The following is a 115,343-nucleotide window of genomic DNA, read 5'->3' on the forward strand; positions in this document are numbered from 1 at the left end:
GGATGGCGATGAGTTTGCCAGTAATATCTCAAGGCTAATAAGGTGCGTTGTGGTAGAGGGATTAACCTGTCCTTACCGCCTTTAGCATTACGAATATGTACCTGCATCATCCGCGAGTCTATATCACCGACTTGCAATGAAATGGCCTCACCGAGGCGCAAACCCATACTGTATATGGTCAGAAAACAGACCTGATATCGCAACTTATGTGTGAGACTTATAACGATGGCAACTTCAGTTGGGGTTAGGATATCGGGCAGTCGGTTGACCTGTGGAGGCTTAACAATGCTGAGCCACTCCCAGTTTTGGTTAAGCACATATCGATAGAAAAACTGCAAACCGTTACGGTCGAGCTTAACGGTGCTCCATGAGTGTGATGCTATCAGCTGGGCGAAGTAGCCCTTCAAATCATCGGTAGTGAGGTTGTCAGGACAGCGGTCAAAGAAGGCGGCAATACGCCGCAGCGCACGGCTGTATGCATCGATGGTTGCAGGTCGCTTGCCTTGTAGTGTTAAGTTGGTAAGATGTTGTTCATAAAGAGAATCAAAGCGGTGTTGTTCGAATGTGTCCATGATAATACTCCTAGTAATAAAGACCTAACTGGGTCGGTACTAGTAAGTATTTAGGATGGGAGATAGAGATGGCTTTTATCTTTTCTGCCGCAGAGCGGCTTCGTTCAACAAGCCAATCAAAGTGGACAAATAACAGCTTGGCTTTTGTTCACTTCGTTCACTTATTTTAGCCAACAATTTTTTGCCTCTTAACGAGGCGTTACCGCATATACGTTTGCCATATTTCCCTTAATGAAATTCATCACTCCAAGAGCTTTAGCTCTAAATCGTTTATGTCCAGAAATGAGCTAGACGCTACTCTGAACTCGCTGGCAGATCATCTGCTGTGGAACGTGCAAGCTTCTGAAAAAGGGATTTTTCAGCAGAGCCTACATGGAGGTATTCACGGCGGCTTGCAAAGGAACATAGTGGATGAGCTGCTTTCCATCATACAGTAGATGTTTTAGGTAATGGCACTAGATCCCGGCCCAGAAGCCTTGCCGGGATGACTCCCAATTATTCCCAAGTTGTTCTGCTAAGCTAGCTTGTTTTATCCACAAATGAGTTAGCGGCTCCTTCGGTCATCTGTGATCACCAAACGATTATGTCGTACCTTAACTACCAAGCGACGGCCCTGCTGCTTGATTTAAGCTATTTCTTTTAGCGCCGCAAACGACTGACATTGCCTTTATTTGAAAGCATTCGCCAAAACTTTAAATAAGAAGACCGCGTTAATCTCCCTTTCCCCTTATCCTTAGCTTGTTGTTGCTGGCTAAAACGCTGCTGCCAGCGAGAAAACAGCAGTGCTTCTGTTAAATCACTTCTTACTGAGTCTTTGACCTTACTCGTTGCTGAGTTGATTTTTGAGTTAACGTCAAGACTTTGCTCTGATTGGCACAATAGGCTCACTTCAGCGTTGAATGTCGGCCTGTGGTTTTTGTTAGTGTTGTGCCAATACAGGTATTGCTCAACTCGGCGGCAGCGTTTTTGCAAAAGCGAAAACATAAAGAGTACGATAACCGGCAGTTGCTGCCTGTTAAAACGCTGTTTGACCCATCTCAATGAATAAACCAACACAGCCAGCAGAGTGAACAGTAGTAAGCCAGCTGCCCAATAAGCTTTGATGAAGCTCAATGGTGTATGGGATATGCTCCACGACTGCCCTTCTGCCTTAAGTTCAACCAGCTTTTGAGCGTCAGTATTCCACCAGTAAAATGACAGCTCGGGTAAACTCACCTCACCACTTTGCTGCACTATATAAGTTTGTTGATAGATTTTACTAGCACTAAAATCACCGCGATACTGTCTATCCTCACTATTGACTGGACCTAAATAGCCTTGAAGCATCTCAGTTTGATATAACGGAAAATCAGGAAACAGCATTGCACTGCTTTCAGTGGCTTTTATTGTCAATGTACGCGTAATAGCGTCACCTATTTTTAGCTGTGTTCCTAACTTAGGGGTTAGTTTTTGCTCAAAAGTCACTTTAGGCGCCGCGATCCAGTTTGCCGTCGTCGATAGCCTTTCGTCCGGCAAAGCCACCTTAAACGTCTGCGCCTCGGTATATAGCGTTCCTTTTATTGTCGAACTCGGTGTATCGGCAATATTCACCGCAACGGCAATCACGGGGACGGTGAATAAGCCAGTGGACTGTGGATATAATGTTAGCTGCCACTCCTGCACCGACCATGTTGTACCATTGATGCGCTCGGTGGAATTATTAGCCAGCTTTTTGCGTCTAAGGACGATGGTATCTTTGACGTCAAAAGTCGCTATTTGCGCCCCACCACCAAACCAGGTATCGGTCCATATTTGTATATAGAGATCGACTTGCTGTTGTGGCGATACCACTGTGGTGGGTGACAGTCGTGTTTTTACCTTTAGCTTTCCAGCCTGTTGCAGTTCATTCACCGTGCTTGGAGCAACAACCAGCTGAACATTCTGACTTTCATCCATAGCGCTACTTGCCCAGCTAAAATTAAACACACTGCTGGAAACAAACATCGCAGCGATAAGTAACAACCACGCGCTGGCAATAGCCACTATTTTAACTAACGATCTCAGTGAAGCTGTAATTGGAAATAAGCTATCCAATGGCTCATTCGACAGAAATTGGACATGTTTATTGGCTAACATGGAAAATAACCTCCTATTCATTTGAAGTCGACTGCTTAGAAATGGCGTGTTTACGTTGATTGAGTTGTAAGCTGAACTTGGTGGCAAGAAAACGCCTCGGATCGCCCTCTACCCGTTTCATCCAAGCTTGGGTTAACGCATCATCCCCAAGGAGTTGCTCAGCAGTGTATGTTTGTTGTACTAACATTTCAGCAGATACTTTCTCTTCAGCCCCGTCACTCGTTTGCGGCTCGTCACCAAGCTCTTTTGAAGCTTCATTCTCGGTATTGGCTTGGCTTTCACTTTGACGGTTTATATCGTCAATAAGCTTTTGTAGTTTCTGTAGATTGGATTGTGCGGGCACAAACGATGGATATTGCTGCACCACTTGTCGGTAGAGCTGCCGAGCAGCAATATACTCCCGTTGATGCGCAAGCGCGTTGGCTGCGCCAAATAGCGATTCTGCGTTATCAGAGCGCATAAAGTAGATCTGCGCCTTCTTAAAGTCTTCTGCCATATAAAAAGCCGTTGCTTTCCATAACGGATCGGTAAACTTTGCCGCTGCTTTTACATACTGCCCTTTGGCAAAGTACATTTGACCTTGTTGTTCTGGGGTAAGCCACGCGTTGTACCAGGCATTGACGAGTCGCTGCTGGATCTTTTCCACACCTTTAAGCTCAGTTTCAGCGGCTACAACGGCCACAGCGTTGCTGGAAAATACAGCCTGTACCGCGAGGCCACTAGCAAGACTTGGCTGTGGCGTGGACAACATCAATAGACCGACAAAACACCACTGCACGGTCCAACCTTTACGAAACCACAGCAAAAAGATGGCTGCCAGCACAAACACCAGTGGGTAGCTCATCTCTTTCCATGGCTCTGCACTGTCACTGTTAATGATGAGGTTACGCGCTATTTCACGATTGATACTGCTCACATCACTTTTGTCGACACTAATTTGTTGGTAGTGACCACCAGCTGCAATCGCTAATGCTTTGAGCTCATCGTATTGAAATGCGATGTCTGCCGCTCCCTCTTCATCACCGCTACCAAGAATGATCAGCTGCAATGGCGGCCGGAGACGTTGACTCTCAGCTCCCAAGTTGTCCGATCCCAGATTATCTGGGACCATTTTTCTAGGCTGCTTGAAGTAGTCAATGATCGCTTGTGCGCTGTCGCTACCAAGACCATCGGTTATCCAAAGCACACTAGCCGCAGCTAAGGGCTGATCGTCGTTAAGTAGTTTGTCGATCTCCACTAAAGCATATTCAGCAAACTTACCTTTACGTGGCATCACTTTTGGCGAGATGGCGTCTAATAGCGGTAGGAATACCGCCTCATCTTTTGTCAGTGGCATGGCAATATGGGCACTGCCGGAATAGACAATGAGCGCTGTGGTGCCGCCTTCTCGCAGTGCTAACAGATCCGCTATTTTTTGTTTTGCACGTTGCAGTCTTGATGGCTGTAGATCGGTTTGCAGCATAGACTCTGACACATCAAGCAATATGATGAGTGGCGCATTGTCTTCACCGAAAGGTGATGCTTGCCGCTGCCAAGTGGGCCCGGCTGCGATAATCATTGCTAAGCTAAAACCAAGCGCCCAAAAAGTAACAGGCAGGCGTGTGCGCCAACTGGCATCGCCAATTTTAAGGGCTTTTTCAAGATGGGCTGGCAGCGCAGACTGCTGTGTTTTTAAACTGGGTTTGCGGCGAACATATAGCAGCAGAAATATCGCAAAAGGTAATAGCAGCAGTAACCAGTAGGGCCTGAGAAAATGGAACTGTGAGGCTAAGCTATAAAAGTCCATTACAGATCCTCCTGGTTATCACTCTTGAGTCTCGACACTTTTAATGTTCGGAACAAACGAAGTGAGAAAACGGCTAAGTAGGCAATTAGATAAATAATGATGGCAGCAGCAATGGGCAAATAATGCACACTCTGTTTGGGCTGATAAGTGAAACTGGCGAAATTGGCAGGCTCTAATTCACTGATCTGTTGATAGACATCGGCAAGCTCAGTGGTCGATATTGCTTGAAATGCACGACCTCCAGTAAGACCTGCAACGCCCTCGATAGTGGCCATGTCCATCGCTTGTTCACCTAAGGTTAATGGATCGCCTATGGCGATAACATGTACTCTTATCCCCTTCTTCGCCGCAATCTTGGCCGCTTCAATCGGCGGCACTGAGCTGTCAGTATCATTACCGTCAGTCAGTAAAATAACCACTTTGTCTTTTTGCCTTGAATTAATATCATCACCAAGCCCCGGTTGCATCAGCTTAATAGCTAACCCAAGCGCGTCACCAATATGGGTACTTTGGCCCGCCATACCAACCTGGCTCTCATTGAGCAACTCCAGCCATGACTCATGATCTGCGGTAAATGGGGCCTGAAGATAAGCTGCATCGCCAAACAGAATAAGACCAAGACGATCGCCCTTTCGCTGCTCGGCAAAGTCATTCAGCACGCGTTTTACCGCAACAAGCCTTGAAATAATTTCAACACTGCTTTGAGTGCTGCTCCTATGACTATTGCTGTCAGAACTGTTTTCAGTATCGCTTCGAATTGAGAAGTCTGCTGTTTCCATAGAACCAGATAGATCAACCAAGACCATCAAATCGCGGCCCACCTGTTGCCGAGTTTGCGGCTCTCCCAACATAACCGGTTTGGTCATAGCAATAACCAACAAAATCCAAACACAGATTAGCGCGCATTGTTGCCATCGAGTCGGCTTTAAATATTGCAACGCCGAGTTCGGACTCGCTTTAAGCAGCGCTGCTATAAGATTAAAAAACGGCACTCTTATGGCAGCTTGTTTAACTTTAAAGGCCGGTACAAAATAGCTTATTAACCAAGGTAGCGGCAGCAGTAGCGCCAATAAAGGATAACTAAATTCAAGCATCCGCACGCTCCGTTATAGCTATCTGCAAAGCGATAGGCAAATCAGCCATATGAACCAATAAGGGATAACTAAATTCAAGCATCTGTGCGCTCCGTTATAGCTATCTGCAAAGCGATAGGTAAAGTCGCCATATGAACCAATAAAGGATAACTAAATTCAAGCATCTGTGCGCTCCGTTATAGCTATCTGCAAAGCGATAGGTAAAGTCGCCATATGAACCATTAAGGGATAACTAAATTCAAGCATCTGTGCGCTCCGTTATAGCTGTTTGCAAGGCAATAGGAAAGGCAGCAGTATGATGTATTAGCCAAATACAGCTCTGTTCGATAAGCTTGTTCTGCATTGCTAAAACAGCTTGTTCATCGTCAATCTTCGAAAGCAAACTTTGCTGCCATGCATCGCCTAAGGACGTGTTAAATGCGCACTGATGTTCTGCAGTCAAATCAAGCAATAGCAACAAAGCCAGCCCCTCAATTGCAGCGAGGGTAACGATGACACTTTTATTGGCGTTACAACCATTAGGTGAGTAAATAGAAGCTGTAGCGTTAACGCTTCGCTTTGATAGCCCTGGATTTAATAATGCCTGTTTTGAAAGCGTAAGCTTTGCCAAGTCAATTTCTGTGTCGCTACCGTAAGCCGTAGCGAGCGCTTGTTTGATCTCTTGTAGCAGCAGTAATGAGAAACGCTCTACTGGCTGGTTTTTATAGGATAGAATCCGTTTGACGGCCTGCTTGCGATATCGATTGCTATACCAATAGCGAATACGTTGATAAGAGAAGCGACTGACAAAGAGAGTGACGAATAGCAACAACAGCCACCATCCCCATGTTTGTGGGAAAAATGCCGTCATTGTAGGCTGGCTTATTCCTATAAACTCATTGAGCTGCAGGACTGGATTACCGAAGGTAAAATCATGCTGTTCTATAACGCGATTAAGTTCATTAGCCGTGATCATAAAGAACTCCCCCAACTAAGTGCCACGCTAAATTGACTTAGCTCATCCCCATTCGTGTCAATGTCAATGACTGGCAGTATTTGGCTACGGCTGACTTGATTTAGTTCGGCAAGCTTTTGTTTGAATTCATTTTGATAATGGTGATAAAACGAAGGCGCGCGATCATTGATCTGTTGTGGATCCATTGCCAATTGCGATTGACCGTCGCTAGCCACCAGGTGCTTTATACTGTGTAGCTCACGCTCTAGCTTGTCATGCACATACACCAGAACAACATCGTTAGCCCGTTGTAATTGCTTGAGTAATATCAGCGATGCTGCATTGAATCCTTGCCAATCACTAATGATAATGATGCTTGAGTCGCGCTGTGCCAATTTATTGAGACGTAGTAAGGTTTTATTGAGTGTGGTTTCGCTATCTGTAGCGATGGTTGCGGCTGATAGTTTTTGATTAGCATCGACTATCGTTTGACAGAAAACCAGTGCATTCCCAGCGCTGCGCTGTGGCTTGATATATTGACAATCATGGTCATTAAATACCATGCCGCCAACGCGATCACCACTTTGTAAAATATTCCAAATGGATAACGCCGACAGTTGAGCTGCAACAACGGATTTCAGCGCGTGTTGCGAGCCAAAGAACATCGAGCTGCGCTGATCAACCACTATGAGTGTTTGCCGCTCTTTCTCTTCGCTGTAGGCTCGAACATGGGGTTTCCCGGTGCGTAGCGTGGTACGCCAGTCCATGTTTTTAACATCGTCACCGTCTTGATAATGTCTAAGCTCTTCAAAATTGAGCCCGCGGCCCCGTACCTTTGAGTTATGACGGCCCGCTTGATTGCTGGTGCGAAAACGGCCTTTGAGAAACGATAACTTAGCAGCCGCAGGTTTGAGTGCCACAAGTGATTTAAGCTCACAGTAGAGTCGAGGATCTAACTGGCGAGCCTTTGTTGCACGCTTACTATTAGACTGAGTACTAGAAGCCTGTTGGTTACTCACTGTTCACTTTCCATTATTGAGCCCACTAATTACAATCCAAAGGCGACATGTTGAAGCAAGTCGTCAACAACCTGTTCAGCTTTTATTCCATGTGCTGCAGCGTCATAACTTAGGCTCAGACGGTGACCCAAAACACTATGTAACACTGCACGCACATCATCAGGGCTGACAAAGTCGCGTCCATCTAACCAGGCATTAGCTCTGGCGCAGCGATCGAGTGCAATACTGGCTCTTGGACTAGCGCCGACCTCTATCCAGTCTGGGAATGATGCGTTGCTGTATTGAGCGCCGCTACGAGTCGCCATAATCAAATCAACAATGTAGCTTTCCATCACTGGCGAAATATAGATATCGGCCAGTTCTCGCTGCCCGGCAATAATGTCTGCCGGTGTCACTGCGCTAATTTCTGCAGCGTGCGCTTCTGAGCGTTCCTCAGCCGTTGGCTGAAGTTCATTTTCCTCTTGCCTAACCAGCTTAATGATCGCCAGTTCTGCTTCTCTATCGGGATAAGCCACATTCACTTTTAGGGTAAAACGATCCATTTGTGCTTCAGGCAGAGGATAGGTGCCCTCTTGGTCAACCGGGTTTTGTGTTGCTAACACTAAGAAAAGCTCAGGCAACTTGCGGGTTTTTCCAGCAGAGGTTACCGTTCCCTCTGCCATTGCTTCAAGTAATGCGGCTTGAACCTTAGCTGGAGCACGGTTAATTTCGTCTGCCAGTACAAGATTGTTAAAGATAGGACCAGGTTGAAAATCTAACTGTGGTTTACCGGCAACCTCACGATAGACTTCAGATCCGGTCACATCTGATGGTAATAAATCAGGGGTAAATTGTACCCGGCCAAAACTGGCTTGCATCGAATCTGCCAGTGATTTAATTGAACGGGTTTTAGCGGTGCCAGGTAAGCCTTCTAACAGGACATGTCCACGGGTCAATAGCGCGATAATGAGTGATTTGACCACATGCTCCTGACCAACGACGCTTTTGCAAACCGATGTGTATAGATGACTGACGGCTTTTTGAGATAAATTCACAGTGATGCTCATATCTATTTTCAATTTAGAGCAACATCTTATGCCGCTTACAAAGTGGGCTAAACTCGCAAAAATACTTGAAACTGCAGTTATTTGAGGTCTATCACCAATGCTGTATCGGAGGCAATATAGAAGCGTTAATAACACGCTTAACGGTGGTCTTTGCAACTACATGCTATTGAGTTTGATTAAGCGCAATCTAAGCCGAAATAGATGACATGGGCGACTAAACTCTTATGGCAAATTCAATCTGCTCATGTACACTCATAACATACTGACTTAGCGGATAAGTTCATGAGCCAACGTACCCTTCATAATCTTTTCAAACCAAAATCAGTCGCGATTATCGGCGCTTCCAATGACCCTAAACGAGCAGGTAATGTCTTGATGAAGAACCTACTTGCTGGTGGCTTTTCTGGGCCAATTATGCCGGTAACGCCAAAATATGAAGCGGTAATGGGGGTGTTGGCTTATCCAAATATCCACGCTTTACCGCTTAAGCCCGATTTAGCCATCATCTGTACCGCTGCCAGTCGAGTACCTGCCATTATTGAAACGTTGGCGCTGTTTGGCTGTAAAGTCGCCATTGTGATGGCCTCGGGTATGGGCGATGAATTAACCGAAGATGGCATTAGCCTGACCACCCAAATGCAGCAAAATGCCAACCGTTATGGCATGCGGATTTTAGGCCCCAACAGTCTGGGGATGATCATGCCTAACTTAGGGCTTAACGCCAGTTTAGCCCACACGAGTGCACTGCCAGGAAAAATCGCCTTTGTGTCTCAATCTGCGGCTATCTGTACCACGGTTTTAGATTGGGCTAATAATAAGGGCATTGGCTTTTCATCGTTTATCTCTTTGGGTGATGCCAACGATATCGATTTTGATGAGCTGCTGGACTATTTAGGCCGTGACTCGAAAACCAACGCCATCATGCTGTATATCGATTCGGTTAATGAAAAACGTCTTTTCTTGTCTGCGGCTAGAGCTGCATCTAGAAACAAGCCCATTTTAGTGATTAAATCCGGTCGCAGCGCTGAAGGGGCCAATGCCGCAAAACTGCATACTGGTGGCGTACCCGGAAATGATGCGGTATACGAGGCGGCCTTTAGGCGTGCTGGGATGCTGCGAGTCAATGACTTAATCGAACTCTTTGCAGCGGTAGAGACGTTAGCTCACTCTGCACCTTTACAAGGAGAGCGCCTTGGGATCATCAGCAATGGTGGCGGCCCCGCGGTGCTCGCCCTTGATGAGTTAATTCTAGGTGGCGGTAAACTACCGCTGTTATCTACCGGTATTTATCAAAGATTAAATACGCTATTACCCACAAGTTGGTCAGGACAAAATCCTGTCGATATTGGCGGCGATTCCGACGCGCAAAGATATGCCCAATCGCTTGAGATAATGATGGATAGCGATAACTTGGACGCCATACTGATCTTGCACTCTCCTTCAGCTTTAGGTGACAGTATACAAATCGCCGAAGCGATAGCCGCTACCATCGCCAAACACCCCAATAAACATAGAGTCAATATTTTAACCAACTGGAGTGGTGAAGATTCAGCTTACCCTGCACGTAGATACTTCTCCCAATCTGGGATCCCAACCTACCGTACTCCAGAGGGCGCCGTCGGTGCATTTATGCATATGGTTGAATACCGTCGTAACCAAAAATTACTGCAGGAAGTACCGCTATCTATTCCTGACAATATTCCGGCTAACACCGCATTGGCACGTGAAAGGCTGCAACGTGCTTTAAGCCAAGGTAAAACAATTTTAGAAACCCATGAATCCCGCAGTATTCTCAGTGCCTATGGCCTTAAAACAATTGATACCTGGTTTGCAAGTAGCCCACAACAAGCCGTTGCCTTGGCTAAACAAGCTGGCTATCCCGTGGCGTTAAAAGTGCAATCGCCCGATATCCACCATAAGTCTGACGTACATGGAGTCATGCTCAATCTTACGTCCGATCAAGAAGTTGAACATGCAGCACAAGCCATGATTGACCGAGTCATATCGCTTAATCCTGACGCCAGAATTGAAGGGCTAATAGTCCAAAGAATGGCGCTGACAGCCGGAGCACAAGAGATTAGAGTCGCCGTGGCGAATGATCCCGTTTTTGGCCCTGCCATATTGCTGGGTGAAGGAGGTTCAGAGTGGGAGCCCACTAAAGATGCCGCGGTAGCGTTGCCCCCACTAAACATGACCTTGGCTCGCTATATGGTGATCCAAGCACTTAAAACCAAAAAGCTTAAAGATAGGCATCTACCACTTGGGCTAGACATGAACGCCCTTTGTGTATTGCTTACGCAAATATCGCATTTAATTATCGACTGCCCGGAAATCGCCTCATTAGATCTTAACCCAGTTTTATGTGCAGGAGCATCGATCACGCTTTTGGATGTGAATATCCAGCTGCATAAAGAGCCAGTAGATAACGCTAACCGTTTAGCAATATCTCCGTATCCTAAAGAGCTTGAGCAATTCGCCACACTCAAAAATGGTTTACAAGTGATGTTGAGACCCATTTTGCCAGAGGATGAACCTAAACATTTGGCGTTTGATAACTCACTGTCTGATGAAGATAGATACAAGCGCTATTTTGGTGTTCGTTCAAAAATGACCCATGAAGAGATGGCGGTACTCACCCAGATTGATTACGCCCGAGAGATGGCCTTTATTGCAACTAGCAAAGGTGATGATGGTGAGGACATTACTTTAGGTGCGATTAGGGCTTCTATCGATCCTGATAACACTGAAGCTGAATTTGCGATGGCTGTTAGAAGCAATCATCAGGGACAAGGGCTGGGTAAATTGCTGCTTGAAAAACTGATCCGCTATTACAGGAATAACGGTACTGAGGTGTTGACTGGCTTTACCCTGTTTGAAAATCGCAATATGGCAAGTCTAGCCAAACATTTAGGCTTTACAGTCACCTTTGATATGGAGGAGCGTCTCATTAAAATGCACATGAATTTAAAGACGAAACCTTAGATTGGATCTAAATGTTCCTCACTATCTTATTCATTGAGCAGCCATAAAGCTGCTCACATCAAGGGCGATACGTCAGTACAACTAATCTCTATTTAAAGTTAATTAAACTTCAGACTCTGTTATGACACGGTTACGACCCGCTGATTTTGCGCGATACAAGGCTTCATCGGCGCGAATGAAATAACTGTCTTTACTGTCCTCTAATTTCAGTGATGCACAGCCTACTGAAACGGTAATATTCCCTAATGGCATTTTCTTCTCTTTACCAATGGTGAGATTTCGTTGAGCTATTTTTTTACGCACATTTTCAGCAACTATTTTAGCTTCGGCAATACCAGTATTAGACAATAAAATGACAAACTCTTCACCACCATAGCGCGCGACAAAATCATCGCCTTTAACACTCTGTTTTAGTGCCTGAGCCACATAAGTTAGCACCTTGTCACCGATTAGATGACCATGTACATCGTTGAATCTTTTGAAATGGTCGATATCAACAACTAACAAGCTACTTTTAATCTCTTGTTGGTTAAAAGTCTCTATATGACTAATCACCTCTTCATCAAAAGCACGGCGGTTCTTGAGCGAGGTCAGCTGATCAGTCATAACGACAGAGCGGAGATCTAGCATCTCTTTCTTAAGTGCGCCGACCTCCTGATTGATACTCGTTAGACTCTGATCCATCGCTATATTGTCATTAATAATACCATCAAGCTCAGTAGCAATATCATCAACAATACTTTGTAATACCTCTGGACTTGGATTATTTTTCAGCGTTTTATCAAACTTTTGTAGAGAGGTTGAAAACTTTATATTACCCTGACTCATGCCTGCGATTTTAGACAACAGACTATTGATTAGCATCTGCGTTTCTATTTGCACATGCTCCATCAATTCTGGCGAACTCTGTTGAATATAAGTGGTAAATAAGCCATCGCAAACATCGGTAGTAAAGCGCACTTCATTCGCCAGCAGGCCGTCGATAGCCCGCTTCAAATCCAAATTAATACCTAAGTAATATTCATACCATACAGAATAGTTGTTGGGTGTGACCGGGATGTTCAATTCTGACATCTTAGGAACCGCATGCCGTAAAATTCGCGCAGAAATCTCTGTCTCTGACAAGTGTTGAGCAATATCCATAAAATCCCCATCCCTCTGTGTAAATCTCCAACTTATCAATACAATAAACAAAAAAGAGGTTGTTGCCATCCTCTTTTATCATTTATTTAACACTTTTGGCTGATTAATTCTGACGGCACTGTGAAAATATATCTTTATCTTGTTGATAAACTTCGGAACTAACGTTCATCAAACCTAATAAACTATCAAAGAGGTTGTCATGGGAATAGCCACCCCGTGCTGCTTCTTTCGCTAAACAAGTCAGGTTTAAGCTATTTTGCTTAGCGAAACTTTCAGAAAACCAACCAAGAAATGGAACTTTGGTTTGTTCCTTAGGCGCAAAGGCGTAAGGCGCGCCATGCAGGTACATGCCACTTTCACCTAACGACTCTCCATGATCGCTAATATAAAGCATCGCGGTATCAAACTTATCACTCTGTTGTTGCAGTTTTTTAACCACTTCTGACACAATATAATCAGTGTAGAGAATGGTATTATCATAGGTGTTCATCAGCTCTTCATCACTGCAATTCTGGATATCACTGCGCTGACAATCTGGCGTAAAAAAACGATGAGCTTGTGGATAACGCAAATAGTACGTTGGACCATGAGATCCGATCACGTGCAATACTAATAGGCTATCTTTAGCCTCGATATTGTTAAGACGGTTATCGAGCGTATCGAGTAAAATCTGGTCATAACAGTACTGTCCATTACAAAGTTCTGAGTCACTACTGCGATCGATAACAACACTGTCGATATTGTCACAAACACCTTTACAGCCGCTATCGTTATCCAGCCAATCTAACGCTATTCCCCCATGATGAAGAACATCAATGGCACTATCTTGCGCCTTGGCTTGTCTTGATTCGTAATTTTCTCTATCCATCCGCGAGAACATACAAGGCAGTGACACTGCTGTCGCCGTGCCGCATGAATCCGTGTCTTTAAAGGCTAACAAACCTTGGTTTTCGGTGTGTGCATTGGTCGGTTTATCATAGCCGTAGTACTCGTAGTTCATCTCGCGAGCCGTTTCACCCACGACTAAGACCACTAAATTAGGTTTCCCGTTTGCTTTATCTGTGGTGTTTTTAGCATCGAGCCCTAGCTGCTTATACTCAATCGGCTCTTGTAGGAAGTTGATATTGATATATTTTGCCGTAGAACCAACAAAATATGTTGGGATGATATGACGCTTGATAATGTCGTTGTTTCGCCCAAAAGAGACATAGTTCTGATAGAAAAAGACGGCGATAACACCAATGCCAATGAGCATTGCGGCCATAAACATCAGTTTATGGAACAGCTCTTTAGCAAGTGGCTTAAATTGGATGTTCGCTTTGTAGATCAGCAAAGCGGGTATCACGCCCGTAGCAACAAAATTAACTGCTGAAGCCCAATTCAGATAGGTTACCGCTTCGGCAGAGTTAGTTTGAACAGTGTTCTCGATCATGCCGTAATCAAACACGACTCCATATTGTAACGCGCCAAAAAAAACACTCGACGACACCAGTGTTAACAGGATGAAAAAGGGTTTAGCTAAATACTTAATCGAAAAAATACTGAATAAAAAGCTAAGTGCAAAGATCAGAAACAACGGGATAGTCGCGATAAAAACTAGGTTCACATCAGCTTGCTTATCTACGCCCTGTTTAACTATTTGGAAGAAGGGAATATTTAACACACAAACATAATACAGTGCCAGTATGATAGTGAACTGCATACTACTAAGGATTTTTAAACGCGATAACACTATGAGGCACTCTCTTATTATTTTATATTGATAAACTCAACCTGCTGAGCCAAATTCGACTTAGTCGACGAGGTTATTATTAACACTCAAGCCCACACTCTACCGTAACTGAGTTTGCAAAAACGTTATCACTTTAACATATATTAACATTTGTTCTTTGCAGGATGAATACTTCAGCCATTTGTTTCAGGAAAAAACATCAACTTTGTATTATCAAATGCCAAAAAAACAACAATATTTAACCTGAAAAATGCGTACGGAGGTATAGGCAACGAATTAGCCCATAAGTTCATCGGGTTTTACTGGGAGGCAACAATAGCGGGTAAATACTTAGATGGAGTGGTTGTGACCCTAAAAGGCTGATTAAGCCTCGGTTAGATGCGCTAAATTGGAGACATAACCTGAGCCGGAAATCGAGTTTGAATATTCGTTTTGGGGGAGTTTGTTCCTATTAGAACTCTTTATTGATCCGTTTAAAAAAGTCTAACATCTGCGCGCGTTCCGCTTCAGTAAACTGTATCGTCAGATCTGCGGTTAGTTGCATGTGTAGTTTGTCGTGTTCTTCAAACATCACTTGTCCTGATTCGGTTAATTCTACCAATATTGAACGTCGATCGGTTTCGTGTGCACGACGCTGCACGAGTTCTGCTTTGACCATTTTGTCGATTTGTACAGTTAACGTACCGGTAGTGACCCCAATTTTCTCTGCTAGTTCTTTCATTCGCATAGGACCATTTAGCCCCAGTATTTCAACAGTGTGAACTTGGGGTAAGCTAAAGCCATTATCTTTGACTACAGCCATTTCCCAAGACGATAATTTCTCATAAAATTCGATAATGGCATGATTTAAATGATCGTCTTGGTTCTTCATAAATTAGTATTCCTTAGCGGTTTCAGCCTTATTGTGCCTGACTGGCCATGTGCACTTCAACGGTTACATGACTTAATGTCTTAATTTGTGCCAATTTACCTTTGAAATGGTCACTGTTTGCGCCACTTTCGCTAACAACAATCAAACTTGCAGCATAATGGTCTGCACTGACTTTCCATACATGCAGGTCAACCAAACAATCGCCCTCTTGTTCGATAAGCTGTTTTATTTCAGCTAATTGTTTCTGTTTCATGCTGGCATCGAGCAAAATAGGTGCTGTTTGCTTCATTAAGCCCCACGCCCAACGTGAGATGATCACCGCGCCAACGATGCCCATTAAAGGGTCAAGCCAGTTCAGGCCAAAATACTTACCCATTAATAACGCGCCAATGGCCAATAATGAAGTTAGAGCATCAGCCAGTACATGGAAGTATGCTGCTTTAAGGTTATGATCTTCATGACCGTGGGAATGACCATGGTTATGTGAGTGTCCATGACTATTTTCATGAGCGTGGCTATGTCCGTGATCATGTCCGTGACTGTGATGATCTTTGAGTAAGAAGACACTGACGACGTTAACGATGAGGCCAATAACCGCAACCATTATCGCTTGGTCGAAATGAATGTCTTGTGGATTAAAAATCCGAACCCCAGATTCCACCAACATCACCAGTGCGACGAGACCTAGCGCGACGGCACTGGTAAAACCGCCCAGAACACTGACTTTACCCGTCCCATATGAATAGGTTGGAGAGTTTGCATGCTTACGGGCATAACGGTATGCAAACAGCGTAATTAAAAAAGCCGCGGCATGTGTTCCCATGTGCCAACCATCTGCGAGTAACGCCATTGAACCATAAATGGTGCCGGCTATAATTTCGGCGAACATTGTCACTACGGTCAACAACAGCACAATCGCCGTATTACGTTCACCGCTATTATTATGACCCGCGAAGTTATGCTGATGCGCCCATTGTTGGCGTAATTTTTCTACGTTCTCCATCGTTCCTATACCTTTTATGCAACGTTCGTTGTCTTCTAATGAGTTATTTTTAGTCAATAATTTTACGCGTTGCATACCAAGCACATTCGTATACACCGATCTTGTTAAAACGTTATGACTCTGTTTAATCTCTTTAGGCTTATTATGTTTGATATACGACTATTTTGAATTGCATGTTACTTGAAATGCATATAGTTCGCCATTCAAACTAATAATCCTTGATTTGCTTTAAGCAAACAACAATAGAACAATAATCATGTGAGCTAGATCCAAAATACCTAGTATGGCAATAACAGAAAAGTATGATCGCAGTGACGAATTTGAGTGAATTTTGCCATTTATTAGGCTGTTATCCTAACCATGGGAGACAACATCAGCGATAGCTGTTTTTTCATATATTCCATTGTTTTTATGATGATATTTTATGGTTGAAAAATATTTTGAGATTAATTAAGCAACGTTTAACCCTTTTGGGTTTTAATAACGTTTATAGAGGCATATCACACAGGTACCCCTTACATTTATTTTCGGAGATATTATGATTTTCAACTCATTTTCATACAAACAAGCACGTTCTTTTACGCTGGCATCAGGTCTTCTATTTACTATTTGTGCTTTTTCAGCCAATGCGACCTCACCTCAGCACCCAAGCGGCACCAATCAACAGAGGGTAAACGCGCAACATTTCTCAGCCACAGATTACCTGCCGCAAGAAAGCTCGAAAATGTTTCCTGCGCCTAAAGAGGGTCAGGTCCAGCATATACTGACACTGGATAAGCTAGAAAACGAAAGTGATTACATGCTTGAGATCCAAATAGGCCAAACCAAAATGGTCGATTGCAATAAGCATGGTCTTTCTGGAAGGGTTATTCAAAAACCGCTACAGGGCTGGGGTTATCGCTATTATGAAGTTGAGAGCATATCTGCAGGCCCGAGCACTATGATGGCTTGTTTTGATCAAGCATTAACAGAAAAGTTCCTGCCTATTACAACGGATTTGAAGTTGCGCTATGACAGCCGATTGCCGAAAGTGATATACCTGCCAGAAAATAGCCAAGTACGGTATAGGATCTGGAAAGTTGAATCTCCTTTTTCTTATTCAGGTGATAAAGCGAAATAGTGGTAAAGCAGATAAACAAAAAGCTACCCTAAGGTAGCTTTTTCGCTTTATGTGAATAGTTTAAGTGACTCGCCTAGAGCAAGTTAACACTAATACAGATTAAAGTGCACCAATGGCTTCTTTACATAAAGCAGTGATTCTGTCCCAATCGCCTTGCTCCATCGCATCAATCGGTGCGATCCAGCTACCACCAATACAATCAACATTTTTAAGCGCCAAGTAATCTTTGTAGCTACTTGGGGTGATACCACCGGTTGGGCAAAAACGAATATCCGCTAATGGGCCAGAAAATGCTTTAAGCGCATTTACACCACCAGACGCTTCAGCTGGGAAAAACTTAAAGTTTCTATATCCAAGCTCCATGCCTTTCATCACTTCGGAGATACTTGCCACACCCGGTATAAGCGGTGTAGTCCCTGCCATTGCAGCTTTTAGCAGATCCGTTGTCGCTCCGGGCGTAATCACAAATTGAGCGCCAGCATTAACCGCTTGAGCTAACTGCTCTTCATTTAGAATGGTACCCGCTCCAACAAGTGCTTCTGGCACTTCTTTCGCTATTTTACTTATGGCTTCTAGTGCGCAATCAGTGCGTAAGGTCACTTCTAAAACACTAATACCACCAGCAACAAGTGCTTTCGCTAATGGCACTGCATGTTCAATCTTATTGATCACCATGACAGGAACAATAGGGCTGCGGGCAAAAATATCTTGTGGTTGAATTAACCAGTTATTCTCGGGCATTGCGTTACTCTTCCTTAGTCTTTAATAATTTTCATCTATGGCGCTAGTACTGCGAGCACCGGTTTCAGGACTACTTAGGCTAGCTCTCAGTGCTCCGAAGAGCTCACGTCCCATGCCATAGCTTGTTTTATGTAGATCAACTTTTTCAGCGGTTCTAGCAAGGAGCTCAGCTTCATCGACTAAAAGACTTAGTTCACCTGTCATCGCATTTACACGCACTAAATCACCATTATGGATTTTGGCAATTAAGCCTCCGTCGAGTGCTTCTGGCGTTAAGTGAATCGCAGCTGGCACCTTACCGGATGCACCGGACATGCGGCCATCGGTGAGTAAAGCAACCTTATAGCCGCGGTCTTGGAGCGTGCCTAATATGGGCGTCAACTTGTGTAACTCTGGCATACCAATGGCTTTAGGACCCTGTCCCTTGACTACAACAACACAATCTTTGTCTAAGCCACCCGCTTTAAAAATGGCTTCGAGCTTGTTCTGATCATCAATAACAACCGCAGGAGCTTCAACAATACGATGCTGCTCTTGAACTGCTGATACCTTAATAACTGCTCGGCCTAGATTACCTTTCAGTAACTTTAAGCCACCGTTGGCTTGGAAAGGCGTATCTAAACTTGTTAGCACTTCAGAGTCTAAACTCCTGCGCTGCCCATCAACCCAAGTCAGTTGGCCGTCGCGGATCTGAGGTTCTTGGGTATAACGCTTAAGCCCATGTCCTACAACCGTGTCTACATCTTCATGTAATAAGCCGCCGTCGAGCAATTCCTTTATCAGGAATGCCATGCCGCCTGCTGCGTGGAAATGGTTAATATCGGCATGGCCGTTTGGATACACTCGAGCCAATAATGGCACTGCGTCAGATAGCTCTGAGAAATCATCCCAGTTGACGATAACGCCGGCTGCTCGTGCTGCTGCAACAATGTGTATCGTCAAGTTAGTTGAACCACCTGTGGCGAGCAGTGCAACAATACCGTTAACGACAGATTTCTCTGACACTATCTGTCCAATAGGTGTGTACTGAGTACCCATTTCGGTAAGGCGACAAACTTGCTTAGCCGCCGTTTTGCTCAATACTTCACGTAGAGGGTCATCAGGATTAACGAAAGAGGAGCCAGGTAGCTGTAGACCCATCACTTCGAGCATCAGCTGATTACTGTTAGCTGTACCATAAAAGGTACAAGTACCTGCGCTATGGTAAGACTTTGACTCAGCATCAAGCAATGCTTCTCTATCGACTTCACCTTGAGCATACTTTTGTCGAATACGGGCTTTCTCTTTATTAGGGATCCCCGACTTCATTGGGCCGGCAGGCACAAACAACATTGGCAGGTGGCCAAAGCTTAATGCACCAATAAGCAGCCCCGGTACGATTTTATCGCAAATACCCAACAGCAATGCACCGTCGAACATGTTATGTGACAGACCAACAGCCGTGGCCATTGCAATGACTTCGCGGCTTAATAAGCTCAGCTCCATTCCAGGTTGGCCTTGCGTTACGCCATCACACATAGCGGGTACACCACCGGCGACTTGCGCTACACTGCCGATTTCGCTACAAGCCTGCTTCAATAGATCTGGGTACTCACCATAAGGCTGGTGCGCAGATAACATGTCGTTAAATGAGGTCACAATACCGATATTAGCTTTCGTGAGCTGCTTAATAGCAGATTTATCAGCGGGATTACACGCTGCAAAACCATGGGCTAAATTGCCGCAACTCAACGCGCTACGATGAACGCCTCTATTTTTTGCATCTTCTAAAGCCGCAAGGTACTTAGCGCGGGAATCTTTGCTTCGTGCAATAATTCTGTCTGTAACAGACTGTACAACAGTGTGCATAATTACTCCTTAGGCGCTCCAGTAAACATCAACAGGCGTTTTGTGCTGATCGAGTACAGCTCGGATCGGCATTTCACTGCTGTCATTGTCTGCTAGTGCTTGTCGATAAACATCAATTTTCTGTTCACCAACGATATGTAAATAGATTTGACGGCTAGCGAGAATGCCAGCCTTTGACAGCGATATACGTGCATGTGGAGCATTACCTGGGGTCACTGCGACACATAAATCTTTTGTTGTCAGTGCATTTTCAAGCTCTTGCGGTTCAGCGCAAGGAAACCAAGAACAGGTATGTCCGTCATTCCCCATACCGAGTACCACGACATCAAAGGGTTTCGGAAAATGCGCTAGCTGCTCCATGGTCATGACTCGCCCCTCTTCCGGAGTAGAGTACATATTCTTCAGACCACAAAATTTGGCATTGGCGGCACGATTTTTAAGCAAGTTGTTTCTAACCAGTCTTTCATTAGAGTCGCCATGATCGTTGTCGACCCAACGTTCGTCAGCCAATGTAATGTAGACGTCGTTCCAATCGATAGATTTTTTACTTAATAACTCAAAAAGCTTTAAAGGTGTCGAGCCACCAGAAACGACTAAACTCGCCTTTCCTTTAGCATCAACAGCTTCTTGTAATTGGTTGGCGATTCGATCAGCAAGTTGCGCTTCTAGTGCATCTTTACTATCGAATGATTTGAAAACCGTTTCTTTAATCATCTTTATCCCCTATTCGTCCCAAGAACGACCGTCTTTAGTAATCAAGGCGATTGACGCTACAGGTCCCCATGTTCCAGCTGGATATGGTTTAGGCTTTTCGTCAGTTTCTTCCCAAGCTTGGATAATGCCATCAACCCAATTCCATGCTTGCTCTACTTCATCACGGCGAACAAACAATGCCTGATTTCCCAACATGGCTTCTAATAACAAACGCTCGTATGCATCGGCAATACGATCATTTTTAAAGGTGTCTGAAAAACTTAAATCAAGCTTAGTCGTCTGGAGACGTTGCTTTTCACCAAGACCAGGGACTTTATTTAGCATTTGGATCTCAACCCCTTCATGAGGTTGCAAACGAATAGTCAGCTTGTTTGGCGGTAAATTACGGTAATTTGAGCTGTATAAATTATGTGGCGGATTCTTGAAATAAACCACAATTTCTGAGCTCTTAAATGGCATGCGTTTGCCGCTTCTCAAATAGAACGGAACGCCGGCCCAACGCCAATTATCAATATCGACTCGAAGTGCAACGAAGGTTTCTGCATTGGAATGGACATTCGCACCTTCTTCTTCTAGGTAGCCGGGTACTGGTGCCCCTTTTAGGAAACCGCTCGAGTACTGGCCGCGTACGGTATTTTCGTAGATATTATCGGAATTTATTGGACGTAGTGACTTAAGTACTTTTACTTTCTCGTCTCGAATATTATCAGCATCTAAGTTGACAGGCGGGTCCATCGCAACCAGCGTCAGTACCTGCAATAGATGATTCTGGATCATATCGCGCATCTGGCCAGCTTTATCAAAGTAGCCCCAACGCCCTTCAATACCCACCTCTTCTGCAACGGTGAGTTGCACATGGTCAATGGTACGATTATCCCACTTAGAAGCGAACAGCGAATTGGCAAAACGCAGCGCAAGCAGGTTTTGTACGGTTTCTTTACCTAAGTAATGGTCAATTCGATAAACTTGGTTTTCGTTGAAGAAGGCAGAAACTTGGTCATTAATAATTTTAGAGCTAGCGAGATCAGAACCTATAGGTTTTTCTAATACAACGCGAGAATCAGGGAAGATAAGATTTTGTTCGTTTAAGCAGCGGCATATATCACCGAAAATAGAAGGAGGTGTAGCAAAATAACTCACCATCACTCTTTTTTCAGGCTCTAAAACATCATGGAATGCCTTATACCCCTCAGAAACCGTAAAATTTGTTCCTATATAATGACAGCGATCTAAAAAACGGTTTACGGTTTCTTCACATAATTCGTCTTTTACAAAGGTCTTCAATGCCGTTGTAACGAGTTCACGATACTCTGCTTGAGTATAGTCATCTTTTGCAACGCCTAGTACTTTGGTCTCTACATTCAATAAGTTTGCTTTATCTAACTGATATAGAGATGGCAGCAACTTGCGCTTAGCAAGGTCGCCCTTGGTACCAAATAGAACAAAATCACAAGCTTTGGCTTCTGGTGTTGTTATGCCCATAGCTTCAAAATCTCCTTTTGATCCTGTGTCTCACCATTTTTGATGAGGATTCACATATTTGTTGTAATATAACAACAGAAAACAGTAATTGCATCTAAATTCTATAATAAACTTCAACTCAGCCTATTAGGCATGTTGACGCAATTTCTGATATGATTTCGTGATAAAATTACTGAATTTTATCATCTTTGTACCTGTTATCTTTATAATTTTATTTCAGCTCGGGTGCTTTACCAGTCTTATACATGGTTTGCCACCTACAGCACTATAACAACTTAATAAAACTACATTACTATTGAATGGACATACGTATATGAATACCTTAGAAAAGGTCCAAAAAAGCCTTACCCATTTTAGTAAATCTGAACGTAAAGTAGCTGAAGTTATCCTTTCTTCACCGCAAACGGCAATTCACTCTAGTATAGCTACGCTGGCCAAAATGGCAGATGTCAGTGAACCAACGGTAAACCGTTTCTGCCGCCGTCTTGATACTAAGGGATTCCCAGACTTTAAGTTGCACCTAGCCCAAAGCCTTGCTAATGGTACACCCTATGTAAGTCGCCACGTTGAAGAGGACGATACTCCGGAGTCATATACTACAAAAATATTTGAGTCATCGATGGCATCGCTCGATACCGCGAGACAAAGCATAGATACCTCAGCAATTAACAAGGCCGTTGATGTTCTTACTCAAGCAAAGAAAATCTCTTTCTTTGGTCTTGGTGCATCAGCATCCGTCGCTCATGACGCCCAAAATAAATTTTTTCGCTTTAATGTTCCTGTCATCTGCTTTGACGATGTTCTTATGCAACGCATGAGTTGTATTAACAGCAACGAAGGTGATGTTGTGGTACTTATTTCACATACAGGCCGAACTAAGTCACTAATTGATATAGCAAAACTGGCTAGGGAGAATGGTGCCGCTGTCATTGGTATCACCGCCCGCGATTCGCCTCTTTCTACCGTTTGTACACTGCCTATAATGATGGAAGTTCCAGAAGACACCGATATGTACCTCCCTATGGCTTCACGTTTGGCACAGTTGGTTATAATTGATGTGCTAGCAACAGGATTCACATTGCGACGAGGTCCTCGTTTCCGTGAAAACTTGAGGCGAGTTAAAGAAGTATTGAAAGAATCTAGAATAGACAAAGATCCCATTCTGTAAGTGGCTTTCGACATGACTTAGGACAGTTTAGCCATCGCGATACTGTCCTTTAGTCTAATAATGTTGCAATGGCTCACAAAATTAAAAACTTGAGATAGATCATTTTGTTCGTAATTTTACTACATTTAAGGGTGTTGTCTGTTAATATAGTGTCAGAATTTTTTAAAACTTAACGGAGTATGTCATGTTCCGCAGAACCAAGATTGTAACAACTTTGGGCCCAGCCACTGACCGTGATGATAACCTACGCCGCATTATTGCTGCCGGCGCTAACGTTGTTCGCTTAAACTTCTCTCACGGTATACCAGAAGATCACAAAAAACGCGCAGCCGATACACGAGCTATTGCAAAAGAGCTTGGCGTACACGTTGCCATACTTGGTGATCTACAAGGTCCTAAAATTCGCATTTCAACTTTTAAAGACAACAAAAAGGTACAGCTAACCTTAGGGCAAGCTTATACCTTAGATGGTGATCTTGGAAAAGGCGAAGGCGATGAGAATCAAGTGGGTATCGATTATAAAGAGCTACCAAATGATGTCAGCCTAGGCGACATTCTGATGCTTGACGATGGTCGTGTTCAGTTGCGAGTTGAAAAAGTAGACGGTAATAAAGTTCACACTATTGTTACTGTTGCTGGTCCTTTATCTAATAATAAAGGTATCAACAAGCAAGGCGGTGGTTTATCTGCTGCGGCGTTAACTGAAAAAGATAAACGCGATATCATCACAGCTGCTGAGATTAAAGTTGATTTTCTAGCAGTGTCTTTTCCACGCTGTGGCGCTGACCTCGATTATGCTCGTGCTTTAGCACAAGAAGCCGGTAGTAACGCGCTGATAGTGTCTAAAGTTGAGCGTGCTGAAGCCGTTGTTTCTGATGCTGCTATGGATGACGTTATCATGGCATCAGATGTCGTTATGGTTGCACGTGGTGATTTGGGTGTTGAGATTGGTGATCCAGCACTTGTTGCGGTTCAAAAGAAACTGATTAGCCGCTCTCGCCAACTGAATAAGCCTGTTATTACTGCGACTCAAATGATGGAGTCAATGATAACAAGCCCAATGCCGACTCGTGCAGAAGTCATGGACGTTGCAAACGCAGTACTTGATGGTACTGACGCTGTGATGCTTTCAGCTGAAACCGCTGCTGGTGACTTCCCTGAAGAAACCGTAAAGGCCATGGCTGAAGTTTGTTTAGGTGCTGAGTTACACCCAAGTGTACAAGTATCGAAGCATAGACTTGATCAACAGTTCACCACGATTGAAGAGACTATTGCACTTTCAACAATGTATGCTGCCAACCATTTAGATGGTATTAAAGCAATTGTTGCATTGACAGAGTCTGGTGCTACACCGCAAATGATGTCTCGTATCAGTTCAGCGCTACCGATTTTTGCGTTGTCACGTCACGAAGTCACTCTGGCAAAAATGGCACTTTACCGTGGAGTTCAACCTGTCTATTTTGATTCGACAGCTTATGCTCCAGAAATTATTGCTCAAAAAGCCTTAGAAACCTTGTCTGCCGCTGGTTACCTACAAAGTGGTGATATGGCGATGATGACTAAAGGTGATGCAATGGAAACTGTTGGTGGTACTAACACCAGCAAGGTAGTTATTGTAGCCTAGTTTTGTTTGAGTTTGGTTTGCTACTCGTTTGAGTAACAACAAAGCCGATTAAAAAATGCATGTCAGTTAATTACTGCCATGCATTTTTTGTATCTTAGGTATGCAATTCAAACGTATCATTCGAAGAGGAATGACCAAAGAGCTAATGTAATGCGCTAGGCCTTTATGCATCGGCATAAAAAAATCCGCTGAATTAAATTCAACGGATTTTATGTTAAAGCGTATGCATCAATAATCTGCACTAGCTGATAAAGGTATTTTACAGCCTCATAGTGCCTTTACAGTATTTCGAAGTCATCCACATTTATCGCAGCCAATCGTAATCGTTCTGCATCACTTAACTGTTGATGCTCTTCTTTATTGACTAAATCAAGCTCAAGAGCTGAATCAAACAATGCTTGCGGCTCAAGTTTCCGCGGTAAGCTACCCTCTCTTTGAGCCTGCTTTATTCGGCTAAAGAGCATTTTGCACTCATGTTTGGCAATAAAGGCATTTTCAACCTCTGCTATACCGCTTTTATCCTCTTTGATGTTAGGACACAAGAACGTCAATCTATCGCGAGCAGGACCTGGTATGCTCATCGATTTGCACACCTCAATTGATAATTTATCATCAGGTTGATTAAAGTGATTTCCCAGAGGGAAAATCATCAGGCGTAGCAAGGCTGCCACTGCGCGGTTGGGGAAGTTACGGATAGCTTCATCGAGTGCCTTAGCCGCTAAATGTAATCGAGTAGCCATCACATGTTTAACTGTAGGCAAGTCATCAAACTGGCGACCATTATCTTCAAACTGCTTTAATGTTGCAGATGCTAAATACAACTGACTGAGTACGTCACCCATTCTAGCACTCAACATCTCTTTACGTTTGAGTTCGCCGCCAAGCATCAACATCGACATATCTGTCATTATTGCTAATGCAGAAGATATACGCGTCATGCTTTGATAGTACTGCTTCGTTTCGCCACTGACTGGAGACGCGGCAAATACACTGCCGGTCAATGCGTGACTCAAAGCACTAAAGGCATTACGAGCTGCGTAACCAATATGACCCGTTAATAGCGCATCAAATCGTTCAAGGCCCGCTACCTTATCTTCCATCCCCGCGGCTTCCATTTCCGCCAGCACATAGGGGTGACAGCGTGTCGCTCCCTGCCCAAAAATCATTAAACTGCGGGTCAGAATATTAGCGCCCTCGACTGTAATAGCGATGGGTTGCGCTATATAAGCATTTCCTAGATAATTTTTCGGTCCTAATTGGATACCTTTACCCGATTGAATATCCATCGCATCGTCCATGACCTGACGACCCAACTCTGTCATATGATATTTGGCAATTGCGGTAACAATAGAGGGCTTAACGTTAAGATCGATACCCGTCGTCGTTAACCGCCTTGCCGCTTCCAACTGGTAAGTATTACTAATGATCCGTGCTAGCGCTTCTTGTACACCTTCAAACTGGCCGATTGGCATACCAAATTGTTGTCTTACGGCGCTGTAAGCCGTTGTGGTTTTAGTCGCCATGTGCCCCAAAGCCGTTGACAATGCAGGTAATGAAATTCCCCGTCCAGCTGATAAACACTCTACCAGCATTCGCCAACCACGACCCGCGTATTGCGGCCCACCGATGATCCAATCAAGCGGAATAAAGACATCCTTCCCATGAGTGGTACCATTCATAAAGGCTAAGTGTAATGGGTTATGACGACGGCCAATTTCTACACCTGGGTGATCAGTTGGGATCAGCGCACAAGTAATGCCGATATGCTTTTGCTCTCCAAGCAGTCCATCTGGATCATGCATCTGAAAAGCGAGTCCCAATACATCAGCCACTGGGGCAAGTGTTATATAGCGTTTATTCCAATTGAGCTTTAAACCTAAGGTCTCTTCGCCATTAAACTCTTGGCGACAGACAACCCCACTATCTGGAATTGCACCGGCATCACTGCCGGCTTCTGGCCCTGTTAGGGCAAAACAAGGGATAGCTTGTCCGCCGGCAAGTTTCGGTAACCAATAATCCTTTTGCTCAGTGGTGCCGTAATGCGTTAGCAACTCCCCAGGGCCTAAAGAGTTCGGCACCATGACGGTAACAGCAGCACTGACACTTCTGCTAGCAATTTTACTGACAATAGTTGAGCTAGCATAAGCAGAAAAAGCGCGACCACCGTATTTTTTGGGAATAATCAGCGCAAAGAAGCCCTCTTTCTTAAAGTATTGCCAAAGCTCCGGAGGCAGATCCTTTCGATTGGTCACGATGTCGTAATCGTCAATCATAGCTAACGCCGTTTCGACTTGATTACCGATAAAATCTTGTTCTTCAGAAGTTAATGTCGGTTTACCGTAACTGTGTAAAGTTTGCCAGTTAGGTTTACCCTTAAAAAGCTCTCCCTCCCACCAGACATCGCCCGCTTCCATTGCTTCTTTTTCGGTGTCCGACAAAGGAGGCAGTACTTTCTTAAAAAAACGAAAAACAGGCCGCGTCACCAGCTGCATTCTAATGCTCTTTACAGCAAAAGTGACCACTACAGCGACCATCAAGAGTACTAATAACGTAATAAACATAATTTCTACATTGCATCCTTGTTAACAGGAACCGATACCCCCGCCGATAGATAAGGGATAACTTTTCGAATAACCGCTTCTATATCATTGTGTTCGCCAAAATCTGCTGCAGCAATTTCAGTTAATGCGTCTGCTGAAGCCATAGTGAAAACAACCGTACCTAAGGTAAAGTGTAAACGCCAAAACATCTCTGCGGGCGGAATATGTGGGGCACTCTCTCCAACGGCTTTAACAAATAAGCTTAGATACTTGCCGTAATGGGTAGTAATAAACCAGCGCAGATGTCCTTGGCTTTCAATATAACCTCGTCCTAAAAGTTGCAAGAAGGTCGTAGTGCCATCCGCTCTAACTTGGTTAAGATCGAGTAATGGATTAACCAAGGTTGAAAATATATCATTTAGCGATGCGTTCGCATCAGCATTGCGAACCGCTACAATAGCGTCAGCAGCTGTTGGCATAAAGACATCTAGATAACGTGCTAAAACCGCTCTTATCAACTCCTTTTTTGAGCCAAAATGGTAATTAACAGATGCTAGGTTTACTTCAGCCTTACTTGTGATTAATCTAAGAGATGTTTCTGAAAAACCTCGCTCTGCAAATAGCTTTTCTGCTGCATCCAGTATTCTTGTTTTTGTATCGGAGCGATTTGCCATTCCGTTGCCTTTATTAATTCAATTTAAAACACTCGTTTAAATTAAACACTCGCTTGCTTTTTGTCAAACAAAAACCCTGTTTACCTTACATATGTATGCGATTTCATCCATCTCAGCTTCCTCTCTATCAATCAGCAACAAAATAAGTAGAATAAGCAACACAAAAATAACAAGGGATTTTGACAGATGAACATGACCTTTACCAAGGTTTCTAAGTTATCCGCTTTAATTGCAATTTCACTCGGCGCGACAGCATGTACTAAAACAGAAACTGTAAGTACACCTGCTGTTGATAAAACGCTTGAAGCGCAACAATTTATTGCTGATGCCGAAGCACAAATGGCCGACTTATCAATAGAGAGCAATCGTTCAGAGTGGATTTATAGTAACTTTATCACCGAAGATACCGCGGCACTATCTGCCAGTGTTTCAGAGAAGTACACAGGTACATCTGTAAAGCTCGCGACACAATCAGCTCAGTACGCTGACTTACCGTTAAACGACGCCGATAAAAGAAAGCTAAACATTCTACGCAGTTCTATTGTACTTCCGGCACCTTTGGATCCAGCAAAAAATGCCGAATTAGCCAACATCAGTTCAAAATTGAATGGCCTATACGGCAAAGGTAAGTATTGCTTCGCAGATGGACGTTGTTTAACCCAGCCAGAGCTATCGGCGATTATGGGCGAATCAAACAACCCGGAGGAGTTGCTTGAAGTGTGGCAAGGGTGGCGTGAAATAGCAAAACCTATGCGACCTCTATTTGAAAGAGAAGTAGAACTCGCAAACGAAGGCGCTCAAGATCTTGGTTATGCCAATCTATCTGAATTATGGCGTAGCCAATATGATATGAAACCTGACGCGTTCTCAAATGAGTTAGATCGCCTTTGGGGACAAGTTAAACCACTTTATGACTCGCTACATTGCTATGTTCGCGGCGAACTTAACCAGCAATATGGCGAATCTGTTGCGCCAGCATCAGGGCCTATCCCTGCTCATCTTTTAGGTAACATGTGGGCACAAAGTTGGGGCAATGTTTATGATCAAGTTGCACCCGAAGACGCAGATCCTGGCTACGATGTCACAGAGTTACTCGCAAAACATAATTTTGATGAAGTTAAGATGGTTAAACAAGCCGAAGGCTTTTTTACCTCGTTAGGCTTTGATGAATTACCTGATACCTTTTGGGAACGTTCTCTTTTCGTTCAACCAGAGGATCGTGATGTAGTTTGTCACGCTTCAGCGTGGGATCTCGATAACCTCGACGATATACGCATAAAGATGTGTATCCAAAAGACAGCTGAAGACTTTACTGTTATTCATCATGAACTCGGACACAATTTCTATCAACGTGCCTATAAAGAACAACCCTTTATCTTTAAAAACAGTGCAAATGATGGCTTCCATGAAGCCATCGGTGACACTGTTGCACTATCGATCACGCCAAATTACTTAAAACAGATTGGTCTACTTGACGAAGTACCTGATGCCTCGAAAGATATAGGCTTACTTTTAAAGCAAGCGTTGGATAAAGTCGCGTTCTTACCCTTCGGATTAATGATCGATCAATGGCGTTGGAAGGTCTTTAGTGGCGAGATCACGCCCCAGCAATATAACCAAGCATGGTGGGATTTACGCGAAAAGTATCAAGGTGTAAAAGCCCCTATCGCCCGTAGTGAAAGTGACTTTGATCCAGGTGCAAAATATCATGTACCAGGGAACGTGCCTTATACACGCTATTTCTTAGCCCATATACTGCAGTTCCAGTTCCATAAAGCACTCTGTGAAGTTGCTGGAGATACTGGACCCATCCACCGCTGCAGTATATACGGCAATAAAGAAGCCGGTGCGAAGCTTAATACCATGTTAGAGATGGGACAAAGCAAACCTTGGCCAGAAGCGCTAGCCGCGGTGACAGGCACTAAAGAGATGGATGCCAAAGCCGTACTTGATTACTTTGCTCCACTGCAAACCTGGTTGGATCAACAAAATACCACCGCTAACCGTCAATGCGGATGGTAAACGTTATCTAGCACTGCTTATATTCGTTTTAGCCGAGTAGATAGAAGCCACTTTTCTCAAAGGGAAAGTGGCTTTTCTATTTTTTATACCGCTTTATCAGCCTAAAGAGTTAAGGTTGCACTCGTTAACAACATACAGTGTTTAATGCCTCTTCTCGCAAGGAATTGTTCCAAAAACCGCACTTAACATGAAAATTTGTGAAGCTATCAGTGGTTTTTACACATTTTGTAAAGATCTAATTCTTTAGTTCAATAAGGCTCTCTATTATAGTAATAGTAATAATTATTTTTTTGAAGTCATACATGTTTAAAAAAGCAACTCATCGGTTAGCACTAGCAGTTTGTCTGTACTTGGCAGCGATGCATTTAGCCTTCGCCAATGATAACGAAGCGTTAAACGAACTTTATACTCATTTTAACGAAGCGTTTAACGAATTAGATGTCAGTCGAATCCATGCTATTTATTCGGAAGATGCCTGCTATATCCCTGAAAGCCAAGGCGAAGAGATCACGGTTGGACGAGACAATATTGTTGCGCTTTATAAAACCTTTTTTGGGAAAATACAACATAAAAAAGCCAAAATAGAAGTCGACTTTAGAGTTATTGAAAGAAATATTGACGGCACAAGTGCAACGGATATCGGCTACTACCTTATTCGTTTTCACCCATCGATTGATGCTGGTGAGCCAGTTAGTGAATTTGCAGGGAAATTTGTCACAGTGTCTAAAAAGAAAGCAGACGGTAAATGGTACTTAACGGTAGATACTAATAATCGTGCTGAAGCGGCATTTTATTTTAATGCTAAACCCTCTTCAAACCTTTATTATGGTCGTCAATTTTCAACGCTAAATAGCTATGTAAAACCCAAAATTCATGATGAACCCTAATATTGATCCCACGAGTAGCTGCCCTTGTAGCTCAAATAACACCTATAGCCACTGTTGCCAACCACTACACCTAGGTGTCAAAGAAGCACGGAGTCCTGAACAATTAATGCGTTCGCGTTTCTGTGCATTCTACTTGGGGTTATTTGCGTATCTAATCGACACCCATCATAAAAGTTACCTGTTTGACTTAACACTGCAAAGTCTAACCGCTGGCCCGCATCCACATTGGTTAACGTTAGAGGTTATTTCATTTTATGAAATGGGTAATCAAGGTAAGGTCACATTCCAAGCATGGTTTAGAGATAACGACACGCTAAATGCAATACATGAATGCTCAAATTTTATAAAGGAAAATGGTCGCTGGTATTACACTGAGGGAGTTCAGAAAGATCCAGTGTATCCCAGGAGAAATGCATTATGTGTTTGCGGTAGCAGCAGGAAGTTTAAGCAGTGTTGCTTGTAACCTTGTCAAAGTAAATTCTTTTACCCTAATGTGCATTCACAATGACTACATTTAAAAGAGTACGCCCTAGAACACGTTTATAGTGAATTGGACCTAATGTACTAAGGCCGACTTTTCTAAAAACTCGCCGAACTCAGCGACTCGTAATGCAGGACTGTATAAAAAACCTTGAGCTTGGTGGCAAAGATGATCGGCTAAGAACAGTTCCTGCTCTTTTGTTTCCACACCTTCTGCAGTAAGTGAAATATTCAGTGCCGAGGCCATTGCAATAATCGCACTCACAATTTCTCGGCTTTCGTGGCTAACAGTTAGGTCTGAAATGAATGAACGATCAATTTTGAGTTTAGTGATGGGGAATTGTTTTAAATAGCGCATTGAGCTGTAACCTGTACCGAAATCGTCAATCGCTAAACCGACACCCAACTCAGCTAATTCATTACATAAATTGGTTGCTGAACGAATATCTGCCATCAATTCGGTCTCGGTAATTTCCAGAATTAAACTGTGTGGTTTCAGTCGGTAACGGCCTATCAACTCCCAAACTTGCTCAAACAGCGAACCACCAAAAAACTGCCTTGCTGATACATTAACGTGCATAGAAATATCTATTTGACGATGCTGCCATAAGTTAAGCTGTTTACAAGCCGCTTCTAATACCCATGAGCCAATATCCGTTATAAGACCGGTTTGTTCTGCTATATCGATAAAAGCACCAGGATACAACACGCCCTTCTTAGGATGATGCCATCGAATAAGTGCTTCTGCGCCGATATAAGCTTGTTTCTTCAAATCTTTTAATGGTTGATAATAAAGTTCGAACTGACGGCCTTTTATCGCCACTGCCAAATCTCGCTCTATCTGTGCATCATCCTTAAACGCATTAAGTAATGCGGAGTTAAAAATTTGAATTGCATTACCTTGTTTATTTTTTGCATACTGCAAAGCGATATCAGCGCAAGTGAGTGCAGGGAAAAGCTGCTCAATAGAGGCAATATCGACGCAAGCTAAAGCGGGTTTGGGTTCTACTTGCTCAATTCCGATGCTGACAGGAAGCTCAACTTGACTGTATAGCCGTTCAATCAACGCATTAGTGACATTAACGTCCTGTGACGCTGAAATTAATAACGCAAATTCATCACTGCCAATGCGAGCGATCTCAGTAATCTGATTGATCTCTGCGAAATGCCGGATCCGTCTTGCCACTTCAATTAACATTAGATCGCCATTAGCATGACCATAGGTATCATTAAAGCGTTTAAAACCGCGCAGATCGACCAGGACAAGGTGTCCCGCTTTGGCTTTTTCAAGCACTCTACCAAAGTGAATTCGATTATATAAGCCGGTTAAACTACAACGCCAAGCCAACCTTTCTAATTCGCTCTGATGCAGATGCTGTTCGGTGCAGTTATCGGCGTTAATTAACGCAAAATGGTTACCCCTTTCTGAGATAAACCGCTTTACGCTGAGCCGAATCCAATAATCAGTTCCATCACGACGAACAAGTTTAATCTCCTCTTCGACGCTGTCGCCAGCTGTTACTTTTACAAGCACACTTTCGGCTTTTTCTGGGAACTGTTTAAAGAATTCTAAAGCCTGAACGGGACGCCCAATAATTTGTTCTTTGGGAATATGGGTCAACTCAAAGTGAGCCTGATTGACATATTCGATACAAGCTGACGCAAGATTCACTACCATCATGATCTGATCAGACTGCTCGGTTGCAGATAAAAAGAGTTTTAAGCGTTCATCTTTATCATAAGAGTATTTGGTGGCTAATGTCAGCGCTAATTGGTCTGCGACTTGAGAGGCTAATTGGATTTCCGAATCTTGCCAGGCAGAAATCTCTGCATTACGCTCTAAACTCAATACACCTTCTAGATGACCATTAATCCTTATCGCCACTTCTAAAGCGGCTTTGACATCATGATGCTGATAATAGTCAACGAGTTCAATGAGGCGGCTATCTTCAATACAATCATCGGAAGCTACCAGTCGATTAACTCTAAGTTCTTCAACAAAGATTGGACTCGCTGATGGTTGAGGACGGGATTTGAGATCGACGTTTAGCGCGATGACAACTTCATTACAGACGAGCTCTAATATATTGCTTTCTTCACTTAAACCAGAAATAACAACTCGAGATACATCGAGCTGTTCAAAAAGCAATTCAGCAGACATTTTGGCAGTAGCGTGAAAGTCACCCTCTTGCTTTGCCTCTGAGTTAACAATTTGTTCTAAAAGTTTCTGGTATCTATGTTTCTTCACTCAATATCCTAAAGAACGGTAAACAAAAATGGCTTACCAAATGGCCCGTGTATTCAGCTCAAAACTAACTATGATTCTTATCGCCAAGAAGTTACCGAAAAACAGCAATTCCAGCAAGACATACTGTGTTTTCCTACAAACTATTCTCTAACTGGAAAATCATCTTTTCTGCGCTAAATGAGAAGGTTATTACTAACTTGACATCATCACCAGCGGTTGTAATTTCACTAGCAACGTCAGCAAAGCGAGAGCTTGCTTTTGCGGCGACTTCGTTTGCTAATTTAGCGGCATCTTCGCCTGATAACATGAGCTCTAAAACAGTGTCATGTTCATCAATTACAGCGCCAACATCGACAAAGCTACCACAATCATTACACGTATCATTAACTAAATCAGATTGTGCCGTTTGAATATTTTTCATGTTAAGACTCTTTGCTACATAAGGTATATGTACACATTATATATCAGCTTAACAAGCAACAAAGGGATCATTCTCAAGCTTGAGCAATTAATTCACTCATTTGACGTTGCATAACCAGTTGGTCAACAAAATGGTGCAGTTTTACAGGCTGTTCAGTGGTAACGTTCTGATGACGAAGACGTGTGTTGATCTCGCAGTTTGCCAGGACATCTTCCATCTCTAATGCTTCTTGACGTCGGATAACGAGCGCTTCTTTATGAATTGCATTGGCTAACCTGAAGCAAGTATTGCCGCCGTTTTGGAATGAAGAACTGTTATTGGTCACAGGAGAATCGCTGTCGAGTTGCTTTAAAAGTGGTTGACTGTCACCTAAGTTGAATTTAGCGCGTAGATCCACATGTTTAAACTCGGGAGTTTGGAACTGAGCCATATCACGCGCATCGGCAGATAGCATAGATAGCAATAATGCAAACTCACCACGGCGATTCGTCTCAACAGCACTGTTGAGACGTGAGCCTAACTGTAATTCGTTAACCAATGGGCTAATTGCTTGCATAACGCTCTATTTGCATAAAAAAAAACCTATAAAACAACCTGTTGATATGTAATCGACCCCTTAAGCAAATACTTTAGACATTATTTCAAATTTAAGCTTTACACAGGAAAAAAATCTGACTACTATTGCCGCCGCAATTGAGGAGGGGTTCCCGAGTGGCCAAAGGGATCAGACTGTAAATCTGACGGCTCAGCCTTCGAAGGTTCGAATCCTTCTCCCTCCACCATTTGCGCACAATTTGATAGAAAGATATTCGTGGAGGGGTTCCCGAGTGGCCAAAGGGATCAGACTGTAAATCTGACGGCTCAGCCTTCGAAGGTTCGAATCCTTCTCCCTCCACCACTTCTATCTAAAATTGGTGTTTAAGTGTAAACCGCAGTAGGCCAATATTGTGGGCAAGATTAAAGTAAAATGTGGAGGGGTTCCCGAGTGGCCAAAGGGATCAGACTGTAAATCTGACGGCTCAGCCTTCGAAGGTTCGAATCCTTCTCCCTCCACCACTTTACTTTGAAAATTAAGTGTTAAGTGTTAAGTGTTAAGTGTTAAGTGTTAAGTGTTAACCACAGTAGGCCAATACTGTGGGCAAGATGAAATAAGAAAAATGTGGAGGGGTTCCCGAGTGGCCAAAGGGATCAGACTGTAAATCTGACGGCTCAGCCTTCGAAGGTTCGAATCCTTCTCCCTCCACCACTTCTTATTGTTCGACTTCAAACTAGATACCTGATATTTCTACAGTCCTCCTTTCCAGTAAAATCTCCTTCGTCAAAGTGTAAATTCAACGTTAATCAAATTAATTCAGAATGTTACTCAGATCTATTTCTAAATAATTGCTGTGCTTTCTGCTACCAATCCGCCATTAATTTCACTATGATTTAACTTTATTATTATCTGCTAAGGCCTTAACGTGACCAACTCTTGGGTAAATCAAGCCATCGAAAAAATTGATGCTGACTTTCAACGAAGTGCTGACACTCATCTTATAAAGCTAGAAACCCCGAGTTTGAACGGGGTAGATATTTACCTTAAAGATGAAAGTACTCACCCAACGGGTAGTTTAAAGCACCGTCTAGCCCGCTCCCTTTTTCTTTACGCTCTGTGTAATGGTTGGATTAAAGAGAACACCACGGTGATAGAATCATCTTCGGGCAGTACCGCAGTATCTGAAGCCTATTTTGCACGTTTACTTGGATTGCCATTTATTGCAGTGATGCCAAGCAGTACCGCTAAGAAAAAAATTCAACAAATAGAATTTTACGGTGGCCAATGCCACTTTGTCGATCACTCCTGTAAAATCTATGCTGAATCAGAACGATTAGCACACGAGCTCAATGGCCATTATATGGACCAGTTTACTTATGCTGAACGTGCCACTGATTGGCGCGGCAATAATAATATTGCCAACTCTATTTTTAACCAGATGGAAAAAGAACAACACGCTATTCCTGCATGGATAGTCATGAGCCCTGGCACGGGCGGCACCTCTGCCACTATTGGCCGCTATATTCGCTACCAACGATTAGCCACTAAACTCTGTGTGGTAGATCCTGAGAACTCAGTATTTTTTGACTATTTTAAAACAGGTGATAGCAAAATCACTTGTGTTAACGGCAGTAAAATTGAAGGTATTGGCCGTCCAAGGGTAGAACCGTCATTCATTCCAGGAGTGGTGGATGAGATGCGCAAAATTCCTGATGCTGCCTCTATCGCAACCATTAATTGGTTAGAAAACATCATTGGCCGCAAGACGGGCCCATCAACTGGCACCAACTTGTATGGTGCACTACAGCTGGCCTCTGAAATGGCAGCAAAGGGCCAAACGGGGTCTATCGTCACGCTTATCTGCGACTCCGGTGAGCGCTACCTAGATACTTATTACAATACAGAGTGGATACAAGCTAATATTGGTGACTTAACGCCTTATAACGCTGCTCTGAAGCAATTTAGTGAGACTAGCGTGCTAGTTTGCCCCGCTAAAGTCTAATGTCTTAGACGTTCAAAAAAGCCCTTGTGGGATCACTCTCACAAGGGCTTTTTCGTGTAAATTGATTGTGCGGAACAATACCTAATCAATATTTAGGTATTTATGGGTCTGTATCGATAGACGCCAATTACGTTCAATACATGTTTTCATCGCCAGTTCTGTTGCTCTTGGCTTTTGGCTAATCGGTTGCAGGCATATGGTTTTGCCCGTTAAGTCGATATCAGTCAACAGTTGGTCAAGTTCATCAATGTGGTTGTTGGTCGCAACGGGATGCTTTATCTCATTAGCCCGCTTGAGTGCTTGCGCTAAGACTTTATAGCCACCTTTCATATTAATTTTAGGTGAGACTGTCACCCAAGTATCCTTATCACACACAACAGCAAATGTGCCACTGGTTTCAATCTGTGTTTGGTAACCATTATCATGTAAATATGTCGTTAAATTAGACAAGTCATATAGACACGGCTCACCGCCCGTTATCACAATGTGTTTTGCGGTAAAGCCTTTTTGTTTAAAAGCGTTTACCAGCTGTTCACTTGAAAGCTCAGACCAGCGACCTATGGTGCCGTCTACTTGGATCACCAACTCAGGTTTAACCCGATGACTCGCCACTAACTCCCAGGTATGTTTGGTATCGCACCATGCACAGCCAACAGGACAACCTTGAAGCCTTACAAAGATAGCAGGCACACCGGTAAAATAGCCTTCACCTTGTATTGTTTCAAACACTTCATTGACTGGATAGTTCATCTAACTTACCTCGTGATTAGCAGGGCGGCATTTATAGAGGATTTTTAACCGAGTCGCAAGTAGTTTAAAAGCAATCCATGCTGCGTTAAACTGTCACTTCTCATTTTAAATTTAAATTGAAGTCCTATTATGTCTAAAGCTGTTGTCGTTTTTAGTGGTGGTCAAGATTCTACTACCTGTCTTATTCAAGCTCTCACCCAGTATGATGAGGTTCACACTGTCACCTTTGACTATGGGCAACGACACAGCCAAGAGATAGAGATCGCAGCGGGATTGTCAAAGCAGCTTGGCGCCGCCAGCCATAAAATTCTAGACGTTGGGATCCTAAACGAGTTAACCGTTAGCGCCCTAACGCGTGACATTCCTATCGAAGAAAATAAAGAGGGTAATTCGATACCCAACACTTTTGTACCTGGGCGCAATATTTTATTTCTAACCCTTGCGGGGATCTACGCCTACCAGCTTGGTGCTGAGGTGATTATTACCGGCGTATGTGAGACTGACTTCTCTGGTTACCCTGATTGTAGAAATGAATTTATCAAATCAATGCAAACCGCATTAATGCAGGGAATGGATAAACAGTTAGCGATCAGCACGCCGTTGATGTGGCTTGATAAAGCCGAAACTTGGGCCTTAGCGGATAAATACGATAGTTTAGCGCTTATTCGCCACCAAACCCTAACCTGCTATAACGGCTTGAAAGGCGATGGTTGTGGTACTTGCCCGGCATGCTTATTACGTCAACGCGGCTTAGATGAATATTTAGCGAACCCAAAAGATATCCAAACACAATTAGCGGCTAAATGCCGCAAATAACCTCCAGGGCAAAAAGCCCCTATGTTGTTGCAGCTATCATTAGCATCATTTGTATTGTCCTTTTTTATTTAGGCGTAGATGATCTGTTAGCCTATCGGCGTGATTTGATTTTTGATAGTCAGTGGTGGCGCTTATTCAGCGGTAATTTCCTGCACACAAATGCATGGCATTTGGTTATGAATTTGGCCGGGCTGTGGGTCATATTGTTATTGCATGAACAACATTACAACGCCAAATCACTGCTGGTTGTAGTAATAGCGTTAAGCCTGACGCAGGGTATGGGACTGCTAATGTTTTTTCCTGAAACTAAGGGATACGTTGGTCTCAGTGGCATGTTGCACGGGTTATTTGTTTATGGCGCTGTGCTTGATATCACTAAAGGATTGAAAACCGGTTACCTGTTAACGCTCGGCGTAATGTTAAAAGTACTCTATGAGCAGACGTTTGGTGCGAGTAGCGAAGTCACTGCGCTCATCGGCGCTAGAGTAGCAACAGAAGCACATCTTGTAGGGCTTGTTAGCGGTTTCATCTGTTTAGCCGCTGTTTATGCTGTGAAAAAGTTTAAAAGTTGACCGTAAAAAAATAGGAGACCATGGTCTCCTATTTTTCACTCTGAACATGTTGATTTCAACTATCGCTAAGCTTTTATAAACTGCTCTCGCAAGCGGCCTACTCTATCTCTCACGGCCGCCGCTTCTTCAAATTCAAGATTCTTAGCATGTTCATGCATCTGTTTTTCAAGCCTATCAATTTCATGGCTAATATCGGCGGGTTTGACAAGGTAGTCAGCGCCCTGCTCTGCCACTCTCCGCGACTTATCAGACTTGCTATCACCGACATCCATAACATCGGTAATACTCTTAATAATACCTTTAGGGGTAATGCCGTTATCAAGGTTATATTGATGTTGCTTTGCTCTGCGACGATTGGTTTCCGTTATCGCTTTATCCATAGACTTAGTAATGCGGTCACCGTAGAGAATGACTTTACCGTTCACATTACGGGCAGCTCGACCAATCGTTTGAATTAGAGAGCGCTCTGAACGCAAAAAGCCCTCTTTATCGGCATCAAGAATACAAACCAATGACACTTCAGGCATATCTAAGCCTTCACGAAGTAAGTTAATACCGATAAGCACATCAAATACACCCAGTCTTAGATCTCTAATGATCTCAACTCGCTCGACGGTATCGATGTCTGAGTGCAGATATCTGACTTTGACGCCATGTTCGTCTAAATATTCAGATAGATCTTCAGACATTCTTTTGGTTAATGTCGTTACCAGTACTCGCTCGTTAACAGCCACTCGCTTAGCGATCTCAGAGAGTAGATCATCAACTTGGGTGCCTACAGGCCTAACTTCAATTTCAGGATCCAACAACCCTGTCGGCCTGACAACTTGTTGAGCAATTTCATCTCCTGATTTATTAATCTCATAATCACTTGGTGTGGCTGACACAAAAATGCTCTGTGGCATGAGTGCTTCAAACTCTTCAAATTTTAAAGGACGATTATCCAATGCCGATGGTAAGCGAAAACCATATTCCACAAGATTCATCTTTCGAGAACGATCGCCTTTGTACATCGCCCCGATTTGCGGAACAGTGACGTGAGACTCATCGATAATCAATAAACCATCATCAGGCAAGTAATCTAGCAAGGTTGGTGGCCCGTCGCCCGAAGCTCGCCCTGATAAATAACGGGAGTAGTTCTCGATCCCCGAGCAATATCCGAGTTCGGTCATCATCTCAATATCATATTGCACCCGTTCAGTAATACGCTGCTCTTCGATCAGCTTATTAAGATCGAGTAGCTGTTTCTTACGATCTCTCAACTCCTCTTTGATATGTTCTGTCGCGGCTAATATCGATTCACGTGGCGTAACATAATGACTTTTAGGGTATACCGTAATACGGGCAACTCGCTTGTTGATATGACCCGTTAAAGGATCAAATAGGCTCAGTCGCTCTATTTCGTCGTCAAAAAGCTCCACTCTAACGGCATATTTATCAGAGTCAGCCGGAAAAACATCGATCACCTCGCCGCGAACACGGTAGGTACCACGCTGTAACTCAATATCATTACGTTTATATTGCAGCTCGCTGAGTTTTTTAAGCATATCGCGCTGATCCATTATCGCCCCCTCTCGAAGGTGCAATAACATTTTCATATAGGCCTTTGGATCTCCCAGACCATAAATGGCAGAGACCGAGGCTATAAGCACAACATCTTTACGTTCAAGCAGTGCTTTAGTTGCTGACAAACGCATCTGCTCAATATGGGCGTTTACCGAAGCATCCTTTTCAATAAAGGTACCACTCGCGGGAACATAGGCTTCTGGCTGATAATAGTCATAGTAGGAGACAAAATACTCCACGGCATTATGGGGAAAGAACTCTTTCATCTCGCCATAAAGTTGCGCTGCCAGTGTCTTGTTAGGTGCCATGATAATAGTGGGTCGAGACATTTGCTCTATCACGTTAGCGATAGTAAAGGTTTTTCCTGAGCCAGTAACACCTAATAGGGTTTGACTCGCAACCCCAGACTCCAAGCCATCGACAAGCTGTTTAATGGCCGTCGGTTGATCGCCCGCAGGTTGGTATTGAGATTCCAATTGAAATACAGATTCAGACACTAGGTTATGCTTCCTCAATTTGCTTGGGCGCATTTTACCCTATTTATACCCATCTTACCTGAAGATGCAGAATTCAGTGGGAATTTAATGGGCTTTAATCAAGGCATTGATTGCCACTAATGGTCGCTCCCTTGGTAAAATCAATAACACGGAGTAAAGCCCACTAAAACCCATCGCAGAAGGCGTTATGCAAGCCCACTTCGTTGTTGCACTAACTTAAAAGGGAATAACCATTTCTACATTAACGCGCCTAGAATTGAACTGGCACAACGCCTCTGAAACGAGCATCTTCAAGTAGGATGGGTATATATCCAATATGGGATGAACCTGACTTATCAAATAGTATAACCATTTCTGTTTACTCAGATGAAAGTTTACGACATTAGTGACAATCAATGGCTTAGCAAAGTCCATTGCGCCACAGCAGCCTAGAACAGGCACTTTAATTCACAATGACACCACAATAAACAGTTACAATTCAGCAACAACTTTAAAAGGGTAAAAAATTAACTGTTGATTTTTGCATCAATCTGTTTTTAAACGATAAAAAAAAAACTCAACAAAATTGCTCATTTTAACCTCAAGCCCCTATTCATCGGCCTTTGCAACAGTTTTTTTCACTTAACCCACAGGCTTATCCACAGATTTAGTGGATAACTCACGCAAACCTTGTTATAGCGGGACTTTTAACCAGTACTGCAACTTAAGCATGATGAATGTTTTTTTTGTAATTTTATTACATATGAAATGCTCATACCGTCTCTTTAAGCAATTAGTTTTATAAATACCCATTAAGGTAATCGAAAACTACGATTAACTCATAGGCTTGCGTTCTAGCTGTTCAGTTATTGATAAATATGGTGCATTCATCACCATGATGCACATTTGATGAACACTTAACCGCATAAATGCACTTTTTTTCCCTTGTCGAGTTGACTCAGTAGTAAGAGCCATTTAATATGCGCTCCGTCTTCAACGAGACGTAACTTAAACGATTCCCCTGTAGTTCAGCTGGTAGAACGGCGGACTGTTAATCCGTATGTCACTGGTTCGAGTCCAGTCTGGGGAGCCAAAGTTTAAGTTAATCAGATATTTATCTGGTAATATAAAAAAGCAATTCCCCTGTAGTTCAGTTGGTAGAACGGCGGACTGTTAATCCGTATGTCACTGGTTCGAGTCCAGTCTGGGGAGCCATTTTTATATAACCGTTAAATATTGATAAAAAATGTAATTCCCCTGTAGTTCAGTTGGTAGAACGGCGGACTGTTAATCCGTATGTCACTGGTTCGAATCCAGTCTGGGGAGCCAATTTTTTATCAGTAACAATAAGTAAAATGCGTTTCCCCTGTAGTTCAGTTGGTAGAACGGCGGACTGTTAATCCGTATGTCACTGGTTCGAATCCAGTCTGGGGAGCCAACTTTTATTTATGATTTAGATTTATAGCGTTTCCCCTGTAGTTCAGTTGGTAGAACGGCGGACTGTTAATCCGTATGTCACTGGTTCGAATCCAGTCTGGGGAGCCAATCTAAAGATAAATCAAATATAGGTAATATTGCGATTCCCCTGTAGTTCAGTTGGTAGAACGGCGGACTGTTAATCCGTATGTCACTGGTTCGAATCCAGTCTGGGGAGCCAACCTAATATAATAAAAACGATGTTATTCAACATTACTGTCTGCAAATCAAGCATAAATCATATTCAAACTAAACATTCCTCATACAAAGCAACTGATATTAAATCTAAAATCAGTTTATAATGCCCATAGAGATACACCTTTTTAGAACAATTTTGTCTTCTATGATTGTGAATGGACTCATTATGACTAGTTTCCGATATTACCTACTCTTTTTAGTCTTCGTTTTCTGCGGACTCACTTTGGTTACCTTTTCCAACAATCAAACTAATTTAGCCCATCGTAGCGCTCAAGAATTGGCAACATACACTGCGAGTATTGCCGCTGAAAGCCATGGGCTAGGTGATGGCAAAGCGTTATACCAACATTTAGATAAAAGTTTTAATTTCCAGTTTTTCCAATACATTGACAGTGACGACAATGATAATAGTTTCACCAAGGGCAAGTTACTGTCTGAGGGTGGAAGTTTTATCAATGGACTCTATCAGATTGAGATCCCAGTCACCCAAGCACTGACTAATGGTCGATTACAGGTAAAACTGTCCATAGCAAAAGAGATCACTACCGTATCCGATAGGTTTGCAGATCAGTTGATGCTTATTTGGGGCTCTTTCTTACTGATTAGTGTTTTTAATTTATTACTGGCGCTGCGCCAAGCTAAAAAAATACAGTACAGTTCAAAGATAATTGACGAGCTACCTAACTTTACTTTTCACGCAATACAAAAGTCCAAATTAAAGGGTGAGTTTACCCCACTCGTTAGGGCACTAGAGTCATGCCAAAGTAAGTTGAAAGCCAAAATCGATGAACTCAATGAAACCCACGAAACACTGGCTAAAGCCGCTTTTCAAGATCCTATTAGCGGATTTGGCACCCGCTCTAAATTCACCGAGAAGTTAAATGAGATATGTTTGCCTAACAGCCAACAATTGGGTGTACTGGCTATGGTTAGGGCCTCTGAACTTACTGCAATAAACCAATTACATGGACGTGAAGCAGGCGATAGTTACTTAGCGCGAATAGCTAACCAGATCAGAAAGTCATTGGTTAAATTGCCGAATGCCGATTGTTATCGCATTTCTACTGCGGATTTCGCATTGATTTTGCCTGATGTTTCTTTAAAAGATGGCATGACTATCATCGAGCAACTAAAAATATCCTTTGATGAGTACCAACAAAATTTGGGCACCGATACCGTTGCCTACATAGGCTTATGTCCCTATTTACAAAATAACGATCCAGTGACATTAATGACATTAGCCGATACTGCCGTCAGTATTGCGCAAACAATGGGGCCAAATAGTATTCACGTACAACAAAAACTTACCGGTGATGAACTGTTTGGGGATAGCCGTTGGAAAGTTGCCATCGACGAGATCCTAAAACGTAAAGCGATAAAGTTATACGCCCAACCCATACGCCCATGCCGAACCGATATTGAATCATACCGCGAGCTCCTGTCCCGCTTTTACAACGACCAAGGTAAGTTCCTCCCTACAACGACAGTCATTGCCATGGCTGAACGTCATGGAATGAGCCAAGAGTTGGATAAGTTAGTGATCTTAAAAACACTGAGTTTGCTGCTAGGTACGCCGTCGCTAACGGGCTTATTTGGTATTAATATCAGCACGTCATCGGCCAATAATAAAAGCTTTGTCGCTTGGTTGAAAAATGTATTGCTCCGCCAACGAAATTTAGCTGGCAGGCTGGTATTTGAGGTCAGTGAATCAGGTATGCAAACTAACCTGTCCGCGACATATCATTTTATTAATGAAGTACACAGTGTAGGCGCTCGAGTAGCAATAGAAAGATTCGGTCTCGGCTTTACATCGTTTAAGTTCTTTAAAGAGGTGCGTCCAGACTTTATCAAATTGGATGGCAGTTACACTCAAGGTATTACCTCTGACACTCATAATCGCTTCTTTGTTAAAATGATCATTGATATTGCAAGAAAACTGACCATTAGAGTGATTGCGACAAGTGTAGAGAATCAAGAACAAAAATTGGCCATGGAGCAGCTGTTACTCGACGGCCTTCAAGGTTACTATATTGCCAAGCCAACGCCTTTAGTGACAGTGAGTCATACCAAGGCAACTGAAATAGTGCGTTAAATTTACTCATAAGAAAGCTAATTTATTTGTCCCTGCTTTCTTTGTGTTGTTTATGGCGGTGGAAAAGCCGATAATGGCGTTAAGATTGTCTAAATAATGAATTGAGATGAGTGAATATCTCCTGTTATTGGTCAGCACTGTGTTGGTCAATAACTTTGTGTTAGTAAAATTCCTAGGTTTATGCCCATTTATGGGGGTGTCCAGCAAACTTGAGTCTGCAATTGGTATGTCTATGGCTACCACATTTGTGCTGACGCTTGCGTCTATTCTCAGTTATTTGGTCAACCAATACCTGCTTTTACCGTTCGATCTCGGTTACTTAAGAACGATGGGCTTCATCTTAGTTATCGCCGTGGTGGTGCAATTCACCGAAATGCTAGTACAAAAAACCAGTGCTTCATTACATCGCGCGTTAGGTATTTATTTACCCTTGATCACTACAAACTGTGCAGTACTCGGTGTAGCCCTGCTCAATATTAATGAAGACCATAATTTTTTGGAATCTGCCATATTCGGCTTCGGTGCCGCGGTCGGGTTTTCGTTAGTGTTAATCCTATTTTCAGCGATGCGTGAACGGCTCGCCGCAGCAGATGTACCCGCCCCATTTAGAGGTGGTGCTATTGCTATGGTTACCGCAGGGCTTATGTCCCTTGCATTTATGGGCTTTACAGGGTTGGTTAAATAAACATGTCAGGTATTGTCATCGCTGTTGTTGTTCTTACAATACTCGCGCTTATCTTTGGTATTTTACTGGGATTTGCCGCAGAAAAATTTAAAGTTGAAGGTGATCCGCTTGCTGAACAAGTAGAAGCACTACTCCCGCAAACACAATGTGGTCAGTGTGGATACCCTGGCTGCAAACCTTACGCCGAAGCTATCGCTAATGGCGATAAGATCAATAAATGCCCGCCAGGTGGCACTGCCACAATGGAAAAGATTGCCGATCTCGTCGGCGTAGATCCAGAGCCACTCAACGCCACTGAAGAAATCCAAGAGAAAAAAGTCGCGTATATACGCGAAGATGAATGCATAGGGTGTACTAAGTGTATTCAAGCATGCCCAGTCGATGCCATTTTGGGTTCAGGTAAGCTGATGCATACCGTCATCACCGATTACTGCACAGGATGCGATTTGTGCGTTGCTCCCTGCCCTGTAGATTGTATTGATATGCTACCAATCGAACAAACAACTAAGACGTGGAATTGGCAGTTAAATGCGATTCCGGTAAAACAAGTGCAAGAGGATCCGCAGTGCTAACTTTATTAGAACAAGTTGATAAAGGAACGCTTTGGCGCTCGCATGGTGGTATCCACCCCCCTGAGTTAAAAACGCTATCAAGTAAGACGACTATTGCTAACTTCCCCTTAGCAAGCCACTTTATTATCCCTATTCCACAAGTTGGCGATAGCGCGTTACTGAGGATCAAAAAAGGTGAGCGAGTCGTAAAAGGCCAAGCACTCACTGCTGGTACCAGCTTTGCTCATTGTGCAGTACATGCACCGACCTCAGGCACCATCACAGCGATAGAACAGCTGCCGAGTAACCACGCATCAGGTTTACCCGTTTTAAGCTGTGTGCTCACTGCAGACGGACAAGATGAATCTATCGAAACCATTACATCTGACCTATCGACTTTGGACAACCAACAGATCTTAAAGTTGATCCAAAATGCGGGTATTGCAGGGCTCGGTGGCGCCGCTTTTCCGACTCACATAAAACTGAGTCCAGTGAGTGATATTGAACTGGTGATCATCAACGGCATAGAGTGTGAACCCTACATCACATCCGACGACCGATTAATGCAAGAGTATAGCGATGAAATCATCTCAGGCATCGCGATTATTGAACGTTTATTGACGCCTAAACGGATTATTATCGCCATTGAAGACAACAAGCCTGAAGCCATTGAAGCGATGCAGCATTCACTCAATCGAAGTGAACTTTCAAGTGATAACGTTAGAATCACAAAAGTGCCGACTAAATATCCATCTGGTGGCGAAAAACAGTTAATCCAAATTTTAACCGGTCAGGAAGTGCCCTCTGGCGCGATCCCCGCCCAGCTTGGCATGCTGGTACAAAATGTCGCTACCGCCTACGCCATACAAGATGCCGTTATTAACGGACAACCACTGATATCACGAGTGGTTACAGTCACGGGATTGAATTGCGAGACCCCGGGTAACTACTGGCTACCGATTGGTACACAAGTGCAACATATTCTTCAAACTAGTGGTTTTAAAGGTGACCTCAGCCAAGATAAAATCATTATCGGTGGTCCAATGATGGGCCACTCATTGCCAGATGTGACAGCGCCAGTGCTAAAAGGCACCAACTGTATCTTACTGCCAAGCACTGAAGAGATCGCTCCTGATCAACAAGAGATGCCTTGTATCCGCTGTGGCGAATGCGCGGTTGTATGCCCTGCACTGTTGTTACCACAGCAGCTCTTTTGGCATGCCCAAGCAGAAGAATACGATAAAGCGGCGAGCTTTAACCTTCACGATTGTATTGAATGCGGTTGCTGCAGTTACGTTTGTCCAAGTGACATTCCGTTAGTTGAATATTATCGGGTGGCTAAATCGGCTCTGCGTACACAGTCCGAAGAGAAAAAACAGGCAGATTTAGCTAAACAGCGTTTTGATGCAAGACAGCAACGCCTAGAAGATGAAAAACTCGCTCGAGAAACCAAAGCAAGAGAAGCGGCCGCACGACGTAAAAACAGTATGGCTAGCGCCGACAAAAATGTGGTTGCAGAAGCGATGGCAAGAATGAAGGCTAAGAAAGCTGCACAGTCAAATACAGCAGACTCTGTAGCGCCAGCGCCTGTTCAAGATAAGAAAGCGCAAATAGCCGCAGCTATCGCTCGTGCAAAAGCAAAGAAAGCCTCTGCTACAACAGCGACTGACCATCCAGTTGGATCTGATGATGTTGAAGTCGACCCAATCGATGATAAAAAGGCTAAAATCAACGCAGCAATTGCCAGAGCTAAAGCCAAGAAGGCACAACAAAATAATCCATCAGCTAAAACTTCAGCCCCTGATGTACAGGTTAATGCTGTAGATGAGAAGAAAGCGAAAGTAGCTGCAGCCATTGCACGTGCTAAAGCAAAAAAACAATTACAAGCTGATGGCGATAAAACCCAAGAGAAAGTGCTCGTTGATAATGATACTGCGTTAGCAACTAACACAGTGCCAAATACCAATAAAGAGAGTACTGAAACTACTTTGGCAGCTGACACTAAAAAAGCGCGGATAGCCGCTGCGGTTGCCAAGGCGAAAGCAAAAAAACAATCACTAACTAGTGATGACACAGAAGCTACAAATCCCAACGCCGTAGCGAATGATTCAAGTACTGATCCCGCTGCAGAATCGGCACTATCTCCCGCAGAGATTAAAAAAGCACGTATTGCCGCAGCAGTTGCCAAGGCGAAAGCAAAAAAAGCGCAAGCAAAATTGGAAGAGAAGGAATAATTCATGGCATTTAAGTTAGCGTCATCGCCACACTTAAAAGTGCAGCTGCAAACCCAAAGTGTCATGCGCAGAGTCATATTGTGCGCTTTACCTGGTATAGCAGCCCAGTATTATTTTTTTGGTTGGGGTGTTTTGATTCAGGTTCTACTGGCAATTGCTGTTGCCTTGCTAAGTGAATCTATTGTACTCAAGCTAAGAAAACGCCCTATAAAACCGACCATAAGTGATAATAGCGCTGTCCTCACGGCTTTATTGATTGGTGTTTCACTGCCCTCAATAGCACCTTGGTGGATAGTGGTTATCGGGACGCTCTTTGCCATTGTCATCGTTAAACACCTTTATGGCGGCTTAGGACAAAACATATTTAATCCTGCTATGGCAGCCTATGTCATGTTGCTGATCTCTTTCCCAGTACAGATGACCAGTTGGTCAGTGCCGTTATCATTAGCCCAAACGCCAATGGATCTAGGGCTAACACTCCAAGCGATATTTGGTGCTATGACGCCAGAGCAACTCAATATTTATAAACTCGGCTTTGACGGTATTGCAATGGCGACGCCTCTTGATACCGTAAAGACAGACTTATCACTTGGACTAACCATTACAGAGAGCCTATCAAAAAGCATCTTCTCTGATGGCTACGGTGTCGGTTGGTTTTGGGTCAATGTTGCCTACTTGCTAGGTGGCATCGCCATGCTTAAATTGAAAGTGATCCGTTGGCAGATCAGCGTGGGCGTGATTGCCGCTATTTTTGTCTGCAGTAGCTTTGATTATCTATTAAGCCCAGACACGCATATTGGACCATTGTTGCAGCTGTTTTCAGGCGCAACTATGCTGGCTGCATTTTTTATCGCTACCGACCCGGTCACCGCAGCCACTAGCGTACGAGGCAGGTTGATATTTGGCGCCTTAATCGGCGTTTTAGTTTATGTTATCCGTACTTATGGTGGCTATCCTGATGCATTTGCATTCGCGGTATTACTGGCTAACCTATGTGCACCTTTTATAGATTATTACGTAAAACCACGTAGTTACGGACATCGTTCTGGAAACTAATAGTGAGTTTATTACGAATAAGCCAGCAAATAATGGGTAAAAAGATGTCATCGATGATTAAGTTAGAGACAATATTTTGAAAAGATCAATGCTAAAAAATGGCTTAACACTGGGACTGTTTGCCCTGCTTTGCACCGGATTTGTCGCGGTGGTCAACCAGCTTACATTTGCTAAAATAAAGCAACAAGAACAGATTGAGCTGGCAAGAGTGTTACATCAAATAATTCCTGATGAACTGCACGATAATGAGCTCACAGGTCATTGCATCACTATTACAGCGGCTGATTATCTAGGAACTGACGCCGCACTTCCAGCCTATATAGCGACAAAAAATGGTGTTGGTGTAGCCATTGCAATTGAAACGGTAGCCCCCGATGGCTATAACGGAGATATCCGGATTATCATAGGTTTTGATAGGCAAGGAGATGTGCTTGGAGTACGCACTCTCGCCCATCAGGAGACCCCAGGACTCGGCGATAAAATCGAGCTAAGAAAATCCGACTGGGTTGTTTCGTTTAACGGCTTATCGGTATTATCAGACAAGGATAGACGCTGGCATGTAAAAAAAGATGGCGGTGATATTGATCAATTTACAGGTGCTACCATAACGCCTCGTGCTTTTGTAAAGGCGGTAAAAAAAGCGACTCTCTATTTTAATGCCCATAAAGATGAGTTATTAGATGCACCCGCTAGTTGTGAGGTTGGCAATGAGTGAATATAAAGAATTAGCTTGGCAAGGGCTGTGGAAGAATAACCCCGGACTCGTTCAATTGCTGGGCTTATGCCCCTTACTTGCCGTTACAGCGACATTAACCAATGCCTTAGGGCTTGGCTTAGCCACAATGCTAGTATTGATTGGTTCAAACATATTGGTCTCTTTGGTCAAAGATTACGTCCCGAAAGAGATCCGTATTCCGGTGTTTGTGATGATCATCGCCGCACTGGTCACCAGCGTTCAGCTTTTCATTAATGCCTACGCTTATGGCCTTTACCTTTCGCTAGGGATATTTTTACCACTGATTGTGACTAACTGTGTCATCATCGGCCGAGCAGAAGCATTCGCCTCGCGAAACAGTGTCGCAAAATCGACCTTTGATGGCTTGATGATGGGTTTAGGTTTTACCCTGGTACTGTGCGTACTGGGAGCTAGTCGTGAAATATTGGGACAAGGTACACTCTTTTACGGTGCGGATCTGTTACTAGGTGAGTGGGCAAAAGGGTTAACCATCCAGCTTTGGCAAGTAGACACAACCTTTTTATTAGCCATGCTGCCACCGGGTGCCTTTATCGGAATGGGACTGTTGATTGCACTTAAAAATGTTATTGATAACTACATAGAGGCTAAACAGCCTAAGGCTGAGCAAGCAGCGCCAGCGCGAGTTAGGATCACAAAAGTTAATTGATAGCGCTGAATTAGAACCGGTTAATTGATATCGGTTCATTTGAGCTAGCAATTGCACCGTCTAAGAATAATAACAACATCTGATGGATATTGGCATATGAACACAGAAAAACGCCGCCTTATTTTAGAGCGACTTAGAGACAACAACCCTCACCCTGAAACTGAACTCAATTTCGCCAGTCCATTTGAATTGTTAGTTGCAGTAACGCTTTCAGCTCAAGCTACAGACGTTAGCGTTAATAAGGCGACTGATAAACTCTTTCCTGTGGCAAATACCGCCCATAGTATTGCAGCACTTGGGGTCGATGGATTAAAGCAATACATTAAGACCATCGGCTTGTACAACAACAAAGCTGTCAATGTGGTCCGAGCTTGTGAGATCTTAGTCGAGCTATATGATGGTGTAGTGCCAGAAAATAGAGAGGCATTAGAAGCGCTACCAGGCGTTGGTCGAAAAACAGCTAACGTGGTACTCAATACTGCATTCGGCTGGCCTACCATTGCTGTAGACACTCATATTGATAGAGTGTCAAATCGCACTAAGTTTGCGATGGGTAAGAATGTGGTTGAAGTCGAGAAGAAGCTGCTAAAAGTGGTTCCTGCCGAGTTTAAAGTGGATGTCCATCACTGGCTAATATTACACGGACGCTATACCTGTATCGCCCGAAAGCCTCGTTGCGGCAGCTGTATGATTGAAGACCTCTGTGAGTTTGAAGGCAAGGTTTACCCCGAAGAATAAACGCCGACCTGAAGGCTCACATTGCCAATAAAAAAGCCGCTAATGCGGCTTTTTTTAGAACATACAGATAAAGAAAATTGACAGAACAGCTGCGATAATAGCGCTAAGTCCTAGCGACATTTTAAGTTCAGTTTGCATCGATAACTCCTTAAATAAGTTAATTTATATTATAAGAAAAATGAGACTTTCTCAGGCTAATTTGGGCGTTTTGTGATCTAGATACAGGCAAAATAAGTTGATCTCACTCAATTTTTACAAAAAGTATTTAATCACCTTCTTAGATCTCAATAATAAGCGATATAATGGCTACATAAAGAACCTTAACCCTAGGATATACAATGGCACAACTACTTCACACAATGCTTCGCGTAGGAAACTTGGATCGCAGCATTGAATTTTATACTCAGGTTATGGGCATGAAATTATTACGTAAAAGCGAAAATAGTGAGTATAAATATACCCTAGCATTTGTGGGCTATGCTGAAGAGTCTACTGGCAGTGCAGTGATTGAACTCACCTATAATTGGGGCACTGAGACCTACGATATAGGGGACGCATTTGGCCATATCGCCATTGGCGAAGAGGACATCTATGCCCGTTGTAATGCAATAGCAAACGCTGGCGGCAAAGTGATACGTCCAGCTGGACCCGTCGCTGGCGGTAGCACCGTAATTGCTTTTGTTGAAGATCCTGACGGCTACAAAATTGAATTAATACAGATGAGTTCATCGCAGAAAGGGCTTGGTTAACGCTCTTCGCTTCAATTTATCCTTTTCCAAAGATCAAAAAAAGCGCCTTGCGGCGCTTTTTTTAGCTTTTAGAACAAGCTATAAACATTAGTTTTTAGCTTAGAACTTAACCGTTACACCGGCATAGTATTGACGACCAACAGTGTCGTAAACTTCTGGTACTGTGCCACCATCACTGCCGTTAGAAACGGTTGAAGGTAACTCGTCAGTTAAGTTTTTAACGCCACCAGTCACCATCCAAGTATCATTGATGAAGTAGCTTGCCGAAATATTGTGATAAAGAACAGAGTCAACCTTAGTACCTGCGCCTAAGTCATCCATCTCACCAATATAACGGTTAAAGTACATTACACTCCAATCATCTTGACCGGCTTTAATGCTGAAGTTGTTACGCATTTCAGCATATGCACCGAAGTTACCATCGATGGTGTTAGTGTAATCAACACCATCTTGCTCAAAGTTCAGCAAATAGGTGGTGTCATTAGCAATGGTCCAGTCTAGGTTTAATGCTTCAAAACTATAGGCTAGGTTAAAATCGATACCGCTTGTGTCTTGGTAACCGACGTTAGTCAATGTGCTCGTTAGGTTTGTTAAATCACCGTTTGGACCGATGTTAAACGCTTCACACGCTGCTTGGTCGCCGTCATAACAGTTCTGTAAACCATTTTGCGTATCCATACGGGCAATTGCGTTTTTAACTTTAAAACGCCAGTAGTCAACCGTTAGTGACATGCCAGCTAGGTAGCTTGGTGAATACACTAAGCCGGCAGTATAAGACTCTGACTCTTCAGGCTGAAGGTTTTCGTCCGAGGTACGGTTGACTAGGATTTGAGCATCTTGCTCATTACCCCATGGATCTTCAAGGTAATCGTATGAACCTGAGTTACCAGCATATAACTCGCTGATACTAGGGGCACGGAAGCCTGTCGCGGCAACAGTACGGATCATAAGATCATCAGTTGCTTCATAGGTTAGACCAATCTTCCACGTTGATGCGTTACCAAATGTAGAGTAATCATCAAAACGCAGTGCAAACTCACCGGTTAACTTATCGGTAAACGGTACGCTGACTTCCTGGAATACAGAGATTACGCTGTAATTACCATCGGTTGGATCTTGTTGTGCGGAAGTACTTTCCCCTGCAACCACAACTGGATCTGGATTGTAGTAACCACTTTCGTAGCGGTACTCAGCCCCCATCGCAAATGCGACGGCTCCAGCATCAAGGTCAAATAGTTCACCTGTTAAGCCCGCTGAGAATACATGTTGTTCATTACCACCGTCTGCATCCTCGGTGTACGCAACGCTATTAAGCACATCTTGGTCAGTTATTGGTTGGCCTGTTAACCAAGGATCTTGGTCTGCATAAATCGCATTAGCCAAAGAAGTACCATTGATTGAGTTCTCAACCGCAGTCTCAGCTTTGTTTTTACCGTAGGTGTAGGCAATATCCCAGTCCATACCGGTATTAATATCAGCTGTACCGGCAAGGGCTGCAGAAATACGCATAGTGTCTGTATCTTGCGTGTAGATACGTGGGCCTACATCGTTCATACGTTTGCGGTAGTTTACTTGGCCATTCTCATCAGCAACGATACCACCATCAATCATATCTTGATCAAGCTCTAAACAGGTAGCTGGGTTGTCACCAGCTTCACATACATCAAGCATGATGTTAGCCGGTTGCGCTGCCATCTGCTGATTAGATTTACGCTTAGTGTAGAGAATATCACCTGTTAACACTAGGTCATCGCCAAGTTCTTGGGTCATATTAGCGAACAAGCTGTAGCGCTTGCTAGGTGTTTGATAATAGCTATCTTGAGTGTAATCATAGCTCTCTTCACGATCTACCCAATTACCATTCTCATCTTTCACTTGGCCGCCTAGCGAGCCATTTGGAATGAAAGAACTAGCACCTGGATCGGTAAAGTCACGATCTGATTGGATCACACTGCGTCGCTCTGAGTAAGCGGCACCGAATGTGTAGTTACCAGTATCAGTATTAAAGCCGTAAAGCGCACTGATTTCGCCGTTTTCACCGTCGCTCTTATCAGTCATGCCACCAGTAACATCTATCTGGAAGCCTTCAAAATCTTTCTTAGTGATGATGTTAACAACACCAGCAATAGCGTCTGAGCCATATACCGCTGATGCACCATCTTTTAGGATCTCTACACGTGCAATCATTGCAATAGGGATAGAGTTAAGATCCACAGCGCTATCAGCACCTGAACCTGAGTTAACCATACGACGGCCGTTTAGCAATACTAGCGTACGCTGTGAGCCCATACCGCGAAGGTCTACCTGAGCAACACCGTCTGCACCGTTGTTAGTGCTTGAACCAACAGCTGCCCCAGCCATAGAAGTTTGTGCTTGTAGCAATTGGTCTACAGAGGTGAAACCTTCTGCTTTAATGGTGGCTGCATCAATAACAGTGACTGGAGAAGCAGTTTCCATATCTTGACGTTGAATACGGGAGCCGGTTACAGCAATGCGTTCTACTTTTGCTTCCTCTTCAGCATATGCTGCTGTTGAAACAGTAATAGCTGATGTAGAAACGGATGCGATCAATCCGAACTTTATCGCTGAGGCCAATTTAGATGGTCTATTCATTTATGTCGTACTCCCTAACTTAATTATTTTTATATGCACGTCATTTGTTATCACTGACGTTGTTAGGGATACTGCAATTTCACGTTTATGGCGTCAATCCACCAAATCGTTAACCATTCACTTTACGTTGTTAAATTACATGACAAATAAAGTAGCGCGGCATCACGGCTGGAATTTTTAAATAAGCACAAATACCAACAAGCAACACATAACCCTGCCATAGCTAGCATAAAAAGCATAAAAAACCACCTTGGATGCAACAACTCATTAACCACGCTAAAAACTCAAAATGTGACGCGCGTCACATTTTTCTCGATGAAACTTTAGTAATCGAACCCAATAAATGGTCAGTAATTAGCGTTGGTTCATGTTTTTTTACGAAAAAATGGACTAATCAGCAGGAAAGTGTTCAGAATTAAAACAGCACAGCCGGCCTTAATCGTTAAAGTTGGCAACATAACAGCAAAAAAACACCCGACATAACTTACACCCACGCAACAGTTGTTATTGTTACCAAGTGTTAAAGTAACATTTCAGAATTAGAATAAATATTCAGATACTGTGGATAAATAGATTCTCAAATGACTATGTATACACTCTTTAAATGACAACACACTCATTCATGGCAAGAAGTCAGCCCCCTTGCGGTACACTAACGATTCACTTAGATCGTATAACTATCACTCTCATTGCCTGAATTTCAAACTAAATCCAGCACCTCTATGGATGTCATCATTTTTTAATCGATAAATTTGTTGATTGTAGCTGCCATTGTGGTCGGTTCGACTTCAGCAATCCTTTCGCTAATGACGTTAACTTGGACTGTTTACCATTCACTTGCTTGCATTTCAACTATGACTCACGTTTGTGGGCCCAGGAGACTGCGTTAGTCAGGGCAAAAGCTATCCAGCAGTCAGTTTAAATACACTTGGAATCGATGGTGAAATTAACGAGCAGAAGTCATTGCAGTAAAAAGGCGAGCGCAGATGATGAAAATTTAGCGCATATATTGAGAATTGAAGAGCAATAGCAAAGCGATTGCTCTTCAATCAGGTAAACAGATTGCTTACTTAGATTCGGGTTGGATTAGATTAAAATGGTTATAGGCTCTTTGCGTCGCAATACGTCCACGTGGCGTTCTTTGTATAAAGCCTTGTTGGATCAAAAACGGTTCGAGAACATCTTCTATCGTTTCACGCTCTTCACCAATTGCGGCCGCTAAGTTATCTAGGCCTACAGGGCCTCCCATAAATTTATCGATAATGGCAAACATTAGTTTGCGGTCCATATAATCAAAACCTTCGCCGTCCACATCCAGCATATCCAATGCGAGCTCAGCAATAATCTTGGTCACATCGCCACTGTGTTTAACTTCGGCAAAATCTCGCACTCTGCGTAATAAACGGTTAGCGATTCTAGGGGTTCCACGTGAGCGCTTGGCGATCTCAATTGCGCCCTCTTCGTCTATCTTTAGGTCCATTACTTTTGCTGAACGAACAACAATGGTCGACAGGTCTTTGACGTTATAAAACTCTAGTCTTAAGGGGATCCCAAATCGAGCCCGTAACGGAGAGGTCAAAGACCCCGCTCTGGTTGTGGCCCCAACTAAAGTAAATGCGGGTAGATCCAGCTTAATGGATCGCGCAGCCGGACCTTCACCAATCATGATATCTAATTGGTAATCTTCCATAGCAGGATACAAAATCTCTTCCACTACTGGGCTTAATCGATGAATTTCATCGATAAACAACACGTCATTATCTTCAAGATTCGTCAACAGAGCCGCTAAGTCACCGGCCTTTTCAAGAACAGGTCCAGATGTGGACTTGATATTCACCCCCATCTCATTAGCAACAATCATCGCCAATGTTGTTTTACCTAGGCCTGGCGGGCCATAAATCAACATATGATCTAATGCTTCGCCACGCTTTTGCGCCGCTTCTATAAAGATTTTTAACTGTGCACGAGTATCATCTTGGCCAGTATACTCGTCCAAAAGTTTAGGACGCATTGCCCTATCAATGACTTCTTGCGGTTCGATAACTTGGGGTTGTATTAGGCGATCAGCTTCAATCATCAGTTATCCTTAAAGCATCGATTTAAGCGCTGATTTGATCAGCGATTCGGAGTCTATACCATCAACATACACAGCTGAAACGGCTTTACTGGCTTGTGCAGGTTTGTATCCCAGCGACAACAGTGCGCCAATAGCATCCTCTTCAGCGGTATTGGCAACAACAGGGGCGGTGTAGTTTGATTGCAACATAAACTCTCTTTCAGAACCTGCAGAAGCTTCCATTAGGCTCTTGAGCTTATCTCGCATCTCGACCAACAAGCGTTCTGCGGTTTTCTTACCGACTCCCGGCAGTTTGACCAAAGTGACAATATCATCTCGTTCCACACAAGCAACAAATTCTGCTGCCGTCATACCAGATAGAATCGTTAGCGCGAGTTTTGGCCCAACGCCATTGGTTTTAATCAGCAACCTAAATAATGCACGTTCCTGCTTAGAGATAAAACCATACAGTAGCTGCGCATCTTCTCTCACAACGAAATGGGTAAAAATAACAGCCTCTAGCCCAATATCGGGTAATTCGTAAAAGCTGGTCAGTGGCATTTGAATTTCATACCCAACACCAACAACATCAATGAGCACTTCTGGCGCTTGTTTTTCTACGAGTAGACCACGTATACGACCAATCATTTATATCTTCCGTATGTTCTTGAACTTGCCTTGCCGCCCATGGCAATCAAGCTTTGATTTGTATGATAATGACATACCGCAACGCCTAGTGCGTCAGCAGCATCGGCTTGGGGTGCACTTGGCAATTTTAAAAGCTGTTGGATCATATGCTGAACTTGCGACTTTTGTGCCCTGCCCGTGCCAACAACTGCACTTTTTATTTGGGTCGCGCTGTATTCGGCAACGGGTAAATTGGCTGCTGTTGCGGCGACTATGGCCGCGCCTCGAGCCTGCCCCAGCTTAAGTGCAGAATCAGCATTCTTGGCCATAAAAACCCGCTCTATGGCAAATTCATCGGGTTGGTACTGTCTGATAATTTCAGATAACCCATCGAAAATTTGCTTAAGACGCAATGGTAATTCGTCTGAACTTGTTCTGATACAACCGCTACCAACATAAACTTGTTGGCGGCCCACACAATTAATCACTCCGTAACCAGTGATCCTAGAACCAGGGTCAACCCCTAAAATTATCGCCATAAAAGCTTATTCTAGCCCCGCCATGACATCGTCAGAGATATCACCATTGTGGTAAACCTCTTGTACATCATCATGATCTTCAAGATTATCGATTAAGCGTAAAAACTTAGCTGCGGTGCTCGCATCAAGTTCTGCTTTGGTAGATGGCAACATAGTGACTTCAGCATTAACCGCTTCAAGCCCTGCTGCATCCAAAGCATCTTTTACAACACCAAAGTCCTCTGGGGTGGTAAACACATCGACTGAACCATCATCATGGGCAACGACATCATCAGCACCCGCTTCAAGGGCTGCGTCCATTACGGTATCTTCATCAACGTCTTGATAAGAAATAATGCCTTTCTTATCGAACAAGTATGACACAGAGCCGTCAGTCCCTAAGTTGCCACCTGACTTACTAAATGCGTTTCTGACACCAGAAACCGTACGGTTTTTGTTATCGGTCATGGTTTCAACCAATACCGCTGTCCCACCAGGGCCATAACCTTCGTAGATTATCGTTTCTAATATTTGACCCTCTAACTCGCCGGCGCCACGTTTTATTGCGCGCTCAACCGTGTCACGAGTCATGTTATTCGATAATGATTTATCAATGGCAGCACGTAATCTAGGATTTGCATCTGGATCTGAGCCACCTTCTCTTGCAGCAACAGTAAGCTCACGAATAAATTTAGTAAAAAGCTTACCGCGTTTTGCATCTTGCGCTGCTTTACGGTGCTTAATATTGTCCCATTTACTATGACCTGCCATCTCTTTCTCCTAGATTCGATTCATTAACGAATAAACATTGAGCCCTGTTTGCCAAAATTATTCGAAAAAAAAGCCGAGTCTACACTCGGCTCTTTTTAACAGTGCTTATTGCTCGTCTTTGCTTTCGTCCACAATGACCTGAATACCCAATTCAACTAACTGCACTGTATTGGCCAAGCTTGGTGCATTTGTTAATGGACACGCTGCCGTCGTTGTCTTCGGGAACGCCATAACATCACGAATTGAGCTTGCGCCCGTCATTAGCATGATGATGCGATCTAAACCAAACGCTAAACCTGCGTGTGGTGGCGTACCATAACGTAGCGCTTCAAGTAAGAAACCAAACTTTTCGTTAGCTTCTTCATCATTAATACCCAGAATTCTAAATACCGCTGACTGCATTTCACTATTGTGGATACGGACCGAACCACCACCTAACTCACAACCATTGAGCACCATATCGTAGGCATCTGAAATAGCATCCGTTGGATTAGCTTCAAGTTCTGCTGCTGTCATATTGCTCGGCGCGGTAAATGGATGATGCATTGCATGCAAGCCACCATCTGAAGTGGGTTCGAACATTGGGAAATCGACAACCCAAAGAGGTTTCCAATCGCCTTGTAGCAATTCAAAGTCTTCACCGGCCTTTAGACGAAGTGCACCCATTGCCTCGGCAACGATGTTCGCTTTATCTGCGCCAAATAGAATTAGGTCACCATCTTTTGCGCCGGTGCGCTCAAGCAGTGCTTTAACAACATCTTCACTCAAGAACTTAAGCACTGGAGATTGAATCCCTTCCATGCCTTTATCAAGTTCTTTGACTTTCATCCAGGCTAAGCCTTTAGCGCCATAGATAGTCGCGTACTTTGCATACTCATCTAACTGCTTACGAGAAAGCTTTGCTCCACCTGGGATGCTTAGCACTGCAACGCGCCCTTCAGGATCATTTGCAGGTCCATTGAATACCGCAAACTCAACATCTTTGACAAGATCAGCAACGTCAATCAACTCAAGCGGATTACGCAGATCAGGCTTATCAGAGCCGTAACGTCGCATCGCTTCTGCAAAGGTCATTTTAGGAAACTCACCCAAATCGACATTTAACAGCTCTTTAAATAGACCCCGCATCATCTCTTCTGTTTTAGCCATCACTTGCTTTGATGACATAAACGAAGTTTCGATATCTATTTGAGTAAACTCAGGCTGACGGTCAGCACGTAAGTCTTCATCACGGAAGCACTTAACGATTTGGTAGTAACGGTCAAACCCAGACATCATCAACAACTGCTTAAATAGCTGTGGAGATTGTGGCAGTGCGAAGAACTGACCTTTATAAGTCCGGCTTGGCACTAAATAATCACGTGCACCTTCTGGGGTCGCTTTAGTCAAAATTGGCGTTTCAATATCTAAGAAACCGTTACCATCAAGAAAACGTCTAACAGCGCTAGTCACTTTAGAGCGGAAGACGATGCGTTCAGCCATTTCAGGGCGACGTAAGTCCAAATAACGATACTTTAAGCGCTGCTCTTCAGTATTATGCTGGTTCTTGTCCATATTAATCGGTAGCGGAGCAGAACTGTTTAATACGTTAAGTTCTAATCCTAAGATCTCGATTTCACCGGTACGCATACCGGCGTTAATCTGGCTATCAGGTCTCGCTCTAACTTGGCCCTTGATTTGCACACAGAATTCGCTGCGCAAGGTACTTGCCATCTCAAACACTTCAGGAAGATCTGGATCATATACAACTTGAACAATGCCTTCTCTATCACGCAAATCGAGAAAAACAACGCCGCCTAAATCTCGGCTACGATTAACCCAACCCACTAGGGTTACTTCTTGACCAACGTGAGACTTATTAACGTCTCCACAATAATGACTGCGCATTTAACTCTTTCCTTTATTCCGCAAAGCGATGTTTGAGGATCTGGTTCAAAACAAGACAAAGCGGCATTATAGAGATATATTGCCGTTTTCCAAATAACTTATCGACTAGTCGGCTAAGTATCCGCCAATTTCCAAAAAAAATGAATATATTTAGGCTAATGTTACTGCTGTAGCGAATTTCTGGATGATTTTCCGCCAGCATTCTTAGCGCGGTACATATGTCTATCCGCTGTCTTCAATAAGGTATCTACACTGTCACCATCTGCGGGGTACAACGCGATGCCCATACTGGCAGAAGCTGATAATGACAGTTCGTCAATAACAAAGGGGCTAGACAAACGCTGTAGCAAAAGTTCTGCGACCTCATCAACTGCTGATATCGAATCGACTTGATTAAGAATGATGATGAACTCATCACCCCCTAATCGACCTATCGTGTCAGACCGCCTAACAGCGCCGATTAATGCTTCGCTAACCGCAATAAGATAATCGTCACCAACATGGTGACCGTATTCATCATTAATGGCTTTAAAACCATCAAGATCAACAAAAATAACTGCAAACTGTGACATTTCTCGACCATGGGTCAATATAGCCTGCTCTAATCGTTCCTCTATCATCGAGCGATTAGGCAGCTTGGTTAAGCTGTCATGCTTGGCAAATTGGGCCATTTTATTTTCAGCCGTAATTCTTAATGCCACTTCTTTGCGTAAACGCCTATTTGCCAACAGTGCCATAATAACCAGTACAGCAAGTGCACAAAAAACGATAATGCCTAAGCGCAATCTGTTTTCAAAATCCTCACGGCCAAACTCTATCGTTTGTGATACCCATTTTTGATGGATTTTCTGCTGCTGAGAACGATCAATATTGGCAATAACGCTATCGATATAGGGTACCAAAAGCTGTTTGCTCTTATTGATCCCTATATGGCTACGTTGCTCAGAAAAATCAATCAATATTGACATTTTGAGTTCAGAAAATTGCCCCTTATTCAGACCAGCACTAAGATTCATCACTTTATCGATAAAAACGTCCGCCCGACCTTCATCAACAGCATTAAGACCTGCGGGACTATCAGGCACCAATACCAACTTCAATGTTGGGTAGTCACGCATTAAATCGCTAATAATATGGTATCCCTCCACAACAGCAAGCCGCAGTCCTTTAAGCTCCGTTAAGCTAAAGTTATTAACGCTATCTAACGAGGTCACAAGTCCCCATGGTGCCGGCCAATAGGGTCTTGAAAAAGCCAGTTGTTGTTGACGCTGCTCAGTGGGTGCAATACTACCCGCCATGTCGATTTCACCACGCAGTAGTGCATCAAGCAATGCTTGCCAGTCACTGAATGCGACATACTTCAGTTTCAGCCCTAACTCCTGCGAAATAATCTTGAATATCTCGCTATTAATCCCTGCGTAATCGCCGTTGTCGCTTATATATTCCATCGGGGCCCAATTACTAACAAAACCCACTTTAATATCACCCATGCCCTTTATCATGGCGCGCTGTTTAGCGTTCAGCAGAATGAGGTCTTTAGTCGCTGAATAAATTCTATCCTCAGGGTTTAAAATCCACTTTGTTTCTATCGCGGCTAGCTCCGCCGACGTCATCGCATTGAACCCAGCTGCAATACGTTCGGAAAAATCGATATCACTACCTCGATTTAATACATATAGATCCGTTTTAAAATGAAGCGGTTTAAACTGGTGAAAGTCTTGCCATCGACCTTTTAATAATAAATAGTGTTGCGTCCATGCTGCTGCCGCAATAAAGCCATCCACTCTGCCAGATTCTGTGGCTGCTATCATCTGTTGTACATCGGCAACATAGTAGAAATCTGAATCAGGTAAAGCCTCAATCAGCTCGGCTAGATAAGGCGATGTCGGCGCCACAGCAAATACTTTACCCTTAAGCTCTTCTACCGTTTTAAAAGGGGCTTTAAAGGAAAACAGTCTGCTGCTAACTTGATAGATTAAATGTGCTCGATTGAGTCCTGACTTCATCGACTCACTCTCAGGGTAAGCTAGCTGCACATCTGCGAACCCTTTTTTAACATTCGCTATTGCTTGTTGCATATCGCCAGCAATAAAGCGGATCGGCAAACCGGTTTTATCCGACCATAGTTTCCAAATATCAACCAGTAACCCATGTGGTAAACCGCTTGGACCTATATCAGCATAAGGCTCTATCCCCGTCTGCATAGCAATAACAACTTCGTGTTGGCTGCTTTGTATACCTAACCACTCTCGTTCAATTCTATTAGTTTCTGCTTGATCAACTAAACTAAATCCCTGCATTACGGATTGCAAAGATGACAACTTGCCTTTTTTAACGGCTGGATAGAATGCAAATTCACTGATCGCGATACGGCGGTTAAACGGAAATGACATGATGACTTTTTGGCTAATATTGCTCTCACGCAGATACCCTTCGAGACCTGCGAAAATAAAAATCTCATTGTTAATAACCGCATCCAGTAGCTGCCTGCGACTATCATAATAAGTAAAACTCAGCTTAGGCTCTTTTTCGAGTAACACTTCAATATGGGCAGAGCCCTTAACGACACCAATTTTATAGGGAATGAGCTTTGCTAAGGTGTTGAGATTAATCAATGCTTTATTGATATAGAGGTAGGCATTTACTTTTGATATAGGTTGTGAAAAACCGAACACGTTAAGTCGTGCTGGGGTTTTGGCCATTCCAATGTGAATATCGGCTATTGACTGCTGCACACTGTCTAAAGATTGCTGCCAATTAGCGGGCTGAAATATGATGTCTTGTTGATTAACACGGGACCATTGCCGCCATAAATCGACTAAGAGACCATTAGCAACGCCGTTTTCATCAACATATTGGAACGGGTAACTATCATCGCTCATTGATACCACTAATGGCCGCACGCCATCTTTGGCCGCAGAGAATACTGACGTTGTAAAAAAGACCGCAAAAAAAGCTAGCAGCAGGTAAGCGTTATATTTCAATTACAATCCCTATAAAATGTCAAATATCTGTAAACAATTTGTATTAATAACGCTATTAGACAAAATTTTATGAGGAATTTCCAGTACTAGTCTTGCTGGTTGCCGAGATGTTTAGCTAGAATGAGAGGTTGAATTCCCACGAATTGATCACATGAAACCTTCTCAAGACGACCTATATGCAAAACCGTACCAACAAGTCAGCGATTTTCAATTCGATGATAAAGTGGCTGGTGTGTTTAATGACATGATCCGTAGATCTGTACCTGGATACGGGCAAATCATTAATACTATTGGAGATTTAGCACAAAAATATGCTATACCAAACAGCAAAGTGTATGATCTAGGCTGCTCTTTAGGTGCCGCAACCTTAAGCATTCGACGTCGAGTAGAAGGTCGTAATTGCCAGATTATCGCGGTAGATAACAGTGAATCCATGATTCAGCGCTGTAAAGAAAACCTTTCAGCTTACGTTAGCGAAACGCCTGTTAAGTTAATCTGTGGTGATATCCGTGATATTGAGATAGAAAATGCCTCTTTAGTTATACTTAATTTTACCATGCAATTTCTTGCGCCTGAACATAGAGAAAGCTTGCTCAAGAAAATCTACGAAGGCTTACTGCCTGGCGGACTTTTAGTCTTATCTGAGAAGCTTTACTTCGAACAGCCTAAGATTCAATCAACGTTAGATGATTTACATCTCGATTTCAAAAGAGCAAATGGTTACAGTGAGTTAGAGATAAGTCAAAAAAGAAGTTCACTCGAGCATGTCATGAAGCCAGATACGCTTCAACAACATGAAATACGGATAAAAGAACAGGGTTTTAGCCAGTTTAGTGTCTGGTTCCAATGTTTTAATTTTGCATCTATGGTGGCAATTAAGTGATAAGTTTTAGCTCGTTTTACAAACAAATTTCGGACTCTAGCCTACAACACTGGTTAGAGACTCTCCCCGCTATCCTCGGTGAGTGGCAACGAGAACATAAGCATGGTTCTTTGCCTAAATGGGAAAAGGTGCTTAATAAATTGCATTACCCTGCGCCCGATAGCATTGATTTTAAAACCAGTGTGACCATAGGCTCTGGTAGCCAGCTATCGGCAGGTGAACAAGAAAAACTTGAAAATCTGTTAGCTATCTTCAAACCTTGGCGTAAAGGCCCATACTCTATCCACGGTGTAGAAATAGATACCGAGTGGCGCTCAGATTGGAAATGGGAGCGTATAGCCCCGCATATTTCACCTTTGGCCAACAGAACGGTACTTGATGTGGGTTGTGGCAGTGGTTATCACATGTGGCGGATGCTGGGTGATGGTGCTAAACATGTGGTCGGTATCGACCCAGCCCCGCTGTTCATGTGTCAGTTTGAAGCCGTTAAAAGAATCGCGGGTAACGACCAGCCGATTCACTTTCTGCCTTTAGGCATTGAAGAGTTGCCACCGCTAGATGCTTTCGACACCGTTTTTTCGATGGGTGTACTTTATCATCGCCGCTCCCCAATCGATCATCTCATCCAACTTAGAGATCAGTTACGCACCGGTGGCGAACTCGTTCTAGAAACCTTAGTCATCGATGGAGATGAGAATACGGTGCTAGTTCCGGAAGATCGCTATGGAAAAATGAATAATGTTTGGTTCTTACCTTCTGTTGCAGCGCTTATGCTTTGGCTTAAAAAGAGTGATTTCATCAATATACGTTGTGTTGATGTTGATATTACCTCTTTAGCAGAACAACGAAGTACGGCCTGGATGCCGAATGAATCATTAGTCGATTACTTAGACCCTAATGATGTTAGCCTTACCGTTGAAGGCTATCCGGCGCCAAAGAGAGCAACAATCATCGCCACAAAGAACCAACCAAATAAAGATTTAATCTAGCCGATAGTAATGGGAAGCACTATGTTAAAGCAGATAATTTGTATCGCCGCCATCGCAACCGCAATCAGTGGTTGTGCAGCAACTAAAGACGCCAACGCGCCTATACCCGTTGATGCAACGGTACTAAAAGCCAGTTTGAATCAACAACAAGTTAATATTGTTAATGCCATCGATTCTTGTAAAGAGATGCAAACAGCAAGCATGACAACATTAGCAGCCCAGCTCGCGCAGTTGGATGCAAAAATCACCGACCTGCATAAGAAAGAGAAGATAGCGGTAGTGCCCGTTGTCGCGCCAAAACAATGCCCTCCGTCACCATTGCAAGGTAAGTTCATTCTGGGTGCGGAGGAAAATGTCTATGTCGATGAAATGAAAGCAAGCTTTAACACTCGAATCGATACAGGTGCAGAGTCATCATCAGTTGATGCTCGTAATATCATTTTATTTGAAAGAGATGGTGACCAATGGGTTCGCTTTGATGTGCTAACTCACGGCGCTAAACAACCAGCACAAACGTTTGAATCTAAAGTCGAACGCTTCGTGCGAATTAAAGAGTCTGATGATAAAACGGACAGACGTCCCGTTATCCATGCACATCTCGAGATTGGTGAATACAAAGCTGAGACAGATCTTAACTTAAGCGACAGAAGTCACTTAGAGTTTCCGCTGTTGCTTGGCCGCAAGTTTATGCAAGATATTGCCGTGGTAGATGTTGGCCAAACTTATATCCATGGAAAGAAAAAAGGCGGTAGTGCATCGTCTGCTTCTCAATAACAGGAATAAAAAATAATGCATTCTAGAAAGCCTTTTTATATTTTAGTTGTCATGCTCTTTATTGCAGGTATCACGGCGAGTGTCTATCGCGGCATTGAGCACAGCGTACCGTTTCTCCCAGGCAAACAAGTTCAAAGTTGGGCTGTAGACGCAAAAGTCAGCTTCCAAGGTACCGGCGAGCCGTCAGAAGTGTCTTTCTCTTTACCAGAAGATCCCGCTTATGAAATCTTAGTCGAAAACGCAACATCACCTGGCTATGGTTTAACCATCACCAATAATAGGTTTGATCGCCGCGCAATATGGTCTATCCGTAGCGCAACGGGTCAACAAGATCTCTATTATAAAGTCACCTTGATCCCAACGGGACAAGAGCGACTGCTTGCCGAGAGTGAACCTGCGGCACCGACGCCCTATATGTGGCCCGCGACTGAAAGCGCTGCAGCGGCACAGGCTACCGAAGAGGTTTGGGCAAAAAGTGCCACTAACCTCTCGTTTGCACAACAGCTTAATCAAGACCTAAATGCCAATGAGCGTAGTCAAAACATTGAACTACTGCTCGCTGGAAACTCGCCCAGTAAACTATTCGTTAGAATGCTGCACAACAAAAGTATCCCGGCGAGAGAAGTCAGTGGATTGTTCCTTGAAGATCAGCGTCGTAGACAACAGTTATCCACTTTTGTTGAGGTCTATAATGATGGTGAATGGCACTTGTTCGACCCGAAAACGGGTAGCCAAGGACGTCCAGAAGATCTATTACTTTGGGATCGCTCAGGAACATCTGTACTGGATGTGATTGGTGGCGTTAACTCACAAGTTAATTTTTCAATGCTACAAGATACCCGTTCAGCTCTGGCGACTGCAATTGATGTGATGAAGAATGACAATGCACTCGATTTCTCCTTGTATCAATTACCGCTTGAAGAGCAAAGCCTGTTTAAAGGCATATTGCTTATCCCAATCGGGGTATTAATGGTGGTATTTTTGCGCGTATTAATCGGCATTAAAACCTCTGGTACGTTTATGCCAGTGCTCATCGCCCTCGCCTTTATACAAACCACACTGATTACCGGACTGGTTGGCTTCTTGCTAATTGTTGCATTTGGCTTGATGATCCGCTCGTACCTGTCCGAGTTGAATCTATTGCTAATATCACGGATCTCTGCGGTGATTATCGTAGTGATAGGCATTATCGGGCTGTTTACCCTGTTATCTTATAAGTTCGGTTTAAGCGAAGGCCTCACGATTACTTTCTTCCCAATGATTATCTTGGCATGGACAATTGAGAGAATGTCTATTCTGTGGGAAGAGGAAGGTGCAAAAGAGGTCTTTATACAAGGCGGTGGTAGCCTATTTGTCGCAACATTGGCTTACTTAGCCATGAGTGCGACTTGGGTTCAACATTGGGTATTTAACTTCCTTGGTATTCATCTGGTGATCTTAGCCCTCGTGCTGTTGATGGGACAATATACCGGTTATCGTCTGCTTGAGCTAAAACGCTTTAAGCCTTTGGCTGGAGAATAATATGTTTCTCGCTAACCCCTCAGCGTTAACGCGTGGCGGTGTTTTAGGTATGAACAAGCGTAATATCGACTATATTGGTCGCTATAACCCGCGTAAGTACTATAAACGAGTCGACGATAAGCTAACCACAAAACAACTCGCCCTTGCTAATAATATTGCCGTACCCGATCTTATTGGTACGGTTTCCGAGCAACATGAGATTAACGATATACCCGCAATGGTGAATGACACTGTTGGTTTTGTTATTAAGCCATCGAAAGGTTCTGGCGGCAAAGGTATTTTAGTGGTCACTAAAGTTGACAATGGCCGCTATTACAAGCCAAACGGTCAGGAGGTTACCCCTTCAGAAGTTTATCGTCATGTCTCAAATGTACTCAGTGGTCTGTTCTCATTAGGCGGTAATCCCGATGTGGCGATTGTTGAAGGATTAATTCAGTTTGATCCGGTTTTTGATGGCTACTCCTATGAAGGTGTGCCCGATATCCGTTTAATCGTGTTTAAAGGCTTCCCGATTATGGGGATGATCCGCCTCTCTACAGCAGCATCAGACGGTAAGGCTAACTTACACCAAGGCGCTGTGGGTGTGGGGGTTGATATTGCTACAGGTAAAGGACTGCATGCCGTTCAGTTTGATAAGCCTATCGACTTGCATCCTGATACCCAAAAAGAGCTAACCGCAATTCAAGTTCCCCAATGGGATACGCTGCTGCATACAGCCTCTAAAGCCTATGAAATGTCTGAGCTCGGCTATTTAGGGACTGATATGGTACTCGATAAATACAGAGGCCCCTTATTACTCGAGCTAAATGCCCGTCCAGGCCTTGCGATTCAAATTGCTAATGGCCGTGGGATCTTGAACAATTTGCGTCATGTAGAGCAGATGCCAAACCACAACATGTCGGTTGAAGAACGCGTGGTGTATGCCAAGAAACACTTTAGTGCTAACAGCTAGATTGAAAGTAAACCTTGTTGGGTTAGTTATCTTGCTCACAAGTATGGTCCATACGGCAGCCAGTGCTGCCGTATCGCCTATTCCACTGCTCGTTGAGCAGTGCCTTCGCTACAATTTCCCTACCGATACTATCGACTCAGCGTTAGACAGTGATACCAATGCAATCACATTCGAGCGGCAGCTTATTGGCTTTTTTAATATTAACGACCGTATTAACTACTATCGTCAATATCCGCTATCTTATGCAGACAGAGAGCTTGTACTCCAATGCCAGCTGTATCTCGCCGATGAACTGGCACTTTATCTAGATAGCTCTCAGTTTCAGTCGTTACAATTTAGCTTTGCTAACAATAAAAGCCAGCAAATTACCGCACTGCTTAAACGTATCAATCAGTTATCGAAAAACAGTCAATCACCCACATACAAAGCACAACTGCATACCGCCCAAGCCGCTTTTAAACAGAAGCTTAGCTCACAAGCATTAAACTTGAATATTTCGGATAAAACATGCGAGCTATCCCATAGCACTGCGGGCGAAGCAGAAAATAGTTTCAACGGTTCATTAGCAAGTTATCTCATAAAACAGCCTGATGAGCAGTGTCGAAAACGTGTTTGGCAAGCCTATCAAGCGCGGGCATCAGATAAAAATAAAACGGCGTTAGCAACCATTACCGCATTGAGACAGCAACAAGCGCTACAAGCGGGCTTTGCTAATTACAGCCAATTCAAGTTAGATGAGCAGATGCTACATTCATCAGAGATTGTTGAGCAATTTTTGTTGTCGCAAACCCATAATATCGAAATAGCTCCCTGGGATCTTGGTCGCGCACTCGCATCAGCACCCTCCTCACATGTCACCGCAATGGATAGCAGTCAATGGTTGGTTTTGGCCGCTAAAGAGCTTGAAGCGTTAGCAATAGGTTTCGAATGGATAAATGAAAAATCAATTCGTGTATGGCATAAGCAGCGACTGCTAGGTGATATCTATTTAACTGAAAATAAAAAAATCGCCATAAAACCGATTCGACAACTTGTGGTAGGCCAACAATTTGGTCAAATTGAACTGTCATTACCCGCCAAATTAAGCCGCTACCAGCAGCAAAGGCAAGCCATTAAAGCCGTTGCAACTGCCGTCAAAAAGCTAAGCAAGGGTCATCAATTTTATCTGCTCAATACCATAAGCGAAACGGCAGATAGCAGTAATATCGACGCATTGTGGCTAGAGTACTGGTTATTAGATAAATTACTTAAAGCACCACAAGCCGGTTCTCGAGAAGCCATTCTGCTGCTCTACTCAGAGCAACTTGTGGTATTTAGATCGAAAGTCGCAATCGATTTATATAGAGCAGGCACAAGGTCAGCGACGTTTGACCATCATCAACAATTTTCGCTAGGCTTTGGAAAGTACTGGGATAAAACAGCAGATGCTCCCTTTACCTTTAGTGCTATTGTTTACGAAGGGCCTCTCTATTATCAAAAGTTATGGCAAAAAAACGTCGCACATTATATATACCAATCCACCAAGGCTTGCCAAGATCAAAGCGCTATTTTTGATACCTTGGTGGTCAATGAACCAGCCGATAGCATTGAAGTGATCCTTCAAACACTATTGGGGTCTCCTATTACAGCTGTTCCACTTATAACAAGGATCCAACATGCCTTCGATGCTAAAAATAAGTACCCTAGCCGTTGCACTTTTTTGCAGCAGTAGTTTTGCATCAGCGCCATTAGTCACAGAAGCAGCTAAAAGCGAAGTCTATCAAGGGATAAAAGCCAATCTTGAAAAGCATCTATTTGAGCTGCCTCCCCGTGTTCAAGGCCACTATGGCATTAGACAATATAGAATGACCGGTGACAGCCGATATGCCAACGCGGCACTGGTCGATCTGTATGCTGTAACCGAAGCTCAAGCCTTCTATGCTTGTAACCTTAATCAAAAAGACTTCATCAGTCACCAAGCCAACCAAGCCATCTCTGTTTTGGGCAAAGGGCCGAGAGCCAAAGCGCGTAAAAAAGCCTTAAAACCTTTCCCAGAATTCATCTTCTATACCGACGTGTTGCTACGTTACTCAAGCCGCATTAATGAATTTGGCCTCACTGGCCCATGTAATGAACAGTTGATTAATACGCTTAAAAAGGCCGATCTTAAAAGTGGGCTTACAGACAAAGCGATGATAAAAACCTGGGCGGCACAACTCATTAACTATGTCTATTGGGCGAAGCAGATTGGTGTTGGTGATTATTTAGCAGATTATAAAGATGCCTTTATTAGTGTCTATCCTGATAGCCAAGATCAGCAGCTCGATAAAAAGCAGTATCGCAATAAACTCTACGGCATGACTCATTTTATTTTCGCCGCCAGTGAATATTATCAACACGATGTAGATGCAAAAGAGTTTGCTTGGATTTTGGATCATTTCGAGCAAAATATTGACCGCATTCTTAAAGATGCTACCGATGATATTATTGCAGAGGTTGGCATTAGCTTTCTGCTTGCTAGGCAAGCAGACCATCCCGTTGTCGAAAAAACACAGCGGCATATTATCAAAGCATTCAATCAACAAGAGCAGATGATCCCTTCTCCCCGTGGTAATCCCGATCTGGTTATGGGTGAGCATCGTAATGTGTTAGCCATGATGCTACTTGATTGGCCAGAAAAGCTGCATAAGGGCCCCTATTTATCAGAGCTTAAAGCAACCAAAAAATACTTGCCGAAGCAAGTTCAAGTTAAACCAAAAACAAATAGTGAACGCTAAACAATGGATAGAGCAAAATCTACATTAGAGCAGTGGCGGATTATACAGGCCGTTGTCGATTACGGCGGTTACGCTCAAGCTGCGGAAAAACTGAATAAAAGTCAGTCTTCACTTAACCACGCCGTTGCTAAGCTGCAATTTCAACTCGGCGTACAGCTGCTTGAAGTCAAAGGCCGTAAAGCGTACCTCACTGAGTGTGGTGAAGTATTGCTACGCCGCTCGCGGCACATTACTCAAGCGGTTAATGAGCTGGAGCTACTAGCCAATAACTTAGAAACGGGCTGGGAGCCAACACTGACCATCGCCCGCGAGATCATCTACCCGATGGAGCATCTCGTTGATGTACTCAGTCAATTTTATCCCCTTAGCCGCGGCACACGCATTACCATTATCGACACGGTGTTAACTGGCACCTCTGAACTTATCATCGATGAGGCCGTTGATATTGCAATCTGTGGTGGGCCGCCGCCAAAAGGTCATTTAGCTGAGCCTTTAATTGATATCGACTTCAATCTAGTCTGTCATCCAGATCATCCACTCGCACAGTTTGAAGTGATAGAAGATGATCAAACCCTAGCTCAGCACCTGCAAATCGTCATTAAGGACACAGCCCTTGGTCCCAACACTGATCTCGGTTGGCTCAAAGCGGAGCAGCGTTGGACAGTGACTAACTTTCATGAAGCGGTTGTTATTTTAAAGAAAGGCATGGGCTTCTGCTGGATCCCAGAGGATATAGTAAGGTCGCTCATTGAAGATGGAGAGCTTAAAAAGCTTAACTTGAAAGGGTCATCTAAGCGCAAAGCAACCCTAAGCATGGTTATTCCCAATAGAGATAAACAAGGGCCTGCAAGTGAGTTAATCGAGTCATTGATAAAAACACATCATCAAATCGCTACTATTTGATGCATAAAAAAACGCTCCTAAGAGCATTTTTTTATTCGTGTTTTCTACACTGTAATATTAATTAAAGTGCCTATTGTCTCAGATGAGGCTTCAATCACCTCAGCTGATGCTTGAGCATGATTAACCGCTTGCGTGGCATTGATGAGCGCCGAGTGGCTATCACTACTATTGGCAGTGGTCGTTGAAGATACCGACTGGCTTGAACTTGCCACATCAACCGTTGCTTGGGTTAGATCAGACTGTGCGCTTTGAAAACCATTGTGCCCTGAAATAATACTTGGGGGTATTTGCATAACGAATCTCACTTTTAGTAAGTGGGTTGATTATCAAGTAACGTACTAAAAATGTACAGCATTTATCATGATAATATAACGTTTGTTAGCGCTGTATGCTTCTACTACCACACCATGCAAAAAGTGAACTTCTATTTATGCAGTAAAGTAAATACGTCGGATATTCACTACAAAGTCTGTTTCACTGCAGTTATTTATTGAACTAAATGACGACTGGGCTAACGAATATAACCGCTGCAATGCTAAATTGGCCTTGTCAGCAACGCCATTCAGCATGAGTACAAGATGCATAGCGTAGTATCCTATTCTCGGCTGCAACAGAGTGCGTAAAACAGTCAGTATTTTTTAAGCCAACTAATGAGCATTCTACTCTCTATATATTAGCGAGATAAAATAGCCACTATTGTTTTTAAATGATACGGTTATAAAGAGATGGTTTAAAAATCAATCAGTCCTTGAAGAGGAACCACACTATATGGATAATCCAAAAATACTCGTTGTTGATGATGACCCTATTTGCTCAAGTCTGCTGTTATCAATACTGGGTGATGATTATCATGTCACTACCATCAATTCAGGCATTCATGCCATTGAACTCGCCAGAAGTTTACAACCTCACTGTATCTTTCTAGATATAATGATGCCGGAAATAAATGGTTATCAAGTGCTTAAAGACTTACAGAGTAATGACTTAACAAGTTTAATCCCGGTGATCATTATTAGCGGCTTGAATGAAGGCTCAGATGAAGATTTGGCGCTACGATTAGGCGCCAAAGACTACATCTTTAAACCTATTAATCCTGATGATGTATACAACAAATTAAAAAAACATCTTAAACAAAATTAGTGGATTGATCTATCCGCAGACTGCATGGCTTACCGATAAGCTGTATGAATAGTATTCAGTGTCTTTTACGAAACCGATTTTTTCATAGAGCGCCTGGGCTGAAAAATTATCTTTAGCCGTACCTAAATCAACACGGATTGAGTCGGTACATTTTGCTAACTCAATAACACTGTTTATCAATTGATTAGCTATGCCCTGCTTTCGATGCAATTCAGACACAAAGAGATCGTTCAATACCATAATTTTAGCCAAAGCAACCGATGAGAATGAGTGGTAGTTTAATACGAAACCAACAGGCTCCTTTGCATCGCTATAAGCCATAAACACCGTAGCTTCCCCCTGAGTTAATCGCTCATTTAAGTAATTACGATACTTTTCAGGTGCAGATGCTTGCTTATAAAACACCATATACTGGTCAAACAGCATCACTAGGTCGTCTAACTCATCGATTGAAACCTTTTTAATATTCACTCTAATATCCTTATCACCAACCAGTAAGGGATACAATATACTATTCATTATGATGTAAAACATCAAAAAATGCCATAAGCAGCAAAGGTTAATCTCTACCAGCCCGTCTCCCAGTCTTTCCACACTGGATTTAAGCCTCGCGCACTCATTGCGGCTGCGACCTGCTGTGGGCTGCGTTCATCGCTGATCTCAAACTGGTCTAATTGAGAGTTGGGTTCATCGTAGCCACCGGGCTGTGTTGAACTGCCGGCACTCACATTGGTCACCCCCAGTGCAAATAGATTATCTCTAAGGGCTGGCGTTTCACGGGTTGATAAACTTATTTCTAATTGTTGATTAAACAATCTGAACGCGCAGATCATCTGTACTAAGCCTTTGTCGGTCAACTCAACTTTCGGTGTAATACCACCAGTACAAGGCCTTAGGCGCGGTAGAGAAATACTATAACGACTACGCCAGTAGTGCTTCTCTAAATAAGCCAGATGATGCCCCATCAATAATGCATCCAAGCGCCAATCATCAAGCCCCAGTAATACGCCTAAACCTATCTTATCAACCCCGGCCTCAGCAACCCGTTCTGGAGATTCAAGCCGATAGCTAAAGTCTTTCTTTTTTCCTCGGGTGTGGTGCTTAGCATATGTCACTGGATTATAGGTTTCTTGATAGACCATCACAGCATCGAGCCCATCCTCTATCAGTGACTCATAATCGCTCTTATCCAACGGCTGAACTTCGATTGCAACATGACTAAACTGCTGCTTTACCAGCGGTAGCATCTGCTTGAAATAGGCTAGACCCACTTTAGTTTCATGCTCTCCCGACACTAACAAAATGGCGTCATAACCCATCTGTTTAATGATGGACATCTCTTTAAGCAGTTCAGCTTCCGATAACGTTTTTCGTTTCAATTTATTACTCATGGTAAAACCACAGTAATCACATTCGTTAGCGCATAAATTAGAAAGATACAGCGGAATGTACATTCCTAGGCTGGCACCAAAACGCTGCCTAGTCAGTGCAACAGAGCGCTGTGCCATCTCTTCAATATAATCTTCTGCTGCTGGAGACAGCAATGCGAGTAAGCTGTTGAGATCGCCAGCCGGGCTTTGCAATGCCCGCTCTACATCTTGCTTTGTTGTCGAATACAAACACATTTGCAGCGCACTGCGAGACAACTTTTTAAACTCATCGACAAAACTCATTAAGCCACCTTCTCACAGCCCGCAGGCAGGTTTAAGTTATCCATTTAGAAAGCCGGTAAGCGGGCTGGTGTTGTTTGCATGTTTGCTCACACTGCCAAGACCGGCAAGATAGGCCGCTCTGCCCGTTTCTACGGCTTGGGCAAAACAACGCCCCATGGCAACAGAATCTGCACTACTGGCAATGGCGGTATTAACGAGTACTGCATCCGCCCCAAGCTCCATCGCTCTTGTCGCTTGTGATGGTGCGCCAATCCCGGCATCAATCACCACTGGCACATTTGACTGTTCAATAATGATCTTAAGAAAGGGCTCAGTCACTAAGCCTTGGTTTGAACCAATCGGACTGCCTAGTGGCATAACGGCTGCGCAGCCCACCTCTTCTAAACGTCGGCACAAGACAGGATCCGCATGCACATAAGGCAATACGACGTAGCCCTGCTCGCATAAAATACGCGCAGCGGCTAAGGTTTCAATAGGATCCGGCATCAGATATTTTGGATCTGGATGGATCTCTAGTTTTATCCAGTTTGTCCCCAGCATTTCGCGAGACAGGTGCGCCGCAAAAATGGCCTCTTTGGCATTGCGCGCACCTGCAGTGTTGGGCAGTAGTTTTACCCCACTGCCTTGCAGTGGCTGTAATATATTATCGCTACCGGTTTTTAAATCGAGGCGTTTAACGGCCAAGGTCACCAATTGAGACTGCGATGCACTTACGGCCGCTAACATATCACTCGCTTGGGAAAACTTACCCGTCCCAGTAAACAATCGAGAGCTAAATTCTGTATCTGCAATTTTTAACACATTAACCTCCTGCAACCACTGAGAACACTTCTAACTTGTCATCATGTTGGCACATGATATGTGACCAACGGCTTCGCGGTACCACTTCAGCATTAAGCACCAAAGCCACCCCATTGAGTGCGATGGTTTGACGCTCCAATACCTGGGTCAGTGACGTTCCCACTGCAACCGTTACTGCTTCGTCATTAAGTAAAATATTAATCATCTATCTACTCCTAAATCTGTGGCGTTTACAACGCCTACGCAAACGGTTTAACAACAAACTATGCGCTACATACTAAGCAATCGGGATCCCGAGTCAGCTTTGCTTGGCGCCAAGTAAATTTGGCTCCATCAAAGCGGTACAGTTGCCCCAACAACGGCTGATCATCAACTTGAGTCTGTCGCCCAGAAACTTGTCGTTGATCCGCTTTTGCATTCAAGCTCAACAGTAGATTCAAACTCATTAACGCCTGCATTGACGCTAGAGTGCCCACCATAGGCCCAAGCACGCCTACCGTTTGACAGCTCTGACTGACACCCATGTCGCTTGGATATAAACAGTGATAACAGCCTGTATCTGGACGTAATTGTTGGTTAACACTCAGCAGCTGACCTTGAAAGTTGGCCGCTGACGCCGATACCAAGGTGACTTGATGCTCAATAGCGAGCTGATTGATAAGTTGCCTCGTCGAGAAATTGTCGGAGCAATCTAAGAGCAAACTGAATTGCTGACGGGCATTAAATATCTCAGGCGCATTATCTAGGGTTAAGTAATGTTGCAAGCTGTTGATATGACTATCAGGGTAAGCTTGCATTAACTTTTCAGCAGCAACCTGGGCTTTATTGCTCCCAAGATCCTCAACAGAAAACAGCAACTGTCGCGGCAGATTAGAGCGCTCAATGGTGTCGCCATCGACTAACGTTATTTGGCCAACGCCTGCTGCAGCCAGGTACTGCGCGGCAAGATTGCCAAGCCCCCCCACTCCAATAATGAGCACATGAGATTGACTGAATATATTCTGTCCATGTTCACCCACATCAGCGAGTAGGATCTGCCGGGAGTATTGAATAAAAGCTTGGTCAGTCAGCGCCATGGCCTGCTCCTAATGTCCATTCATCGACCAATATTTGGTAGGCTTGTGCAGGACTATTGGCTTCAGTCACAGCGCGAACGACCGCCACATCATCAACACCGCTGGCTTTTACTGCCGCGAGATTACTGGCATCAATGCCGCCAATCGCCACAATGGGTAGCTCTCCATGCATTAGATCCACATAACGAGCCAGCTTACCTAGCCCTTGAGGCGCCGACGGCATCTGCTTTGTTGTGGTGGGGAATATGTGCCCAAAAGCGATATAGGAAGGGTGATGCTGCCTTGCCAATAGGATCTCAAAGTAACTATGGCTCGATAACCCAAGTGCAATACCCGCTTGGCTTAGTTGTTGTAAATTACTCTCAAACAGATCTTCCTGACCTAAATGTACCCCATAGGCTTGATGCTTTATCGCCAGTTGCCAGTGATCATTAATAAACACTTTCGCGCAGTGATCTCGCCCCAGTGCAACTGCCGCAACGATTTTTTGCTCAAGCTGTGGATCGGTTGCATCTTTAACACGTAACTGGATGGTGGTAGCCCCCGCACTCAGCAGTTGTTGTAACAGGTCAATGTCAGCAACGACAGGGTAAACACCGAGGGGTTCAGCTATCTGGCTAAAAGCATATGCAGGTTTGTGACTAACATCGACATCTGAAAGAGACAAATCCAAGGATAAAAGAGACTCAATCATTGGATAGCTAGCCACATCATTGGGCCAGCCACAACGCGCTAAGCAACCCGGTCCATGACCCGGCTGATAGCTATTTTGTAAGCCCAGAGATACGTAGGCTTTTGCAACCACAACCGCATCATGCAATACAAAGCCATGCGCCATAACAGCCGCAATGGCCGATGACAATGTACAACCCGTGCCATGGCTATTCTCTGTCACTATTCTTAATGATGTTAACCAAAAAGTGTGATCGCTATGCAAGCTAGAAACGCCTTTAACTTGACGGCAAACAAGCAAGTCACGTGCATTATCTTGCTGCCAGTTAGGCCCTCTATCGCCACCTTTAGCCAGTACTGACGTCTGCAATAATGCCGCGATAGAGGTTGCAGCCTTAACACTGTCATCAGATGTCGATAACTGGCGACCAGCCAAAATAGCCAGCTCACTGACATTTGGCGTAATTAACGTCAGCAAACCTTTGAAGGGCGCGAAATCGAGCTGTTCACCGTTAGCCAGTGCGTCGCCGCACGTCGCGACCATCACAGGATCTAGAATGACAGGCACAGTTAAATTAGCCCCCTGCCAAGTCGCCAGTTTATCCGCTAACCAGCTGGCAACAATATTAATCTGTGTTTGACTTGCCAATAAGCCAATTTTGATCGCCTTTGGCATAAGATCTGCCGCCAGCGTGTCAAGTTGTGCAATGAGCATATCATCAGAAACAGCTTCAACCGCGGCGACGGTCACTGAGCTCTGCGCAGTCACTGCAGTGATCGCGCTGCAGCCATGGGTTTCAAGATCGAGCATACAGGCCAAATCGGCCTGTATGCCTGCACCGCCGCCGCTATCAGATCCCGCAATCGTCCACACCAATGGACGATTGCCAGTAGGCTGTCGGCTAGTATTAACCTTAGCCATGACTACTCCTCTAAAGCGACTTCTTTAGTTTTGGTGTTAGTTTTGGTATGAGTTTCTGCGCTAGTGCCTGCTTCGTGATATAACTCGGCTCCTTTGGCTTTAAACTCAGCCGACATTTGCGCCATACCACTGCTGATATCGGTGTCCGACAGCCCAGTTTTTTCGGTTTGACCGTTATAAGCTTGATATTCAGCAGGAGACTTAACTTCAATCCCTTTAGCTTCGACTTCAGCCCTTAACGCCTCTTTCTCTTGCGCTGCGGCGTAGTCGCGAACCTCTTGGCTGATTTTCATAGAGCAGAACTTTGGACCGCACATAGAGCAAAAATGAGCCACTTTAGCCGACTCTTGCGGCAGTGATTCGTCGTGATAAGCGCGGGCAGTTTCAGGATCCAAGCCTAAGTTGTATTGATCTTCCCATCGGAATTCAAAACGTGCTTTTGACAGTGCGTTATCTCGAATTTGTGCACTTGGGTGACCTTTAGCAACATCGCCAGCATGGGCCGCGATTTTATAAGCTATTAGCCCTTGTTTAACGTCATCTTTATTGGGCAAACCTAGGTGCTCTTTGGGTGTCACGTAGCACAACATTGCGCAGCCATACCAGGCGATCATTGCCGCACCGATCCCAGAGGTAAAGTGATCATAACCTGGCGCAATGTCAGTTGTTTGTGGACCGAGTGTATAAAATGGCGCCTCATCACAAACATCTAACTGCTTGTCCATGTTCTCTTTAATGAGGTTCATTGGAATATGGCCTGGGCCTTCAATGATGGTTTGCACATCGTATTGCCAAGCAATTTTAACCAGCTCGCCTAAGGTCTCAAGCTCTGCAAATTGTGCTTCATCATTAGCATCGGCAATCGAGCCTGGACGCATACCATCGCCTAATGACAAGGATACGTCATAAGCTGCACAGATCTTGCAGATATCTCTGAAGTGTTCATAAAGAAAGTTTTCGGTATGGTGTGACAAACACCATTTAGCCATAATTGAACCACCGCGGGAAACGATGCCGGTTAGGCGTTTGGCGGTCATTGGCACGTAACGCAGTAGTACGCCAGCGTGAATAGTAAAGTAATCAACCCCCTGCTCCGCTTGCTCAATCAAAGTATCGCGGAATGTTTCCCAGTTGAGATCTTCAGCAACACCGTTCACTTTTTCAAGTGCTTGGTAGATAGGCACGGTGCCAATAGGCACTGGAGAGTTACGGATAATCCACTCACGGGTTTCGTGAATATAGCGACCAGTAGACAGGTCCATTACCGTATCGGCTCCCCAACGCGTAGACCAAACGAGCTTTTCAACTTCCTCTTCGATAGAAGATGTCACCGCTGAATTACCAATATTGGCATTAACTTTGACTAGAAAGTTACGGCCGATAATCATCGGTTCAGCTTCTGGGTGATTGATATTGAGCGGAATAATGGCACGACCTCGGGCAATTTCACTGCGAACAAATTCAGCGGTGATCGGCTCAGATATGACAGCGCCAAAACTTTCACCCTTATCTTTTTGGGTTAAGATCGGATCGGTGACATCTGCCATCGCCATATTCTCGCGAATAGCGATATATTCCATTTCAGGGGTGATAATGCCTTGACGGGCATAGTGCAATTGAGTCACACATTGACCCGCTTTTGCACGGCGGGGAGGCAATAGAGATTCAAAACGTAAATGATCTAGTCCATCATCAGCCAAGCGTTGCTGGGTAAAACCAGAGCTAACGGCAGATAACTGCTCCGTATCATCGCGCTCAGAGATCCAATTAAGACGAAATTTATCTAAACCTTTGTGTACGTCAATACTGGCATCCGGATCTGAATACGCTCCAGCACAGTCATAAACTTTGAGCGGTGGGTTAGCCTCAAATACTGGGTTTGCCTCATCACCACTGAGCAAAGTATCTGCTTGGTGAATTTGGCGCATACCCACTTTAAGATCAGCACGGCTGCCCTGAAGATAGATCTTCTCGGAATTTGGGTGTTGTAATGGTTTTAGATTATCGATGAACTGTTGAGCCTGAGCTCGGGTTTCGCGGCGTTTAGACATTAGCAAACTCACTATTATGAAAATGAAGTTGCTTGTCAGGAGAGTTGAGAAATTTAAAGTTGAAAGCCCAAAATGAAACCGCGCAATAACGCAAATTTCAGATGCACTTAACCACCGAAATATGACTGCTTGCTGTTTTAATACAACTTATATAACGCAGTTATTTCGCTTGTTTCCTTCGCAGGTTCTAGCCTGATCAGGTTCAACGGATCCCGAATAAACGGTCTCAGCCATATGGCACTCCGACAAGATGAGCGAGCAGTATAAGCCTATCTAACACTAAGAAACAAGCATAAACTTTTAACTCACGCAGCAAGGAATTCATGTTTGAGTAGTGTCATAAACAACTGATAGCAATCAAAATAATTATAAATTGGTAGTTAAACACTAGGTTGAAGTGAAAATAAATCATTTAAATAATTATTTTTTCCGACTGATCATTCTTTTTTCCAATCGAGCTGAGATTGCCTCATTAATCGCTTTTTTAATTTTATCGCCACCACAGTTAAAGGGGTAACCGATATTCTCCCCATAGGGATTAATTTGCGTTGGTGTCTTAACAATCCGAAAACAGGTATCACCTTGGCGGACGATACGATTGGGGTCGAGACGGTGGTCAGTCGTAGGGATTTTGCTGTACTCATCCACCTCTGGAAATACCAACTCAACCATGTCACCATCCATCTCACTTAATGAGCGAGATCCTGTGTATTGGTTGGCTTTATCAACAATAAGTGCATCGAGTGCAGCAGCATTTTTACGTTGTAGATAAGACTGAGCAAACGCCATTGCACTAGGGTTTTTATTGTTAACCGCTACGCTACGCTTGCTCACAATACGCTTGCTCACCTCAACAGGCGCGCTGTCATCCATTCTAAGATCAGCTGTTTCCAATACATCATTTTTTGCAGACCCAGACTCAAGTGTTTTATCAACTTCAGTCTTTGGCTCTGTAACGGCTAGGCTTTCGACAGCTTTGTCTTGAGAAACTGCAATATCGTTACTTTTTGAGTCTTCAGTGCTTTCCATTACCGTTTCTTCTAACGGTATAGGTTGAACATACAGGTATGATTGAATTTTGATTGGGGCAACAGCTGTAACCTTTAACGCTTGCCTAACCCAAAATTGATTAATGATACCGATAAGCACAATATGCAGTAAAACAACCAAGACTAGTAAATATAAAGACCGCCAACGGCCAGATAATAGTTCGCTTTTATCAGCCTTAATGATTGCGATAGGCTCATTGATAGGCTCAAGACGTGTTGAGAAGTCAGGCTCAACGAGTCCTTGTTCATCAGCTGAAATAGCGCTAAAAACAGATACTGTAGAGATGCTCTCTTGTTTCATTCCAATGAATAACTCTTTTGTCCATAAAGGGCCAACTAATGCAACTAATGCAACTAATGCAACTAGAAGACCATGTTAACGTTAAGGAAATAACGTCCAAAACCATTAGAGAGCACTTTATTACAAAAGTTCAACATCTGCTGTCGGTGACGGTTTTTTATCGCTAATAATTCAGGATGAAATAGCGCTATTATTACAACTGTTTTAAGCTAACACGTGTACGCTAAAAATATAGCTTTTATCATTAAAGCTGATACACTGCGGTTAATCGTGGTCTAACCAGAAGTCGTTTACGCTCTATGTCTATTCAACAATCAGCCTTATCCCCAGAGCCACCCGTAGCTGCAAGTGCGGGTTATAGCGTTAAAGAAGAACTTGCCAACAGCTGGAGCCATGGGCTAGGTGTTGTAGCAGGTGTTATCGGCTTGATTATGTGTATTTTAAGGGGCTATGAGCAGTTAACCTTTGTTCAAATGGCTGGTGTAGTGGTTTATTGCACGAGTATAATTTTACTATTTCTTTGTTCTACCCTATACCACAGCGCAACTGATAAAGCCTTGAAGCATAAATTAAAAGTTGCAGACCATTGCGCAATATACCTGTTAATTGCGGGAACCTACACCCCGTTGATGCTCATTAGTTTAGAAGGTGAAAGTGGCAGTGGAAATGCCAACTTAGTCCTCATTGCTATTTGGTCATTGGCAATCGGAGGCATTCTTTTTAAAACACTGTTCATCAATCGCTTTAAAGTCTTCAGTTTAGCCTTGTACTTAGCGATGGGTTGGCTCTGTGTCACCGTGATGAAAGAACTCATTGCAGGAATGTCACCTCTTGGTTTCAACCTTTTGATTATCGGCGGATTATTTTACAGTTTAGGCGTCATTTTTTACATCGCTAAACGTATTCCCTATAACCATGCAATCTGGCACCTGTTTGTACTCGGTGGAGCCATAAGTCACTTTTTATGCGTCTACTTAACCGTGATATAGCACGGTTCCCTGTTAGACATTCTATGTGATAAGGCGCTGATGCGCCTTTTTATTTAGCCAACATTTTCTCAAACTCCACGGCTAACACCTCTGCCTGCGATGACATTTCTGCTTGTTTGAAGATCTCAATAATACACTCTACAGTGCATAATCCGCCGTCAACTTGATTACGTCTTAATTTGAATTGAGAATCATGCGTCGTTGTTAAGGCGTATTTTTTAGCCTCTTTTAGATAAGAACTACGACGCAACATCTTACGTGCTTCTTGCCAGGTTGCGTCTAGGATCACCAAGGTTGACGGTAACACATTTACCGCATAATTTGTCTCTAGTTCACCTAACCCATCTAGCTTCGACTCATCAGTATCGGTATGGTGTAACTCCGCTAAGTTTTCATCTTCTGCAACCACGTTTTTAGGAAATAACAGAGCACAATCAGGCTGTTGTAGTTTTTCTAACAATAATGCATCTGGCGTGGTTCTCGCCCAGACAATACGCTGACAATATTGAGGAAAACACTTCAGTGCAAGTTGGCCGGTATTCGTTGGCCGTGAGACCTCTCGCTCATGAGTTAACAAAATAATTTGCAATGGCTTTATCCTCAGAAAATAATCGGCGTGATTATAACGCCTAAAGTGGATTGTTGCCTTATATACCCAAGCCACTTTAAGATGCTCGTTTCAGAGCTCCCGTAGGATTTCTGAACAAGACAGTGATTGAGAGAATGGTTGTTCCCTTTTCAATATCACTAACACAGTGCAGGTATTCTACGGGAGCTCCCGAAGGGCAAGACGAGAAGCAACATTTTTCTGCGTTATAAAATATTGAATTAGAATAACGAGTACTGCAATTTCATGCCTTGAACTCTTTCACTTCTCGACATGCTGAATCCTGCATCTTGAGGTAGTTTGGGTATAGGTGTTAATGAAAGTCTCTTGAACGTACTACGAGTTCATTTAGCGCGGTAGAAATATCCGTTAGCTTGCCAGCAACAACATGGGTCACTCCAGATTCTCGCTGCAAAATACCGCTCACCTTCATGATTTTTGAGACTAAATATGCCTGCCTTTGAGATCTTGCAGTAGCACTCCAAACAATTAAATTCACATTACCCGTTTCATCTTCAAGCGTGATAAAAGTAACGCCAGAGGCAGTACCTGGTCGCTGCCTTCCCACGACAAGACCAGCAACATTAACCACTTGGCCGCTACGACACTCGTCGAGCTGCTCCGCCGTTAAACAATGCTGTAGGCACGGTCTAGTGCGTAATAAACTCATCGGATGCTGACCCAGAGTCACCCCTGTATAGGCATAGTCAGCTTGCATAGACTCGGCAATACTCGGGCTGGGTAACACAACTTCAGCCGTCTTAGATAATCCGCCGCCCGCTTGCGACGTGTTACTTGCAGCGACTGCAGCAACGATAGGCGAAGCCTCATCTTCTGAGACAGAGTCAGAGCAAGAGTCAAATAATGGCAAACTTGGCTGACATGCTGATAACTGCCAACGCACTTGATGACGATGGCCTGCAACTTTAGTAAACGCATCCGCACTGGCCAGTGTTTCTAATTCATGGCGAGCGACGCCTAATTGGTAAATCTGCTCGATATGAGAAAAACCTTGCTCTGGTCGCTGCGCCATCAACTTATCAATCTCGTTTCGATTAAGCCCTTTCACCAATCGAAAACCTAAACGGATCGCCTTTGAGTCAGGCTCTATTGCCACTAATGTGTGTTGCCACTGACTTTGATTGATGCACACGGGTAACACCGTTACCCCATGACGTTGTGCATCTTGGATCAATTGTGATGGACTATAAAATCCCATGGGTTGACTGTTTAATAATGAACAGCAAAATGCCGCTGGATGATGATACTTAAGATAAGCAGACACATAGGCTAGTAATGCAAAGCTTGCTGAATGGGACTCAGGAAAACCATATTCGCCAAAGCCCTTTATTTGCTTGTAGATCTGTTGTGAAAACTGAGCTGAATAACCTCGGCTTTGCATACCATTAAGCAGCTTAGCTTCAAACTGCTGTAACTCGCCCGATTTTTTCCAACTTGCCATTGCTCGCCGCAGTTGATCCGCTTCACCACCGGAAAACCCTGCAGCAACCATCGCCAGCTTAATCACTTGCTCCTGAAAAATCGGCACCCCCATGGTTCGAGATAGTACAGATTCCACCTCTTTGCTTGGATAAGTGATCTTCTCTAAACCATCTCGACGCTTTAAATAAGGATGCACCATATCCCCTTGAATAGGTCCTGGACGGACAATGGCAATTTGTACCACTAAATCGTAATAGCAACGCGGCTTAAGCCTTGGCAACATTGACATTTGTGCTCTCGATTCGACTTGAAATACGCCGATACAGTCGCCGCGCTGCAGCATGTTATAAACAGCCGCTTGCTCCCACTCCACTTGATCCATCGTAAAGCGATGTTGAGCAGTACTCAGCAGCTCAAAACATTTCCTAATGGCGGTCAGCATACCCAGCGCCAGTACATCCACTTTTAGCAGCCCAAGGCTTTCTAGATCATCTTTATCCCACTGAATAACAGTTCTATCGGCCATCGCTGCATTCTCAACGGGCACCAACTCACTTAATGGGCCAGAGGAGATGATAAAGCCACCAACATGCTGCGATAAGTGCCGTGGAAATCCTAAGATACTTTGCACTAACGGCAATAAATATCTGCCCATACCCTCGGTGGGTACCAAGGATTTATCTTGTAGCTGGGTTAACCAATCCGTTTCAGTGTCACGCCTATCAATGCTGTGCTGCATATGATCTAGGTGCCGCTTATCCATCCCTAATGCTTTGCCAACATCCGCCAGTGCGCTTTTAAAACGGTAACTTATCACTGTCGCAGCCAGCGCCGCCCGCTCCCTGCCATATTTACGATAGATGTATTGAATGATCTCCTCACGGCGCTCATGTTCAAAATCAACGTCAATATCAGGAGGCTCATTACGCTCTTTAGAGACAAAACGCTCAAACAGCATGTTCACTTTTGTAGGGTCAACCTCAGTGATCCCCAAGCAGTAACAAACAACCGAATTGGCAGCAGAGCCACGCCCTTGATGCAAAATCTGCTGTGACTTGGCGTATTGAACAATATCAAAGATGGTCAAAAAGAAGTATTCGTACTGCATCGCTTTAATCAATATAAGCTCTTTTTCATACTGCGATGTCACGCTCGTTGGTACTTGATTGTTAAAGCGGCGCATTGCGCCTTTATAGACCTCTTGCGCTAAATATTGGCTCGCAGATAAGCCGCTCGGCACCACCTCACTCGGGTACTCATATTTAAGTTCATCGAGGCTAAACTCACACTGCGCAGCGATAAGCAGTGTGTTATCAATCCACGCCTTGGGGTAACGTTTATATATCGCACTAATGGGTTTGAGCGCCGTTTCAGCATTGGCTAACAAGCGATCCCCCGCTTGTGAAAGTTCAGTGCCATAACGGATGCAGGTGAGTATATCTTGCAGTTTCTGCCTTTGCTCGCAATGCATACGCACATTACCAGCTGCCACACACCCCATGTTTAACTGCTCAGCGATTTGGGTCCATAACTGAATTTTTAATGCTTCACCAGCCACTAAACTACGCTCCATCAGTAGATAACAGCGCTGAGAAAAAGCCTGCTTAATAGACTGACCAATGGCGAGCATCTTAGTTTGATAAATCTCTAGTTGCGGTGATAAGTCACCTAGAACACTGCGAATGGGATTAAGAGAGGTCGGTTGCCATAATAAAATGCAATGCTCTAAGCCCTGCTCTAGCTCACTAAAGCGCAGTTGATACTCGCCCTTGGCTGCTCGGCGACGGCTGGTTGTGATCAATTGGCTGATCTGTCCATAGCCTTTACGGTCCATGGCAAGTAACACAAACACACCCTCAGCTAATTGAAACTCTGCCCCCACCAGCAATTTGAGCTGATGTTTTTTGGCTGCCTCATATGCCTTGACGATACCGGCAAATGAGCACTCATCGGTAATCGCAATCGCTTTATATCCCAATAGCGCCGCTTGTTCGACCAACTCATGGGGATGAGAAGCCCCTCGAAGAAAGCTGTAATTCGAGATGGCATGTAGCTCGGCGTACATTAGCCAAACCAGCCATGTAAGAAAAATCCGCGACCATCTTTAAATACCCAACATAGACCACCTTGCTGATGACTCGCAATATAGTAATCACGGCATATTAGAGGCTCTTGCCACCAGAGCGTTTGTAACCTTTCAGGCCCTTTAAGCAGCTCAATAGTCTCAATAGAGATCATCTCAGGAGTGGCCAGCAGCCAGCTTGGACGGCACGCCCCCACACTGAGGCCCGTTGCCTGATGGCCAATATCACCGAGTGGCTGTAATGAATTGATAACAGGTCGATGTTGTTGGCCAGTAACGGATAGATCTGTGGCTTGCCAGCTCTCCTCTGGTAAGTGCGCCGAAGTTGCCTGCAATCCTTTCACTTTATCGCCCCCTAGCCTTGCTTGCAGTAGCGCCATCAGCCGCAATGCTTTTTCTGATCGTTGCCCTTGAGCTGCTTGCTGTCCAAACCAGTTATCATTAACAATCGCCATAGGCACAAATTTATCGACAGAAATCACCATTTCAACCACAGGTTGATATAGGGTGATCCGTTCTAATTGCATACGGCATAAACTTAATAAGCTATCACTTCGATGTTCGGCGAAAGGATACTGAATAATGATATCAAGCTGACTGCGCTCACTGTCACGGTAGATAAGGGTCAATTTAAGCTGTTGAATCGCCAATTGACGTTGCTTTAAGTAGCTCGCCATCTCTTTCAACATTCTGCCTAATGGAAAAACAATTCCCTGCATCAATTCAACCTCATACAATAAGGTCAGTTTTTGCTGGTAGGTTTCCTCGGGTTCGAAATAAGTTAACGGATGTGGCAACACGCCCGAGATTTTTGCTAGAAGTTGCAGCAATTTAGGACCAAAGCGTCGCCCAAGTTCCTTAGCCGGCAGGCTGCATAATGCAGCAAAAGAGCTAACCCCAATATCGAGAAAGCTTTGCTTTAAAAAGCCTGATATAGGTAGTGAGGCAATCGATAATTGCTTGAGTAACGCATCACTCTTATCTGAGTCAAGCAATTCACTCCTGCTCACTTCTGCCATCGCACAAGACTGCTGCGCTAGCAACTGCGCTGCTAAAGGCGTGTTACCCGTCGCAAGAGATACCTCTAAGCCATAACTTTTGGCTCGTTGAGCATATTGCTCAATAAGCTTATCAATGCCATTAAAAATAAGCGTCATGGAGCTGACTTCAAGCAGCAGGGTGTTACAAACAAACTCATCGACATGTAATTTGGCGCTTGATTTGCCATCTTTACCGGCATCATGCGCTAATGCGCAGCGCAGAGGCACAACCCGCGCACTAAACTCATAACTCCACTGGCACAACCAATCCGAAGCTTGCAGGCTTAAGGAGACGTCAAACTCAATGAGCATCGCCGACGGCACTATACTTTGCGCGGTAGCAAGGCTCATCCCAACCGTCACTCCGGCTTTAAGACTCCCGGCGTCAAGCGCCAATACTTGTAAAGAATGGGGGTCATACAATAATACTTCAGCGCTCTGCTTAAGCTCATTACGATAGCGGAAGTATTGCAGTGCCCACTGTGGGTAATAAACTGCTAGCCATAACATATCAATTAACGACCATTAATGAGATTAATGAAGTTTGTTAGGTGAGATCGGTGCCCCTTGCACCAGCGTTTTATAGGACTCTGCCCACGCCTTTTGATCTGCATCGACATAAGAGGCTATTAACGATGGTTGAGCTCGACGCTTTACCTTAGCGGGCAACATTTCAGTTGCTGGAGTTAGCTGTTTTATGGCATGAACCCTTGCCTCATTAAAAGGCGTTTTCAGAGAACTGGCCGGTTCTAGGCTTAATCTACGTGTGGGTTCAAACTGTAATGATAAAGTGCCTTCTTGCTCAAGCTCAGTGTCTACAGCCTCAATGCCTGCAGTCAGTATTAAGCCATCGGCAATGTTTAATCTGCTGCTGGCAACTTTAATCACATCATTATTAAGAATAGATAAAATCTTGTTAGCAGAAAGGGCTTCATCACTCGCTTTCTGTGGAAGCAATGGACGATGAATGACAGCACTATAAATTGCCAGCCCTTTAGGCGCTGCGACCTGTACTTGACAGCGTTGTTGATCAAATAAATCACGTTCAAGTGAAGAGCTATCAAGCAAATCATCACTCAGCGATGTCTGGTTAATCACACAAGCACTGACGCCCAATAAGCTTTCTTTTAAATGGGGAGGCAGCAGCGGTAAGCTAAAGATAGGGCTAGGCCAGCCACCGCGGCGTTTAATAATATTGACTTCAGTCATCCCTAAATGACTATTTGAAAATCGGGTTAAACTGTGCTGCTTTGGTTCAGCGTGCTTAAGCACGAGTTTCAACCTTGATGTTTCAACGCCGCTTACGCTTCGACTGTGGTTACTCTGACTCTCGTCAGTATTGAACGCCGAGAAGCACTGTCTTTGCAGTACCAAACGTAAATTAACAGGGTGCGACTGCTGTGCATTGATTGTCGGTAGATAGAGCATACACAAGGCTTTGCCTTTCTCTGCTGCGAGTTGTAATCTTCTCGCCTCCGTAATCGATAACTTGTCTAGCCAAGCTAATACTAATGGTACGCTGCCACTCGCTAACCCTTGTTCAATAGCCCACAAGCGCTCTTTTCGCTCTCGTGTATCAATCCAGATCAAGCGTTCAACATCTAGCCCTTGTTGTAATAATGCTTGCGGCGAAGGAATGTGAGGCGGCGCCACCAGCATCACCATGGCATCATTAGTTTGTGTTGATGACACACCATGGCTTAGCAGTTGTTTCAATAGAGGCAACATGATACTCAGCTCACCTTGACCAACACCATCACATAAAATTTCACACACACCGATTTGTGGCCAACCATTATCAGCAAGATTGTCATCTAGCTGCGCAAAACCAGTTGGGTAGGCCACATGTTGCTGCTGCCACTGCTGCCCTCGCCAAATGTCTTGCCGCGCTAACAATTGAGTCAATGAGTGAGTAACGGCTCCATTCACGTTGTCGATTGGCGCTGAATTGACAGTAACAGGCTTGGGGAAACAGGCGTTATCAATCTGCTCTGACGCTTCTTTATCTTGTAATACCGAATATGCCTTTGCGCTTGAGTGCCCCATGTTTCCACCTTTCTATTATGATAAAAACGTACTCATCATTTAAAGCTCCACGCCTTGATAAAGGCTGTGTGATACTCAAATTAAAATACTGTATATACATACAGTATAATTATCTTTACTGAGATCGCAAGTATTCGATGCTGATCTTCAAGCCAAAAAAAACGCCCCTCAATTGAGGGGCGTTTTTAAATAATGCTTTGCTATTGGTATTAAACTTAAGGCAAAGCCTTAATATTTATACTTTTTTACCTTTTTCAGTGCTATTTGTTGCTTTAGCATCGACAGGTGATCAGTGAACACGACACCATTGAGATGATCCATCTCATGTTGCAGTACGATGGCAAGAAACTCATCGGTATCTATCTCGAATGCTTGGCCTGTGCGATCTAATGCTGTGACTTTCACGCCTTCATGACGATTCACTTTCGCACGGTAACCAGGAATAGACAGACAACCCTCTTCCCCTTGGAAAGCACCGCGTGCTTCTATTATCTCAGGATTAATCAATACCACCGGCTGATCGCGCTCTTCAGACAAATCGATAACCAAAATAGCATGTAAGCTACCCACTTGAGTTGCCGCAAGCCCGATACCATCATCGGTGTCGTACATGGTTTCAATCAAATCATCAATAAAACCCTGCGCTGCATCAATATCCTTAACAGGTTTGGCTTTTCGTTTCAGCCGCTCATCAGGGATCGTTAAAATGTCTAACACTGCCATATCATTATCACACTAGTATTAACTCAAAAAATTCGCGCCATTATGACCGAATCAGCCACAAAGGCAACTCTAGCGCGCCTTAACTTAATATGCTTTTCACTGTTATCCCTGAAAACCAGCTAAAACGGAGAGCTACAATCCCCAGACAAGTAATAGCATCGGTAGCGTAAGTCTTCTCAATTATCTTAAATCAACGACTTCTACTTAGCGTAAAACAACTCAGAAATCACACAATACGATCCATTCTAATGATAGCTATGTTAACATTCATGAAAATGTATAAAATATACGGATAATAATATGACACAAGCTGTGCGCTCCCCCTTACCCCCGACATTCTTTGTCGCTAATACTATGGAGATCTTTGAAAGACTCGCCTGGTATGGCTTCTTTGCTCTATCATCGCTTTATATGACCTCACCAAAAACTCAAGGTGGCTTAGGTTTTTCAGATCAAGAACGTGGCCTACTACAAGGCATGATCCCCTTCTTTTTATACCTTTTCCCTGTACTGACAGGCGCACTCGCTGACCGCTATGGTTACCGGAAAATGTTTCTAATTTCTTACGCCATCATGTGCCCCAGTTACTATATATTGGGTCAGGTTGATAGCTTTAGTGGCTTCTTTCTCGCCTTTATGGGCGTCGCTGTGGGTGCCGCATGCTTTAAGCCGGTCGTCACCGGTACCGTTGCCCGTACTACCGATGACACTAACCGTGGCTTAGGTTTTGGTATTTTCTACATGATGGTGAACATTGGTGGCTTCTTAGGGCCATTCATTGCAGGTTATGTTCGTGCCATTAGCTGGGACTGGGTATTTATTATGTCTTCATTCTGGATAGCACTTAACTTTATCCCTGCGCTATTGTTCTATAAAGAGCCAACGGATCAAAACAGCCAAAAAGGTAAACCACTCAAGGCCGTTTTTAGCGATATTCAAGAGGTCCTCGGTAATGCTCGCTTCGCTATCCTATTTTTCGGCACGCTGATTATATTAATGTCTTTTGGCGCCAAATGGATCACCGGTGAAACAACACTGATCATCTATGCTTGCTGGTTCGCAGGTCATCTTATTTGGGACAAACTTGCCTCATCTCAAAAAGGTGCACCATGGTATGGCCAAAAAATTAGCTTAGGCAACAAGCCATTTGTTATCTACCTGCTTATCCTGTCTGGTATGTGGATGGTGTATCAACAGATATTCATTACCTTACCTATCTATATACGTGATTTTGTCGACACTAAAGACTTAGTCTTAATGCTAACCAACTATCCTGACCTGCTGCAGTTCTTTGCACCAGTAGACATCAGCTTACTACAATCAGAAATGACACGCTTAGCACAAGAAGTGAGTGCCGGAACCCTAAATGCTAAGCAAGCTTATTTTGAATTGGTTCATGCCAAGGTGATGGTGCCAACGGCAGAAATAAGCCAAGCATTGACCGCTATTGGACAAACTCCAGCTTTAGCAGCCCAATACGCACAAAACTGGGCCAGTGAATACCGCCAAGTTAACCCTGAATACCTAATCGGGCTCAACTTCTTATCCATTGTGATTATGCAGTTGCTTATCAGTCGCTCTATTGAGCGCTTCCAAGCGCTGCCAGTACTGGTAGGCGGAACCATTATCCTAGCACTAGGCACAGCCATTGGCGGTTTAGCCCATGGCGCTATCATGGGCGGAACAATGGTACTGACTTCTATCCTAGTCTTTTCAATAGGTGAAATGGTCGCCTCGCCGAAGAGCCAGGAATATGTCGCTAGTTTTGCGCCTAATGATAAGAAAGCCATGTTTATGGGCTACTACTTTGTATCATCGGCTATTGGCTTTTTACTGGCCGGTCCATTATCAGGCTACCTATATTCAGAAGTTGCCAAAGGTGCTGAACGTCCAGACATGATGTGGTTTATTATTGGTGCATTGGGTCTGCTTACGGCATTAGGATTGGTTCTATTCCATAAGTTTGGCGTCACCCCTCAAGCTGAAAACGCAATTGACAGCGAGCTAACTGAAGTTAGCTAATCTCAATAAATAAGTTAAAGCCCACACCAATTTCATTAGTGTGGGCTTTTTATTGAGTACTAAAATAGCATTAAAACTGAGAGCGAACCGCAAATACCCATTGGGTATCATCTGTTTCTATATCCTCAAGCTTTTCCCAATCATACTGATAACGCACCACCCATGACCATTGTGGATTCACTTGATAGCCCATCGCTAACCAAGCTCGCGTATCAAAACGTTCTACGCCATCAATACCCGCATTACCTCGGGCATACAGCTCACTGTACCAATGTTCGGTAATCGGTTTTAACACTGTAATACTGGCATTAGCTGCGGTACTGTCGGTATAAGACTTAACCGCTAAATGGTTAACGGCAAACTCAGTAAACACTTGAGTGTTTAACCAGCCTTCATGTTCATGCATCAAACCCAGTTGATACTGATAATGGCTGGCTTTACCTTGAGGTGTATCGGTCTTACCATGATCAATCGATGCTCTAAGATGCCACTGATTAGAAGATGAATACAGATAACCAAAATGCCATTTATCACCGCTAGTATTGGTGTTTACAGAGAACTTTTGCTGGCTCGTTGCCAAACTACCACCCACTTTAAGTACGTCACCATCGAAGCCAACATAAAGCGAATCACTTAGGTTTAGCGGGTCGGCAATATGACGATACTGTTCGGCCAAAGCTGGGGCAGAAACTGTAGATAACAACAGTAATGAGCTAAAGAGAGGGTTGATGACCTGCACAGACATAATATATACCGTGAAAAAGCGCTATTATTACTTTAGCGTCAAGTCTCAGCAAGAACTTTTACTTTATATTACAATGTATTAATAAAATTACCATAAGCCAATAAAGCATTAACAAATGCAACCAGCATCTAGTGCGTGATACAAATAAGCGATAGAATTTAATCGAAAATAAAGGGATAGTGACTAATGGAAAGCGACAACAAAGCTTCACCTATGACGCAAATATGGCATATTGTGTCTATGATCCCTGAAGGTAGAGTCAGTTCTTATGGAAAAATTGCTGATTTAGCCGGGCTACCTGGTAGAGCACGTTATGTGTCGAAGGCGCTCAAATCAGCACCTGATATGCTAGCTTTACCTTGGCATCGAGTGATTAACAGCCAAGGAAAGATCTCGTTTGCCGAGCATACTCAGCCTTATAGGGAACAAATGGAGTTGCTACGCAGCGAAGGGGTTATCGTCAATCGCGGTCGAGTTAAGTTGTCTGATCACGAATGGCAGCCTGACATGGCAACATTAGTGCTTTCGATACCATTTTAGAGCACATTAAACACTGTTTTAAGGAGGCGTTTTTGCCTATAAAGTCACGTATTCTATTTGCTGTCAGCTTACTATTGACAAGTAATGTCGCCCTCACTGACACAACGCCTTTGACTCCTCATACTGCTGAATATCAAGTCAATTATGGCAGTATCGAACTCGGTCGCGCGCGTTATATTTTGGCGGCTGCGGGTGACAACGCATTCAGATATCGTTTCGACAGTGATGTCAGTCTACTCATACTGTCTGATCAACGCCATATTCGCAGTGAGTTTACCCTTGAAGACAAGCAATTGATCCCAATGCGCTACTCTGTCGAGAGAACAGGAACCGGGCCTGATTTTAGAGAACAAATCGCTTTTGCCAAGGGGCAAAACGTGGTTCATAGCCGCTATAAAGATGAGCGAGCAAAGTTCCCTTACGACGCTGAACTGTTTGATCCTCTCATGGTGCAGTTACAATTTAGGCTCGATATAGCCGCCAATAAAGAAGAGCTGCATTACACCATGGTCAAAGAGGGAGAGATTGATGACTACGGCTTTAAGATTGTCGGCAAAGAGCGGGTCAATATTGATAGTGGCAGTTACCAAACCCTAAAGTTTGAAGTGGTGCGTGACAGTACTAAACGGCAAACATTTTTTTGGATGGCCCCCGAGCTAAGCTATCTCCCCATCCGCTTAACGCATTTTGAAAAAGGCAGTAAACAACTCGATATCCAACTGCTCAATTATAAGTTTGAGCAAGACACAAGCGTTGTTACCCCTGTCTTAGAACCTGTCTTAGCTGATGCTGTTAAACCCGTGGCCACAGAATCAAGCAACACCACCGAGCAATAAGCAATATCAAAGCCGAACATTAACAAAGCGCAGATAGCCACTAGCTAACCGCGCTTGTTATTATATACCCGTCCTACTTGAAGATGCTCGTTTCAGAGGCGATGGGTATAAGTTCAAGACAAGTCTAGCCTATCAGTAGCTTGCCTTTCTTAAACAGCTTCCATTCACCCGCCCCTAAGACGTTCCACTGCTCATCTTTGGTTAATGGGCGAGTAGCAATAACGGTAACAACATCATTCGGTGTGGTTTCTTTATCAAAATCAATCACCACATCAGTGTCGATTAACTTAGCCTTACCAAATGGCGCGCATCGAGTGATGTAGCACAAGTTATTACTGCAATAACTCATCAAGTGCTCACCGTCACTCAAAATCATATTAAACACACCCAGGGCTCTGATCTCATCCGCCAAGGCCGCAATAAAACGATAAACCGCGAGCATGTCATCTGGCGCTTTATCGCCAAACTGCGCTACCACTTTATCCATAATCCAACAAAATGCCATCTCGCTATCGGTATCTCCCACGGCATTAAACCGTGTCGAGGCAAACTTCTCTTCATAATCGCTTAGCTGACCGTTATGAGCATAAGTCCAATATTGACCCCATAGCTCACGCGTAAAAGGATGGGTATTCTCTAGAGACACACAACCACGGTTAGCTTGCCGAATATGGCTCACAACCACTTCACTCTTAATTGGATAAGATTTTATCAATTTTGCAATATGTGAATCACTACTAGGGCGCGCATCTTTAAATGTTCGATTACCCTTACCTTCGTAAAAAGTGATCCCCCAGCCATCAATATGTGGGCCTGTCACACCGCCTCTTTCTGCGAGGCCAGTAAAACTAAATACAATATCGGTCGGCACATTGGCACTCATGGCCAGCAACTCGCACATTAATCTTAATCCTGTTCAATAAGCTACAACTCTATCAGTCCATTCTAACCAGTTGCTCGCCATAGTGGAATCCTCCTTTAACACAAAAAATTTAAACAATTGTTTGAAAAAGACTTGTATTAAATCGGGCTAACGTTTAAATTTTATGAGACACAGGTCTGACCACAACCTATAATTGTGACACCAACCACAAATAAGTGACTCGCTAAAAGTGATAAGTCACAACTAAAAGGAGAATGACAGTGACTACCCTACTTTGGATCCTGGCGATGATTTTTACCATAGGTGCTTTTGCCTATCTAAGAGTCTCCCTACTCACTGCGACCTTAGGTGCCGCCATTGTGATGGCTATCGGCACAGGTACAGCAGTCATTAGCCCGTTATTATGGGTTGCTTTTCTTGTTATCGCCCTACCGCTTAATCTTAGTTCTTTCAGACAGAATGTCATCTCTCGTCCGTTACTTAAAATGTATCGCGGGATCATGCCAGAGATGTCGACCACAGAGAAAGAAGCGATTGAAGCCGGAACGACATGGTGGGAAGCAGACTTATTTGCAGGAAAACCTGATTGGAGCAAACTACATAACTACCCAAAGGCCACGTTGAGCCCAGAAGAGCAAGCGTTCCTAGACGGTCCAGTTGAAGAAGTGTGTAAGATGCTCAACCAACATCAAGTGTCCCATGAACTGGCTGATCTACCAGAAGATATATGGCAGTATTTAAAAGATAATGGCTTCTTCGCCATGATCATTAAGAAAAAATATGGTGGCTTAGAGTATTCTGCATACGCACAGTCACGTGTACTGCAAAAACTTGCGGGTTTAAGCAGTGAACTGGCCTCTACTGTTGGCGTCCCTAACTCTCTTGGTCCTGGTGAATTGTTGCAGCATTACGGCACTACCGCGCAACAAGATCATTATCTGCCACGTCTTGCACAAGGGCTTGAAGTCCCTTGCTTTGCCTTAACGAGCCCAGAAGCGGGTAGTGATGCAGGCGCTATTCCTGACTACGGCATCGTTTGTAAAGGCGAATGGGAAGGCGAAGAAATTCTTGGCATGAAACTCACATGGAACAAGCGCTACATTACTTTAGCGCCTGTCGCGACGGTGTTAGGTCTAGCCTTTAAACTGCGTGACCCTGACCAACTCATAGGTAAAAAAGAAGAGCTTGGTATTACTTGTGCACTCATCCCAACCGATATCGAAGGCGTTGAGACTGGCCGCCGTCATTTCCCACTTAACTGTATGTTCCAAAATGGTCCAACACGCGGCAAGGAAGTGTTTGTACCGCTGAGCTTTATCATTGGTGGCCCTGACATGGCTGGCCAAGGTTGGAAAATGCTGGTTGAGTGTTTATCTGTAGGCCGTGGTATTACGCTACCGTCTAACTCTGCCGGTGGTATTAAAACCGCAGCATTAGCAACGGGTGCCTACGCTCGTATTCGTCGCCAGTTTAAGCTACCTATCGGAAAGCTCGAAGGCATCGAAGAGCCAATGGCACGCATCGGTGGTAATGCTTACCTAATGGATGCGGTAACAACGTTAACGACAACGGGTATCGATTTAGGCGAGAAGCCTTCCGTCGTCTCTGCCATCGTCAAGTTTCACCTCACCGACAGAATGCAAAGATGCGTGATTGACGCGATGGACATTCACGGTGGTAAAGGTGTCTGCTTAGGCCCGAATAACTATTTAGGCCGTGGCTACCAAGCCGCTCCAATTGCGATTACCGTTGAAGGCGCAAACATTCTTACTCGCTCGATGATCATTTATGGCCAAGGCGCAATCCGCTGTCACCCCTATGTGTTAGCTGAGATGGAATCGGCGTTTGATACAGATGCTAGCAAAGGGCTGCGTGATTTTGATGCCGCTATCTTTGGTCATATTGGATTTACCACCAGTAACTTGGTTCGTAGCTTCTGGTTAGGCTTAACGTCAAGCCGCTTCTCTAACGCGCCTTACTCAGATAAAACTAAGCGTTACTATCAGCAGATGAACCGCTTCAGTGCTAACCTGGCATTACTATCTGACTTAGCCATGGCGACATTAGGTGGCAACCTTAAACGTAAAGAACGTATATCAGCACGTTTGGGTGATCTACTCAGTCAGCTGTACCTTGCGTCAGCAACATTGAAGCGTTATGAAGATGAAGGTCGTCAATCAGAAGATCTACCATTAGTGCAGTGGGCAGTTGAAGATTCACTTCATAAGCTACAAACTTCACTTGATGATCTGCTGGATAACTTCCCCATGGGGCTTGGTTTACCACTGCGTGCTGTTATCTTCCCATTTGGTCGTCCACTAAAACGTCCTACTGACGTACTTGATCACAAGGTTGCTCAGATAATGCAAACACCTTGTGCTAGCCGTGAGCGTTTGGGTCAAGGCCAATTCTGGACACCTAGCGAGCACAATGCTGTAGGTATTCAGGAACAAACCTTCAAAGATATCTTGGCTTCAGAGCCTATCTACGACAAGGTCTGTAAAGCCGCTGGCAAGCGCCTACCGTTTATGTGGTTAGATAAAATAGCCGCTGAAGGTAAAGCACTTGGGGTACTTAGCGAAGATGAGATTGCCCTGTTAGAGCGTGCTGAAATTGGCCGCATGAAGTCAATCAATGTTGATGATTTTGATCCTGAAGAGCTTAAAGCGCGGGTGCTTGAGTTCGCCAAACAGGAACAAGCTGCCTAATCAAAAACGCTAATAACGTAAGATAAAACCTTAAAAGCCAGTCGCTACATGCAACTGGCTTTTTTATTACTCAACTTCAGACAAATTGGGCACGACACTAGGTACTGCGGCATGTTTAGCATCTATAGGGATTAAACTAATTAACTCTACGCCATGGGTTAACGGCGCAGTATCAGCACCACTTATCACCTTTACCTTTACCTTTACCTTTACCTTTACCTTTACCTTGCCATTGTGTAGATAAACCAATGAATACATAAAAGCCCTTTGCTAACATTTAGCAAACGGCTTTTATCATTAGTTAACTAAGTTGATTATGATGTCGCGTAACATGCAGAGGAGAGCATAAAAGCGAGGTTATGACTACGCTAAAATTTAGCCATTCCAGAGTATTTAACACCCGATAGCTCTGCCATCTCCTTGTTCCAAGTGGCAAGGTCGTGTTTGTTGAATTTGCTCAATTCATCATGGCCGCACGCTCGCGACATCACTTGCATTAACTCTACAGAAGCTTCGAAGAAGTTCTGCAACTGCTTTGAGGCTTTAGTCACATTAAGCCTTTGTCTTAAATCCGCCTTTTGAGTGGCAATGCCTGCTGGACAGTTATTGGTGTGACACATCCTAGCAGCGACGCAACCTATTGATTGCATCGCACTATTTGATATCGCGACCCCATCAGCACCCAATGCCATGGCCTTAACAAAGTCCATCGGCACACGCAGGCCACCGGTAACAATTAAGGTGACTTTGCCACTGACCCCTTGTTTATCAAGGTAAGCTCTTGCTCGTGCTAACGCAGGGATCGTTGGCACACTGATATGGTCTCTAAACATCTCTGGCGCAGCTCCAGTACCTCCTCCACGGCCATCGAGGATGATATAATCAGCACTGGCATCTAGCGCAAATTGAATGTCATCTTCAATATGGTTAGCGCTGAGTTTAAAGCCGATGGGAATGCCACCCGTTACCTCGCGTACCCTATCCGCAAACTTCTTAAAATCTTCTGCTGTATGGAGTTTTTTAAAGGTGGGTGGAGATACTGCAGCGGTTCCCGCTTCAATTCCCCGAACCTGGGCAATTTTGCCAATATTCTTACTGGCGGGTAGATGCCCGCCAGTCCCCGTCTTGGCTCCTTGCCCTCCTTTAAAATGGAATGCCTGCACCGTTTTCAACTTGGACTCATCATAGCCAAAACCTGCACTTGCAAGCTCGTAGAAGTAACGTGAATTTGCCGCTTTCTCTTCGGGTAGCATCCCTCCTTCTCCGGAGCATATCCCCGTTCCAGCCAATTCGGCTCCGGTGGCCAATGCTATCTTGGCCTCTTCTGATAAAGCACCAAAACTCATATCTGATACAAGCAGTGGGATGTTCAATTTAAGCGGTTTGTTAGCTTGTGGCCCAATAACTAACTCTGTGGCTACCGATACGTCTTCCTGTAACGGTTGTTGTGCCATCTGTGCGACCATGACTTGCAAGTCATCCCAGTGAGGAAGTTGATACCTTGGTACTCCCATTGAGGTCATTGGACCGTGGTGTCCCATCTTAGAAAGGCCTTCTCTTGCGAGCTGATGGATAAACTCAACCGTGGGTTCTTCTTTGGTTGCGCTGGCAATAGGGGCGCTGCCAGTAACTTGGGCATCAAGCCCAGGACCTTCATGACCAACTTGCTCATTAGAAAACTGCTTATGACTACCATCACAAAAGGGTAAGTTTGCGCTATGTTTACAGCGGCAAAGGTAAGCATCTCCATCTTCTTGCGCTGTAAAATTCTTTGGTTTGAAGTCCGTTCCGGCATGAGACCCATCGCAAAAAGGTTGGTTTTTGGAGCGGCCACAAGTACAAAAATAATATTGCTGATCTTTGCTCAAATCAACTTTGATTGGTTTGTTGTCGGCAACAATAGGTTTACTCATGTTCCATCCTTATAATTAGAGAATCCACTTTTCATAGCTTATCTATAAGGATAGAAGAAAGATGGTAATTCCCCCTAAAAATCATGTCATTCCATTCATCGAAAGTCGGTATATTTCAAGGGGTTTGTGCATTTAGAAAGAGTCTAAGTTTCACGCATAAAGTCACCGATGAAGTGGGTGCTAAGGTTGCTATTGCGCTGCTGCATATTGCCGACGCCATTGCGCAACAATAAGTCAATGATAATGTTAGGAAAGTCGGTCTGTTCGGTACCCAATTCACCAGGGAGCAAGACTTCTATCGTGAGCGTTTAACAGACAAGTTCGGTATTAAAGGATGATTCTTCCAACATCAGTGGCCAGTTTGAACTGAAGTGGCGTAGTTAATCAAAGTTAAGTAGTCTCGAGTACCTAGAACCAAAGTCCCTCCGATTGCCCTGTGACACGAACACACTTGGGTACAGGCTAGTATAAACTTAGATAGAGAGTCCTTACATGCTGTTCGACATTAGACTGCAGCTAGTACAATGTCCATAATAGCCATATATGGTCGATTAATGTTTCTATTCTTTCGGACACAGTACTCAGCCTTGAATGGGGATAGGCCCATTCAAACAGTCACTTATTTAACCTGAACTCGAAATAATGAGTCTCAGATTTATTTAACCACCAGTACTGGACATTTAGCCTTATTCGCCAACGCGTCAGCCACATTAGGATGCAGCATATGAGACAAACCGGTATGACCATGGCTAGCGATAACAATCATTCCGACCTCATTTTCCACGCTGTCTTCTAATATACGAGCAAAAATATCACCACATCTGATCACCGGTGTCACACTTAATAGGTCATCCATAGCTGGTTCAATTTCGGCTATTAATTCCGCTAATTTTTCTTCTGAATAGGCTTCTAACTTCTTTTTGAGCTCTTCGGAACTCTCAGCGACTATCCCAAAATTATGTTCACCATAATTGTGTTCACCATAAGGCGTACTCATCACATGCAGTAGCCTGATATTGACCCGATATAAATTCGCCATCTCAATGGCATAGCTAAGAGCATGGGAAGCTGTTTCTGAAAAGTCAGTAGGACATAAAATTTGACGAGTACGCATAATGAATTCTCCTTCTTATTCATTCATATTATTCGATAGCACTTAAGGCCCAGATGACTTAGTCGAATGAGCTCTGTTTATTTAACTACTAATACCGGACACTTAGCACCATTAGCGACCCCTTCGGCAACGTTTGTATGCAGAAAGTGAGAGAAACCGGTGCGGCCATGGCTGGCCATCACTATCATTCCGACATCATTAGCCTCTGCCTCTTCGAGGATCTGCTCCACTGGCAAACCACGTCTTATGACCGTTTTGATAGTGAGTTCACTCTTAAGACCTGAAAGTAGCTGTTGCATTTTTTCAGCCGCGGCATCTTCCATACTTTTAGCCAACTCTTCTGGAGTGATAGTTAAGATCTGGTAATTCTCATTAGCATATGCCTGATCCACCACATGCAGCAAGCGAAAACAGACATGATAAAAATTAGCCATTTCAATCGCATAGCGCAATGCGTGGGATGCTGTTTCTGAAAAGTCGGTTGGGCATAAAATTTGACGAGTTTTCATAATACCTCCGTTAATTTAAGCATAGCTTTCATCTTGAGTTTTACAGTAAAACTGATGCTTTTTTAACCGATTGTCGATGGCAAGCTAATAAAATATTTACTTAAGCCACTTCAAGCTGACTTAAGCCACTTTTACGCTTCATCTCCCTCCTCGAATAATCTGAACTCTCTGGCCTCAACTTATCAGCCATTTTAGACCTCACTCAGGTGGGAGCGAAGCGCCACGACTTAGCTGGGCCTTAAGTCCGCCTCTTATATTTCATCACTATCAAACCTTTACGGGATAAACACGCATATGCTTTCGACTTTTATTTATAGTTCGTCAAGTCAACTTTGTCTGCTTTTACGGTTAATTTACTGTGCAGTGTTTCACCTTATGGATGCTGTGATTATGCGAGATCAATCTCAGTAACGGTAGAATCTTGCAGGCCAAGGTGCCTAAGTGCACGATTAAAAATAGTTATCGATGGTTTTGGCTTGGCGTAGTGGTGGGCGAATTGATCTTAACTTAAATAGTGTCAATCCAGATAAGCAGAATATGAATCAGGCTCTATTCTAATACCAATTACATTAAGTAGTTGTTCATTCAGCGGGAATTCAAAGTCCTGTAGGCAAGGCGGATGATTGAAGCTAATAGTTATTCTATATCAAGAGCATCTAACATAGCATACAGGGCTTTGAAACCCGCACCTAGTGAGCTTCTCAGGACTTTCACTGTGGTGTTGCATTGTCTCAAAAGGGAATAACCATTTCTTCAACGATGCGCCTTACATTGAAGAGCCCTGAGAGAGCTCTGAATTGAACACATCTTTAATGTAACTGGTATAACTCACTTTGAGTTAAAAGTGAGTGAGTACTAAAGTCAGATAGAGATCTAAGGGAGCTTAAACGAAAAAAGCCTCATCTTTCGATGAGGCTTTCGTCTTTATGTTGGCGGAGTGGACGAGACTCGAACTCGCGACCCCCGGCGTGACAGGCCGGTATTCTAACCAACTGAACTACCACTCCTAACTCTTATAAAGACTCACTAGAAGTTAGTCTTTATTCTATTCATTATGTCACTAACAAATAGCGGGTAATTTAGCACTTGATTGGCGGAGCGGACGAGACTCGAACTCGCGACCCCCGGCGTGACAGGCCGGTATTCTAACCAACTGAACTACCGCTCCACATCAAGTGCGATGAATAATACGTAGCCAGCCAAACTCAGTCAATCAATTTTTGCATCAACCATGACTAACCAGCTAAAAAATGACCAATTTCGATATTTAACACCTTTACAGCGGCACTAATACCCCGCTTTTGGCTCATCAAAATCTTCAGGCATAGATAAATCGATTTCGTCTAGCGCTAAGGTTATTTTCTGTTGCCGTGTTTCTTTCTCCATCCTTGCTTGAGCCGCCGCGAGTGCTTTCTTTAAGTTACTGCGCTTGCGAACAAACAACAACACCAATATGCCTAAAAGAAGCAATACCGAATTAACGGTTATTAACAACAATAGCGCATTTTCCTTGGCGGTACTTTCAGCTTTTTTAGCTTGGATATCTGCTTTAGCTGCCAGCTCTTCAGCTGACGGCGGTGGCTCTGGAGGTTTAATAAAATTAAAAAACTGTTCAGGTAATGTCAGGTAGATCTCTCGCCCTGTTTTGGTCGTACTCACCGCGGTGAGCTTTATTCGATAACTACCAAAGTCATTCACTTTGCTTAGGCTATACAGGGTTTCAGTGCTATTAATATCGGAAACGGTCACTTGCAAACGCATTCCGGCAGGCCCAACGAGTTCGGCTTCGATATGAGTCTGCGCCAAAACCAGCTCATTTTCATCAACGATAATACGCAGATCCCATTGACCCGATTCTAGATTTTGTGGCGCAACGATGTCCACGTCAATCGGTCGAGTCGACAATCTAAAGGGTTCAGAATACTGACGTTCAAGCACGGCATTTTTAGCCGTAACTTGCAGGGTGTAGCCTCCCCAAGCCTGGGTTAAATTGAGTTTACTGGTGAAGACACCATCATCAGGCCGCTCGTCTAATGCCTCGCCATTATCCCGATAGGTACCGACAATAACGCTCCCAGCAGCAAAGTTTTCATCGCCGGGGTTATTGTCACTGATAAATTTTGCCGTCCAGTTCATCAAGAAATCTAACCCAGGAAGGCGTATCTTTTGCGCGTCACCCATCAAGCGAGCGGTGAGTTTTAAGCGCTCGCCTTGATACAATGGCTGCGGAATAGGATCCACATCGATGGATAGCGCCGAGACTTTATCAATGACAGAGCCTTCAACCACTTTACCAATCAATTGCCAAGGGCCTGGCATTGGATTTTCGATAGTGATCATATCGCCGGTTAAGCCATCCACCCATTTCACGTTTTCAGGGTGGCGGCTGACATACCACTTACTGCCATCGGGTTTGACTATGATGACAGGTGCACTACCGTATTGACGTTGAATGAGTAGCGTCACACTCTCGACCATATGATCAATTCTAAATCGATTTTTTAACTCTGATGCCTGAGATGAATGCATGACTTCGGCAACGGAAAACTGACTTATCGTTAGCCACAAGGATGCAATTGCCACACAAGATATTACACGTCTAATCATAGAATTAAGCTCTATCCCCGCCAGATACACTGTCCAGATTTAGCAACTAAATCGAGTCGTTCTTCATGTCTAGTTAGTTCATCGGCCGTTGCGCTGATCACTTTAAGTTTTGCACGGTCTTTGGCAAGTTTATTTATACCGCCCTCTTGCCCCGCCTCATCACCCGACAGGTTAAACTTGGTTTGCCCACCGGTCATGATGAGGTAAACGTCAGCTAGAATCTCAGCATCCAGCAGTGCGCCATGGAGCTCTCGGCGTGAGTTATCTATGCCATAACGTCTACAAAGTATATCAAGGTTATTTTTTTGACCTGGATGAAGATGCTTTGCAATCGCCAGTGAATCGAGGATTTGACAGATACTGGCCGTCTTTGGCCCAATAGGCTGCAACATCGAAAATTCATGATCCATAAAGCTAACATCGAAGCTTGCGTTATGTGCCACAATTTCAGCGCCATCGATGAACTCAATAAAGCTCTTGGCAATTTGATGAAACTTGGGTTTATCTGCGACAAACTCGTTGGTAATACCGTGAACTTCAATAGCCTCAGGATCGATTGGCTGCAGCGGATTGATATACTCGTGGTAATGGCGCCCCGTTAACTTGCGGTTGACGACTTCAACACAGCCAATTTCAATAATTCGGTGGCCAAGATAAATGGGACCACTGGCTTGGTTCATACCTGTGGTTTCAGTATCGAGAATAATCTGACGTTTAGCGCTTGAAATAATATTCATGTGAATTAATGCATTTCTCAGTTAAATTTTTTGGGTATACTCGCCCAGCACTTTAGCTATGGTATCAACTTGATGACTGGACTGAAACAGATCTCTATCTTTACCGACGGTTCTTGCTTAGGAAATCCTGGGCCAGGGGGCTACGGCATTGTAATGAAGTACAAAAAACAAACTAACGAACTCGCCGATGGTTTTGCGCTTACGACCAACAACCGCATGGAGATGCTCGCGCCTATTGTGGCATTAGAGGCGCTAAAAGTCCCCTGCCAAGTGACTCTAACCAGTGATAGCCAATACATGCGCCAAGGGATCACGCAGTGGATCCATGGTTGGAAACGCAACGGTTGGGTAACGTCGACCAAACAACCAGTAAAAAATGTCGATTTATGGCAACGCCTCGATAAGGTTTCGCAACTGCACCAAATCGACTGGCGCTGGGTTAAAGGCCATGCTGGCCATATCGAAAACGAACGCTGCGATGACTTAGCTCGTCAAGCTGCTGAGAAAAAGCCAACCCAAGAAGACGGTGGCTACTTAGCTCAACAAGCTTAACGGCATTTCAATAATGATTAGCTGTCGGTGTTCAAAAAGTCTTGGCAAAAAGCGATAAACGCCGAGCCAATCGCGGTAAAATTACGGCTTTTGTGATGAATTCGATAAAATTTTCGTTCAAGCAGCAGACCATCAACATTAATAACGGCAAGCTCTTTGCGGCTGATCTCTTTCTCTAAAGTCAACTCAGAGAGCACACCTAGCCCAGCCCCCTGTTTTACGGCCTGTTTAATCGCATCGGGGGTTGAGAACCTAAACTTCTCTTGTGGCTGCATATCAAGCATATTGGCCGCATTGACAAAGTAATCTCGAGTGCCTGAGCCCTCTTCTCGCATGACCCAGGGCTGACCGACGAGTTCATGGGGGCTAACGGTTTTACCCGCTAATGGATGCGCTGGATGGCAAAAAATGAGTAAACGGTCTTTGTGCCAAGCTTCAACGGCAATGCGGCTATCGAGACATTGTCCTTCAATAAAACCCATTTCACTTCTAAATTCAAGCACGGCGTTAATAACCGCTTGGCTATTATCAATGTCAACATTGACTAACGTGTTGGTATGCTGCTGGCAAAAAGCCACTGCACTTCTTGCTAATAGATAATTACCTATGGTTGAACTGGCACTCACATTGAGATCCCCACATAACTCAGTGCCAGCGGGGGAAAACGCATGCTCTATCTGATCTATCTTCTGCAGCGCATCAGTTGCAAGCGGCAGTAGCATACTGCCCTGTGAGTTTAGCCGCAGTCGATTACCGATCCGTTCAAATAATCGAGTATCCAGTTGTTTCTCTAGCTCTGATAGTGCCATTGACGCAGCGGGAGAAGATAAGTTCACCATCTCTGCCGCTTTCGCCACTTGCCCACTGCGGGCAACAGCTTCAAAGATAGCGAGTTGTTTCAAGGTAATACGCATGAATAGTCTTAACCATTTATTTAGAAGATTGAGAAGTATGACCCGTTCGACCCGCACTCGGCGCAGTCGACCAGTTAGGTTGTTTAACTTTTCGCTTTGCTCTGATTGGCGTGAGCGGTGTTTCGAGCTTTCGTGCCACCAACACATAGAGACTGCCTGTACTCGGCAACCATGATTCTAAGGCATGAGACCAAATACTGTCGCTTTTAACCTCTTTTAGCAGGTGATGATGTAACAATCGCTCATCAGCAACGACTTGGTAACCGAGCAGTCCAAGCCAATCTTTAACACGAGATGGCATAAAGAAGCGGCCATTCCAGGGGATCTCTTGTTGATGCTTAGGCAACATTTTCCCCAAGAACATCGGGCTTAATGGGTTAAATCCAACGATAATCAGATAGCCACCCGAAATTAACACCCGGTCGACTTCGCGCAGCAACTTATATGGATCATCTTCAAATTCAAGCAGAAAATTCATCACCACGGCATCGACACAAGCATTTTGAATTGGCAGCTGGCTATAGTCAGCCACAATATCGGCTTGCGGTTCATCAAAAAGGGAGTATTGGCAACTGATCCCAAGCCCTGTTTTATCTATTTTGGCACTTAGCGGCCCAAGGCTGAGCATGTAATAACCAAACACCCGCGGCCACCATGAAAACAGGGCTTCTTCTATACTTTCACGTATAACGGGACCGTTTGGTAATTCTGACCAATGATAAGGTTTTAGCGGAATACCTGTATGAGTCAAAGCAATCTCCTGATCGGCTGAAGCTATACTTTAATGACGAAAGCGCTATACAAGCAATAGCTTTGATAAGTAAACTTGTTTTAGCGCCCAAATTATTAGGATTTTCTATGTTAACAGTCACTCCACTACCCGCCTTTGATGATAACTACATTTGGGCTTTGCAAGTTGCTCATACTCCCGGCGCCTATGTTGTTGATCCTGGTGATGCTAATGTCGTTATCCATTTTCTTGATAAAGCGCAGATCCCGTTACTGGGTATATTGATAACACATCACCATCATGACCATACTGGTGGCATAGCGAAACTACTGAGTCATTATGGCAGTAATACCCCGGTTTATGGCCCGACGATGGAAAATATTGCCGGGGTTAATATGCCTGTTAGTGCGAGCAATAAACTAAAACTTCAAAATATTGGGCTCACCGCTGAAGTCATCGAGGTTCCAGGGCACACACTAGGTCACATTGCTTATCTGATAGAAGATGTTCTATTTTGCGGTGATACCCTATTTAGTGCTGGTTGCGGCCGTTTGTTCGAAGGCACGCCTAAGCAAATGTTAGCCTCGCTAATGCAGCTAAGTCACTTGCCCGATAGCACCCGAGTGTGTTGCACCCATGAGTACACCCTCGCGAATCTCGCCTTTGCTAATGTCGTCGACCCCGACAACAAACAACTGGCGACGTACACTGAGCACGCCCAGCAGCTGCGAGCCGCAAACACCCCGACGCTACCGTCGTCTATCGCCCTCGAGAAAGCCATAAACCCCTTTTTACGCAGTCATACCGCAGCAATACACACATCTTTAGCTGAGCAATTCCAACAACCTATAAATGATAGCGTGCATAGCTTTGCACTTCTGCGCCAATGGAAAGACAATTTCTAAAAAATACTTTACAATAGCCCGCTAATCCAGCGCCACTAAGCCAGATAAAATCTGGCTTTTTTTGGCCTAAATAAAGGACACACATTTTACATGCGCGTACCCATTTTATTTGTCGCGGGGGGGATTGCCCTGCTGACTGGTTGCCAAACATTAAGTAACCAACCGACTTCAGAAGGAACTCCTGCAGCACCTATCGCGGCAGGAAAAGTCGTCGTAGAATCCGCTCAACCGGAAGTTGTTGAAGTGGTCGAAGTCACTGATATTTGGCAACGGATCCGTCTCAATATGCAGATGGACATTCCCGATGAAAAATTAGTCAGACAATACCGCGATTGGTATATCAAGCATCCACAACACTTAAAGCGTGTTTCAGAACGTGCAACACCCTTCATGTTCTTGATTGTGGAAGAGTTGGAAAAACGTAACTTACCTATCGAATTGGCTCTTTTGCCTATCGTCGAAAGCGCATTTGATCCATTTGCATACTCTCACGGTGCAGCCTCTGGCTTATGGCAGTTCACTTCACCGATGGCACGCCACTTTGGCTTGCAGATGAACTGGTGGTATGACGGTCGCCGTGATGTGCCCGCAGCGACCATTGCCGCGCTCGATATGCTTGAATATCTATATGATAAGACAGGTAACAACTGGTTATATGCAATTGCTGCCTATAATACCGGTGAAGGCCGAGTGATCAACGCTGCCAAGCGCAACAAGAAAAAGGGCATACCGACTGATTTCTGGCATTTGAACTTACCACGTGAAACAGAACGTTATGTGCCGCAGTTATTGGCCCTGGCTGATGTGATTAAGAATGCCGACGAGTATGGCATTGTGTTAACGCCAATCAGTAATAAGCCTCAGATTGAAATCATTGAAATTGGTAGTCAAATTGATCTCGCTCTAGCAGCCGAACTCGCTGATATGACGACATCGGCATTACATAAACTCAACCCTGGATTTAACCGCTGGGCAACAGCGCCTGCAGGCCCACATAACTTAGTGTTACCCGTAGAAAAAGCAGCGGCGTTTAAAGTCGCCCTAAACAATACCCAAACGAGCGATAGATTAAATTGGGAACGTTATAAGATAAAATCCGGTGACAGCTTAGGCGTTATCGCCAAACGCTATCGCACCACAGTGTCGGCGTTAAAGTCAGTCAACGATATTAATGGCAACACGATTGTCATAGGTAAGTTTCTATTAATTCCTGTCGCGGCCAAAAACCTCGATGAATATTTGCTGTCGGCCGAACAACGTAAGAACCGTAAGCAAAATAAAACACGTGGCCAGCAGAAGCTAACATACAAGGTGCGATCAGGTGATTCACTTTGGAAAATAGCCAAGCAACATAAAATTAAAACATCACAACTCGCCAGCTGGAATAGCATGGCGCCCAAAGACCCTCTTCAAATAGGCCAAAAACTGGTTATTTGGACTGGAGATAGCACTGTTAGCAAGCAAAGCTTAACTGAAGTCATGCGTACTATTAGTTATAAGGTCCGTAGTGGTGATTCTTTAGCGAGAATTGCCAGTAAGTTTAACGTTAAAGTAAGCGATCTTGTGCGTTGGAACTCACTTGAAAAAAGTAAGTATATTCAGCCAGGCCAGACACTTAAGTTATACGTTGATATGACTAAAGTAAGAGCGTAATACGCTCGGTTAGCGCTAAACGTAAGCTGAGCTCGAAAAACAAAAATGCCGATAAGGTTAACTTATCGGCATTTTTATATGTTTGATTAATTCGGCCAGCTTACTCTACATCTTTCATTGGCCAAATAACGATGTGATCTTCCATATAGCGAATTTTAGTTTCACAAGTCACTTTACCCGCAACCGAGATCCCCGCTTCGATCATCGCCTCTTTTGAGCCTGTTGTTAACGGATGCCAAGTCGGCAAGCCACGCCCTTCATTTAGGCGTCGATAAGTACAACTATCAGGTAACCACGTTAGCATCGCTAAATTATCGATAGTGACTTTGGTACACGATGGTACAAAACTAAAGCGTTGTTGGTAATTCTGGCAATGACCCTGTTTGGCATCTAATAACTTACAGCCTGCGTTGGTATAGTAGAGTTCCTCAGTGTCATCATCTATCAACTTATTGAGGCAACATTTACCACAGCCATCACACAATGACTCCCACTCGGTGGTGTTCATCTCTGCTAGTGTTTTTTCATTCCAAAATGCCATGCTAAGATCGTTAACTCTATTTTGCTCAAAGAGACGCTATTGTACACCAGCAGCGTGTTCTGTTGCACTAGAGTTCAAGTCATAAGAGCCAAGTTTAATCGGTGTTTTAGGCATCAACGGTGCCGAGTAATATAAAAATAGCGGCTAAAAAGCCGCTATTAATGGTGTTGCAGTTAACTGTTCGGTGGATACTTAATTCTTTCCGAAAGGTAAGCCACTGAAATGGCGAAGTAGTTCGACTTATTCCAACGCAGCAATCCGCGATAGTTATCGTATACCAGGTACTTTCGCCCTTTTGCACCATCAGGCATGACCATCGAGATCATCATGTCATCTCGATTGGGTAGGTCGCTGCCATTAAATCGTCTAACCCCAAGCGCTTGCCATTGTGAGAATGTTTTCTTAATGGTTAAATCAGCAAGGGCTATGTCAAATGTAGCAGGAACCTTAACTTGTCGGCCCCAAGTTTCAGACGCTTTCCAACCGGCTTGCTGTAAATAATACGCAGCAGATGCAAAAGCGTCGCTGGTATTACTCCAAATATCCTTTTTACCATCACCGTCGCCGTCTTGGGCATAAGCTAAAAAGGAGGTGGGCATAAACTGGGTTTGTCCCATGGCTCCCGCCCAAGAGCCTTTCATCTCCTCAAAGGAAAATTGCTCTTGCTCCGCTATTTTGAGCGCAGCAAAAAATTCCTTTTTGAAAAAAGCTTCTCGACGGCCCTCATAAGCTAATGAAGCCGTTACCGATAACACTGGATAATTACCCGTTAACTTACCGAAATTTGACTCTACACCCCATAAAGCCACAATAAAACGCGGTTGCACACCGTATAACTTACCAATGCGCTCTAATTCTACTTGGTGAGTTTTAAACAAATTACGGGCTTTTTCGACTTTCCAGTCAGGAACCACTCGTGGAAGATAGCTCTCTAACGTTAACTTTGTTTCTGGTTGCGCTTTGTCAGAAGCAACTGCCTTCTTGAACATTTTAATCTTAGGAAACACATCATCAATGATCTGCCTGTTGACCCCTTGTTCTTGAGCCTCGAGTTTTAGCTCAGCAACATAATCGCTAAAACTCCCTTTAGTTGTTGCATTAGCATCGCTTGCTACCACAGTAAAAGAGAGCATCAACCCACATGTTAATGTAAAATTCTGTTTACTAAATAGCATAGATATTCCCTTTTCCCTGACAAAATGCTGTTAATCAGGGTTAAAACCAATGTCTTTCTTATGTTGTTCTAATAAATTAACCACAGGCGGCGGTAACTGTAAATAGAATCCTTTCTCTTTTAATTCCGCTTGTACTTTTTTGATATCGGCAAAACCTAAATGGTCACGCTTATCAAACGGTAGTATCATCACCAATTTAGGTTCGCCAAACATTTCCATTAAGGCGCTTGGAACTCGTTCAAATTCATTGCGTTTCTCAACAAAAAGATAGCTATCCGCTTTTCTTAAACTTTTATACACAGCACAGATCATATACGACTCAATTTCCAGACTATTCAACTTGCCAGCTTATGCCACACACTATAACATGGACTGTTAGCAATATAATGGATATCAGCATTACGCTGAATTTTTCTAGAGAGTTATACAGGAATGCAAACACCCAGCCTCGAATTAAAAGGCTCCTCTTTTACTCTCTCTGTTCTGCATATTAATAGTCAGGATATGGCAGTTATAACGGCGGAGTTAGACAGTAAACTTGCTATAGCACCTCAATTTTTTCTTGGTGCGCCTTTAGTGGTCAATTTGAGTACCATTAAAGCAAGTAATTTTGATCTATTAGGCTTGAAAGATATTTTGACTAGCCGCCAACTTATTATTGTTGGGATCACTAGCGCATTACCTGAAATAAATGCAATGGCAAAATCAATCGGTTTAGCCATCATTAAATCAGGCAAAGCCGCTTCAAACCAACCTCAGATGCCAAAGACCACCAAAATCGTCAAACAAAACATTCGTTCAGGTCAGCAGATCTATGCAAAAAACGGTGACTTGATTGTAATCGGTGCTGTGGGCAATGGTGCTGAAGTGATTGCTGATGGCAGTATCCATATCTATGGCACTTTGCGTGGCAAAGCAATGGCTGGCGCAGCTGGTGATAAAAATGCCGTGATAATGGCACAAAAAATTGAAGCTGAACTGGTATCGATTGCAGGTCAATACTGGTTAACAGAAAATCTTCAGCAAAACGGAGCCGCTCCGAGCGGTTGTATTCGCCTAGAAGGCGAATCGCTTACGGTTGAATCATTGCCTCTGTAGAGCGCAAATAATAAGGAATACTAAATGGCGCAAATTATTGTTGTCACATCAGGAAAAGGCGGTGTGGGGAAAACAACCACCAGCGCAGCAATTGCCACCGGCCTTGCATTAAAAGGTCATAAGACCGTAGTGATCGATTTTGATATCGGTCTGCGTAATCTAGATTTGATTATGGGTTGTGAACGACGTGTCGTTTATGACTTTGTTAATGTCATAAACGGTGAAGCAAATTTAAACCAAGCACTGATTAAAGATAAGCGTTGCCCTAAGCTATTTGTATTGCCAGCATCTCAGACACGCGATAAAGATGCGTTAACCAAAGAAGGCGTTGGCACTGTACTCAATAATTTGGCAAAAGATTTCGAGTATATTATTTGTGATTCACCAGCGGGTATTGAAACCGGCGCGATGATGGCGCTGTATTTCGCCGATGTGGCCATTGTAACAACGAACCCAGAAGTGAGTTCGGTTCGAGACTCCGACCGCATTTTGGGTATGTTACAAAGTAAATCTAAGCGTGCAGAGGAGGGACTTGAGCCTGTTATAGAGTACCTTTTACTGACCCGATACTGCCCAGCTCGTGTAACCACAGGCGAAATGCTGAGCGTTGAGGATGTCGAAGAGATCCTCGCGATTCCATTATTAGGTGTCATTCCAGAATCACAAGCGGTATTAAAAGCATCAAACTCTGGTGTACCTGTTATTATTGATACAGAGAGTGATGCGGGTATGGCTTATAGTGATGCTGTCGATCGATTGCTTGGTGAAGAACTGCCTTTCCGATTTATTATGGAAGAGAAGAAGGGTTTCTTAAAACGAATTTTTGGTAGCTAATTATGTCATTACTTGATTATTTTAAAACGAAGAAGAACACGAGTACTGCTGCAACCGCCAAAGAACGTTTGCAGATCATTGTTGCTCACCAGCGCGGTGAGCGAGATGCACCTGATTACTTCCCGCAAATGAAGCAGGAGATCATCGACGTTATTCGCAAATACGTTAAAGTCGGTGCCGATCAGGTATCGGTGCAACTTGATCAAAATGATGACAATCTATCGGTACTCGAGCTCAATGTCACCTTGCCAGATCAAGGGTAACGAGTAGAAAACACGTTGAGTATGGCTTGAGTCTGAGTCATCTTCTGGTGTTTTTATCGTTGCGTTGCGTTACGTCATTGGTAAAATCACTTAACGCCCATAAAAAAAGCCCGTGATATACGGGCTTTTTTGTGCCTAACTTATACAGCTAAAGCGCAGTAATAGAACGATTAGCCACAAGGCAACATTCTACAAAGCAAGCGCGTTGAGTGCGTCGCTAACAACGGTTTTACGCCAGCTGTTTAACACGAGAGGCAAGTCACCTTTCTTACCATCCCATACCCATTGCAAATATTCATGGATCAATTTTTTTGATCCAAGTTGCTCAATAGGAACATCCTGTGCCTCAGCTTGTTCCGCTATGCACTGTTTAATACTCTTAAAGGCCGTTTTGTAACCGGTTTTAAGCGCTAATACATCTAATGCCTTAGGAAGATCATCAAAGTTAACGTTTTCGATTATCTTGATGATCTCTTTACCGTGAATACGTTTTTCTTGTTCTGTCACTTCCATTATTTTATACAGTTCATTAGACGATTTTGGCATCTTTTTCGCTAACGCTATCAATGCATGATCTTTAACCACAAAGCCCAAGGCGAGATCTTTTGCTATCGCTCGCTTTAGCCGCCAATTTGCTAACGCTTTCAATACGGCTAACTGTCGAGGCAGCAACTGAAATGCATTTTTAACTTTAAGATAAGCCACTTCTGGATCGGGAGTATCGAGTCGACCTAACGTCATGCGCTCGCCGTCTTCATAGACCCAATCTAATCGCCCTTGTGACTCTAGCTTCTCGACTAACTGGGGGTAGAGTTCGTACAAATAATAAACATCATTTGCGGCGTAGTTCAATTGTGCTTCGCTCAAAGGACGTTTCAACCAATCGGTGCGAGACTCGCCTTTATCCAGTTTGATATCAAGGGTATGTTCTACCAATTTGGCATAGCCCATACCATAACCCATACCACAAAGACCTGCGGCAATTTGACTATCAAATAATCGATTAGGTTGGCAGTCACCGTTTTTAGCAAAGACCTCTAGATCTTCAC

Annotated in this window: 97 protein-coding genes, 12 tRNA genes and 1 riboswitch (1 of these 110 running past the window's edge); of the genes, 50 read left to right on the forward strand and 59 right to left on the reverse strand. The window is 43.9% G+C overall.

Features of this window, described 5'->3' with window-relative positions; genetic code table 11:
• The 7 genes from L2755_RS04760 to L2755_RS04790 form a co-directional block, all read right to left on the reverse strand.
• On the reverse strand, window positions 1-572 hold a 572-nt coding region (locus L2755_RS04760), incomplete at its 3' end, for a tyrosine-type recombinase/integrase (protein WP_248979600.1).
• Between the two features lie 639 nt (window positions 573-1,211).
• The gene (locus tag L2755_RS04765) at window positions 1,212-2,687 is read right to left on the reverse strand and encodes a BatD family protein (protein ID WP_248979601.1); all 1,476 of its coding nucleotides are present in this window, start codon (window positions 2,685-2,687) and stop codon (window positions 1,212-1,214) included.
• Window positions 2,688-2,700: 13 nt separating this feature from the next.
• Window positions 2,701-4,473: a vWA domain-containing protein gene (locus L2755_RS04770; protein ID WP_248979602.1), complete on the reverse strand. Its 1,773-nt coding sequence runs from the start codon at window positions 4,471-4,473 to the stop codon at window positions 2,701-2,703.
• Window positions 4,473-5,567 carry a VWA domain-containing protein gene (locus tag L2755_RS04775; RefSeq protein WP_248979603.1) on the reverse strand — a complete coding sequence of 365 codons (1,095 nt, stop codon included), beginning with the start codon at window positions 5,565-5,567 and terminating at the stop codon, window positions 4,473-4,475. Before L2755_RS04775 ends, L2755_RS04770 begins: the two co-directional genes overlap by 1 nt.
• 238 nt (window positions 5,568-5,805) lie before the next feature.
• Window positions 5,806-6,522, reverse strand: a complete 717-nt coding sequence (locus tag L2755_RS04780) for a DUF4381 family protein (RefSeq protein WP_248979604.1) — start codon at window positions 6,520-6,522, stop codon at window positions 5,806-5,808.
• Complete coding sequence (locus L2755_RS04785) at window positions 6,519-7,520, reverse strand: DUF58 domain-containing protein (RefSeq protein ID WP_248979605.1); 1,002 nt, start codon at window positions 7,518-7,520, stop codon at window positions 6,519-6,521. The genes L2755_RS04780 and L2755_RS04785 overlap by 4 nt, the downstream gene beginning before the upstream one ends.
• A gap of 29 nt (window positions 7,521-7,549) precedes the next feature.
• Window positions 7,550-8,554, reverse strand: a complete 1,005-nt coding sequence (locus tag L2755_RS04790; RefSeq protein ID WP_248979606.1) for an AAA family ATPase — start codon at window positions 8,552-8,554, stop codon at window positions 7,550-7,552.
• A gap of 294 nt (window positions 8,555-8,848) precedes the next feature.
• Between L2755_RS04790 and L2755_RS04795 the strand changes: the two genes are divergently transcribed.
• A complete protein-coding gene (locus tag L2755_RS04795; protein ID WP_248979607.1) occupies window positions 8,849-11,548 on the forward strand; it encodes a bifunctional acetate--CoA ligase family protein/GNAT family N-acetyltransferase in 2,700 nt (899 codons plus the stop codon).
• A 102-nt stretch (window positions 11,549-11,650) separates the two neighbouring features.
• On the opposite strand, the gene L2755_RS04800 is transcribed toward L2755_RS04795, so the two are convergent.
• From L2755_RS04800 to dmeF, 4 genes are all read right to left on the reverse strand, one after another.
• Complete coding sequence (locus tag L2755_RS04800) at window positions 11,651-12,691, reverse strand: GGDEF domain-containing protein (protein WP_248979608.1); 1,041 nt, start codon at window positions 12,689-12,691, stop codon at window positions 11,651-11,653.
• Between the two features lie 103 nt (window positions 12,692-12,794).
• Entirely contained in the window at window positions 12,795-14,423 is a 1,629-nt protein-coding gene (locus tag L2755_RS04805; protein WP_248979609.1) for a phosphoethanolamine transferase, read from the reverse strand.
• 451 nt (window positions 14,424-14,874) lie between these two features.
• On the reverse strand, window positions 14,875-15,294 hold the full coding sequence (locus tag L2755_RS04810) for a MarR family winged helix-turn-helix transcriptional regulator (RefSeq protein ID WP_248979610.1): 420 nt from the start codon (window positions 15,292-15,294) through the stop codon (window positions 14,875-14,877).
• A 28-nt stretch (window positions 15,295-15,322) separates the two neighbouring features.
• Window positions 15,323-16,297: a CDF family Co(II)/Ni(II) efflux transporter DmeF gene (dmeF, locus tag L2755_RS04815; protein WP_248979705.1), complete on the reverse strand. Its 975-nt coding sequence runs from the start codon at window positions 16,295-16,297 to the stop codon at window positions 15,323-15,325.
• Between the two features lie 538 nt (window positions 16,298-16,835).
• Here dmeF and eco point away from each other — a divergent pair.
• A complete protein-coding gene (gene eco, locus L2755_RS04820) occupies window positions 16,836-17,417 on the forward strand; it encodes a serine protease inhibitor ecotin (protein WP_248979611.1) in 582 nt (193 codons plus the stop codon).
• A 99-nt stretch (window positions 17,418-17,516) separates the two neighbouring features.
• On the opposite strand, the gene L2755_RS04825 is transcribed toward eco, so the two are convergent.
• From L2755_RS04825 to zwf, 4 genes are read right to left on the reverse strand one after another with little or no spacing between them, the layout of a single operon-like run.
• Window positions 17,517-18,158 carry a bifunctional 4-hydroxy-2-oxoglutarate aldolase/2-dehydro-3-deoxy-phosphogluconate aldolase gene (locus L2755_RS04825; protein WP_248979612.1) on the reverse strand — a complete coding sequence of 214 codons (642 nt, stop codon included), beginning with the start codon at window positions 18,156-18,158 and terminating at the stop codon, window positions 17,517-17,519.
• A gap of 21 nt (window positions 18,159-18,179) precedes the next feature.
• Window positions 18,180-20,006, reverse strand: a complete 1,827-nt coding sequence (gene edd, locus L2755_RS04830; protein ID WP_248979613.1) for a phosphogluconate dehydratase — start codon at window positions 20,004-20,006, stop codon at window positions 18,180-18,182.
• 9 nt (window positions 20,007-20,015) lie between these two features.
• Window positions 20,016-20,720 (reverse strand): 6-phosphogluconolactonase, encoded by a 705-nt coding sequence (gene pgl, locus L2755_RS04835; RefSeq protein ID WP_248979614.1) that lies wholly within the window; start codon window positions 20,718-20,720, stop codon window positions 20,016-20,018.
• Between the two features lie 9 nt (window positions 20,721-20,729).
• Entirely contained in the window at window positions 20,730-22,202 is a 1,473-nt protein-coding gene (zwf, locus tag L2755_RS04840; protein WP_248979615.1) for a glucose-6-phosphate dehydrogenase, read from the reverse strand.
• Window positions 22,203-22,515: 313 nt separating this feature from the next.
• Between zwf and L2755_RS04845 the strand changes: the two genes are divergently transcribed.
• Together L2755_RS04845 and pyk are read left to right on the forward strand one after the other, a co-directional pair.
• Window positions 22,516-23,370, forward strand: a complete 855-nt coding sequence (locus tag L2755_RS04845) for a MurR/RpiR family transcriptional regulator (protein WP_248979616.1) — start codon at window positions 22,516-22,518, stop codon at window positions 23,368-23,370.
• Window positions 23,371-23,554: 184 nt separating this feature from the next.
• Window positions 23,555-24,994 (forward strand): pyruvate kinase, encoded by a 1,440-nt coding sequence (pyk, locus tag L2755_RS04850; RefSeq protein ID WP_248979617.1) that lies wholly within the window; start codon window positions 23,555-23,557, stop codon window positions 24,992-24,994.
• A 278-nt stretch (window positions 24,995-25,272) separates the two neighbouring features.
• Here the strand turns inward: pyk and L2755_RS04855 are convergent, their stop codons facing one another.
• Window positions 25,273-27,555, reverse strand: a complete 2,283-nt coding sequence (locus L2755_RS04855) for an acyl-CoA dehydrogenase (RefSeq protein WP_248979618.1) — start codon at window positions 27,553-27,555, stop codon at window positions 25,273-25,275.
• Window positions 27,556-27,560: 5 nt separating this feature from the next.
• Window positions 27,561-28,208: a TetR family transcriptional repressor PsrA gene (gene psrA / locus L2755_RS04860; protein ID WP_248979619.1), complete on the reverse strand. Its 648-nt coding sequence runs from the start codon at window positions 28,206-28,208 to the stop codon at window positions 27,561-27,563.
• A gap of 186 nt (window positions 28,209-28,394) precedes the next feature.
• Between psrA and L2755_RS04865 the strand changes: the two genes are divergently transcribed.
• The 3 genes from L2755_RS04865 to L2755_RS04875 all read left to right on the forward strand — a co-directional run bounded on the left by L2755_RS04865 (window position 28,395) and on the right by L2755_RS04875 (window position 31,580).
• Window positions 28,395-30,230, forward strand: coding sequence for a M2 family metallopeptidase (locus L2755_RS04865; protein ID WP_248979620.1), 1,836 nt, complete (start codon window positions 28,395-28,397; stop codon window positions 30,228-30,230).
• 302 nt (window positions 30,231-30,532) lie between these two features.
• Window positions 30,533-31,117 carry a YybH family protein gene (locus L2755_RS04870; protein ID WP_248979621.1) on the forward strand — a complete coding sequence of 195 codons (585 nt, stop codon included), beginning with the start codon at window positions 30,533-30,535 and terminating at the stop codon, window positions 31,115-31,117.
• A gap of 1 nt (window position 31,118) precedes the next feature.
• Window positions 31,119-31,580: a YchJ family protein gene (locus L2755_RS04875; RefSeq protein ID WP_428847776.1), complete on the forward strand. Its 462-nt coding sequence runs from the start codon at window positions 31,119-31,121 to the stop codon at window positions 31,578-31,580.
• Between the two features lie 93 nt (window positions 31,581-31,673).
• Here the strand turns inward: L2755_RS04875 and L2755_RS04880 are convergent, their stop codons facing one another.
• From L2755_RS04880 to L2755_RS04890, 3 genes are all read right to left on the reverse strand, one after another.
• The gene (locus L2755_RS04880) at window positions 31,674-33,845 is read right to left on the reverse strand and encodes a putative bifunctional diguanylate cyclase/phosphodiesterase (protein WP_248979623.1); all 2,172 of its coding nucleotides are present in this window, start codon (window positions 33,843-33,845) and stop codon (window positions 31,674-31,676) included.
• Between the two features lie 133 nt (window positions 33,846-33,978).
• Complete coding sequence (locus L2755_RS04885; protein ID WP_248979624.1) at window positions 33,979-34,266, reverse strand: DUF406 family protein; 288 nt, start codon at window positions 34,264-34,266, stop codon at window positions 33,979-33,981.
• Window positions 34,267-34,339: 73 nt separating this feature from the next.
• Window positions 34,340-34,822, reverse strand: a complete 483-nt coding sequence (locus L2755_RS04890) for a VC2046/SO_2500 family protein (RefSeq protein ID WP_248979625.1) — start codon at window positions 34,820-34,822, stop codon at window positions 34,340-34,342.
• A 141-nt stretch (window positions 34,823-34,963) separates the two neighbouring features.
• Here L2755_RS04890 and L2755_RS04895 point away from each other — a divergent pair.
• The 5 genes from L2755_RS04895 to L2755_RS04915 all read left to right on the forward strand — a co-directional run bounded on the left by L2755_RS04895 (window position 34,964) and on the right by L2755_RS04915 (window position 36,803).
• Window positions 34,964-35,048 (forward strand) — tRNA-Tyr (locus tag L2755_RS04895).
• 31 nt (window positions 35,049-35,079) lie between these two features.
• Window positions 35,080-35,164: transfer RNA gene (locus tag L2755_RS04900), tRNA-Tyr, on the forward strand.
• A gap of 73 nt (window positions 35,165-35,237) precedes the next feature.
• Window positions 35,238-35,322: transfer RNA gene (locus L2755_RS04905), tRNA-Tyr, on the forward strand.
• A gap of 105 nt (window positions 35,323-35,427) precedes the next feature.
• Window positions 35,428-35,512, forward strand: a tRNA-Tyr gene (locus L2755_RS04910).
• A 214-nt stretch (window positions 35,513-35,726) separates the two neighbouring features.
• Window positions 35,727-36,803 carry a PLP-dependent cysteine synthase family protein gene (locus L2755_RS04915; RefSeq protein WP_248979626.1) on the forward strand — a complete coding sequence of 359 codons (1,077 nt, stop codon included), beginning with the start codon at window positions 35,727-35,729 and terminating at the stop codon, window positions 36,801-36,803.
• An 81-nt stretch (window positions 36,804-36,884) separates the two neighbouring features.
• Here L2755_RS04915 and queE read toward each other — a convergent pair whose 3' ends face one another.
• On the reverse strand, window positions 36,885-37,553 hold the full coding sequence (gene queE, locus L2755_RS04920) for a 7-carboxy-7-deazaguanine synthase QueE (protein ID WP_248979627.1): 669 nt from the start codon (window positions 37,551-37,553) through the stop codon (window positions 36,885-36,887).
• Window positions 37,554-37,682: 129 nt separating this feature from the next.
• Here queE and queC point away from each other — a divergent pair, with 129 nt between their 5' ends.
• Window positions 37,683-38,369, forward strand: coding sequence for a 7-cyano-7-deazaguanine synthase QueC (queC, locus tag L2755_RS04925; RefSeq protein WP_248979628.1), 687 nt, complete (start codon window positions 37,683-37,685; stop codon window positions 38,367-38,369).
• A complete protein-coding gene (gene rrtA, locus L2755_RS04930; protein WP_248979629.1) occupies window positions 38,357-38,941 on the forward strand; it encodes a rhombosortase in 585 nt (194 codons plus the stop codon). Before queC ends, rrtA begins: the two co-directional genes overlap by 13 nt.
• Before the next feature lie 65 nt (window positions 38,942-39,006).
• Here rrtA and uvrB read toward each other — a convergent pair whose 3' ends face one another.
• A complete protein-coding gene (gene uvrB / locus L2755_RS04935; RefSeq protein ID WP_248979630.1) occupies window positions 39,007-41,004 on the reverse strand; it encodes an excinuclease ABC subunit UvrB in 1,998 nt (665 codons plus the stop codon).
• Window positions 41,005-42,000: 996 nt separating this feature from the next.
• Between uvrB and L2755_RS04940 the strand changes: the two genes are divergently transcribed.
• The 15 genes from L2755_RS04940 to gloA all read left to right on the forward strand — a co-directional run bounded on the left by L2755_RS04940 (window position 42,001) and on the right by gloA (window position 52,165).
• Window positions 42,001-42,076: transfer RNA gene (locus L2755_RS04940), tRNA-Asn, on the forward strand.
• A 46-nt stretch (window positions 42,077-42,122) separates the two neighbouring features.
• Window positions 42,123-42,198: transfer RNA gene (locus L2755_RS04945), tRNA-Asn, on the forward strand.
• A 38-nt stretch (window positions 42,199-42,236) separates the two neighbouring features.
• A tRNA-Asn gene (locus L2755_RS04950) sits at window positions 42,237-42,312 on the forward strand.
• A 33-nt stretch (window positions 42,313-42,345) separates the two neighbouring features.
• Window positions 42,346-42,421: transfer RNA gene (locus tag L2755_RS04955), tRNA-Asn, on the forward strand.
• Between the two features lie 31 nt (window positions 42,422-42,452).
• A tRNA-Asn gene (locus L2755_RS04960) sits at window positions 42,453-42,528 on the forward strand.
• A 36-nt stretch (window positions 42,529-42,564) separates the two neighbouring features.
• Window positions 42,565-42,640, forward strand: a tRNA-Asn gene (locus tag L2755_RS04965).
• A gap of 183 nt (window positions 42,641-42,823) precedes the next feature.
• The gene (locus tag L2755_RS04970; protein ID WP_248979631.1) at window positions 42,824-44,749 is read left to right on the forward strand and encodes an EAL domain-containing protein; all 1,926 of its coding nucleotides are present in this window, start codon (window positions 42,824-42,826) and stop codon (window positions 44,747-44,749) included.
• 106 nt (window positions 44,750-44,855) lie between these two features.
• A complete protein-coding gene (gene rsxA, locus L2755_RS04975) occupies window positions 44,856-45,434 on the forward strand; it encodes an electron transport complex subunit RsxA (protein ID WP_248979632.1) in 579 nt (192 codons plus the stop codon).
• Window positions 45,435-45,436: 2 nt separating this feature from the next.
• The gene (gene rsxB, locus L2755_RS04980) at window positions 45,437-46,006 is read left to right on the forward strand and encodes an electron transport complex subunit RsxB (protein ID WP_248979633.1); all 570 of its coding nucleotides are present in this window, start codon (window positions 45,437-45,439) and stop codon (window positions 46,004-46,006) included.
• On the forward strand, window positions 46,000-48,219 hold the full coding sequence (rsxC, locus tag L2755_RS04985; RefSeq protein ID WP_248979634.1) for an electron transport complex subunit RsxC: 2,220 nt from the start codon (window positions 46,000-46,002) through the stop codon (window positions 48,217-48,219). Before rsxB ends, rsxC begins: the two co-directional genes overlap by 7 nt.
• Before the next feature lie 3 nt (window positions 48,220-48,222).
• Window positions 48,223-49,275 (forward strand): electron transport complex subunit RsxD, encoded by a 1,053-nt coding sequence (rsxD, locus tag L2755_RS04990; RefSeq protein ID WP_248979635.1) that lies wholly within the window; start codon window positions 48,223-48,225, stop codon window positions 49,273-49,275.
• A gap of 88 nt (window positions 49,276-49,363) precedes the next feature.
• Window positions 49,364-49,990: an electron transport complex subunit RsxG gene (gene rsxG, locus L2755_RS04995; protein ID WP_248979706.1), complete on the forward strand. Its 627-nt coding sequence runs from the start codon at window positions 49,364-49,366 to the stop codon at window positions 49,988-49,990.
• Complete coding sequence (locus L2755_RS05000) at window positions 49,983-50,678, forward strand: electron transport complex subunit E (RefSeq protein WP_248979636.1); 696 nt, start codon at window positions 49,983-49,985, stop codon at window positions 50,676-50,678. Before rsxG ends, L2755_RS05000 begins: the two co-directional genes overlap by 8 nt.
• Before the next feature lie 96 nt (window positions 50,679-50,774).
• Window positions 50,775-51,416 carry an endonuclease III gene (gene nth / locus L2755_RS05005; protein WP_248979637.1) on the forward strand — a complete coding sequence of 214 codons (642 nt, stop codon included), beginning with the start codon at window positions 50,775-50,777 and terminating at the stop codon, window positions 51,414-51,416.
• A 338-nt stretch (window positions 51,417-51,754) separates the two neighbouring features.
• The gene (gene gloA, locus L2755_RS05010) at window positions 51,755-52,165 is read left to right on the forward strand and encodes a lactoylglutathione lyase (protein WP_248979638.1); all 411 of its coding nucleotides are present in this window, start codon (window positions 51,755-51,757) and stop codon (window positions 52,163-52,165) included.
• 99 nt (window positions 52,166-52,264) lie between these two features.
• On the opposite strand, the gene L2755_RS05015 is transcribed toward gloA, so the two are convergent.
• The 7 genes from L2755_RS05015 to L2755_RS05045 form a co-directional block, all read right to left on the reverse strand.
• Window positions 52,265-54,778, reverse strand: a complete 2,514-nt coding sequence (locus tag L2755_RS05015; RefSeq protein ID WP_248979639.1) for a TonB-dependent receptor — start codon at window positions 54,776-54,778, stop codon at window positions 52,265-52,267.
• 1,066 nt (window positions 54,779-55,844) lie between these two features.
• Complete coding sequence (gene ruvB / locus L2755_RS05020; RefSeq protein ID WP_248979640.1) at window positions 55,845-56,855, reverse strand: Holliday junction branch migration DNA helicase RuvB; 1,011 nt, start codon at window positions 56,853-56,855, stop codon at window positions 55,845-55,847.
• 9 nt (window positions 56,856-56,864) lie between these two features.
• Window positions 56,865-57,482, reverse strand: coding sequence for a Holliday junction branch migration protein RuvA (ruvA, locus tag L2755_RS05025; RefSeq protein WP_248979641.1), 618 nt, complete (start codon window positions 57,480-57,482; stop codon window positions 56,865-56,867).
• Window positions 57,479-58,000, reverse strand: coding sequence for a crossover junction endodeoxyribonuclease RuvC (gene ruvC / locus L2755_RS05030; RefSeq protein WP_248979642.1), 522 nt, complete (start codon window positions 57,998-58,000; stop codon window positions 57,479-57,481). The genes ruvA and ruvC overlap by 4 nt, the downstream gene beginning before the upstream one ends.
• 6 nt (window positions 58,001-58,006) lie before the next feature.
• The gene (locus L2755_RS05035) at window positions 58,007-58,750 is read right to left on the reverse strand and encodes a YebC/PmpR family DNA-binding transcriptional regulator (protein WP_248979643.1); all 744 of its coding nucleotides are present in this window, start codon (window positions 58,748-58,750) and stop codon (window positions 58,007-58,009) included.
• A 105-nt stretch (window positions 58,751-58,855) separates the two neighbouring features.
• On the reverse strand, window positions 58,856-60,637 hold the full coding sequence (gene aspS, locus L2755_RS05040; protein WP_248979644.1) for an aspartate--tRNA ligase: 1,782 nt from the start codon (window positions 60,635-60,637) through the stop codon (window positions 58,856-58,858).
• A 161-nt stretch (window positions 60,638-60,798) separates the two neighbouring features.
• Window positions 60,799-63,621, reverse strand: coding sequence for a transporter substrate-binding domain-containing protein (locus tag L2755_RS05045; protein WP_248979645.1), 2,823 nt, complete (start codon window positions 63,619-63,621; stop codon window positions 60,799-60,801).
• 151 nt (window positions 63,622-63,772) lie between these two features.
• Here L2755_RS05045 and cmoA point away from each other — a divergent pair, with 151 nt between their 5' ends.
• From cmoA to L2755_RS05085, 8 genes are read left to right on the forward strand one after another with little or no spacing between them, the layout of a single operon-like run.
• Window positions 63,773-64,504 (forward strand): carboxy-S-adenosyl-L-methionine synthase CmoA, encoded by a 732-nt coding sequence (cmoA, locus tag L2755_RS05050; RefSeq protein WP_248979646.1) that lies wholly within the window; start codon window positions 63,773-63,775, stop codon window positions 64,502-64,504.
• Window positions 64,501-65,493: a tRNA 5-methoxyuridine(34)/uridine 5-oxyacetic acid(34) synthase CmoB gene (gene cmoB / locus L2755_RS05055; RefSeq protein ID WP_248979647.1), complete on the forward strand. Its 993-nt coding sequence runs from the start codon at window positions 64,501-64,503 to the stop codon at window positions 65,491-65,493. Before cmoA ends, cmoB begins: the two co-directional genes overlap by 4 nt.
• A gap of 21 nt (window positions 65,494-65,514) precedes the next feature.
• Window positions 65,515-66,267, forward strand: coding sequence for an ATP-dependent zinc protease family protein (locus tag L2755_RS05060; RefSeq protein WP_248979648.1), 753 nt, complete (start codon window positions 65,515-65,517; stop codon window positions 66,265-66,267).
• Between the two features lie 15 nt (window positions 66,268-66,282).
• A complete protein-coding gene (locus tag L2755_RS05065; RefSeq protein ID WP_248979649.1) occupies window positions 66,283-67,788 on the forward strand; it encodes a UUP1 family membrane protein in 1,506 nt (501 codons plus the stop codon).
• Between the two features lies 1 nt (window position 67,789).
• Window positions 67,790-68,740 carry an alpha-L-glutamate ligase-like protein gene (locus L2755_RS05070; protein WP_248979650.1) on the forward strand — a complete coding sequence of 317 codons (951 nt, stop codon included), beginning with the start codon at window positions 67,790-67,792 and terminating at the stop codon, window positions 68,738-68,740.
• Window positions 68,709-70,451 carry a M3 family metallopeptidase gene (locus tag L2755_RS05075; RefSeq protein ID WP_248979651.1) on the forward strand — a complete coding sequence of 581 codons (1,743 nt, stop codon included), beginning with the start codon at window positions 68,709-68,711 and terminating at the stop codon, window positions 70,449-70,451. Before L2755_RS05070 ends, L2755_RS05075 begins: the two co-directional genes overlap by 32 nt.
• A complete protein-coding gene (locus L2755_RS05080) occupies window positions 70,396-71,496 on the forward strand; it encodes a DUF3541 domain-containing protein (protein WP_248979652.1) in 1,101 nt (366 codons plus the stop codon). The genes L2755_RS05075 and L2755_RS05080 overlap by 56 nt, the downstream gene beginning before the upstream one ends.
• A gap of 3 nt (window positions 71,497-71,499) precedes the next feature.
• A complete protein-coding gene (locus L2755_RS05085) occupies window positions 71,500-72,399 on the forward strand; it encodes a LysR family transcriptional regulator (protein ID WP_248979653.1) in 900 nt (299 codons plus the stop codon).
• Between the two features lie 44 nt (window positions 72,400-72,443).
• Here the strand turns inward: L2755_RS05085 and L2755_RS05090 are convergent, their stop codons facing one another.
• Window positions 72,444-72,692: a chemotaxis protein gene (locus L2755_RS05090; RefSeq protein ID WP_248979654.1), complete on the reverse strand. Its 249-nt coding sequence runs from the start codon at window positions 72,690-72,692 to the stop codon at window positions 72,444-72,446.
• 475 nt (window positions 72,693-73,167) lie between these two features.
• Between L2755_RS05090 and L2755_RS05095 the strand changes: the two genes are divergently transcribed.
• A complete protein-coding gene (locus tag L2755_RS05095; RefSeq protein WP_248979655.1) occupies window positions 73,168-73,539 on the forward strand; it encodes a response regulator in 372 nt (123 codons plus the stop codon).
• A gap of 9 nt (window positions 73,540-73,548) precedes the next feature.
• Here the strand turns inward: L2755_RS05095 and L2755_RS05100 are convergent, their stop codons facing one another.
• From L2755_RS05100 to L2755_RS05135, 8 genes are all read right to left on the reverse strand, one after another.
• A complete protein-coding gene (locus L2755_RS05100; protein WP_248979656.1) occupies window positions 73,549-74,010 on the reverse strand; it encodes a GNAT family N-acetyltransferase in 462 nt (153 codons plus the stop codon).
• A 95-nt stretch (window positions 74,011-74,105) separates the two neighbouring features.
• Window positions 74,106-75,212 (reverse strand): 2-iminoacetate synthase ThiH, encoded by a 1,107-nt coding sequence (gene thiH, locus L2755_RS05105; protein WP_248979657.1) that lies wholly within the window; start codon window positions 75,210-75,212, stop codon window positions 74,106-74,108.
• 36 nt (window positions 75,213-75,248) lie between these two features.
• Window positions 75,249-76,013 carry a thiazole synthase gene (locus L2755_RS05110; protein WP_248979658.1) on the reverse strand — a complete coding sequence of 255 codons (765 nt, stop codon included), beginning with the start codon at window positions 76,011-76,013 and terminating at the stop codon, window positions 75,249-75,251.
• A gap of 1 nt (window position 76,014) precedes the next feature.
• A complete protein-coding gene (gene thiS / locus L2755_RS05115; RefSeq protein WP_248979659.1) occupies window positions 76,015-76,218 on the reverse strand; it encodes a sulfur carrier protein ThiS in 204 nt (67 codons plus the stop codon).
• Window positions 76,219-76,276: 58 nt separating this feature from the next.
• The gene (locus L2755_RS05120) at window positions 76,277-77,089 is read right to left on the reverse strand and encodes a HesA/MoeB/ThiF family protein (RefSeq protein WP_248979660.1); all 813 of its coding nucleotides are present in this window, start codon (window positions 77,087-77,089) and stop codon (window positions 76,277-76,279) included.
• The gene (gene thiE / locus L2755_RS05125; protein ID WP_248979661.1) at window positions 77,076-78,683 is read right to left on the reverse strand and encodes a thiamine phosphate synthase; all 1,608 of its coding nucleotides are present in this window, start codon (window positions 78,681-78,683) and stop codon (window positions 77,076-77,078) included. The genes L2755_RS05120 and thiE overlap by 14 nt, the downstream gene beginning before the upstream one ends.
• 2 nt (window positions 78,684-78,685) lie before the next feature.
• Window positions 78,686-80,734 (reverse strand): phosphomethylpyrimidine synthase ThiC, encoded by a 2,049-nt coding sequence (gene thiC, locus L2755_RS05130; protein WP_248979662.1) that lies wholly within the window; start codon window positions 80,732-80,734, stop codon window positions 78,686-78,688.
• A gap of 156 nt (window positions 80,735-80,890) precedes the next feature.
• Window positions 80,891-80,989: riboswitch (TPP riboswitch) on the reverse strand.
• Window positions 80,990-81,154: 165 nt separating this feature from the next.
• A complete protein-coding gene (locus L2755_RS05135; protein WP_248979663.1) occupies window positions 81,155-82,084 on the reverse strand; it encodes a hypothetical protein in 930 nt (309 codons plus the stop codon).
• Between the two features lie 299 nt (window positions 82,085-82,383).
• Between L2755_RS05135 and trhA the strand changes: the two genes are divergently transcribed.
• Window positions 82,384-83,073, forward strand: coding sequence for a PAQR family membrane homeostasis protein TrhA (gene trhA / locus L2755_RS05140; RefSeq protein ID WP_248979664.1), 690 nt, complete (start codon window positions 82,384-82,386; stop codon window positions 83,071-83,073).
• Window positions 83,074-83,122: 49 nt separating this feature from the next.
• Here trhA and L2755_RS05145 read toward each other — a convergent pair whose 3' ends face one another.
• The 5 genes from L2755_RS05145 to def form a co-directional block, all read right to left on the reverse strand.
• Window positions 83,123-83,662 (reverse strand): tRNA-uridine aminocarboxypropyltransferase, encoded by a 540-nt coding sequence (locus L2755_RS05145; RefSeq protein WP_248979665.1) that lies wholly within the window; start codon window positions 83,660-83,662, stop codon window positions 83,123-83,125.
• A 331-nt stretch (window positions 83,663-83,993) separates the two neighbouring features.
• Window positions 83,994-87,188 (reverse strand): error-prone DNA polymerase, encoded by a 3,195-nt coding sequence (locus L2755_RS05150; protein ID WP_248979666.1) that lies wholly within the window; start codon window positions 87,186-87,188, stop codon window positions 83,994-83,996.
• Window positions 87,188-88,756, reverse strand: coding sequence for a Y-family DNA polymerase (locus L2755_RS05155; protein ID WP_248979667.1), 1,569 nt, complete (start codon window positions 88,754-88,756; stop codon window positions 87,188-87,190). The genes L2755_RS05150 and L2755_RS05155 overlap by 1 nt, the downstream gene beginning before the upstream one ends.
• A 24-nt stretch (window positions 88,757-88,780) precedes the next feature.
• Entirely contained in the window at window positions 88,781-90,292 is a 1,512-nt protein-coding gene (gene imuA, locus L2755_RS05160) for a translesion DNA synthesis-associated protein ImuA (protein ID WP_248979668.1), read from the reverse strand.
• 228 nt (window positions 90,293-90,520) lie between these two features.
• On the reverse strand, window positions 90,521-91,015 hold the full coding sequence (gene def, locus L2755_RS05165) for a peptide deformylase (RefSeq protein ID WP_248979669.1): 495 nt from the start codon (window positions 91,013-91,015) through the stop codon (window positions 90,521-90,523).
• Window positions 91,016-91,315: 300 nt separating this feature from the next.
• Between def and L2755_RS05170 the strand changes: the two genes are divergently transcribed.
• The gene (locus tag L2755_RS05170; RefSeq protein ID WP_248979670.1) at window positions 91,316-93,037 is read left to right on the forward strand and encodes an MFS transporter; all 1,722 of its coding nucleotides are present in this window, start codon (window positions 91,316-91,318) and stop codon (window positions 93,035-93,037) included.
• Between the two features lie 70 nt (window positions 93,038-93,107).
• On the opposite strand, the gene L2755_RS05175 is transcribed toward L2755_RS05170, so the two are convergent.
• A complete protein-coding gene (locus L2755_RS05175; RefSeq protein ID WP_248979671.1) occupies window positions 93,108-93,782 on the reverse strand; it encodes a hypothetical protein in 675 nt (224 codons plus the stop codon).
• A 186-nt stretch (window positions 93,783-93,968) separates the two neighbouring features.
• Here L2755_RS05175 and L2755_RS05180 point away from each other — a divergent pair, with 186 nt between their 5' ends.
• On the forward strand, window positions 93,969-94,322 hold the full coding sequence (locus L2755_RS05180) for an MGMT family protein (protein ID WP_248979672.1): 354 nt from the start codon (window positions 93,969-93,971) through the stop codon (window positions 94,320-94,322).
• 32 nt (window positions 94,323-94,354) lie between these two features.
• The gene (locus L2755_RS05185; RefSeq protein ID WP_283102724.1) at window positions 94,355-95,158 is read left to right on the forward strand and encodes a DUF3108 domain-containing protein; all 804 of its coding nucleotides are present in this window, start codon (window positions 94,355-94,357) and stop codon (window positions 95,156-95,158) included.
• 124 nt (window positions 95,159-95,282) lie between these two features.
• On the opposite strand, the gene L2755_RS05190 is transcribed toward L2755_RS05185, so the two are convergent.
• On the reverse strand, window positions 95,283-96,059 hold the full coding sequence (locus L2755_RS05190) for a class II glutamine amidotransferase (RefSeq protein ID WP_248979673.1): 777 nt from the start codon (window positions 96,057-96,059) through the stop codon (window positions 95,283-95,285).
• 242 nt (window positions 96,060-96,301) lie between these two features.
• On the opposite strand from L2755_RS05190, the gene fadE reads away from it, so the two are divergent.
• Entirely contained in the window at window positions 96,302-98,749 is a 2,448-nt protein-coding gene (gene fadE / locus L2755_RS05195) for an acyl-CoA dehydrogenase FadE (protein ID WP_248979674.1), read from the forward strand.
• Between the two features lie 66 nt (window positions 98,750-98,815).
• On the opposite strand, the gene L2755_RS05200 is transcribed toward fadE, so the two are convergent.
• Window positions 98,816-99,007 (reverse strand): hypothetical protein, encoded by a 192-nt coding sequence (locus L2755_RS05200; RefSeq protein ID WP_248979675.1) that lies wholly within the window; start codon window positions 99,005-99,007, stop codon window positions 98,816-98,818.
• Window positions 99,008-99,117: 110 nt separating this feature from the next.
• Window positions 99,118-100,662, reverse strand: a complete 1,545-nt coding sequence (locus L2755_RS05205) for a glutamate synthase-related protein (protein ID WP_248979676.1) — start codon at window positions 100,660-100,662, stop codon at window positions 99,118-99,120.
• 83 nt (window positions 100,663-100,745) lie between these two features.
• Here L2755_RS05205 and L2755_RS05210 point away from each other — a divergent pair, with 83 nt between their 5' ends.
• Window positions 100,746-100,895 carry a hypothetical protein gene (locus tag L2755_RS05210; protein WP_248979677.1) on the forward strand — a complete coding sequence of 50 codons (150 nt, stop codon included), beginning with the start codon at window positions 100,746-100,748 and terminating at the stop codon, window positions 100,893-100,895.
• Window positions 100,896-101,317: 422 nt separating this feature from the next.
• Here the strand turns inward: L2755_RS05210 and L2755_RS05215 are convergent, their stop codons facing one another.
• The 6 genes from L2755_RS05215 to dnaQ all read right to left on the reverse strand — a co-directional run bounded on the left by L2755_RS05215 (window position 101,318) and on the right by dnaQ (window position 105,629).
• Entirely contained in the window at window positions 101,318-101,776 is a 459-nt protein-coding gene (locus L2755_RS05215) for a universal stress protein (protein WP_248979678.1), read from the reverse strand.
• Between the two features lie 77 nt (window positions 101,777-101,853).
• Window positions 101,854-102,285: a universal stress protein gene (locus L2755_RS05220; protein ID WP_248979679.1), complete on the reverse strand. Its 432-nt coding sequence runs from the start codon at window positions 102,283-102,285 to the stop codon at window positions 101,854-101,856.
• Between the two features lie 930 nt (window positions 102,286-103,215).
• A tRNA-Asp gene (locus L2755_RS05225) sits at window positions 103,216-103,292 on the reverse strand.
• Window positions 103,293-103,376: 84 nt separating this feature from the next.
• Window positions 103,377-103,453, reverse strand: a tRNA-Asp gene (locus L2755_RS05230).
• 119 nt (window positions 103,454-103,572) lie between these two features.
• Window positions 103,573-104,892 carry a TIGR03503 family protein gene (locus tag L2755_RS05235; protein ID WP_248979680.1) on the reverse strand — a complete coding sequence of 440 codons (1,320 nt, stop codon included), beginning with the start codon at window positions 104,890-104,892 and terminating at the stop codon, window positions 103,573-103,575.
• An 11-nt stretch (window positions 104,893-104,903) separates the two neighbouring features.
• Complete coding sequence (gene dnaQ / locus L2755_RS05240) at window positions 104,904-105,629, reverse strand: DNA polymerase III subunit epsilon (protein WP_248979681.1); 726 nt, start codon at window positions 105,627-105,629, stop codon at window positions 104,904-104,906.
• 72 nt (window positions 105,630-105,701) lie between these two features.
• Here dnaQ and rnhA point away from each other — a divergent pair, with 72 nt between their 5' ends.
• On the forward strand, window positions 105,702-106,181 hold the full coding sequence (rnhA, locus tag L2755_RS05245; protein WP_248979682.1) for a ribonuclease HI: 480 nt from the start codon (window positions 105,702-105,704) through the stop codon (window positions 106,179-106,181).
• Window positions 106,182-106,198: 17 nt separating this feature from the next.
• Here the strand turns inward: rnhA and L2755_RS05250 are convergent, their stop codons facing one another.
• Window positions 106,199-107,095, reverse strand: a complete 897-nt coding sequence (locus L2755_RS05250; RefSeq protein WP_248979683.1) for a LysR substrate-binding domain-containing protein — start codon at window positions 107,093-107,095, stop codon at window positions 106,199-106,201.
• Between the two features lie 16 nt (window positions 107,096-107,111).
• Complete coding sequence (locus tag L2755_RS05255; RefSeq protein ID WP_248979684.1) at window positions 107,112-107,846, reverse strand: class I SAM-dependent methyltransferase; 735 nt, start codon at window positions 107,844-107,846, stop codon at window positions 107,112-107,114.
• Window positions 107,847-107,953: 107 nt separating this feature from the next.
• On the opposite strand from L2755_RS05255, the gene gloB reads away from it, so the two are divergent.
• Together gloB and L2755_RS05265 are read left to right on the forward strand one after the other, a co-directional pair.
• A complete protein-coding gene (gene gloB / locus L2755_RS05260; protein WP_248979685.1) occupies window positions 107,954-108,730 on the forward strand; it encodes a hydroxyacylglutathione hydrolase in 777 nt (258 codons plus the stop codon).
• 90 nt (window positions 108,731-108,820) lie between these two features.
• Complete coding sequence (locus L2755_RS05265; RefSeq protein ID WP_248979686.1) at window positions 108,821-110,383, forward strand: LysM peptidoglycan-binding domain-containing protein; 1,563 nt, start codon at window positions 108,821-108,823, stop codon at window positions 110,381-110,383.
• A 100-nt stretch (window positions 110,384-110,483) separates the two neighbouring features.
• Here L2755_RS05265 and L2755_RS05270 read toward each other — a convergent pair whose 3' ends face one another.
• The 3 genes from L2755_RS05270 to L2755_RS05280 form a co-directional block, all read right to left on the reverse strand.
• Window positions 110,484-110,924: a YcgN family cysteine cluster protein gene (locus L2755_RS05270; protein WP_248979687.1), complete on the reverse strand. Its 441-nt coding sequence runs from the start codon at window positions 110,922-110,924 to the stop codon at window positions 110,484-110,486.
• A gap of 173 nt (window positions 110,925-111,097) precedes the next feature.
• A complete protein-coding gene (locus tag L2755_RS05275) occupies window positions 111,098-112,099 on the reverse strand; it encodes a lytic murein transglycosylase (RefSeq protein ID WP_248979688.1) in 1,002 nt (333 codons plus the stop codon).
• A 30-nt stretch (window positions 112,100-112,129) separates the two neighbouring features.
• On the reverse strand, window positions 112,130-112,411 hold the full coding sequence (locus L2755_RS05280) for a YcgL domain-containing protein (RefSeq protein WP_248979708.1): 282 nt from the start codon (window positions 112,409-112,411) through the stop codon (window positions 112,130-112,132).
• A gap of 120 nt (window positions 112,412-112,531) precedes the next feature.
• Between L2755_RS05280 and minC the strand changes: the two genes are divergently transcribed.
• Genes minC through minE form a run of 3 tightly spaced genes read left to right on the forward strand, consistent with a single transcriptional unit; the run spans window position 112,532 to window position 114,294 of the window.
• A complete protein-coding gene (gene minC, locus L2755_RS05285; protein WP_248979689.1) occupies window positions 112,532-113,197 on the forward strand; it encodes a septum site-determining protein MinC in 666 nt (221 codons plus the stop codon).
• A gap of 24 nt (window positions 113,198-113,221) precedes the next feature.
• Window positions 113,222-114,031, forward strand: a complete 810-nt coding sequence (minD, locus tag L2755_RS05290; RefSeq protein ID WP_248979690.1) for a septum site-determining protein MinD — start codon at window positions 113,222-113,224, stop codon at window positions 114,029-114,031.
• A gap of 2 nt (window positions 114,032-114,033) precedes the next feature.
• Window positions 114,034-114,294: a cell division topological specificity factor MinE gene (gene minE / locus L2755_RS05295; RefSeq protein WP_248979691.1), complete on the forward strand. Its 261-nt coding sequence runs from the start codon at window positions 114,034-114,036 to the stop codon at window positions 114,292-114,294.
• Between the two features lie 189 nt (window positions 114,295-114,483).
• Here minE and rnd read toward each other — a convergent pair whose 3' ends face one another.
• Window positions 114,484-115,343, reverse strand: the 3' portion of a protein-coding gene (rnd, locus tag L2755_RS05300; protein WP_248979692.1) for a ribonuclease D. It continues 250 nt past the right edge of the window; the window shows 860 of its 1,110 coding nt (coding positions 251-1,110); the start codon falls outside the window, past its right edge — the gene reads right to left on this strand; the stop codon is at window positions 114,484-114,486.

It is taken from the genome of Shewanella abyssi (genome assembly GCF_023284025.1).
Taxonomy (GTDB): Bacteria; Pseudomonadota; Gammaproteobacteria; order Enterobacterales; family Shewanellaceae; genus Shewanella; species Shewanella abyssi.

What these genes read in the sequence shown, in the direction of transcription:
- L2755_RS04765 (WP_248979601.1), bottom strand. Translation starts at nt 2,687, where the DNA reads ATGTTAGCCAATAAACATGTCCAATTTCTGTCGAATGAGCCATTGGAT.
- L2755_RS04770 (WP_248979602.1), bottom strand. Translation starts at nt 4,473, where the DNA reads ATGGACTTTTATAGCTTAGCCTCACAGTTCCATTTTCTCAGGCCCTAC.
- L2755_RS04775 (WP_248979603.1), bottom strand. Translation starts at nt 5,567, where the DNA reads ATGCTTGAATTTAGTTATCCTTTATTGGCGCTACTGCTGCCGCTACCT.
- L2755_RS04780 (WP_248979604.1), bottom strand. Translation starts at nt 6,522, where the DNA reads ATGATCACGGCTAATGAACTTAATCGCGTTATAGAACAGCATGATTTT.
- L2755_RS04795 (WP_248979607.1), top strand. Translation starts at nt 8,849, where the DNA reads ATGAGCCAACGTACCCTTCATAATCTTTTCAAACCAAAATCAGTCGCG.
- L2755_RS04800 (WP_248979608.1), bottom strand. Translation starts at nt 12,691, where the DNA reads ATGGATATTGCTCAACACTTGTCAGAGACAGAGATTTCTGCGCGAATT.
- L2755_RS04810 (WP_248979610.1), bottom strand. Translation starts at nt 15,294, where the DNA reads ATGAAGAACCAAGACGATCATTTAAATCATGCCATTATCGAATTTTAT.
- dmeF (WP_248979705.1), bottom strand. Translation starts at nt 16,297, where the DNA reads ATGGAGAACGTAGAAAAATTACGCCAACAATGGGCGCATCAGCATAAC.
- eco (WP_248979611.1), top strand. Translation starts at nt 16,836, where the DNA reads ATGATTTTCAACTCATTTTCATACAAACAAGCACGTTCTTTTACGCTG.
- L2755_RS04825 (WP_248979612.1), bottom strand. Translation starts at nt 18,158, where the DNA reads ATGCCCGAGAATAACTGGTTAATTCAACCACAAGATATTTTTGCCCGC.
- edd (WP_248979613.1), bottom strand. Translation starts at nt 20,006, where the DNA reads ATGCACACTGTTGTACAGTCTGTTACAGACAGAATTATTGCACGAAGC.
- pgl (WP_248979614.1), bottom strand. Translation starts at nt 20,720, where the DNA reads ATGATTAAAGAAACGGTTTTCAAATCATTCGATAGTAAAGATGCACTA.
- zwf (WP_248979615.1), bottom strand. Translation starts at nt 22,202, where the DNA reads ATGGGCATAACAACACCAGAAGCCAAAGCTTGTGATTTTGTTCTATTT.
- L2755_RS04845 (WP_248979616.1), top strand. Translation starts at nt 22,516, where the DNA reads ATGAATACCTTAGAAAAGGTCCAAAAAAGCCTTACCCATTTTAGTAAA.
- pyk (WP_248979617.1), top strand. Translation starts at nt 23,555, where the DNA reads ATGTTCCGCAGAACCAAGATTGTAACAACTTTGGGCCCAGCCACTGAC.
- L2755_RS04855 (WP_248979618.1), bottom strand. Translation starts at nt 27,555, where the DNA reads ATGTTTATTACGTTATTAGTACTCTTGATGGTCGCTGTAGTGGTCACT.
- psrA (WP_248979619.1), bottom strand. Translation starts at nt 28,208, where the DNA reads ATGGCAAATCGCTCCGATACAAAAACAAGAATACTGGATGCAGCAGAA.
- L2755_RS04865 (WP_248979620.1), top strand. Translation starts at nt 28,395, where the DNA reads ATGAACATGACCTTTACCAAGGTTTCTAAGTTATCCGCTTTAATTGCA.
- L2755_RS04870 (WP_248979621.1), top strand. Translation starts at nt 30,533, where the DNA reads ATGTTTAAAAAAGCAACTCATCGGTTAGCACTAGCAGTTTGTCTGTAC.
- L2755_RS04885 (WP_248979624.1), bottom strand. Translation starts at nt 34,266, where the DNA reads ATGAAAAATATTCAAACGGCACAATCTGATTTAGTTAATGATACGTGT.
- L2755_RS04890 (WP_248979625.1), bottom strand. Translation starts at nt 34,822, where the DNA reads ATGCAAGCAATTAGCCCATTGGTTAACGAATTACAGTTAGGCTCACGT.
- queE (WP_248979627.1), bottom strand. Translation starts at nt 37,553, where the DNA reads ATGAACTATCCAGTCAATGAAGTGTTTGAAACAATACAAGGTGAAGGC.
- queC (WP_248979628.1), top strand. Translation starts at nt 37,683, where the DNA reads ATGTCTAAAGCTGTTGTCGTTTTTAGTGGTGGTCAAGATTCTACTACC.
- rrtA (WP_248979629.1), top strand. Translation starts at nt 38,357, where the DNA reads ATGCCGCAAATAACCTCCAGGGCAAAAAGCCCCTATGTTGTTGCAGCT.
- L2755_RS04970 (WP_248979631.1), top strand. Translation starts at nt 42,824, where the DNA reads ATGACTAGTTTCCGATATTACCTACTCTTTTTAGTCTTCGTTTTCTGC.
- rsxA (WP_248979632.1), top strand. Translation starts at nt 44,856, where the DNA reads ATGAGTGAATATCTCCTGTTATTGGTCAGCACTGTGTTGGTCAATAAC.
- rsxB (WP_248979633.1), top strand. Translation starts at nt 45,437, where the DNA reads ATGTCAGGTATTGTCATCGCTGTTGTTGTTCTTACAATACTCGCGCTT.
- rsxD (WP_248979635.1), top strand. Translation starts at nt 48,223, where the DNA reads ATGGCATTTAAGTTAGCGTCATCGCCACACTTAAAAGTGCAGCTGCAA.
- rsxG (WP_248979706.1), top strand. Translation starts at nt 49,364, where the DNA reads ATGCTAAAAAATGGCTTAACACTGGGACTGTTTGCCCTGCTTTGCACC.
- L2755_RS05000 (WP_248979636.1), top strand. Translation starts at nt 49,983, where the DNA reads ATGAGTGAATATAAAGAATTAGCTTGGCAAGGGCTGTGGAAGAATAAC.
- nth (WP_248979637.1), top strand. Translation starts at nt 50,775, where the DNA reads ATGAACACAGAAAAACGCCGCCTTATTTTAGAGCGACTTAGAGACAAC.
- gloA (WP_248979638.1), top strand. Translation starts at nt 51,755, where the DNA reads ATGGCACAACTACTTCACACAATGCTTCGCGTAGGAAACTTGGATCGC.
- L2755_RS05015 (WP_248979639.1), bottom strand. Translation starts at nt 54,778, where the DNA reads ATGAATAGACCATCTAAATTGGCCTCAGCGATAAAGTTCGGATTGATC.
- ruvB (WP_248979640.1), bottom strand. Translation starts at nt 56,855, where the DNA reads ATGATTGAAGCTGATCGCCTAATACAACCCCAAGTTATCGAACCGCAA.
- ruvA (WP_248979641.1), bottom strand. Translation starts at nt 57,482, where the DNA reads ATGATTGGTCGTATACGTGGTCTACTCGTAGAAAAACAAGCGCCAGAA.
- ruvC (WP_248979642.1), bottom strand. Translation starts at nt 58,000, where the DNA reads ATGGCGATAATTTTAGGGGTTGACCCTGGTTCTAGGATCACTGGTTAC.
- L2755_RS05035 (WP_248979643.1), bottom strand. Translation starts at nt 58,750, where the DNA reads ATGGCAGGTCATAGTAAATGGGACAATATTAAGCACCGTAAAGCAGCG.
- aspS (WP_248979644.1), bottom strand. Translation starts at nt 60,637, where the DNA reads ATGCGCAGTCATTATTGTGGAGACGTTAATAAGTCTCACGTTGGTCAA.
- cmoA (WP_248979646.1), top strand. Translation starts at nt 63,773, where the DNA reads ATGAAACCTTCTCAAGACGACCTATATGCAAAACCGTACCAACAAGTC.
- L2755_RS05060 (WP_248979648.1), top strand. Translation starts at nt 65,515, where the DNA reads ATGTTAAAGCAGATAATTTGTATCGCCGCCATCGCAACCGCAATCAGT.
- L2755_RS05065 (WP_248979649.1), top strand. Translation starts at nt 66,283, where the DNA reads ATGCATTCTAGAAAGCCTTTTTATATTTTAGTTGTCATGCTCTTTATT.
- L2755_RS05070 (WP_248979650.1), top strand. Translation starts at nt 67,790, where the DNA reads ATGTTTCTCGCTAACCCCTCAGCGTTAACGCGTGGCGGTGTTTTAGGT.
- L2755_RS05075 (WP_248979651.1), top strand. Translation starts at nt 68,709, where the DNA reads ATGCCAAGAAACACTTTAGTGCTAACAGCTAGATTGAAAGTAAACCTT.
- L2755_RS05080 (WP_248979652.1), top strand. Translation starts at nt 70,396, where the DNA reads ATGCCTTCGATGCTAAAAATAAGTACCCTAGCCGTTGCACTTTTTTGC.
- L2755_RS05085 (WP_248979653.1), top strand. Translation starts at nt 71,500, where the DNA reads ATGGATAGAGCAAAATCTACATTAGAGCAGTGGCGGATTATACAGGCC.
- L2755_RS05090 (WP_248979654.1), bottom strand. Translation starts at nt 72,692, where the DNA reads ATGCAAATACCCCCAAGTATTATTTCAGGGCACAATGGTTTTCAAAGC.
- L2755_RS05095 (WP_248979655.1), top strand. Translation starts at nt 73,168, where the DNA reads ATGGATAATCCAAAAATACTCGTTGTTGATGATGACCCTATTTGCTCA.
- thiH (WP_248979657.1), bottom strand. Translation starts at nt 75,212, where the DNA reads ATGAGTTTTGTCGATGAGTTTAAAAAGTTGTCTCGCAGTGCGCTGCAA.
- thiS (WP_248979659.1), bottom strand. Translation starts at nt 76,218, where the DNA reads ATGATTAATATTTTACTTAATGACGAAGCAGTAACGGTTGCAGTGGGA.
- L2755_RS05120 (WP_248979660.1), bottom strand. Translation starts at nt 77,089, where the DNA reads ATGGCGCTGACTGACCAAGCTTTTATTCAATACTCCCGGCAGATCCTA.
- thiE (WP_248979661.1), bottom strand. Translation starts at nt 78,683, where the DNA reads ATGGCTAAGGTTAATACTAGCCGACAGCCTACTGGCAATCGTCCATTG.
- thiC (WP_248979662.1), bottom strand. Translation starts at nt 80,734, where the DNA reads ATGTCTAAACGCCGCGAAACCCGAGCTCAGGCTCAACAGTTCATCGAT.
- L2755_RS05135 (WP_248979663.1), bottom strand. Translation starts at nt 82,084, where the DNA reads ATGAAACAAGAGAGCATCTCTACAGTATCTGTTTTTAGCGCTATTTCA.
- trhA (WP_248979664.1), top strand. Translation starts at nt 82,384, where the DNA reads ATGTCTATTCAACAATCAGCCTTATCCCCAGAGCCACCCGTAGCTGCA.
- L2755_RS05150 (WP_248979666.1), bottom strand. Translation starts at nt 87,188, where the DNA reads ATGTACGCCGAGCTACATGCCATCTCGAATTACAGCTTTCTTCGAGGG.
- L2755_RS05155 (WP_248979667.1), bottom strand. Translation starts at nt 88,756, where the DNA reads ATGTTATGGCTAGCAGTTTATTACCCACAGTGGGCACTGCAATACTTC.
- imuA (WP_248979668.1), bottom strand. Translation starts at nt 90,292, where the DNA reads ATGGGGCACTCAAGCGCAAAGGCATATTCGGTATTACAAGATAAAGAA.
- def (WP_248979669.1), bottom strand. Translation starts at nt 91,015, where the DNA reads ATGGCAGTGTTAGACATTTTAACGATCCCTGATGAGCGGCTGAAACGA.
- L2755_RS05170 (WP_248979670.1), top strand. Translation starts at nt 91,316, where the DNA reads ATGACACAAGCTGTGCGCTCCCCCTTACCCCCGACATTCTTTGTCGCT.
- L2755_RS05175 (WP_248979671.1), bottom strand. Translation starts at nt 93,782, where the DNA reads ATGTCTGTGCAGGTCATCAACCCTCTCTTTAGCTCATTACTGTTGTTA.
- L2755_RS05180 (WP_248979672.1), top strand. Translation starts at nt 93,969, where the DNA reads ATGGAAAGCGACAACAAAGCTTCACCTATGACGCAAATATGGCATATT.
- L2755_RS05190 (WP_248979673.1), bottom strand. Translation starts at nt 96,059, where the DNA reads ATGTGCGAGTTGCTGGCCATGAGTGCCAATGTGCCGACCGATATTGTA.
- L2755_RS05200 (WP_248979675.1), bottom strand. Translation starts at nt 99,007, where the DNA reads ATGTATTCATTGGTTTATCTACACAATGGCAAGGTAAAGGTAAAGGTA.
- L2755_RS05205 (WP_248979676.1), bottom strand. Translation starts at nt 100,662, where the DNA reads ATGAGTAAACCTATTGTTGCCGACAACAAACCAATCAAAGTTGATTTG.
- L2755_RS05210 (WP_248979677.1), top strand. Translation starts at nt 100,746, where the DNA reads ATGTCATTCCATTCATCGAAAGTCGGTATATTTCAAGGGGTTTGTGCA.
- L2755_RS05215 (WP_248979678.1), bottom strand. Translation starts at nt 101,776, where the DNA reads ATGCGTACTCGTCAAATTTTATGTCCTACTGACTTTTCAGAAACAGCT.
- L2755_RS05220 (WP_248979679.1), bottom strand. Translation starts at nt 102,285, where the DNA reads ATGAAAACTCGTCAAATTTTATGCCCAACCGACTTTTCAGAAACAGCA.
- L2755_RS05235 (WP_248979680.1), bottom strand. Translation starts at nt 104,892, where the DNA reads ATGATTAGACGTGTAATATCTTGTGTGGCAATTGCATCCTTGTGGCTA.
- dnaQ (WP_248979681.1), bottom strand. Translation starts at nt 105,629, where the DNA reads ATGAATATTATTTCAAGCGCTAAACGTCAGATTATTCTCGATACTGAA.
- rnhA (WP_248979682.1), top strand. Translation starts at nt 105,702, where the DNA reads ATGACTGGACTGAAACAGATCTCTATCTTTACCGACGGTTCTTGCTTA.
- L2755_RS05250 (WP_248979683.1), bottom strand. Translation starts at nt 107,095, where the DNA reads ATGCGTATTACCTTGAAACAACTCGCTATCTTTGAAGCTGTTGCCCGC.
- gloB (WP_248979685.1), top strand. Translation starts at nt 107,954, where the DNA reads ATGTTAACAGTCACTCCACTACCCGCCTTTGATGATAACTACATTTGG.
- L2755_RS05265 (WP_248979686.1), top strand. Translation starts at nt 108,821, where the DNA reads ATGCGCGTACCCATTTTATTTGTCGCGGGGGGGATTGCCCTGCTGACT.
- L2755_RS05270 (WP_248979687.1), bottom strand. Translation starts at nt 110,924, where the DNA reads ATGGCATTTTGGAATGAAAAAACACTAGCAGAGATGAACACCACCGAG.
- L2755_RS05275 (WP_248979688.1), bottom strand. Translation starts at nt 112,099, where the DNA reads ATGCTATTTAGTAAACAGAATTTTACATTAACATGTGGGTTGATGCTC.
- L2755_RS05280 (WP_248979708.1), bottom strand. Translation starts at nt 112,411, where the DNA reads ATGATCTGTGCTGTGTATAAAAGTTTAAGAAAAGCGGATAGCTATCTT.
- minC (WP_248979689.1), top strand. Translation starts at nt 112,532, where the DNA reads ATGCAAACACCCAGCCTCGAATTAAAAGGCTCCTCTTTTACTCTCTCT.
- minD (WP_248979690.1), top strand. Translation starts at nt 113,222, where the DNA reads ATGGCGCAAATTATTGTTGTCACATCAGGAAAAGGCGGTGTGGGGAAA.
- minE (WP_248979691.1), top strand. Translation starts at nt 114,034, where the DNA reads ATGTCATTACTTGATTATTTTAAAACGAAGAAGAACACGAGTACTGCT.